91 protein-coding genes and 1 riboswitch (2 of these 92 cut by a window edge) are annotated in these 115,343 nt (G+C 51.9%); of the genes, 46 read left to right on the forward strand and 45 right to left on the reverse strand.

Features of this window, described 5'->3' with window-relative positions:
• Positions 1-21: the 3' end of a signal peptidase II gene (gene lspA, locus MRJ96_09855; protein ID MDR4501740.1), read on the forward strand. Its footprint begins 489 nt before the window's first position; the window shows 21 of its 510 coding nt (coding positions 490-510); its start codon lies off the left edge, out of view; it ends in the stop codon at positions 19-21.
• Between the two features lie 20 nt (positions 22-41).
• Here lspA and MRJ96_09860 read toward each other — a convergent pair whose 3' ends face one another.
• From MRJ96_09860 to MRJ96_09870, 3 genes are all read right to left on the reverse strand, one after another.
• On the reverse strand, positions 42-1,415 hold the full coding sequence (locus tag MRJ96_09860; protein MDR4501741.1) for a DUF3391 domain-containing protein: 1,374 nt from the start codon (positions 1,413-1,415) through the stop codon (positions 42-44).
• Positions 1,416-1,504: 89 nt separating this feature from the next.
• Entirely contained in the window at positions 1,505-2,446 is a 942-nt protein-coding gene (locus MRJ96_09865) for an adenine nucleotide alpha hydrolase family protein (protein MDR4501742.1), read from the reverse strand.
• 2 nt (positions 2,447-2,448) lie between these two features.
• On the reverse strand, positions 2,449-2,652 hold the full coding sequence (locus MRJ96_09870; protein MDR4501743.1) for a thiamine biosynthesis protein ThiS: 204 nt from the start codon (positions 2,650-2,652) through the stop codon (positions 2,449-2,451).
• A gap of 245 nt (positions 2,653-2,897) precedes the next feature.
• On the opposite strand from MRJ96_09870, the gene tkt reads away from it, so the two are divergent.
• Both tkt and MRJ96_09880 read left to right on the forward strand, forming a co-directional pair.
• Positions 2,898-4,988: a transketolase gene (gene tkt, locus MRJ96_09875; GenBank protein MDR4501744.1), complete on the forward strand. Its 2,091-nt coding sequence runs from the start codon at positions 2,898-2,900 to the stop codon at positions 4,986-4,988.
• A gap of 139 nt (positions 4,989-5,127) precedes the next feature.
• Complete coding sequence (locus tag MRJ96_09880; GenBank protein MDR4501745.1) at positions 5,128-7,989, forward strand: bifunctional transaldolase/phosoglucose isomerase; 2,862 nt, start codon at positions 5,128-5,130, stop codon at positions 7,987-7,989.
• Positions 7,990-8,243: 254 nt separating this feature from the next.
• On the opposite strand, the gene MRJ96_09885 is transcribed toward MRJ96_09880, so the two are convergent.
• The 8 genes from MRJ96_09885 to MRJ96_09920 form a co-directional block, all read right to left on the reverse strand.
• On the reverse strand, positions 8,244-10,070 hold the full coding sequence (locus tag MRJ96_09885) for a hypothetical protein (GenBank protein ID MDR4501746.1): 1,827 nt from the start codon (positions 10,068-10,070) through the stop codon (positions 8,244-8,246).
• Positions 10,071-10,824: 754 nt separating this feature from the next.
• A complete protein-coding gene (locus MRJ96_09890) occupies positions 10,825-13,170 on the reverse strand; it encodes a DUF2235 domain-containing protein (protein MDR4501747.1) in 2,346 nt (781 codons plus the stop codon).
• 264 nt (positions 13,171-13,434) lie between these two features.
• Positions 13,435-14,829, reverse strand: coding sequence for a Si-specific NAD(P)(+) transhydrogenase (sthA, locus tag MRJ96_09895; protein MDR4501748.1), 1,395 nt, complete (start codon positions 14,827-14,829; stop codon positions 13,435-13,437).
• Positions 14,826-15,701 (reverse strand): HDOD domain-containing protein, encoded by an 876-nt coding sequence (locus MRJ96_09900; protein MDR4501749.1) that lies wholly within the window; start codon positions 15,699-15,701, stop codon positions 14,826-14,828. Before MRJ96_09900 ends, sthA begins: the two co-directional genes overlap by 4 nt.
• 229 nt (positions 15,702-15,930) lie before the next feature.
• Positions 15,931-17,481 carry a glucose-6-phosphate dehydrogenase gene (gene zwf, locus MRJ96_09905; GenBank protein ID MDR4501750.1) on the reverse strand — a complete coding sequence of 517 codons (1,551 nt, stop codon included), beginning with the start codon at positions 17,479-17,481 and terminating at the stop codon, positions 15,931-15,933.
• 131 nt (positions 17,482-17,612) lie between these two features.
• Complete coding sequence (gnd, locus tag MRJ96_09910) at positions 17,613-18,506, reverse strand: decarboxylating 6-phosphogluconate dehydrogenase (GenBank protein MDR4501751.1); 894 nt, start codon at positions 18,504-18,506, stop codon at positions 17,613-17,615.
• 62 nt (positions 18,507-18,568) lie between these two features.
• Entirely contained in the window at positions 18,569-20,437 is a 1,869-nt protein-coding gene (locus MRJ96_09915) for a glycoside hydrolase family 15 protein (protein ID MDR4501752.1), read from the reverse strand.
• A 218-nt stretch (positions 20,438-20,655) separates the two neighbouring features.
• Positions 20,656-20,889, reverse strand: coding sequence for a hypothetical protein (locus MRJ96_09920; GenBank protein MDR4501753.1), 234 nt, complete (start codon positions 20,887-20,889; stop codon positions 20,656-20,658).
• Between the two features lie 239 nt (positions 20,890-21,128).
• Between MRJ96_09920 and MRJ96_09925 the strand changes: the two genes are divergently transcribed.
• From MRJ96_09925 to MRJ96_09965, 9 genes are all read left to right on the forward strand, one after another.
• Positions 21,129-22,241 (forward strand): phosphotransferase, encoded by a 1,113-nt coding sequence (locus MRJ96_09925; protein ID MDR4501754.1) that lies wholly within the window; start codon positions 21,129-21,131, stop codon positions 22,239-22,241.
• A gap of 17 nt (positions 22,242-22,258) precedes the next feature.
• Positions 22,259-23,005, forward strand: coding sequence for an NDP-sugar synthase (locus tag MRJ96_09930; protein ID MDR4501755.1), 747 nt, complete (start codon positions 22,259-22,261; stop codon positions 23,003-23,005).
• 132 nt (positions 23,006-23,137) lie between these two features.
• Positions 23,138-25,141 carry a diguanylate cyclase gene (locus MRJ96_09935; GenBank protein ID MDR4501756.1) on the forward strand — a complete coding sequence of 668 codons (2,004 nt, stop codon included), beginning with the start codon at positions 23,138-23,140 and terminating at the stop codon, positions 25,139-25,141.
• Positions 25,142-25,776: 635 nt separating this feature from the next.
• Positions 25,777-26,535 carry an OmpA family protein gene (locus tag MRJ96_09940; protein MDR4501757.1) on the forward strand — a complete coding sequence of 253 codons (759 nt, stop codon included), beginning with the start codon at positions 25,777-25,779 and terminating at the stop codon, positions 26,533-26,535.
• Positions 26,536-26,583: 48 nt separating this feature from the next.
• Positions 26,584-28,017, forward strand: coding sequence for a tol-pal system protein YbgF (gene ybgF / locus MRJ96_09945; protein MDR4501758.1), 1,434 nt, complete (start codon positions 26,584-26,586; stop codon positions 28,015-28,017).
• A 336-nt stretch (positions 28,018-28,353) separates the two neighbouring features.
• Positions 28,354-28,590, forward strand: a complete 237-nt coding sequence (locus tag MRJ96_09950; GenBank protein ID MDR4501759.1) for a hypothetical protein — start codon at positions 28,354-28,356, stop codon at positions 28,588-28,590.
• A complete protein-coding gene (locus MRJ96_09955; GenBank protein MDR4501760.1) occupies positions 28,577-29,956 on the forward strand; it encodes a hypothetical protein in 1,380 nt (459 codons plus the stop codon). The genes MRJ96_09950 and MRJ96_09955 overlap by 14 nt, the downstream gene beginning before the upstream one ends.
• Before the next feature lie 18 nt (positions 29,957-29,974).
• Entirely contained in the window at positions 29,975-31,534 is a 1,560-nt protein-coding gene (locus MRJ96_09960) for an LTA synthase family protein (GenBank protein ID MDR4501761.1), read from the forward strand.
• 14 nt (positions 31,535-31,548) lie between these two features.
• On the forward strand, positions 31,549-33,174 hold the full coding sequence (locus tag MRJ96_09965; GenBank protein MDR4501762.1) for a hypothetical protein: 1,626 nt from the start codon (positions 31,549-31,551) through the stop codon (positions 33,172-33,174).
• Here MRJ96_09965 and MRJ96_09970 read toward each other — a convergent pair.
• The 5 genes from MRJ96_09970 to MRJ96_09990 all read right to left on the reverse strand — a co-directional run bounded on the left by MRJ96_09970 (position 33,147) and on the right by MRJ96_09990 (position 40,116).
• On the reverse strand, positions 33,147-34,691 hold the full coding sequence (locus MRJ96_09970) for a glycosyltransferase family 39 protein (GenBank protein ID MDR4501763.1): 1,545 nt from the start codon (positions 34,689-34,691) through the stop codon (positions 33,147-33,149). The genes MRJ96_09965 and MRJ96_09970 overlap by 28 nt on opposite strands.
• Positions 34,692-34,764: 73 nt before the next feature.
• The gene (locus tag MRJ96_09975; GenBank protein MDR4501764.1) at positions 34,765-35,499 is read right to left on the reverse strand and encodes an SDR family oxidoreductase; all 735 of its coding nucleotides are present in this window, start codon (positions 35,497-35,499) and stop codon (positions 34,765-34,767) included.
• Positions 35,496-36,884, reverse strand: a complete 1,389-nt coding sequence (locus MRJ96_09980) for an FAD-binding oxidoreductase (GenBank protein MDR4501765.1) — start codon at positions 36,882-36,884, stop codon at positions 35,496-35,498. Before MRJ96_09980 ends, MRJ96_09975 begins: the two co-directional genes overlap by 4 nt.
• A gap of 13 nt (positions 36,885-36,897) precedes the next feature.
• Positions 36,898-38,373, reverse strand: a complete 1,476-nt coding sequence (locus tag MRJ96_09985) for a UbiA family prenyltransferase (protein ID MDR4501766.1) — start codon at positions 38,371-38,373, stop codon at positions 36,898-36,900.
• 15 nt (positions 38,374-38,388) lie between these two features.
• On the reverse strand, positions 38,389-40,116 hold the full coding sequence (locus tag MRJ96_09990; GenBank protein MDR4501767.1) for a hypothetical protein: 1,728 nt from the start codon (positions 40,114-40,116) through the stop codon (positions 38,389-38,391).
• Positions 40,117-40,497: 381 nt separating this feature from the next.
• Between MRJ96_09990 and MRJ96_09995 the strand changes: the two genes are divergently transcribed.
• Complete coding sequence (locus MRJ96_09995; protein MDR4501768.1) at positions 40,498-41,565, forward strand: hypothetical protein; 1,068 nt, start codon at positions 40,498-40,500, stop codon at positions 41,563-41,565.
• A gap of 51 nt (positions 41,566-41,616) precedes the next feature.
• Here the strand turns inward: MRJ96_09995 and MRJ96_10000 are convergent, their stop codons facing one another.
• The 3 genes from MRJ96_10000 to MRJ96_10010 are packed head-to-tail and all read right to left on the reverse strand — an operon-like array spanning position 41,617 to position 44,898.
• Entirely contained in the window at positions 41,617-42,900 is a 1,284-nt protein-coding gene (locus MRJ96_10000; GenBank protein MDR4501769.1) for a DUF2029 domain-containing protein, read from the reverse strand.
• Between the two features lie 56 nt (positions 42,901-42,956).
• Entirely contained in the window at positions 42,957-43,979 is a 1,023-nt protein-coding gene (locus MRJ96_10005) for a DUF362 domain-containing protein (GenBank protein ID MDR4501770.1), read from the reverse strand.
• A gap of 4 nt (positions 43,980-43,983) precedes the next feature.
• Positions 43,984-44,898, reverse strand: coding sequence for a hypothetical protein (locus MRJ96_10010; GenBank protein MDR4501771.1), 915 nt, complete (start codon positions 44,896-44,898; stop codon positions 43,984-43,986).
• 341 nt (positions 44,899-45,239) lie between these two features.
• Between MRJ96_10010 and MRJ96_10015 the strand changes: the two genes are divergently transcribed.
• Positions 45,240-47,054, forward strand: coding sequence for a hypothetical protein (locus MRJ96_10015; protein ID MDR4501772.1), 1,815 nt, complete (start codon positions 45,240-45,242; stop codon positions 47,052-47,054).
• A gap of 10 nt (positions 47,055-47,064) precedes the next feature.
• Here the strand turns inward: MRJ96_10015 and MRJ96_10020 are convergent, their stop codons facing one another.
• Together MRJ96_10020 and MRJ96_10025 are read right to left on the reverse strand one after the other, a co-directional pair.
• On the reverse strand, positions 47,065-47,787 hold the full coding sequence (locus MRJ96_10020) for a class I SAM-dependent methyltransferase (protein ID MDR4501773.1): 723 nt from the start codon (positions 47,785-47,787) through the stop codon (positions 47,065-47,067).
• Between the two features lie 36 nt (positions 47,788-47,823).
• Entirely contained in the window at positions 47,824-49,053 is a 1,230-nt protein-coding gene (locus tag MRJ96_10025) for a glycosyltransferase family 2 protein (protein ID MDR4501774.1), read from the reverse strand.
• Positions 49,054-49,326: 273 nt separating this feature from the next.
• Positions 49,327-49,408, forward strand: a riboswitch (cyclic di-GMP riboswitch).
• A gap of 607 nt (positions 49,409-50,015) precedes the next feature.
• Here MRJ96_10025 and MRJ96_10030 point away from each other — a divergent pair.
• From MRJ96_10030 to MRJ96_10145, 24 genes are all read left to right on the forward strand, one after another.
• Positions 50,016-50,189 carry a Flp family type IVb pilin gene (locus MRJ96_10030; protein ID MDR4501775.1) on the forward strand — a complete coding sequence of 58 codons (174 nt, stop codon included), beginning with the start codon at positions 50,016-50,018 and terminating at the stop codon, positions 50,187-50,189.
• 138 nt (positions 50,190-50,327) lie between these two features.
• Positions 50,328-50,513 (forward strand): Flp family type IVb pilin, encoded by a 186-nt coding sequence (locus tag MRJ96_10035; protein ID MDR4501776.1) that lies wholly within the window; start codon positions 50,328-50,330, stop codon positions 50,511-50,513.
• Between the two features lie 416 nt (positions 50,514-50,929).
• Positions 50,930-51,115 carry a Flp family type IVb pilin gene (locus tag MRJ96_10040; protein MDR4501777.1) on the forward strand — a complete coding sequence of 62 codons (186 nt, stop codon included), beginning with the start codon at positions 50,930-50,932 and terminating at the stop codon, positions 51,113-51,115.
• Between the two features lie 97 nt (positions 51,116-51,212).
• The gene (locus MRJ96_10045; GenBank protein ID MDR4501778.1) at positions 51,213-51,647 is read left to right on the forward strand and encodes a pilus assembly protein; all 435 of its coding nucleotides are present in this window, start codon (positions 51,213-51,215) and stop codon (positions 51,645-51,647) included.
• A 41-nt stretch (positions 51,648-51,688) separates the two neighbouring features.
• A complete protein-coding gene (locus MRJ96_10050; GenBank protein MDR4501779.1) occupies positions 51,689-52,759 on the forward strand; it encodes a pilus assembly protein TadG-related protein in 1,071 nt (356 codons plus the stop codon).
• Positions 52,760-52,859: 100 nt separating this feature from the next.
• Positions 52,860-53,921 carry a pilus assembly protein gene (locus MRJ96_10055; protein ID MDR4501780.1) on the forward strand — a complete coding sequence of 354 codons (1,062 nt, stop codon included), beginning with the start codon at positions 52,860-52,862 and terminating at the stop codon, positions 53,919-53,921.
• A 436-nt stretch (positions 53,922-54,357) separates the two neighbouring features.
• Positions 54,358-54,906 carry an A24 family peptidase gene (locus MRJ96_10060; protein MDR4501781.1) on the forward strand — a complete coding sequence of 183 codons (549 nt, stop codon included), beginning with the start codon at positions 54,358-54,360 and terminating at the stop codon, positions 54,904-54,906.
• 128 nt (positions 54,907-55,034) lie between these two features.
• Entirely contained in the window at positions 55,035-55,862 is an 828-nt protein-coding gene (gene cpaB / locus MRJ96_10065) for a Flp pilus assembly protein CpaB (GenBank protein ID MDR4501782.1), read from the forward strand.
• Positions 55,863-55,924: 62 nt separating this feature from the next.
• On the forward strand, positions 55,925-57,409 hold the full coding sequence (locus MRJ96_10070; GenBank protein MDR4501783.1) for a type II and III secretion system protein family protein: 1,485 nt from the start codon (positions 55,925-55,927) through the stop codon (positions 57,407-57,409).
• A 23-nt stretch (positions 57,410-57,432) separates the two neighbouring features.
• Positions 57,433-57,804, forward strand: a complete 372-nt coding sequence (locus MRJ96_10075) for a hypothetical protein (GenBank protein MDR4501784.1) — start codon at positions 57,433-57,435, stop codon at positions 57,802-57,804.
• Positions 57,801-59,048 (forward strand): AAA family ATPase, encoded by a 1,248-nt coding sequence (locus MRJ96_10080; protein ID MDR4501785.1) that lies wholly within the window; start codon positions 57,801-57,803, stop codon positions 59,046-59,048. The genes MRJ96_10075 and MRJ96_10080 overlap by 4 nt, the downstream gene beginning before the upstream one ends.
• Before the next feature lie 36 nt (positions 59,049-59,084).
• A complete protein-coding gene (locus MRJ96_10085) occupies positions 59,085-60,398 on the forward strand; it encodes a CpaF family protein (GenBank protein ID MDR4501786.1) in 1,314 nt (437 codons plus the stop codon).
• Between the two features lie 44 nt (positions 60,399-60,442).
• On the forward strand, positions 60,443-61,417 hold the full coding sequence (locus MRJ96_10090) for a type II secretion system F family protein (protein MDR4501787.1): 975 nt from the start codon (positions 60,443-60,445) through the stop codon (positions 61,415-61,417).
• 10 nt (positions 61,418-61,427) lie between these two features.
• Positions 61,428-62,384: a type II secretion system F family protein gene (locus tag MRJ96_10095; protein ID MDR4501788.1), complete on the forward strand. Its 957-nt coding sequence runs from the start codon at positions 61,428-61,430 to the stop codon at positions 62,382-62,384.
• 64 nt (positions 62,385-62,448) lie between these two features.
• Entirely contained in the window at positions 62,449-63,468 is a 1,020-nt protein-coding gene (locus tag MRJ96_10100) for a tetratricopeptide repeat protein (protein MDR4501789.1), read from the forward strand.
• Positions 63,469-64,182: 714 nt separating this feature from the next.
• On the forward strand, positions 64,183-64,476 hold the full coding sequence (locus MRJ96_10105; GenBank protein ID MDR4501790.1) for a Flp family type IVb pilin: 294 nt from the start codon (positions 64,183-64,185) through the stop codon (positions 64,474-64,476).
• A 993-nt stretch (positions 64,477-65,469) separates the two neighbouring features.
• The gene (locus tag MRJ96_10110) at positions 65,470-65,640 is read left to right on the forward strand and encodes a Flp family type IVb pilin (protein MDR4501791.1); all 171 of its coding nucleotides are present in this window, start codon (positions 65,470-65,472) and stop codon (positions 65,638-65,640) included.
• Positions 65,641-65,708: 68 nt separating this feature from the next.
• Positions 65,709-66,182 (forward strand): pilus assembly protein, encoded by a 474-nt coding sequence (locus MRJ96_10115; protein MDR4501792.1) that lies wholly within the window; start codon positions 65,709-65,711, stop codon positions 66,180-66,182.
• 6 nt (positions 66,183-66,188) lie between these two features.
• Positions 66,189-67,265: a pilus assembly protein gene (locus MRJ96_10120; GenBank protein ID MDR4501793.1), complete on the forward strand. Its 1,077-nt coding sequence runs from the start codon at positions 66,189-66,191 to the stop codon at positions 67,263-67,265.
• 446 nt (positions 67,266-67,711) lie between these two features.
• The gene (locus tag MRJ96_10125) at positions 67,712-69,103 is read left to right on the forward strand and encodes a YihY family inner membrane protein (protein MDR4501794.1); all 1,392 of its coding nucleotides are present in this window, start codon (positions 67,712-67,714) and stop codon (positions 69,101-69,103) included.
• 89 nt (positions 69,104-69,192) lie between these two features.
• Positions 69,193-70,077, forward strand: coding sequence for a carbon-nitrogen hydrolase (locus tag MRJ96_10130; GenBank protein ID MDR4501795.1), 885 nt, complete (start codon positions 69,193-69,195; stop codon positions 70,075-70,077).
• Between the two features lie 142 nt (positions 70,078-70,219).
• Positions 70,220-71,263 (forward strand): agmatine deiminase family protein, encoded by a 1,044-nt coding sequence (locus tag MRJ96_10135; GenBank protein MDR4501796.1) that lies wholly within the window; start codon positions 70,220-70,222, stop codon positions 71,261-71,263.
• Positions 71,264-71,300: 37 nt separating this feature from the next.
• A complete protein-coding gene (locus tag MRJ96_10140) occupies positions 71,301-72,248 on the forward strand; it encodes an NAD(P)-dependent oxidoreductase (protein MDR4501797.1) in 948 nt (315 codons plus the stop codon).
• A 113-nt stretch (positions 72,249-72,361) separates the two neighbouring features.
• Positions 72,362-74,152, forward strand: a complete 1,791-nt coding sequence (locus tag MRJ96_10145; GenBank protein ID MDR4501798.1) for an ABC-ATPase domain-containing protein — start codon at positions 72,362-72,364, stop codon at positions 74,150-74,152.
• Here MRJ96_10145 and MRJ96_10150 read toward each other — a convergent pair.
• On the reverse strand, positions 74,149-75,426 hold the full coding sequence (locus tag MRJ96_10150; GenBank protein MDR4501799.1) for a DUF3391 domain-containing protein: 1,278 nt from the start codon (positions 75,424-75,426) through the stop codon (positions 74,149-74,151). The genes MRJ96_10145 and MRJ96_10150 overlap by 4 nt on opposite strands.
• A 429-nt stretch (positions 75,427-75,855) precedes the next feature.
• Between MRJ96_10150 and MRJ96_10155 the strand changes: the two genes are divergently transcribed.
• The 4 genes from MRJ96_10155 (at position 75,856) to MRJ96_10170 (ending at position 79,459) form a co-directional block, all read left to right on the forward strand.
• Positions 75,856-76,632 (forward strand): hypothetical protein, encoded by a 777-nt coding sequence (locus tag MRJ96_10155; GenBank protein ID MDR4501800.1) that lies wholly within the window; start codon positions 75,856-75,858, stop codon positions 76,630-76,632.
• Positions 76,633-76,735: 103 nt separating this feature from the next.
• Entirely contained in the window at positions 76,736-77,386 is a 651-nt protein-coding gene (locus tag MRJ96_10160; protein ID MDR4501801.1) for a hypothetical protein, read from the forward strand.
• 305 nt (positions 77,387-77,691) lie between these two features.
• Positions 77,692-78,261: a response regulator gene (locus tag MRJ96_10165; protein MDR4501802.1), complete on the forward strand. Its 570-nt coding sequence runs from the start codon at positions 77,692-77,694 to the stop codon at positions 78,259-78,261.
• 259 nt (positions 78,262-78,520) lie between these two features.
• Positions 78,521-79,459, forward strand: coding sequence for a hypothetical protein (locus MRJ96_10170; GenBank protein MDR4501803.1), 939 nt, complete (start codon positions 78,521-78,523; stop codon positions 79,457-79,459).
• Positions 79,460-79,571: 112 nt separating this feature from the next.
• On the opposite strand, the gene MRJ96_10175 is transcribed toward MRJ96_10170, so the two are convergent.
• Entirely contained in the window at positions 79,572-80,183 is a 612-nt protein-coding gene (locus tag MRJ96_10175) for a Slp family lipoprotein (GenBank protein MDR4501804.1), read from the reverse strand.
• 135 nt (positions 80,184-80,318) lie between these two features.
• Positions 80,319-81,410 (reverse strand): tetratricopeptide repeat protein, encoded by a 1,092-nt coding sequence (locus MRJ96_10180; GenBank protein MDR4501805.1) that lies wholly within the window; start codon positions 81,408-81,410, stop codon positions 80,319-80,321.
• Between MRJ96_10180 and MRJ96_10185 the strand changes: the two genes are divergently transcribed.
• Positions 81,409-81,558 carry a hypothetical protein gene (locus MRJ96_10185; protein MDR4501806.1) on the forward strand — a complete coding sequence of 50 codons (150 nt, stop codon included), beginning with the start codon at positions 81,409-81,411 and terminating at the stop codon, positions 81,556-81,558. The two genes, MRJ96_10180 and MRJ96_10185, sit on opposite strands and share 2 nt — an antisense overlap.
• A 95-nt stretch (positions 81,559-81,653) precedes the next feature.
• Here MRJ96_10185 and MRJ96_10190 read toward each other — a convergent pair whose 3' ends face one another.
• The 3 genes from MRJ96_10190 to MRJ96_10200 all read right to left on the reverse strand — a co-directional run bounded on the left by MRJ96_10190 (position 81,654) and on the right by MRJ96_10200 (position 83,603).
• Positions 81,654-82,145 carry a hypothetical protein gene (locus MRJ96_10190; protein MDR4501807.1) on the reverse strand — a complete coding sequence of 164 codons (492 nt, stop codon included), beginning with the start codon at positions 82,143-82,145 and terminating at the stop codon, positions 81,654-81,656.
• A 474-nt stretch (positions 82,146-82,619) separates the two neighbouring features.
• A complete protein-coding gene (locus tag MRJ96_10195) occupies positions 82,620-82,943 on the reverse strand; it encodes a hypothetical protein (protein ID MDR4501808.1) in 324 nt (107 codons plus the stop codon).
• A gap of 63 nt (positions 82,944-83,006) precedes the next feature.
• The gene (locus MRJ96_10200) at positions 83,007-83,603 is read right to left on the reverse strand and encodes a cytochrome c (GenBank protein ID MDR4501809.1); all 597 of its coding nucleotides are present in this window, start codon (positions 83,601-83,603) and stop codon (positions 83,007-83,009) included.
• A gap of 565 nt (positions 83,604-84,168) precedes the next feature.
• On the opposite strand from MRJ96_10200, the gene MRJ96_10205 reads away from it, so the two are divergent.
• Both MRJ96_10205 and MRJ96_10210 read left to right on the forward strand, forming a co-directional pair.
• Complete coding sequence (locus MRJ96_10205; GenBank protein MDR4501810.1) at positions 84,169-84,336, forward strand: hypothetical protein; 168 nt, start codon at positions 84,169-84,171, stop codon at positions 84,334-84,336.
• A gap of 92 nt (positions 84,337-84,428) precedes the next feature.
• Positions 84,429-85,385: a hypothetical protein gene (locus tag MRJ96_10210; GenBank protein ID MDR4501811.1), complete on the forward strand. Its 957-nt coding sequence runs from the start codon at positions 84,429-84,431 to the stop codon at positions 85,383-85,385.
• A gap of 120 nt (positions 85,386-85,505) precedes the next feature.
• Here the strand turns inward: MRJ96_10210 and MRJ96_10215 are convergent, their stop codons facing one another.
• The 6 genes from MRJ96_10215 to MRJ96_10240 form a co-directional block, all read right to left on the reverse strand.
• On the reverse strand, positions 85,506-87,734 hold the full coding sequence (locus MRJ96_10215; protein ID MDR4501812.1) for a TonB-dependent receptor: 2,229 nt from the start codon (positions 87,732-87,734) through the stop codon (positions 85,506-85,508).
• A 78-nt stretch (positions 87,735-87,812) separates the two neighbouring features.
• A complete protein-coding gene (locus tag MRJ96_10220) occupies positions 87,813-88,124 on the reverse strand; it encodes a hypothetical protein (protein MDR4501813.1) in 312 nt (103 codons plus the stop codon).
• A complete protein-coding gene (locus MRJ96_10225) occupies positions 88,121-88,669 on the reverse strand; it encodes a TlpA family protein disulfide reductase (GenBank protein ID MDR4501814.1) in 549 nt (182 codons plus the stop codon). Before MRJ96_10225 ends, MRJ96_10220 begins: the two co-directional genes overlap by 4 nt.
• Before the next feature lie 24 nt (positions 88,670-88,693).
• Positions 88,694-89,953, reverse strand: a complete 1,260-nt coding sequence (locus MRJ96_10230) for a glycoside hydrolase (protein ID MDR4501815.1) — start codon at positions 89,951-89,953, stop codon at positions 88,694-88,696.
• Between the two features lie 181 nt (positions 89,954-90,134).
• The gene (locus MRJ96_10235; GenBank protein MDR4501816.1) at positions 90,135-90,695 is read right to left on the reverse strand and encodes a MotA/TolQ/ExbB proton channel family protein; all 561 of its coding nucleotides are present in this window, start codon (positions 90,693-90,695) and stop codon (positions 90,135-90,137) included.
• Positions 90,696-90,966: 271 nt separating this feature from the next.
• The gene (locus MRJ96_10240; GenBank protein ID MDR4501817.1) at positions 90,967-92,193 is read right to left on the reverse strand and encodes a hypothetical protein; all 1,227 of its coding nucleotides are present in this window, start codon (positions 92,191-92,193) and stop codon (positions 90,967-90,969) included.
• A gap of 635 nt (positions 92,194-92,828) precedes the next feature.
• On the opposite strand from MRJ96_10240, the gene MRJ96_10245 reads away from it, so the two are divergent.
• Positions 92,829-95,030, forward strand: coding sequence for a TonB-dependent receptor (locus MRJ96_10245; protein MDR4501818.1), 2,202 nt, complete (start codon positions 92,829-92,831; stop codon positions 95,028-95,030).
• Between the two features lie 132 nt (positions 95,031-95,162).
• Here MRJ96_10245 and MRJ96_10250 read toward each other — a convergent pair whose 3' ends face one another.
• The 12 genes from MRJ96_10250 to MRJ96_10305 form a co-directional block, all read right to left on the reverse strand.
• Positions 95,163-96,332, reverse strand: a complete 1,170-nt coding sequence (locus MRJ96_10250; protein ID MDR4501819.1) for an efflux RND transporter periplasmic adaptor subunit — start codon at positions 96,330-96,332, stop codon at positions 95,163-95,165.
• Complete coding sequence (locus tag MRJ96_10255; GenBank protein ID MDR4501820.1) at positions 96,329-97,714, reverse strand: TolC family protein; 1,386 nt, start codon at positions 97,712-97,714, stop codon at positions 96,329-96,331. The genes MRJ96_10250 and MRJ96_10255 overlap by 4 nt, the downstream gene beginning before the upstream one ends.
• Complete coding sequence (locus MRJ96_10260; protein ID MDR4501821.1) at positions 97,711-100,884, reverse strand: efflux RND transporter permease subunit; 3,174 nt, start codon at positions 100,882-100,884, stop codon at positions 97,711-97,713. Before MRJ96_10260 ends, MRJ96_10255 begins: the two co-directional genes overlap by 4 nt.
• Positions 100,885-101,218: 334 nt before the next feature.
• Positions 101,219-102,445, reverse strand: a complete 1,227-nt coding sequence (locus MRJ96_10265; protein ID MDR4501822.1) for a PepSY domain-containing protein — start codon at positions 102,443-102,445, stop codon at positions 101,219-101,221.
• Between the two features lie 26 nt (positions 102,446-102,471).
• The gene (locus tag MRJ96_10270; GenBank protein MDR4501823.1) at positions 102,472-104,973 is read right to left on the reverse strand and encodes a TonB-dependent receptor; all 2,502 of its coding nucleotides are present in this window, start codon (positions 104,971-104,973) and stop codon (positions 102,472-102,474) included.
• A 178-nt stretch (positions 104,974-105,151) separates the two neighbouring features.
• On the reverse strand, positions 105,152-106,156 hold the full coding sequence (locus MRJ96_10275; GenBank protein MDR4501824.1) for a FecR family protein: 1,005 nt from the start codon (positions 106,154-106,156) through the stop codon (positions 105,152-105,154).
• 118 nt (positions 106,157-106,274) lie between these two features.
• Positions 106,275-106,826, reverse strand: a complete 552-nt coding sequence (locus MRJ96_10280; GenBank protein ID MDR4501825.1) for a sigma-70 family RNA polymerase sigma factor — start codon at positions 106,824-106,826, stop codon at positions 106,275-106,277.
• Positions 106,827-107,009: 183 nt separating this feature from the next.
• Entirely contained in the window at positions 107,010-109,229 is a 2,220-nt protein-coding gene (locus MRJ96_10285; protein MDR4501826.1) for a TonB-dependent receptor, read from the reverse strand.
• Between the two features lie 72 nt (positions 109,230-109,301).
• On the reverse strand, positions 109,302-110,714 hold the full coding sequence (locus tag MRJ96_10290; protein MDR4501827.1) for an amidohydrolase family protein: 1,413 nt from the start codon (positions 110,712-110,714) through the stop codon (positions 109,302-109,304).
• Between the two features lie 121 nt (positions 110,715-110,835).
• Positions 110,836-111,726: a transglutaminase family protein gene (locus MRJ96_10295; protein MDR4501828.1), complete on the reverse strand. Its 891-nt coding sequence runs from the start codon at positions 111,724-111,726 to the stop codon at positions 110,836-110,838.
• A complete protein-coding gene (locus MRJ96_10300; GenBank protein ID MDR4501829.1) occupies positions 111,723-114,305 on the reverse strand; it encodes a circularly permuted type 2 ATP-grasp protein in 2,583 nt (860 codons plus the stop codon). Before MRJ96_10300 ends, MRJ96_10295 begins: the two co-directional genes overlap by 4 nt.
• A gap of 84 nt (positions 114,306-114,389) precedes the next feature.
• Positions 114,390-115,343 carry the final stretch of a transglutaminase family protein gene (locus MRJ96_10305; protein ID MDR4501830.1) on the reverse strand. The gene runs 2,370 nt beyond the window's last position, so the window shows 954 of its 3,324 coding nt (coding positions 2,371-3,324); its start codon lies beyond the right edge, outside the window; the stop codon is at positions 114,390-114,392.

Here is a 115,343-nt window from a genome sequence, read left to right on the forward strand (position 1 = left end):
CCCCAAGAAGATCCATCGTAACGTATCTTTGGTATTGCTCTTCACTCTGAATACGCGCTGTACAGGCGTTCTGGCAAGGTAGTGTTTTGTCCTTCGTCAGCTTGGGACGGAAAATAGCTGATGATACGACGAGGATTGAGATAGTCTCGTATGTTGTGAGGGACATCCTTGGGTTGAAGACTTCTGGCAATGGCCAGATTCTCTTCTTGGGAAAGATCGATGATGCAGGCTTCTTCTCGTGGAATGTCTTGCGAATAGAGCATGACCCAAGGGGCCATGCGGGTTTGTGGGTTGATGCTGCTGACGACGCCCAATGAGCTATCTGACAATTCTACCAATGACCCTGGAGGATAGACACTTAACATTTGGACGAGCGCGACGACCGCATCGTCCCAAAGTGGGCCTCTGCGTTTACCATAGAGGTAACAGAGGGCTTCATACGGAGTCAGACTTTTACAGATGTCTGGATGATTACAGAGTTCATCATATTCATCGACGACCATGACAATTTTGGTGAAAAAGTCGATATCCTCTCCTCGCAACCCAGCTGGATATCCCGATCCATCAAGGCGTTCATGGTGGTGAGCTATGATATGAGTACAACCAGAAGCCGTTCCAAAGAATTTTTCAGCTATTGTATTTCCTTCTTCTGGATGTTCTCTAAGGGTTTTTGAGTCAAGTGTCGTGCGATAAGATTTCACATCCCGAGTTTTCCGTTCATATTCCAGCAACCCGATGTCGTGAAAGAGGGCGCCAATTCCGATAGTCTGTGTGTCTTCGGCATCATCTGTAAACGATTGCGCGAGCATCATCGAGAGTGTGCACACGTTTAACGAATGCATGAAAAAGTCTTCAACTTCTTCAGGTGAACTCATCAAATTCATGAGTGCCATGGAGCTGTTCGGATCACTCACAATTTTATTCAATGACTCGATCATGCCAGAGGCTCTTACGATCGCCTTGGAGTGTCCAGTGCGCAATTCCTGAAACATGAGTTTGCTCTGTTGTAAAACGGCTTGGTAGGCCTGATCTGTTTTCCTGAGAATTTTTCGGCGTACGAGAAATGCCTCTCGTCTGCTTTCAGGCGTCTCATAGACGGTAACGTGTGCCGGAGGTGGTTGCTGGCCCAAGGCCATGCTTTCGCGGTCATTCGATATCCGTACCTCTGATGCCGAATTGACCCTGGGATACGGCGTAGCTTCCTCACTCACTGATTCATGTTCTGTTTGAGGATCTGAACGGTCAGGGTCATAAAGGAGCCGTACTTTCGTGAGTCCTTGCAAGGTTTCCAAATCTTTTTGAAGCTTGATCTTGAAGGCATTTTTAGAAAAGGGATGACTAAACCAGGAGCCTTGGATTTTGATGTATAGCCCTAAGCGAAGATCTTGGGGTGATTCGATAGGAATAAAGGCCATAATAGTGTGAGACGAGGTGAGGCTAGTCTCTTATCTAGGATTCGGCAGAATGAATGAGGATCTAAACCGGCATTTGAAAGAAAAATGAGTCAGGATTGCTGGGCGAATGTTCTGGCGCGGGCAATCATCTTGCAGTAAGAGCATGTTTCCGCGCTGGTCGGTTGCCCACAGATCGTGCAGGGATGAAGGGTGGATTGATCGGTTTCGGTCATTGACGCGTGCGAGGCTTGGGTTTTGGCCTGTTTTCGTAGAAATTGCCAGTAAAAGGTCTGTTTAGTCCCGGGTGATTCCATCTCGAGTCGATTGAGGACATCCTTATAGATGAGCATCTTAGCCCCTTTTGACATTGGGCATTCTTCTACGATGTAGTCAATGCCATTCACCACGGCATAGGCGGCAATTTCCCGTTCAGTCAGACGATACAGGGGCTTCACCTTTTTGGCGAATCCTTCCATGGAAGCTGGTAGGTTCGGGGTTTGCTTTTGGAGATAGTCTTCTTGCCAATGCAGAACATTTCCCAATAACCTTGCCGCCTCGTCGTCCAGATTATGTCCGGTGGCCATCACGTCATAGCCACCTTGAAGAGCTGCACGATTGAACTGGTATCGCTTGACGGTTCCGCAGGCTGAACATGTGGGCCGGCGAATCATGTTGGCAAGGTCGGGAATATTTGCCCCTTCCTCCTCTTCTACATCGTGAATGGTCAGTTTGGCGCCGCGGGGTGAGGCAATCTTTTCGGCAAACCGTTCGACTTTCTGACGCGATGTCTGCGAATACTCACCTATCCCTTGGTCCACATAGAGCGCGTCAGCCCGATAGCCTAGCTGTAACAGGATCTCCCAGAGTACAAGGCTGTCTTTTCCTCCGGAAACGGCTACCATGATGCGGTTTTCTGGAGTGAACATGTCTTGGGTTTTAATCGCGCGGGCGACTTGATGACGGACAAAATCCGTCAAATGTGTCCGGCAAAAGGCCGTATTATGCCGTGGTAGTTTCAAGGCGGCTTGGTCGGGACATTTTTTGCATTTCATGCCTAAACTGCCGCCCCTCCGGATATCACTGGACGAATTTCGACGATGTCGTGGTCTAGTAGGAGTTCATCTTCGGTGACGAGGTCTTGTCCGCGAATGACGAGATAGGCTTCGGGGATCAGCTGCAGCTCTTTTAGCAATTCCCGAACATGTTTGGGCCCTGAAATTTCAATGTCTCGTGCAGGATGGCTCAGATGAATCTTCATAATCAGCCCCCATCATACGAAGAGATAGTCAATATTGGCAATCTGAGAGAAACAATGGAGCGTTCGAATGATGGGAGGGCGATCTAAGAGGGAAAGGCCTAGTCCAGAGCACAGATTTACGATAGGGTATAACAAATATGAAAAAAGTGATAAGATTCTGAGGAATGTAAAGAAACCGTAAGGAATATGTTGCAACGACTGAACATTTTGGACAGATCTCGGTGGAGACCGAGGAGGAAACAATCATGAAGGATGATCGCGAGTCTCTTGATCTTCTAAGCATCAATACCATTCGAACTCTATCAATGGATGCCGTGCAAGCTGCGAATTCCGGACATCCCGGAACGCCAATGGCGATGGCGCCAGTCGTGTATAGCCTATGGAATCAAATATTACGATTTGATCCCGAGGACCCTATCTGGCCGAATCGCGATCGGTTTGTGCTGTCCATTGGTCATGCTTCGATGTTGCTGTATTCCATCCTGCATTTGACGGGAGTGAAAGCGGTCAATGCGGAATACGAAACCCTGGGCAAACCCTCGGTGTCCCTGGATGACATCAAGCATTTTCGTCAACTCGAAAGCAAGTGCCCGGGGCATCCCGAATACCGGTGGACCTCTGGTGTTGAGACCACGACCGGCCCATTGGGCCAAGGCGTGGCCACGAGTGTCGGCATGGCGATGGCTGAACGATGGATGGCCGGGTATTTCAACAGACCGGGCTATGAGATGATCAATTATCACACCTATGCTCTCTGTGGTGATGGTTGCATGATGGAAGGGGTCTCCAGCGAAGCGGCCTCTTTGGCCGGCCACCTCAAGCTTTCCAACCTCTGCTGGATTTACGACAACAATAAAATTACGATCGAAGGCCACACGGATTGGGCCTTCAGTGACGATGTGGCCACTCGGTTTATGGCCTATGGATGGAACGTGACGCGAGTCGGCGATGCGAACGACTTGGAGATGCTGAGGAAAGCCTTTGAAACCTTCCAAAAGGAAACGGAACGTCCCACACTAATCATCGTCGACAGTCACATTGCCTTTGGCGCTCCGCACAAACAGGATACGCAGGCGGCTCATGGCGAACCATTGGGAGAGGAAGAAATTCGTCTTACCAAACGAAATTATGGTTGGCCGGAAGATGCAAAATTTCTCGTTCCTTCGGAAGTCGTCCAGCATTTTCAAGAAGGCATCGGAGTGCGCGGGAAAAAATTACGAAACGATTGGATGGCCCTATTCGAAGACTACAAGCAGCACTTTCAAGAACTGGCCGATCATCTGTATCGGATGCAACATCGTCAACTGCCGTCAGGGTGGGATCGTGGGCTTCCAGTTTTCCCGGCTGATGGCAAAGGCCTGGCGGGTCGGGATGCATCTGGTAAGGTGCTGAATATTTTGGCCGAAAACGTACCCTGGTTACTCGGCGGGTCGGCTGACTTGGCTCCGAGTACGAAAACGCGATTGACCTTTGAGGGGGCTGGCGACTTTACGGCGACGAATCGAACCGGCCGCAACGTGCATTTCGGTGTGCGAGAGCATGCGATGGGTGCGATATTAAATGGCCTCTCACTCTCGAAAGTTCGACCCTATGGGTCTGGCTTTTTCATCTTTAGCGACTATGCGCGTCCGGCCATTCGCCTGAGTGCCTTAATGGAAATTCCGGTCATTCATATCTTTACGCATGACTCCATCGGGGTGGGAGAGGATGGTCCGACGCATCAACCCATCGAGCATTTGCCATCTCTGCGAGCCATTCCCGGATTGGTGACGTTACGTCCGGCCGATGCAAACGAAGTCGTTGAAGCCTGGAAAGTCATCATGGGGTTGCGGCATGAACCGGCGGCGTTAATCCTGACTCGACAGGCTCTTCCCACACTCGATCGTACGAAATACGCTTCTGCAGAGGGTGTCGCGAAAGGGGCGTATATTTTAGCGGACGCGGATGATGGAGAACCTGACGTCTTGTTGCTCGCGACCGGGAGTGAAGTGTCGATGTGTATCGAAGCCTATGAACAATTGAAGGTCGAGGGGGTGAAATGCCGCGTCGTCAGTATGCCCTCTTGGGAGATATTCGAACAACAACCTCTAGGGTATCGAGATGCGGTGCTTCCGCCTCACGTCACTGCTCGTGTCTCTGTTGAGCTGGCCTCGACTTTTGGATGGGGCCAATACATCGGAACGAAGGGACAGAGCATCGGTATGAAGACGTTCGGTGCGTCAGCCCCATTAAAAGAATTGGCCAAAAAATTCGGATTTTCATCGGAACATGTCGTGGTGGCGGCTAAAGCGCAACTTGAGCAGGCCAAAAATCTTTCATTCGTCCATCCTGCATGACCGGGATTCTTCGACGTTCCGGAATGGGGGCACAGAGAGTCTGGTCATGGGAATGTATGTGGACATTCGGTTTTTCTGAGAGAGAAGTTCGTCGGCATGAAATGACAACCGTGAACCAATTAGGCAAGGAGACATCAAGATGAATCCCTTGGTCCAACTGGAAGAGTGCGGACAAAGTCCCTGGTACGATTACATCCGTCGCGGCTTGATGACCTCTGGCGAATTGGGGAAGCTCATCGAACAAGATGGGCTCATGGGTATGACCTCCAATCCCGCGATCTTTGAAAAGGCCATCGCGGGGAGTTCGGATTATGATGAGTCTCTCACGCAGGCCGCTGTCGAGGTGATTGGCGTCAAAGAAATTTATGAACGTTTAGCTATCCAAGACATTCAGGATGCCGCCGACATAATGCACGTCGTCTATGAACGCACGAAGGGGCGTGACGGCTATGTGAGTTTAGAAGTCTCACCAACGTTGGCTTATGACACTCAGGGTAGCATTGACGAGGCTGTTCGCTTGCATCAAGCCGTGGCCCGAAAGAATGTCATGATCAAAGTGCCAGCCACGGCTGAAGGCTTGCCGGCCATCGAAGAATTGATCGCTCGAGGGATCAACATCAATGTCACACTGTTGTTTAGCGTCGATATGTATGTGCAAGTGGCCTGGCGGTATATTCACGGCCTCGAACGATTAGCGAAGAACGGAGGCGATGTGAGTCAAATGGCGTCGGTGGCAAGCTTTTTTGTGAGCCGAATCGACAGTCTGATCGATAAGCAACTGGAGGCGAAACTTCACGTCGCCAAGGATGCTGATGAGAAGGCAGTCTTAGAGGGTCTGATGGGAACCGTCGCCATCGCCAACGCCAAACTGGCTTATGAACAATTTGAGGAGATTTTTAACAGCCCAGAATTTCAGGCCTTGAAGGCCAAAGGGGCCAGGCCTCAGCGGGTGTTATGGGCAAGCACCGGGACGAAGAATCCCAAGTATCCCGATACGCTCTATGTGGATAACCTGATCGGGTCGGATACTGTGAATACGATGCCAGAAGCTACGTTTACGGCGTTCCGGGATCATGGTGTCGTCAAGTCGACGATCGGGGAAGGTTTGGCCGAAGCCAAGGCCACGATGAAACAGTTGGCCGAAGCCGGGATTTCGATGGAGGAAGTCACGAATACGCTCTTGCGCGATGGGGCCAGATTGTTCGTCGAGGCATTCGAGCAATTAATGGGGGTCATCAGCCGTAAACGTGCTGACGTGCTCGGCGAGAAAATTGACCGAGTGAGCTATGCTCTCGGCACATGGGAAGGGGCCGTGAATGAACAGCTGGCTGAGTTGCAAAAAAATGATGTCGTGCGTCGAGTATGGGCCAAGGATCCCACTGTCTGGCATCGTGATGCCGGTCATCAGAAGATTATCCGTCAGGCGCTGGGATGGCTGACGATTTCCCAAGAGCAGTTACCTCATGTGAGCCAACTGCAAGCAGTGGCCAAAGACGTCAAGGAGGCCGGGTTCAAACATGTCCTGCTTCTGGGCATGGGAGGAAGTAGCCTATGCCCAGAAGTCCTTCGCATGACATTTGGCACCATACCCGGATATCCAGAATTGCATGTTTTGGATAGCACTGTGCCATCGCAGGTTCGGGCATTCGAGAATCAGGTCGATTTAGCCGCGACGGTTTGTATCGTGGCGAGTAAGTCCGGATCGACGACCGAACCCTTGGTGTTTCAGAAGTATTTTTATGAACGGATGAAACAGGTCGTGGGTGACAAAGCAGGAGACCACTTCATCGCGATTACCGACCCTGGGTCTTTGCTTGAAGGTGTGGCCAAACAGTTGAAGTTTCGACACATTCTTCCCGGGGTTCCGGAAATCGGAGGGCGGTATTCGGCGCTATCCAATTTTGGAATCGTTCCGGCGGCTCTGATGGGGCTGGATATCGATCGCCTTCTTCAGCAGGCAGAACGCATGCGTTACGCGTGTGACGCCTCGGTTCCAGCCGCTGACAATCCCGGTGTGAAACTAGGCGCGGTGCTGGGAACGTTGGCCAAAGCAGGGCGAGATAAGCTGACCTTCGTGACCTCTCCGGCTATTTGGGATCTTGGCGCATGGCTGGAACAGCTCGTGGCCGAGAGTACGGGAAAAGAAGGAACAGGGATTATTCCCGTTGCTGGAGAGCCCTTGGGCGGGTCTGAGTCTTATGGACAGGACCGGATCTTTGCCTATGTCCGCTATTCCAAGGAGCCATGTCCTGAACAGGACGCGAAAATTTCTGAGCTTGAAAAGGCTGGACATCCTGTCATTCGTGTCGATCATGCAGATCTAATGAATGTCGGACAAGAATTTTTCTTGTGGGAAATGGCCACCGCGGTAGCAGGGTCCATCCTGAAAATCAACGCATTTGATCAACCCAATGTTCAAGAGAGCAAAGACTATACGAAGGCCTACCTTGATGAATTCAAGAAAACCGGAAAGCTTTCGGAGAATGATCCCATGTTGATCGATGAGGGCATTCAGGTATATGCCGACAAGGCAAACCATGCCGCGTTGAATGGCGCTTCTTCCTTAGAAGCGGTCCTTGCGAAGCATCTCGCTCGAGTCAAATCCGGCGATTATGTCGCGATCAACGCCTATGTGGAACACACAGAGGAAGCCCAAGGGGTCTTTCAGCGTCTGCGCACAAAGATTCGTGACACGAAACATGTGGCGACCACATTGGGATATGGGCCACGATTCCTTCATTCGACCGGCCAGTTGCACAAGGGCGGGCCCAATTCCGGAGTATTTATTCAAGTGACGTGTGAGGATGCGGAGGATTTGGCCATACCTGGCGAACCGTATACGTTCGGCGTGCTCAAAGCCGCCCAAGCGTTAGGAGATTTAAAAAGCCTCACGGCTAAAGGGCGTCGAGTGATCCGTGTCCATGTCAGATCGGATGTCCTGAAAGACTTGGCGAGATTGGAGCAGGCTGTCGAAGCGGGATTGTGCGTGGGGAAACAATAAGTCTATCGGGTCATCCAGTCAAACAGGATGGTACCTTAATCATGACAGGCTAATTCGCGTAGCGTTCTGTAAGGTAATTTTCAGTCAACAAGTTTTAGCGCATCGAGGTAGATAAAAACCCCACCTTGATTCTTGACTCGCTTGACCATTCTTCATGCCGAGACGCTAGCTATTCCCTAGATGTGAACGATCGAAGGTGAGTGCAACCCGATGTATACCCCCTCCCTCCCAAATCTGAGCCTTGTATAGTACCGTTATATGGTAGAAGGGACTGCTGTGTTTGTTGGTGAAGTTTTTGTGATCAGGTCTATGGCTAAAGTGTGTTGACCATTGATCGATAAACGATGATCCTCATGGTTTCTCGGCTCGATGATGGGTTCAAAAATAGCGTTGACATCGAATGCATTTGGAGCATTTGCACGATTCTCACCAGGAGAAAAAATCTTTTTACCGATGTGATAACCAAGTGTGCGATAATTTTCGAAGCGGGCTTCATCGAACAATTGGTTCAACGTTGAATCATGAGGGAATTTCGGGTTTTTCTTTTGATATTGAATAATGTCAATGGGTAAATCGGAAAACATCATGGGTTTGAAATAGATAAGCGTGCCATACTCTTTTTCCCCCTCTTCTTTTAATGGATAGACGATTTTTCCAATCGCGCAGTAGGCTTCGCTATATCCGTTGTTTCCGGGCTTTAAGCTTTCAGGGTTAAACTCTTCAATTTCGACTCCAAAATCAATACGAATTTTTCGTAGCGTGCCTTCGAGGTCTTCAAATAGTGAATCTTTATCATGTCCTGCGTCCGACACGATGATATAGCGGCATCGTCGTTGTATGAGAGCATACAAGCCGAGATTCTCAAAATGCCCGCCATCGGAAAGGTTGACATAAGGTGTGTGTCGACTGGTGAGTGCGAATAATTCAAGGAAGAATGTTTTTAATAAGTCGCCGACCCCAGGAAGTTCTTGGGGGTTTGGTTCCCAAGAACCGAGTCGTATATTCAGTAAGGCCATCAAGATCCCAAGGGGACGGCTCGTGTACATTCCCATTTGTGGGCCTGCGGCCGCACCGGAAATCGCCATGGCCGTCGCGACGTCCATCTCTCCTGATGCATATTCTTTTGTGTCCCGCCAGCCGGTAGCTTTAGATCCGCAATAGTATCCAGAAAACTCAAAGAGATGAGACTTGCGTCCACGTAATCTGTTTTCTTTGTCGCAATCGCCGGTTAAGTTGATTGCGGCGTTGATCAAGTGATAGGGAGCCGAAAATGTTTGGTTGTCAGTTAGTTTCTTGTCAGAAAGATGAGGATAGAGCTCTCTGAGCAGCAGATCATGGTCCGGAACAAACTCATTAGACGTGCCTTGAGCACTTGACAGGTAGGCTTGTGCGAGTCGGTCTCGGTAGAAGAAATGGAGTGAAGCTCGATTTGGATCGAGAAAAAGAAATGCAACGATCATCGTTACAAACGAAAGTACAGCGGCCGGTATTTTATGATGGAGATAAAAGTTTAACAGGGTTAATCCCAATAGTACTAAGAATATTACAACTCCAGCTTTTCCTAAGAATAGAGAAAGTTGGTTGATCCATTTTTTCTCCCAATTTCGGTTGGCACTGAGTGTTAGCAGTAGAGAAAGGAGTAGTGATAATGCTGCTATATGATAAATGAATTCCTCCATGTTCCTTCCCAGTAAATAGACCCAAATGTTTGGAGAGAGAGCGACAAGTGTCGGTAGGATATTGATGAGAAAAACAATGAATGTTGCCATGAGCGTATATGCTTGAAGACGGGCAAGTCTTTCACGACGTTTGGCTTGTCCAGCTTTGCATCTGAGCGGGTCGGTACTGCCTTTAGATGATCCATTTCCATTCGAGCCTCCATTGGTTTTTGTGAATCCTAAATAGACCAGGATCTCGATGAAAAAGAATGCAAGTAATCCAGCGTCAACCGCGACGAGAATTCGGTGTAATCCGCTGGGGGCCCATGCACCGAAAAACCAACAACGAAGTCCCTTGTCCTCAATGAGAAAAGACCACAAATTCATATCAGTTTGACAGTTCGAGGGCTTCCAATTTTTCATGAGCTCTTCTTGCCAGAAGGCGTTGTTTTGCCATCCACCCGTCGAAAAATCCCAGGAGATAACGATGGAAGCCAGGTCGAGAATTCCAGCCGCGAGGATCAGGACTGACGCTGGGACAGGAAGGAGAACAAGCAGTCCGCTGAGATATGTTCCGACAAGGTGCCAAGTGTGAAGTGAAAACAGACCGCTTTGTGGCGCGAGGAACTTACTATGATTGCGAAGATGCCGAACTTCCGGCCGTTCTTCTCCAGTTTGTCCTTCTTGAGCTGGATAAGCAAAAGGAAATCTCGTTCCCTCTAACTGGCTCTCTTCTTCGCATAAATGCTTTGTGAGGCAGCTACCGATATAGCTCCCTCCAGACACCGTCGACAGGTAATCGATGTATTTAAGCAGTTTAACTCGTGCGAGCGATTGGAGGAGTCCTAAGTTAAAGGTTGCTGAACGGATCCCTCCTCCGGAGAGAGCCAATCCAACGAGATTGGCATCGACTGTGGGTTCATTGAATTCCGATGTTCGTTCTGGGCGAGGCCAGCGGTGTTTGAGGTATCGTTCCCACTCTGTTTTCCATAGTTTGTCGCTGTTGGTTCCTTCAATATAAGTGTCGTGTTCTTTTGTTTCAGACTTTCCGAGCGATTGGAGTTTCTTGAGATACCTTTTGGGAAGCTCGAACATAGTTTTGGTTGTTCGTTTCATGGGCGGTTCACGGTGAAGGAGTAGGCTTACATGTGCAATCGTATATCGTGCCTGGCATATGTTAACTACGGCTTAGCGCTTCATCATAGGAACGACTTGCCAGCCCGGTCGGTGCCGGACTATCAATCGGTTCAATCGTGATCGACGCATGACCGTGATTGTTCTTGTAAAACATTTGCCATGGTTCAGGTCCGGGCAGAATAGAATCGTTAATAAACAAAAAGAGTTCTCCGTCCCGTCGGGCTTTGAGTTCAGTGATTAATGTGGATGTCTGAATAGTAGTATTTTGGGATGAGTGAGAGGGGGACGCTGTCGGATGAAGTGGGTATTCGTCGCTCCCTTGACTGCCGATCCGCGCGATGGGCTTAACCCACGGTTCACCAAGGTGACGGCGTAAGAGGAGTCCTCCATACATTGGAGGCGTCATCTTCTCCCATGTAAATCCATTCATATCTGTTGGAATGCCATTATCATTCCATGGCGCTTGCTCGTTCATGGAGAAGGTGAGCCGATAGTGTTGACCGGCTTTGAGCCGAATTCCGCTGGCCCAGCATAAGGCATTCGTCGAGAAGACGCCTGCGTTGATAGCTTCTGAAGCCATCCGCGATTCTTGTGTCTTTTGGCAAATCAACCCACCCGAGTTCATCATCGAAAATATGATGTGACTGGTCCCTTGGACGATGAGGATCACAGAGACCAGTCCGGCGGCAAACGGCAGCACCCGTTGTTTCATGAGCTTGAAGAAGGCCTGGTACAGCCAGTGCGTTCGAAATCGATAGATGGCGTTGTCGCGGAAAGTCGCTGTGGTTGTTGAAGATTCCGTGGGGTGCGTGAATGGCTTCCACAGGGTTCGCATGCGGTCCGTGATGGAAACCTGTATGTGGCATCCGATGGAAATAAGGCCGATGAGAAGAAGCACGAGGGTTCCTAATGTGCCGGGATGGCTCTTGAACGCTTCAAGCCAAGGCTGTAGTAGATTGGGGAGAAATGCGCCAATGATGGTGATGATTGGCGAGAGTGCGCACAGGGTTCCTGTGCAGGCTTCTGTTGCCGGCCTGTAGAGCGGAAAGGCAAGTAGTCCTCCGGAAACGAAGACCGAGGCAAAATAGGCGATGCGTTTGCACCACACGAGATTCCACACGGATTCCTGCCATTGCGCTCGGGATTGAGCTGTTGAGGCGTGTTCGATCAAGGTTGACGACGGTTCATCTTTCACGGGTTGATCGATGATTCGTCCATCGGCGGTCACGACGGCATAGTGTGCTGGAAGTCCGATAGGGGCATAGGCATCGATTCCTGCGCGAATGCGTTGGATGACACTTTCGTGAATTTTGGGATACGCAATCTTGATGGGATCGTCACGGTCGTCATCGTTGTGTATCAGGCATTCCAACTTCCTTGGAAGGTACCGATAGGCTCCACCCAACCCCTGTCTGGCATCGTAAATTTTTCCCAGGGGATTGGTTTGTTCTCGAATGCGTTTCGCATCATGTTCTTTAAACCGAAGTCCTTTTCGTTCAGCTTCTTGCATCATCCATGCTAGAGAGACATAGGATAACCCGTCATCGGGATATCCACCTCCGACATTGGTATGCGCCCCGGCGAACCAGACTTGTGCCACTCGTGTATCTTCGATGTAATGGGCAGGGTTTTGCGCGTTTTCTCGCGCGTGTAGTTCGCTTAACAGTTGAGGGTGAAAGGAGTTGCGCTCATCGTCGAGTGCGAGGGCATGACAAACTCGATCCACATTTTTATCAAGAATGTGTTTCGGCCGTATCGGAAACACGGCATCCCACGCACGTGTTAATTCGTCGATGGGCAATCCGTACGCAGCTACGGTGTCCCACAAGCCGAGGAAGGTGATTGGAGGCCCGATTTGTGCGTCCGTTGTCGGGTATGATTCACGAAATGTATCTGCGATTTTCTGCATTCCCATCTGTCTGGCTAGTGCCTTCAGATTATGTTTGTAGTGCCCACGCTGGCACAGGCGTCTGTGCTTGTTAAAGGCATTGGTGGCGAGTTTCCGGAGTTTTCGAGTGTTTTGAGCAGTTATGAGCCCTTGACATCTGACGAGCTCAGACAGCACACGGATAGTAAACGCCCCTCGGCTAAAGCCAAAACAATAAATCTGGTCACCGGGCTTGTAGTTCCAGGAGAGAAATGTGTAGAGATCGATCACATTGCGTTTCAGCCCCCATCCGAATGCTCCGCCAAGCAAGGCCAGCGGTTTAAACGCTGAGGTGCCGACGCCATCATCATAATAAGCAATCTGCGTCGGCCGATCTGGACAGGAATCATCAGGGCCTGAAAGATCCAAGGCTTGATAGAGCCTCCAGACATTCGTTTTAAAGAGCTTGGCTGAGCTGTTCCCAGTTCCATCTGAAAATACGACAATGTGTTTGCTCATCCGATCCTCGTTGTATGACAGTGCGATTAAAGTCCTGTGTATTGATGAATTTTGAAACTGCAAGAAAGATTCCCCAGGAATCTACGAGAGCGGAGAAAAAGTTTTTCTGAGAATGTTGGAAATTTTCAAGAATGACGTGTGGCTGAGAGGCCAGGTGCGATTCATTCGGGATGATCCGTTATTGAAAAAGATACAGGACGTATCCTTTTGGTAAGCGATTATGCGTAGCGATGGGGTATTGGCCCATCGAAAATGCTCGTAATTTTACAGGCGGCGTTGCTTGGTGATGTCGAGCGCGGCCACGCGGTAGGCTTCTGCCAGCGTGGGAAAGTTGAAGATATTTTCTACGAAACTATCAATGTTCACATGATGCAATAAGCCCATCTGACCGATATGAATCAACTCGGTCGCGCCTTCTCCCACGATGTGTACCCCGAGGAGTTTTTCTCCCTTGGGGTCGGCGACCATTTTTAACATTCCCATCGTCATTCCGGATATTTGCCCGCGGGCGATTTCTTTGAATCGGGATCGTCCGACGAGCGATCCACCGAATTTTTTGACCGCTTCGTCTTCGCTGAGCCCCACACTCGACATTTCTGGGATCGTGTAGATGCCCATGGGAATGTTTTCAGGATTGACGCCAGGAGAGATTCCCAGGGCATGGCACGTGGCGCGTCGTCCCTGTTCCATCGAACACGAGGCAAGGGAGGGAGGGCCAATCACGTCTCCGACTGCGTAGATATGCGACACATCGGTTTGACAGTCGGCATTCACGGGAATGAGACCTCGATTGGTGGGAGTCAATCCAGCGGCTTCAATATTGAGGTATGTGATATTGGCGATGCGTCCGAGGGCGACGAGCAGTTTTTCGCTTTCGACCGTATCTCCGTTCTCGAAAGTCGTGATGACTTTGGAATACCCGTCCCAATGAGCTTCCTTGATTTTCTGGTCTCCTCGATACGTTCCACCAGTAGCTTGAAATGCTTCACAAAATTCGTCGGTGAGTTCTTTGTCGAGAAATCGAAGTGGGCGGTCTGATGCGTCGATCATCGTGACCTGGACTCCCAAGAGCGCAAAGATTGAGGCATATTCACTCGCGATCACGCCTCCGCCCAAGACAGTCAGAGACTTTGGAAGATAGACCAGCGAAAGAATGGAATCGCTGTCGAGAATGTTCTCATGATCGACTGGAACATTGTCTGGAACCCGGGGGCTTGATCCAGTTCCGATCACGATAACATCAGCGGTAAGCGTATGGGATTTTCCGTTAATCCCTTTCACTTGCACTTCGTGGTCGGAGAGAAACTTTGCGCGGCCGTGAATACAGTCAATATGGTTCCTTCCGATTTGTTCCTTCATATATGTCCCATGGGCTTTCACGACTTGCTCTAATCGTTTCATGAGACTCGCGATTTTGATGTCATCCCGCATCTTGAATTCGAATACTTCTGTCGTGCGTTGAAAACGCACCATTTGTAGCGCGCTCTCCCGAAGAGTCTTGCTCGGGATTGTCCCTTGGTACACACACGATCCGCCGACTTCCCGGTTCTGCTCGATCAGTGCTGTGCGTTTACCGGCTTTGGCTCCCTGAATGGCGGCTTTTTGCCCAGCGGGTCCGCTGCCGATGACCAGGATATCGTAGTGGGTATCCGTGTTCATAAAATCATGCATTCCACGCTAGAATCGATCGAATCGTGTAGCTCGAGTAAGGCGTCCATGTCTTCTGGATAAAAATTTAAATCCTGGACGACGGGCAACGTGCGGAGCGCGTCTTCGTCAATGCTCATCGGGTCAAGATGGAAAGAGGCCATTGTGCTCGCGAGACATGTAATGATCGCGCCTTTGGTCGGAGATGTTGATTGCGTATAGGCCTGCTCTTGGTGCAAACGAATGGTTTCACGCACGGGTTCCGGCAGCTTCCAGCTTTCGGCCAACTGCGAGCCAATCGGCACGTATGATTCATCCATTAATTGTTCGATCATCGGCCATGTGGGGTGAAGGTTCCTGGGCTTTGAAATGCCAAGAACGATGTGCAGGACAACAGGCTTGCCGATTCCATGAAGGAGTCCGCATAGAAAGGCATTTTCGACATTGTGGCGAATTTTTCTGGCAATTTCTTTCCCGTATAGTCCCGTCATGAGGGCATGACGCCACAGTCCCTTGATTTCTTTTTCGAACCCCTTCACATTGAACACTCCGGATTGGACTGAGACAGAGAAAGCAATCCCAGAGAGCATATTCAACCCGAGCCAAGCGATAGCCTGCTGCAACGAGGCGATTGGAGAACGAGGAAGATAAGCCGGCGAATTGGCGATGCGGAGAATCTGCCCTGCCAGGGCTTGGTCCTGTTGAATGAGAGATGATAATTTGGAGGGGTCAGCATTTGGATCATCGGCGACCAGCAGGACTTGATTCGCGACCTGAGGCAATAGTGGAAGGTCCAGGGTACCTCCTTCCAGCTGATCACAGATTTCCTGGCGAAGTTCTGCGAGTATTTCCTGATCAGTCGTGACAGATGCAGGGGGCGTCATGATCGTCTTGTCGGACGTTCCTCACTGCCTCTTAAGCGTCACAATAAAAGGGGATATTCTATTTTATCGTGACGTGAAGATTGGCATTCGTCTTCCCGCAATAGGAAGATCATCTATGAGGCGGGAGGAAGCCGTGGGCTAGAAAACGGAATATGCCGTGATCTAGGAAGAGGCAATGTCCTCTATGCGAAGTCTGAACGCTGGCGTCGAACCGGTTTGGCTTTCTACTCTAGACCTTTCGCCATTTTCTGCCATCGGTTTCAATGAGCCGGTCGGCTTCGACCGGTCCCCAGGTTCCGGCCGGGTATTCAGGAAGCCATTTGGTGCCATGGGTTTCCCAGCCCTTTAAGATATCGGTCACCCAGGTCCAGGACGCTTCCACGGCATCACGGCGCATAAACAGGGACGCATCACCGGTCATCACATCGAGCAAAAGCCGTTCATAGGCCTCAGGCGAAGGTTCGTCAAAGGCATCGCCATACTTAAAGTTCATGTCTACGGGGTGGGTCTTGGCCTTGCTCCCGGGTTGTTTCGAGATAATTCTGAGTGCCATGCCTTCTTCCGGCTGAATGCGCAAGGTGAGTAAATTCGGGGCTTGCGCCGATTTGGGGTTCGCATTAAAGAGAATTTGCGGAATGTCTTTGAATTGCACCGCAATTTCCGATGCCCGTTTGGGCATCGCTTTTCCGGTACGGATGTAAAATGGAACGCCCGCCCATCGCCAATTTTCAACGAGCACTTTTAATGCCACATAGGTTTCAGTCGTGGAATCTGGCTGGACTCCTTCTTCGCGTCGGTATCCTGGAACCTCTTTGCCGTGTATCGTTCCATGAGAATATTGTGCGCGAACAGTCATCGTCTCCACATCTTCCCCTCGAATAGGACGTAACCCACGCAAGACATCCATCCTGACATTGCGAACGACATCGGGGTCGAGGGAATACGGAGGTTCCATCGCGATGAGACACAGAAGCTGCAGGATATGATTTTGAATCATGTCCCGTAACGCCCCGGCCTCTTCATAGTACGAGGCCCGTGTCCCCAAGGTTTCAGCTTCGCTTACCGTTATTTGTACGTGATCGATATAGCGATGGTTCCATATGGGTTCAAAGATCGCGTTCGCGAAACGCAGGACCATGATGTTTTGGACGGTTTCTTTCCCAAGGTAGTGATCGATGCGATAAATCTGTGATTCGTCAAAGACTCGGCCCGTGATGGTATTAATTTCCTTGGCCGACGCCAAATCACGCCCGATGGGTTTTTCGATGATGACCCGTGAGTAGGGCGAGGGCTTGTGACTGTCATAAATCAGTCCGGCCTTGTGGAGACCTTCACATGCTGGTTGAAACGTGGTTGGCGGAACCGCGAGATAAAAAATTCGATTGCCAGGCAAATTGAGTTGTTGCTCGATTCCTTCTAATCGAGTTTTCATGTTGGTAAAGGTCGCGAGGTCGTCAATCTCTCCGTTCATGTAGAAGAGGCGATTCTGAAAATCTTTCCATTTTTCCTGGTTCAAGGTTTGCCGTGAAAATTTCTCGATACCGTTGCGAGCGATTTCACCGAACTCCTCATCACTGAGGCGTTTCCGTCCGAGTCCCAGGACCGCGTAGTTTGCAGGGAGGAGCCCATCGAGTAAAAGATTATAAATAGCGGGTAAAAGCTTCCGGCGAGTTAAATCCCCTGACGCTCCAAAAATGACGAGCGTGCATGGCTCCGCCGGGGATGACGTCACGGTTTCAGACCGTGTAGGAGGTGGTTCAGTTACGGTGGTGGTTGCCATGTTGCACCTTATTATTAAGGTTAAAAAGTTGCCGGTGTGAACAACAACCGGGCTTGTATGAGACCAGAGAATATAATCATTGTAAGATTTCAGCCTCGACCGTTTGGTCGGGGATGCAAATTTCTAGGATACTAGCGTCTGACGCTGTGTCCGCCAAAGGCGTTTCGCAGTGCAGCCAGCATTTTTTCAGAAAACGATTCTTCTTGTCGCGAACGAAATCGTGTGAAAAGAGCCGTTGATAAGGTTGGGACGGGTACGTTTTTTTCAATGGCATCCATTAACATCCATCGGCCTTCTCCTGAATCCTGGACATAACCTTTGAGTTTTTCGAGCTTCGGGTCTTCCCTGAGCGCACTAGCGCCCAGCTCTAAGAGCCAGGATCGAATCACACTACCCTGCATCCAAAGATCGGCGATTTGTGCAAGGTCCAAGCTGTAGGAGCTTTTCGACATCAATTCAAACCCCTCGGCATAGCCTTGCATGATGCTGTACTCGATGCCGTTGTGGACCATCTTGACGTAATGCCCTGCACCATGTCCACCGACGTGTGCCCATCCGTTGGGGGGGGCGAGCGTGGTAAAAATAGATTCCAGCCGTTTGATCGCGACTTCCTCGCCGCCCACCATCAGGCAGTACCCAATCTTGAGCCCCCAGATGCCTCCGCTCGTGCCGGCATCGACGTAATGAAGCCCCAGGGATTTCAAGTCATTCGCGCGACGCAGGTCGTCATGAAATTTGGTATTTCCACCGTCAATAATGGTGTCATCGCGTTCCAGGAGCTTTGAAATGTGTGTAATGGTTTCTTCAGTAGGATCTCCGGAGGGAACCATGACCCAGACTGCACGGGGTTTCGAGAGGTGAGTAACCAGATCTTCTAACGAGGAGGCCCCGACACATCCGACTTTCTCAGCGTCTTTTACGAGGTTGGCGGCACGGTCATAGACCACGACCCGATGATCGTCACGACGGAGACGTGTCACCATGTTCATGCCCATCTTGCCCAATCCGATGAATCCGATTTCCATGTTGTCCCCTCCTTGGTAAAAAGGCCACCTTTGGCCTCGGTAAAGGTTGGTAATGGAACGTATTATCCGTTATTTTGTTTTTGAGCAGACGACCGGCTTCGTCGAACAACGGTGTGAGTGCCTTTTCGAGAATTCAAGGCTAGGTCAAGGTTCGAAGCGGCCGTAATCAGGCCAAAATGCGTGAAGGCTTGCGGGAAGTTCCCGAGCTGTTCTCCGGTATGTGAGACTTCTTCAGCGTAAAGACGGAGATGGTTCGTGTAACTTAACATCTTCTCAAAGATCAGCCGGGCTTCGGTCAATCGACCGGCTCTTGTCAAAGCTTCGACAAGCCAGAAGGTACAGAGGCTAAACGTGCCTTCTTCGCCTTCAAGTCCGTCTGGTGCGGCTTTGCCGACTTCATACCGGTAGACCAAGCTTCCGAGTGCGAGTTCTTCCAATGTTCGGTCAATCGTCGAAAGCATGCGTGGATCGGTAGGCGAGACAAAAAAGACGAGAGGCATGATGAGGTTCGAGGCATCCAGAGCTTCACTCCCGTAGGACTGGACGAATGCGCCGACTTTGGGATTCCAGCCTTTTTGCATGACATCGGTGTAGATACGATCCCGTTCGGCCATCCACCGTGCTCGGTTTCCAGGATAACCTCGATTGTCAGCGAGGCGGATACCGCGATCGAGCGCCACCCAGCACATGACCTTTGAGTATACGAAGTGCTTGCGTCCTCCACGGACTTCCCATATCCCCTCATCGGGTTGTTCCCAATTCGCGCACACATAGTCTAATAACCGGCAGAGATTGACCCAGAGATCATAGGAAATTGGTGAACCATGCTTGTTATAGAGGTACACAGCATCCATGATCGTGCCGTAAATGTCCAGTTGAAGCTGATGCGCGGCGGCATTTCCAACTCGCACGGGTCGCGAACCACGATGGCCGTCCAAGTGATTCAGTTCTTCCTCGGCTAAGTTACGTCGGCCATCAATGCCGTACACAAGTTGAAGGGAGCCATCTGGGTTAAGCTCATGGCAACGAGCATTGAGCCAATCCATAAACCGAGCGGCCTCCACCGTGAAGCCAAGGCGCAAAAGGCCGTAGAGTGAAAACGCTGCATCGCGTATCCAGGTGTACCGATAATCCCAGTTTCGTGGACCTCCAATGTGTTCCGGAAGGCTGGTAGTTGGAGCAGCAACAATAGCGCCAGTTGGAGCATAGGTCAACAGCTTCAAGGTCAGGGCAGAGCGGTGAACCATTTCTCGCCAACGGCCGTCATACTGGCATTGTGCCAGCCAGCGTTGCCAAAAGGCCGAGGTGTTTTGAAAGGCTTCATCACCATATTCTTGTGTGGCTTGAAGGTCGGTTTTGCCATTGGCAACCGTAAACTCTAAAAGAAACGTCAGGCTTTCCCCTTGATTGACGATGAACTCTTGAAATGCCACGCCTTCTCTAACTTTTAATGGAATAGGGCTTACAAGCCCTACGGTGCTTGCTTCAGTGCAAAAGATAGCCCCCCGTTCGACGAGTTTTGCCGTATGGGGGTCGCGTCCATAGTTGAAAGCTGGAGCGCATTCAAGACGGAATCGGACTTGCCCACGTACGACCGAGACCATTCGGATAATCTGGTGCCGTCGTGGTCGTATTCCTGGTTCATCAGATTCAACGGGCATGAAATCCGTGAGTTCCCCCACGCCATCATCTTGGAGAAAACGTGTCAGGAGAATATTGGTTTCGGGAAGGTACATTTGCCGGGTATTGCCGTCGTGGACTGGGGCAATCTTGAAGTGACCGCCGGCTTTGTGATCTAGAATCGCTCCGAATACACTCGGGGAGTCAAAATGAGGGAGGCAACACCAGTCAATCGACCCATCGAGACCGACTAATGCGATCGTATGAAGGTCACCGATGATGCCGTAATCGCCGATGCTTTTATATGCCATGATTTGTTAGCGGTTACTATACCAGTGAATAAAAGAAAATACTATATATTGTAGAATAATTTATTTTCCCTACCACATTCAGCTGTGCAGATAGAAATATTTACTTTATTCATGGTTTTGGGGATGCGTGTTCTTTGACCGTTCTGCTCGGATTTAATAAAAGGCCGTCGACTAGGCTGCCTAAAGCTAGTGGATATAACTCTAAAACAATGCAAGTCTTAGACCTGAGTCAGGCTAATCAGCAAGCCAAAGGAATTCTGGATATTGGCTTCGAGGCTAGACTCGAATGTCGATCGTATGTGGTGAATTTTTCTGAGGTGACTGCTCGTTTCCTGATGGTTCATGTGATGCGTGCTTTTTATCATGCCTTCGTCGACGATAATAGTTTCCTTTTTGTCCGACATCCCCATCGTCAACAGTCGACGTCGTTCTCGGTGCCGGTATGCTAACATTTCTCATTGCTCCAATGTCCATAAACCACCTCTTCCGTGAAGTAGTGAAAGATTGAAAGATTCTGATGAACGTTCTCCTCTATTCTTATCGGCAATAACATGCACAAACTTAAGGGAATATGCCATGATGGATAAGCCGATCCTGATGACCGAGATGTGTATTCCATGTAGAACCTTCATTCTGGACTCACGTCAGAAGTCGATGACACAAGCGGATGGCCCTCGTATAATCACTTTTTATGAAGCTGTCCCCACCGACCATGTCTTCTCCTTTGAATACTGACCATATCAGAGAGACCCTCAAAACTCGGCTACCGTTTTGTGCCGACCTGAAGAGCTATGAAAGCCTTCCTGGTGATGCATCAAATCGTCGTTATTACCGTCTCGTCTTAACCCAGGCCCCCATGCCCTCGTTGATTGTCATGCAGCTTGCCGACCCCGAAGGCTTTAAGGCTTCTGAAGAGGCCGTGAGCGGCGGGAAGCAGAAGATCACTGAGTTGCCATTTTTGAACGTTCTGAGATTTTTACAATCCTGTTCGATTACGGTTCCGACTGTGCATTATTTCGATGAAGCGGCTGGGTTGCTTTATCTGGAAGATTTTGGAGACGTCACCTTGTCAGAGGCTGTTATCGGAGCCGATCAGGCTGAACGGGAGCAGCGATATGCTCAGGCCATCGATACGTTGGTGAAGATGCATGTGGGAGCGATGTCCCGTGATTCCTCGACCTGTTTCGCATTCGGACGAGCATTCGATGAACCCCTATTGATGTGGGAGTTCGAGCATTTTCTGGAATATGGGGTCGAGGTTCGTCGAGGAAAGCCCATGAGTGTGGACGACCGGTTTACCGTCCAAAAGGCATTTCAACGCATAGCTAAATTGATGACAGACCAGCCTCCGGTCTTTACACATCGCGATTATCACTCGCGTAATTTAATGGTGAGTGGTGAACGATTGGGGGTCATAGATTTTCAGGATGCGTTGCTTGGGCCGGCGACCTATGATTTAGCTTCCTTATTACGGGACTCTTATGTGGCTCTGGATGAGGCGATGGTCGATCGGTTACTGAGCCGATATCGTGAGGGAATGTGTGCGGGGTTGGATCGTGATACGCAAAAGGCGATGTCTTTCGACGCTCCTGTCGAGTTTCGAAGACTTTTTGATTTTACGAGTATTCAACGGAACCTCAAGGCCGCCGGGCGTTTTGTCTACATTGACCGTGTCAAGCAGAATCCAAAGTTTCTAGCCGACATACCACGGACCTTACGCTACGTTCAGGATAATCTTCGAAAATATCCCGAATTACACGAGCTGTTCGCTCACCTTTCTCCCTACGTTCCGGAGTGGCAATAACAGTATCGAGCTGACCTATGAGAGCGATGATACTTGCGGCCGGATTAGGGACTCGCCTCAGGCCCCTTACTGAGAGAATTCCGAAACCGCTCCTTCCTGTCGGAGGTGTTCCCCTCATTGTGTGGAACCTGCTGCTTCTGAAGCAATATGGGATTACGGAAGCGATGATCAATTTGCATTATCTCGGCAACTTGATTCAACGTGAGCTCGGCGACGGGGAGCAGTGGGGGATGCGGATTTCTTATTCACCAGAGCCGATTCTTTTAGGAACCGGAGGAGGGTTGCGTGCGGCAGAAGCCTTCTTTCAAGACGAAGATTTTTTGGTGATGAATAGTGACACCATTATCGAACTGAATCTGGATGAAGTATGTAAGGAGCATGTCTCGAGTCAGGCGGTGGCCACCCTAGTGTTACGAGATGATCCTGATGTTGAACAATGGGGGGTAGTGGAGTCGACTCACGATCGAGAAATCCTCAGAATTAACGGGCAAGGAAAAATGGACCTGGGGAGCCAGGCTTTGGTACGCAAACAGATGTTCGCAGGAGTCCATCTGCTACATCCTTCGGTTCTTCGGCATTGCGAATTGGGGCGACGTTCTCACATCATTGACGCGTATGTTCAAGAGTTGAAGGCCGGATCCAAGATCATGGGTTATGTGCAATCAGGATACTGGTCGGATGTGGGAACCCCTGAGCGCTACGCTCAGGCACAAGAGGATATTGAAACGGGATGCCTGTCTTTCCGTTCTCGATTGGTGAGTTGACTCGGCATACAACATCAATACTAATGTCTGGGCAAATTCTATGCCTTTGCTTGTCACGGTGAATCTACAGTTTCTAGCGCCTATAGGCTATTGACATCGGAAAGGGTTATCGCCGTATAGATGAGTGAAGCGATGAGACCGAAGCTTATGCAACCCTCGAATCTCCAAACATTGAAAATGCGGCTCTCCCAGCTTTTAGAAGTGCTGGAATCGCAGCGTACTCCTGTACCACCTTCTCTCGAACAACCTTTGTCACTCGCGTTTGAGCGATTGGAAAATGTCCTGCAGGACATCCCAAGAGAAAAGGATGTTGCTCAAAACGGAGTCTCTGGTCTTCACCTTTCTGCCGTCAACTCAGAGCACGCTCTCGCCATCAACCGTTCGAGCCATGAACTCTTGAGCGGGACTTCTGATGGTCACATCGTAACCTCTCCCGATGGCGTGATTCAGATGGCCAATTCCTGTGCCGCTCAATTGTTTGAACATTCCCAACAGCGATTAATAGGCTGTTCCCTGTCATCCTTGATTGTTCAAAAAGATCGTGACGCTCTCCTGAAATGGTTACGGTCTTTACATGGAGACAGGCAAAACTGGCAGGGAGAATTCCATCTTCTTTCCCATTCACGGGATACTCCAGCAATCACGTGTACTCTGACGGCTCTTCGAGATACAGACGGGAATCTTGTGGGCGTTCATTGGTTATTCCGGAAAGCTGCGGCTTATCAACAAGCCGTACCTGTTCAAGATATCGCTAATGAACTGATTCATTTGCTCCTTTCAGGGATGACACTACGGCAGGCGTTGAGCATGTTCTGTCGCCGGCTTGTTGAGACGTTCGGCTATCCGTTGGTTTGGATTGGAACTCAAGAAATACAAGCTGCCGTGAATATCGTCGCACATGACGGAGATCCGGTGCTCACGACACCTCAAAGCTTCGAGCGTTTGAGTTTTCAGGCTTCCCAATCACAGGCGGTGAGTCGAGCGATTGACGAACAGAAAGCGCAAATCTTGACCCGCGAGCATTCTGACGATCGTCATGGCGTGCACTGGTTGTGTTCCGAGGGATTGCATTGCCAGTTGGTGATCCCTCTATTGGAGCATGACCACCTGCTGGGCGTTCTGACGATTTGTTCGCAACATGCAGACGCCTTTGACTTGGATCGACTCTCATGGATGGAGCAATTGGGGATACATTTGAGTCGAGTCATGTTTTTAGCTAAAAATTACGACCATTTGCGCCTGCAGGGTAAGGCGCTCAATCATGCCGAGCATGCCGTTTGTATCGCAAATCCAGAAGGAAAGATTGAATGGGTGAATGATGCGTATTGCCGCATGAGCGGGTACGACGCGGGAGAGTTGATCGGCACGGTTCTCCCCTCTTCACAGTCTAAACCGTTTCGTCACTTGCTCAATCAAGCGTCGCAGCCGGCCTTTCAGTCGCAGTCTTGGAAGGTTGAATCAACCGCCATACGAAAAGACGGTCAAGAATATGCGGTCGAAGAAGTTTTGACTCCGCTGGTGAGCGAGGATGGTCAGCTGACGAATATCGTGGCTATTCTTCAAGATATTACCAGAAGAAAAGAAGCTGAAACGCAGATCATTCACCGTGTCTATCATGATCCTCTAACGGATCTCCCTAATCGTGCGATGTTTCAGGATAGACTCGAACAAGGAATCGCCCAAGCCCGTCGTCATCAACGGCTTCTAGCCGTGTTGTTTATCGATCTGGATGGGTTCAAAGGTATCAATGATGAATTCGGGCATTTGATAGGCGATGAGTTACTCAAAACGGTGGCAGAGCGGTTGACCCATTGTGTTCGCGCCACTGATACGGTTGCGCGTTTGAGCGGAGATGAATTTACGTTGCTGCTTCAAGACCTCGAACATCCATCCGACGCTCAACATGTGGCACAAAAGATTTTGGATTGCATTGGGGCTCCAGTGTCTAACGGAGAGCAGACGCTTCATGTTCGAACGAGTATCGGCATCGCTCTATTTCCTGTTGATGCAGAGGAACCAGCCGACCTTCTACGGCAGGCTGATCGAGCCATGTACAAGGCCAAAGAGCTTGGTGGACAAACCTGGGCGTTTTCTTCTGGTGATGATAGAACGTGGGTTCCTGACCCCTCCTCCTAATCGTGTAATCCCCACGGAATTCAACCGTGGTGGAGTCCCACCTTTGCCACATTAATCTGGGCCACCTTTTTCAAACCGTTCTCTCGCGATGGTTGCTTTCAATAACCGCATCTTCGAAATAAGTCAGCGCTGCGTGTATTGATTTGCCTGCACTTGAGCGTAATTGGAAGTCGAGATCCTTCTTTGGTCATCGACATAGTTGGAGAAATACCACGGATGTAGAGTAAATGCTGCGGCGTACCCAGGACCTATGCTTGCGTGATTGATCGTTGGATGAGACGGACATTTTTTCTCCTTACCAAACGCACCGCTTTGTGAAAGGAAGACCCCTCCCGCTCAATTAAAGCGCATTCATCGGCGCTCATCTTATTGAGAGATAAAAGGATTTGGGCAGTACACTGTCTAACGGATTGAGCCTATTCGAGTCTGTCGTGCCCTTCAATTATTTCGAGCCACTCTTATCGTATTTGAGAGACGGCATAGCAAATTCTATCGCTAAAAGCTCAAGGGCTTATCTGGTCTTGTTTTTGCAGTGTACTCTGTCTGGAAATGTTTGTGTCCCATGAAACACCGTGGTCAATAGGTCTGAAAAGAAAAAAAAGATGTCGCGACGTAGAGAAAGGAGCATGATTTTTATGAATGGCCGGAACTTTCATATTCGATATTTGATTGCATTCGTCACTCTTCTTTCGTTCGTGTTCCTGTTGAGTGGATGTGGTCATCGTTCCGTGCGGGGCTCTTCTCACGCGCAAAAATCTCATGAGGCGAAAGGGCATGATGCCGCGGCCACCCAACGTTCATCACTAGATGAACTGGCACGAGAGCATGCCGCAGCTGATTTGCCTCTTCTTGATGAGCGGGGGAACACTGGAGATCATGATTTTTCCAGTAATGGCCTTTTTTCTGAAGAACCGGTATTTGAAGATTCAGAGGCCATAAAAACTCTGACGCCTCAAGAGCTAGCCAAGCAATACTGGCAGCAACGACAACAAGCTGAGCTCATGAGTAATCGATCAGGAATGAAAGATGTCTATTTTGAATTAGACAGCTGGGAACTAACCGAGCAAGCGAAGCTGACGCTCGCGAGCAATGCTGACTACTTAAGAAAGCATCAGACGAATGTTGTCACGATTGAAGGGCATTGTGATGAACGAGGAACTCGTGCCTATAACTATGTTCTCGGTGAGAAACGGGCATTGCGAGTTCGAAACTACTTGGCCAGCCTCGGGGTATCTTCAGAGCAACTGACGATAATGTCCTACGGAAAGGACAATCCTGTATGTCGAGAAACGTCTGATATCTGTTTAGGGAAAAATCGCCGGGCGCATTTTTTGTTGGCCATTAACGTCGCAGATACGCGATCATGGGATGATGATCTCGAGTTGCTAGATTAAGGCGTATGCACATCTTTTGACGATTGAGAGAATAGAGCACCAGGAATTATGACTCGTTGTCAACGTACTTATGCGGCCATGCTGATTCTTATCTGTTCATTATTGAGCAGTGGGTGCGTCGCACAGAAAGCTGATGTGGTTCGGATCAAGCGAGAGCTTGACGCACGAATCACGAAATTAGACAAGAGCAAAATGGACTTGCAACAAGCGGTCGAAGATGCGAATCAGGCTCTTCAAGAAGCGAACGGAATCATCGCCACTCAGCGCGCTGAAATCAAGGGGCTTCTCGTCGCTCGAGCCGAAGTCATGGATCAGGTGACAACCATTAAAGACGGAGATTTGCTGGAAGTCCGGGGCGCGATTGATCAAAGTGAACATCATTTGCAGACTGTTGCGAAAAAGATGGACTCCCTTGGCCAAGAGTTTATGGTCTCGCGTGAAGGTGCGCAGATTCGAGAACAGCAGCTCCACACACTCATTGAACAGTTGCAACAGCAAATACATCAACAAAATGAAGTCGTGATGGCCCAGGCGAAAAAGCTTTCAGAGTTTCAAGAGTCGTTCGTCGATTTCAGGGGCGTGCTTGACACGGTTCAACAAGCATTGGTCGCCCAAGAAAACAAGATGGCGACGATGAACGGACATGTTGAGAGCTTGTCCCACGATCAACGCGACAACAAAGAGATGGCGCAGGCGAATTGGGAGCAAGTCAAACAGAGTGTGGATAGTGTCGTGAAGGCCTTCGAGCAAGTCAGTCACACATTGGCGAATCGAGTTGATGAACATGAACGAACCTTAGCCCAGATCACTTCAGTCACTGCGAAGGCCAGCAGTGTCGATTCGCACGCGAAGAGCCATTCGTCGTCAGGTGCAGGCAGGCAGGCATCGGCTCTTCAAGGACTCCAGGAATCCGTCGCGTCTATTACGCCTTCACCGCTGGCTTCCAGCCAATCTAGTCAAGCTTCTTCTTCGGAACGCGATCGACTTTTTGAAAGACAGACGATGTCGCAAGATTCTTTTGATCAGTTCGATCGCTCCAAGCTTGGAACGATACAACCATCTCCACTCGCCCAGGATTCAAGGTTACAGGAACAAGCTAAAGCTTCCTATAAACGGAATTATGAAATGTTACTGGCAGGGAATCTGAACGGCGCATTCCAAGGATTTCGGCAATTTCTCAAGGTTTTTCCCCAATCCTCGTTGGCATCTAACGCACAGTATTGGCTCGGAGAATGTTATTATGGACAGCGTCAGTATGCTCAGGCGATTCAAGAATTTGAACGTGTGGTGACGCATTACCCTGACAGCACTAAAGTGCCTGCAGCATTGTTGAAAATCGGCTATTCTCATCTTGGGCTCCATGATCAGAAGGCTGCACGATCGATGTTCCGCCAGCTTGTACGTACCTATCCGAAGAGTCGAGCCGCAACCAAGGCCTATGCCCGTCTGACGGAAGTCAAGCCGTCCAGAGGCGATTCCTGATCCATCCTTCTCAATTCCGCATAAACCTGAGGCTTTGCTCGGGTAATGTCGACCATCTGCAGAGAACCTTACAGAATATGCATCAATCACAGTAAAGACTCCTGAACTCCGTCCTGAGATAAGATTTCGCCGTCCCCGCTCCCTCTCTGTGTCTTGTTCCGTTCAAGAACGCTCCATTTTGACCGAAAGTAACCTGAGAGCCCAGCCTATGGTCCACCAGAGGCCTGGAATTTGTGTGCATGCGTGCATGCGCCACAGGTCTGTGCGAGAAATGAAATAATTTTTGAGAGTGATGAATCTTGTGCGAAGCCACTCTCAACAGAAAGGATGAGTATCATGCGTAAATTTCGATCAGTGTTCATCATGCTTGTCGTGACCACGATGCTGATAGTCGGCATGTCTGGCTCTGCTTTCGCCTATATTGACCCCGGCACGGGCAGCTATCTGTTTCAAATGTTGATGGCGGGATTATTAAGTTCTTTGTTTGCGGTGAAAATGGCCTGGAGAAACATCAAAATCTATATTTCTCGTTTTTTCTCTCAAAACGGTCCTCAAGAGCATGAGAACGATTGATTGTGCCGTTCCAGGTTCTTTTCGCGACCCAAGTGGGCATGTGTTTGTTCATGATCAGGTGCTCTATCGCGCCGTAAATCTGGTCTATCGAGACGAGTATGACCTGTTGAACCAATCTGGACTCTATGATGCGCTCGTCAAAGATGGCTTGCTCATCCCTCATGAAGAAGTTTCTAGCACGGTTGATTCCAGCCCGAACATCTATAAAATTCTGAAGCCAGAAGCCGTACCCTTTATCTCGTATCCCTACGAATGGTGTTTTTCTCAATTGCAGCATGCGGCGCTTCTCACACTCGAAATTCAACGGCGTGCGTTACGTTATGGCATGATGCTCAAAGATGCGAGCGCCTATAACATCCAGTTTCATCAGGGTACCCCAGTGTTCATCGATAGCCTTTCGTTCGAAAGGTACACCGAAGGTCAGCCTTGGGTGGCGTATCGTCAGTTTTGTCAACATTTTTTGGCCCCTCTGGCGTTGATGAGTGCCGTCGATATTCGGCTCAACCAATTGTCCAGGGTGCATATTGATGGCATTCCCCTTGATCTTACAAGTGCCTTACTCCCGTGGAGCTCTCGCTTGCGGTTTGGGGTGTTGTCGCACATTCATCTTCATGCAAAAAGTCAGCGCCAGTTCGCGGCTGAGAGACTGTCCGATCGTTCTCGGCCAGTCAGCAAAAATGCCTTGTTTGGACTCATAGAGAGCTTGCAATCAACGACTGAACGGCTGTCATGCCCTCAACCTGAATCATGCTGGTCTTCTTATTATGAGGATAACTCCTATACCGAAGATGATATGGCAGAGAAAATCGTTCTGGTGGGACGCATCTTAGATGAACTCGCTCCGCGTACGATGTGGGATCTCGGCGCGAACACGGGACGCTTTAGTCAATTGGCTGGAGAAAAGGGGATCAACGTCATCGCGTTTGAGGGGGATCCCGGGAGTTCAGAACAACACTACCGCACATGCGTGAAAAGACAAGACGCACAGGTTCTGCCGTTGGTCTTGGATCTGGCGAATCCCAGTTCTGCCATCGGATGGGCTCACGAGGAGCGCCAATCGTTGATCGATCGCGGCCCGACAGACGTGGTTGTCGCTTTAGCGCTGATCCACCACCTCGCCATCGCCAATAACATACCGTTTGAAAAAATCGCCAAATTTCTTTCGGATATTGGCCATCACTTAATCATCGAATTCGTGCCCAAGCATGACTCACAGGTGCAGCGTTTACTCGCCAGTCGGATAGACATCTTTAGCGACTATACTCAAGAACACTTTGAACAGACGTTTGGGTCGTGTTTTGCCATTGAACGGTCGGTGAAAATTGGCGACTCTGGGCGTGTGTTATATGTGATGAAACGACGGTAACCAGCCGTGAGCTGTTAGATGATTCTGTATCCGGTGATCTTTGCAATCTGGGTGGTCCTGGGAGCCTATGCGCCCCATCTACAGGTTGGTGAAGTTCAGTTTGACGATATTTCACGAGCGTTGGTCTTGGTTCCTGCCTGTACCCTTCTGACCTGGGGAGTATTGGGATATCTTTCCAAAAACTGGAGCCTCAGCGCGTTATTCGTATGGGTCAACCTGATACTCCTCTTTACCTATAAAGCTCAACATGAATTCTTGTTAGAACATGTTCCGGAATGGATGGGATCTGCTGCCAATTTTGTGGTCGGCCTAGCATGGATTGCCGTGTGTGGGGTCGTGTATCGGGTGAAAGATGGCGTAGAACACGCCACAAAGTTTCTCAATATAGCCAGTGGATGTTTGTTGGCTATACCGCTTTTCACAATCTTTGCGCATTCTTCGGAAGTTTCACTTTCCTTGGTCGACCCCGCAGCAGCAGAGCCAGAATCATCGATGAGGACTGAGCAAAATTATGAAGATAATCAAAGTCGTTCTTTGCCGAATATCATCTATATCATTCTGGATGGCTATGGTCGCGATGATGTCCTGAGAGAGTCTTATGGGTTTGACAATTCAGGGTTTTTGTCAGACCTGATGGAAAAGGGATTCTATATCGCGAGAAACAGTCGAGCGAATTATGCGCAAACGACTCTTTCTCTGGCGTCGACTCTCAATTACCAGTATTTGGACCCTGTCGCACAGGAATGGGGAGTCGAGACCCGCAACCGAAAGCCGTTACGTCAGCTCATACAGCACAACCGTCTTGTCAATGTGTTAAAAAAACACGGGTACTCCACAATAGCATTTTCATCTGGAATTTCATTCACAGAATTACGAGAGTCTGATTCCTATCTGGTTCCAGCCAATGCCCTCAATGAATGGGAAAGTTTTTTCTTGTTACAAACTCCGGTTCCTGCCTTCATGAAGACGGCGCTGGATTATTCTCTGTATGACATACATAAGGCCCGATTACAGTACGTGTTCGAGAACCTTCCCAAGGCTCCCGTGACCTCTGGGCCACGGTTTGTCTTTGCGCATATCGTCGCGCCGCATCCGCCATTTGTGTTGGGCCGTCAAGATTCGTATTGGCAACAGGCCAATACATTCTCATTCAGGGATGGCAGCGAGTATCGATATCATTATGATGTGACCAGCGCAGAGTACCGGAAACGCTACATTGAACAGGTCAAGGCGATTAATCAAATGATGAGGATGGCCTTGAGCCAACTGCTTGCCGATGCCGAACGTCCTACGGTCATTGTGTTGCAGTCGGATCATGGGCCTGGAGCCGAACTTGATTGGGAAGATCCGAACAACACGTCTTTCAAGGAACGCTTGTCAATCCTGAATGCCTACCATATCCCTGATGGCGAGGATATCGGACTGTACCCCAGCATCAGTCCTGTGAATACATTTCGTCTCATTTTGAATCATTACTTCGACGAATCATTGCCGTTACTCCAGGATGAAAGTTATTTCTCGACAATGGATCGTCCGTACGAATTTCTCTGGGTAACGGATCAGGTCAGAACCGAATAGCAGGTGAGCCCTGTATGAACCAAGAGCACACCGACCGCCAAATGATAAAAAGACCATACGTCTTTCATCCAATCCTGTTCGCGATCTTTCCGACGGTCTTTCTGTATTGTTACAACTATGGACACGTGACATTTAAGCAACTTTTGATCCCACTTGGATTGAGCATGCTTCTTGTGATTGGGGTGTGGTTTGGGCTGGAAATTTTGTTTCGGGATCGAGTGCAGTCGGGCGTGGCGACATCCTTGTTTTTGTTGCTTTTTTTTGGCTTTGGACATGCAGGTGAGTTGTTGCCGGGAAGTCTTACTCTGCTTGCCAAGTATGTAGCGTTGCTCATTATCTGGTCTATTCTATTTCTATGTTTCCTGTGGTGGATGAAGCGAACAAGTTTTAATCTTCTCCCCTTCTCGAACTGGCTCAATTGGGTAGGGCTCATCCTGCTCGGAATACCGATTGCTCCGAGTGACCTCATTGCTGCTCCAAATTGGATGGCTCCTCAACAACTACTGGTGAGCACGAAACAACTCCCCCAAATAGAAAATATACCGAAGCCTGCATATCTTCCTGATATTTACTACATTATGGTCGATGGTTATACGGGACAAGATGTTTTGCTGGATGTGTTTGGATATGACAATCGCCCGTTCTTGGAGTTTCTAAAAGAAAAAAAGTTTTATGTGGCAGAGCGTGGACAGGCGAATTATTGTCAGACATGGCTATCGCTATCGGCTTCGCTGAATTTGAACTATGTCGATCAGCTAGTGGATGTGCCGAAGCTCTTGGCATCTGATGATCGAATTCCACTGCGTATGCTGATTCAACACAATTGGGTTGTCAGGTTTCTCAAGAACTTTGGATATACGTTTGTATCGTTCGAATCAGGCAAAGCATTTACTGACATGGAAATGGCAGACATCGTACTTCCTCGGCGACCGGTCGTAGATGAGTTTCTTGAGACATTAGTTCAATCCACACCGTTATTGGGGTTATTTTACGTCGCGAAGTCCCTTGAGGGCGGGCGACATCTTCCTTTGCCCTCAACGGCGTATCAGGCCCACCGAGATCGGGTGGCCTATGCTTTAGCGCATGTGTCGACTCTCTCAAATCATCAAGCGCCGTTGTTTGTATTCGCTCATATTTTGGCCCCTCATCCACCATTTGTATTCGGTCCAAATGGAGAGTCGATCGAACCTGACCGTGAATACGGGATTGGCGATGGATCACATTTTTTTGAGCAGGGCGGGACTGTCGAGGAGTATCGGCTAAACTATACGGGGCAAATTCAGTACCTCAATGCCGCACTCATCTCTACGATCCAACAAATCCTCGATCGATCCGATGAGCCTCCTGTGATTATCCTTCAGGCTGACCACGGTTCACGCATGAGGTTAGATTGGAATGATTCGACAAATACCGATGTACGGGAATCATTCTCCATCATGAGCGCTTTGTATCTTCCAGGCGTCGAGTATCAAGCTGCTTATAATACTATCTCTCCAGTCAACACATTTCGTCTCATCTTCAATGCCTATTTTGGGACAGAATTTCCTATCCTTGAAAACAAAAGTTACTATTCGACATGGGAACGGCCTTATCAATTTGTTGATGTCTCCGATCAAGCCTTCTCGATGTACAGTGAATAGGCCTCACGCTTTCGTTCCAGTTGATACCGATTCTTGAGGAAATCTGAGAACTGTGGAAACGTATCAAAACGGGATATGTCGTAGGGAGGAATCCAGGTATCGTGAAAAACGACGATTGCGGCGGGTTGTAGAGCTTTTAATGCTTCGATGAATTCCCGTCGGAGATTTTGAATATATGGCTGATCTGTTCCAGTAAAAAATTGAATGTCATAGATAAATCGCGTGGGTTGTCGCAGGCCGAGCCGATAGAGCGCATGAATGCCACCCGTCGTTGAATCCAGTACTTGCACGGTTTCGGCTTCATTCAACTCAATTGCAGAAAGATCAGCAACAAGTTGAGTGACTGAAGGCTTCTTGGTCAAGAGAATATCATCGTGCCCCCGGGAATTCACGATGGCATTGATGGTCATTGGGAGCGCTAGGAAACACAAAACCGTCGTTATTCCATGTCGGATGAATCGATACCTCTTGAGAGTAAATGAAGAAAAGAGGATCGTAATCATCGTGAAGAAAAAGAAATAGAAGGGCTCAAGATGATACGGCCATCCTTTGCCTTGAATGATATATTGGAGTGCTGCATAACTGGACCCCAAAAGCAGAATCAGGAGTCGAGGATGGTTGAAAATAGGTTTCGCGAACCAAAATAATGGCAAAGAGAGGAGACAGGCGGGCAGGGCTAATTTGAGACCACTCCAGACCGTCAGGAGCAAAGCCGTTGCTGTGGCTCTTTCAAGTCCTCCGTATAGCGGAAGCCAATGGGTCACCATCTCCCAAAAGGCATAAATGCCGCCTGTAATGAGTACCCAGGTCAAGGCCAGGATTGGACCGATGCATGCCCCGGCGAAAAGCCTTATCAGCTTTATAGGAGCCATACTGTTTTCATGCTGAGACAGATAAATGTAGAGGATACAAAACATGCCCAACAAGAAAGACGCTGATGGCTTAATCGTCATCGCCAGTCCAAGAAAAAATCCCGCCCAAAACAGAAAGTGGCGATGCTCTGTCGTTTCTAAAGACAGAGCCATGTAATGGGCGGAGAGCATCAGGAATGGACACATAAGGAAGTCTCGCTGCCCCATTTGGGATGGTCCCGCTGATAGGTGAACCGCCATGTAGAATAAGGCTGCAAAGTAGGCTTGGATGCGACCATACGAATGACAAAAATGGCCGATAGTCCAAGCTGAAAATGTTAACCATAGTAGATCGAACATTCGCCAAGCTATATCGCTTTTCCCGAAGGCTGATAGAACGGCCATGTGGATGACATACGTTCCAGGCATGTTCATGTCAAAGAGGTCTCGGTAAGGAACTGCCCCCGATAATATTCGTGAAGAAATGTAATGCATCAATAATGCGTCGTGGAGCAGTGGCCAATGAATCGACCGAAACATGGCGTAGAGGCAGCCAGCCGCCAAGAGCATGACGGGGATATAGGATAGTCTCTGTTCGTGAAATATCTGGACGAGATTCCACGGCGATTGAGTCGTGACGTTGGTCCGAGAAGTTGGGACTAGCATGATGAATCAGATGAGGCTGTGTGTGAGAGGTATACTCGAGAAAACGATCCTGTGTGTGACGAGCGAAGCTCGATTAAAGGTTAAGCGTTTTGAAAACACGTTCAGGAATACTTTGTATGACCTTCATGACTATTGACCAATAATACGGGACATAGACCACATCTTGAGGATGATGAAGCACGTGATATATTCGTTTTCCAACGACTTGAGGGTCGGCAAATAAGAGGTTCTTTTCTAATTGTTCCGTCATGGGAGTATCGACCATGCCCGGCTTGATCGTCACCACGTGAACATTATGTCGGGTCAACCGATTTCTGAGGCCTTGCAGGAAAAGGCTGACGGCTCCTTTCGCGCTACCATAGACGTAATTACTCTGACGCCCGCGATCGCCCGCGACAGACGTGATGACGGCAATACATCCACTTTTCTGACGTTCGAAGTAATTTCCCAAGATCGTTAAGAGTGAAATAACGCTGAGACAGTTCGTCGTAAATTCTTGTAAGGCCTCTTTCACACTTTCTTCGCTACGTGTTTGGTTCCCGAGGGTTCCATGGGCGATGAGAACCGAGTCGAGTCCTTGGAGGCGATCAATGGCGGTGTCGATCACATGTTGATGACGATCGAGCTGACACACGTCCACTGCCATCCCATAAACATGTTTGGCACCTCGTACGAGCAGGTCCTGTTCGAGAATTTGTAATTTCTCTTGGCTTCTGCCGACTAGAAAAAAGTCGGCCCCATCGTGGGCTAAAAGCTTAGCTGTTTCGTGGGCGATGGCGGATGTTGCGCCAATGATGAGTGTCTTCATGTTACGGTCTTCGTGAGATAAGAGGTTGAGTCGAATGCATGACTGGTTGATCGTTCAGGTTTATTCTTGACGGTATCCGTGGTTCGTCTCCAAAGGTTCGAAGAAAACTTGGGATCTTTATACTGGCAATAGGTACGCCATTGAGGAAAATAGGTTTGAAAGTCTTCAGCAGACATTCTGGCATCTTTTGCCGGATAGACAGCGCCTCCGTATTGTCGAACCACCTCGTCAAGTTTGTTGAACAGAGAAAGTGTTTCTTCCCCTACAAACGGAAAATCCAAAGCGAACGTCGTTCCGGGTCTGGGAAAAGACAAAAGGCCTGGCGAGGGGATATCGCCAAACTTCTTCAAGACGCCGAGAAATGATCCTTGTCGCGCGTGGTTGATCAGCGTGAGGAGTTCTCGAATGCCGTCGCGTTCATGTTGTGTCGGGATGACGCACTGGTATTGGAGGAATCCTCGTGTCCCGTATATGCGATTCCAATGTTCAACGCGATCCAAGGGGTAAAAAAATGTCTCGTAGAACTCACGGCCCTGTTCCGGGTCAGGTGCTTGGTGATGAAAATACAAGGTGTTGAACAGTTTCAATGTGTATCGGTTCAAGAGGCAGGCGGGGGCGTCGAAAGGGATGGTCAGCCGTGGCGTAGAGTCCACGGGACGCGAGGGGACCTGATCGCCTATCGCATGGTTGCCGCGCATAAAAATGCCCCGTCCTAATCGACGAGGTCCTGCCAGACAGTCAAGCCAGGCGACGGTATATTCGAAGCTCCGGTCGGAGTCGACGGTTAGTGCAAAGAATTCATCAAGTGAGGAAAATCTCATTCGCTCGATGTCCATGTAGGCGTTGTGGATGGGTTTGAGTTGGATGTCGGCCCACAGGATGATTCCTGTCAATCCTAACCCTCCGATCGTGGCTTGAAAGAGCCCAGAATGTTCGTGTGGCGAACAGCGTAATCGTTCACCATTCGATCGAAGCAGTTCAAACTGAAGAACATGGCATCCGAATGTTCCCGCCCGATGGTGGTTTTTCCCATGAACATCATTTGCGATCGCGCCACCAATGGAAACGTGTTTCGTGCCCGGTGTGACAGGTGGAAACCATCCACGGGGAACAAAGGTTTCAAGAATGTCAGCGATGGACACTCCACTTTCACATCGTAAGATGCCATGTTGCTCATCAAATGCCAGGAAATGTCGAAGTCGCTTGGTGAGCAACAGGATGCCTTCATCATTTTGACAGCTGTCTCCGTAGCTTCTTCCGTAGGCGTACGGAAGGACTGGGTCTTCCCAGTCGTCAAATGTGACAGCTTCATTCCACCGGTCGAGCGAATGCACTTTCCGGGGATTTGTCTTCGGATATCGGCCCCAGGAGGAAAAGTTCGACATGCTTCTTATAGGGTCAGAGTGCAAAGATGGCCACCAGTCCCATCACAACAGCGATAATATAGCTTTGTGGATCTTTCAAGGCTAAGACCAATGGATCATCATCGAGAGTTCCTCGATGCGCCAGGAGATAGTTGCGACTGATCCAATAGAGTAGAAGTGGACATGCCAGCCACAACGCCTTGGGATTTTGGTAAAGAGCTCGAACATCCTGACTGTTAATGTAGAGCGCGAGAACCAACACGGAGAGATAACCGCTGATGACACTCATGGTCCCAAGCGCATGTTTATCTAGTCCTTGATAGGCACGCCGTTCGAGTGCTTGTTTCTTCCCCACTTTCCGGTAGTGAAGCTCCAGGTGTCTTTTCGTGAATGCTAAGCTCAAAAACAAGAACATCGAGAACGCCAAGAGCCAAGCTGAAATCGGCACATTGATCGCGAATCCCCCAGCTAAGACTCTTAACGAGTACAAGGCTGCGAGGATGAGCACATCGAGGATTGCCACTTGTTTGAACAAGATGGAATAGCCGGTCGTGGTGACCACGTAGAGAACGAGAAGGGAGAGAAAGGCGCTCGGCAGTGTGGCCGTCGCGATTGAGACCGCACAGAGAAAGAGGATGGGGCAGAGCGCAAGACCATAGCGGATGGACAAGACCCCACTGGCAAAGGGGCGAAATTTCTTCTTGGGATGTCTTCGGTCCGCCGGGAGGTCCAAGAGATCGTTGAGGATGTAGATGCTGGAGGCACAAAGGCAAAACGACAGGAAGGCCCACGCGGTTAAACGAACGGATTCCCATCGAACGAAATGATGAGAGGCCAGCAATGGGAGGAAAACCAAGACATTTTTGACCCATTGTCCCACGCGCAACGCGCGTACGATATTCTTGATCGAATGCGACTCTCGACGGAAGACATTCGTGACGGTCGAGGAGTTCGCGGCATTCGTGAGGACGCGAGGAGTAGGGTCCACGAGCAACGCGCGTTTGGCGGAGGACCACACGGGAAGATCGGTTGCACTATCACCGATGTAGTCAAACCCTTGTTCTCCAAACCGAGACACGAGGGCTTGCTGCTTCCGTGGCCCGGAAAGATTGACGATTCCATCGCTGGCCAACACTTCTGAGAAGAGTCCAAGGTGCGCCGCGATTCCTTCCGCTGGCTGGTAATCAGATGCGGTGGCGAGTACAAGCGTACGTCCTCGTGCTTTTTCTTGCCGAAGAAAGGCCAGGACGTCTTGACGATAGGGCAAACTACTGGGGTCCAAAATGACTCGTTCGGCTATTCGACGTTTCAATGCTGCGCGTCCCTGAAGCAGCCAAAATGGAAGTGCCATGAGGAGCCAGGGTTGTAATTTGAGGAGTACAAGCAGCGACTCCCATAAGACATCTGTGGCGATAAGGCTCTGATCCAGATCGACACATAACGCCTGATCGTTCCTCGCATCAGGTACTGATTCGAGCGGAATCGATTGCTCTGTGCTTGGCGCGTGCATTGACATCTTCGGCTGTTAAGACTTCTCGTGAAAACCGGTCTTGAGAACATCCGTTGGACCCAAACGAGGTTGCTCGGTGGACGGCACCGTTTGAGCCTGAATGTTCACGGACGCTTGCTTATCTAACCCGAGTTTGGCGAACGACGCATGGGACTGGGCCTCAGCTTTGGCTGTCTGGAGGGATTGCTCGAATTTGAGTTCTACTCTGGGAGGCAATCCTTCTTGAAAGGCCTCGAGCGCGGCATACATTCGTGGCAGAGCTTCTTGGTTGAGGGCGTAAAAGCTCACGTACGGCTCTGCTGGAGTCAATCGTAATTTGCTCAAATGCAATGTGGCGACTCGCGTCCAGTTTGGAGGAACACTAGGAAACCACGAGTCATAAATGATCGCGGTGCGGACATTGTGAGCACTGGCGAGATCGTTCATCCAATGTTCCTGCTCTCGGTTGGCTCGGGCGTAGAAGGCTTCTAAATTTCCGAGTCCCCACAGGTCCAAAACATAATTCGAGTTTCCGTACGATGTGAGTCCTAAGTCGTTCACGGCGATTGGTTCATGATGGAAATCATGAAGAAATCGCCGCATTTGGTATTGCTGCTCATAAATGTTGTTGGAAGCGATAGGTGTGAGCAAATTGGCGATCAGGTATTGATGGGCGATAAAGACCAAAAGCACTGCGGCTTGCATGCCGATCCAATAGTGACGATGCTCAGCAAAGAAGTGAAAAAAGAAATCGCGGTAGACATAGAGCAAGACCACTAAGAGGAGGGCCATGACATACGCATCATACCGGGAAACTTGGATGAACAAACTGGTATCTCGCAAAGGAGCGGTCACAAGGTGACTGATCGTAATGACGGCTGCCCATACCGCCAGCAGCTTATCGAAGAATGGACGGCCTTGGTGGATGAAGACACCGGCAAGAAATAACAATCCGCACACGAGGATTGCGCCGGCGCGTGACTGGAGATTGAGCGCGGCCCGAAACACGCTAATGCCCCAGTCCCCTCCGTTTGTATGGGTAAAGGCTTTGACAATGACAGAATTGGGTAACCGTTCGAGTCCGAGAGACATGAGAAACCAAGAAAACCCTCCTAACAATGAAAAGGAGATCACGCTACACCAGAATGCCGCCTTATAGTGTCGACGAATGACCAACACGCCAATCGTGGTGAGGGTGACGATGACTCCCTCATAACGAATAAGAGGCTCGAGAACGATGGCCACGAGTAGCCACCAGGGAGGGAACCCTTCCAGGTTTTCCACTATGAGACCCGCTGCGATCAGAACCGTCACGAATATTTGTAGGCAGTGTTCCATCCCGGTAAACGATAATGCGACCAGATTGGTGCTGAGCATAAGAACAATGACTGTGCTGGTGGCGCCCCATTGATTCTTGATGATTCGTGCGGACAGATGTCCCAGAACGATGAGCGTTCCCACGCTGGCGATCATGTTCAAAATCAAAGGGATATACGGGGCGATGGGGAGCGGGGTGAACGGTGCCAGCAGGAACGGCCACAGAATACTCGAAGAGGGAGCCGAGTATTCAGAAAGATTAATCCCGTAATGACCTTTGGCGATATTTTCGGCCAGGCCGAGGTGGATGTACGGATCGTCGAGCGTGTAGAGAAAATGGCCGGAGTTGACGTAGAGAATCATCAGCGTCTCCGAGACGCAAAGTCCGATGAATACCATAATCGGTATGTGGTAAGCGTTGATGGAGTGAGGGGGCTGGGTCGTCAAGGCACGGGTATCCTTCTAGAGACAAATTGGCTCTCTTGTTTATCGGTCAAAGCGGGAAAAAACTTATGGTTTTGCAGGCAATGGACGCCGATGTGACACAACCGAAAAGAATGGAACATTCACGCTCGTCTGGATCGTTGTGGACACAGATCTCTTGGTCCTGCGCGAGCTTGTTGCAGGTGGCAAAAAGGATAAATCGTGCGCCATCCATAAAGAAAACCTTCAGGAAGGGCGATACACACATTGAAAGCCGCGATGAAAGCATGCGGCCACTGATGCTGTAGACAGTGAAATGGGTGTTCACTGTCGCGCTGATAACGGCTTGCCCTGATTGGCGTGCTTGTCGCCACTCATGATGTACGGACTAGAATTTGTCAAAAGATGAATAGTCGCAACAGTCGATTTTCCGAGTTCACGAATAAGGAAGCGTTGTGCCTGCTGCTTGGAGCGCTGCTCTTGATGATCTATGGAGTCATGTCGATTCACCAGGCCTTTCCTCCTCATCCTCATGAAGAAACAGATGGAGAAGATGCTCGAATGTATAGCCGGGTTATTGAGCGGATTCAGGCTGGCGAGCCCTACTATCTCATCGTGGGTGAGGAATTGCGGACTCGAGGCTATGCTTCTCGTCCTTTTTTCAATTGGCGGTTACCGACAATTGCTTGGACAATTGGACATCTGCCGCAAGCTGAATGGGGCAGGTGGCTCTTAATCCTGTTAAGCGGGATTTCACTGTTGCTCTGGTTCCAGGTAATGGAGCGGGAAGTCGGGTTTCGTTTGGCTTTAATGGGATCGGTATTTTTATGTGGGCCCCTGCTGCTCTGTTTTAGTGAGCAGGGATTTTACTATCATGAACTCTGGTCTGGTGTCATGATTTCTCTGTCGCTTGCCGCGCGTGCACGGGGAAACACCACGATGAGTGTCATCATCGGGATACTGGCCGTTTTTATCCGAGAATTGGCCCTACCATTCGTGTTAGTGATGCTCTTTTTAGCATGGAAAGAACGGCGACAAGCGGAGACGCTTGGATGGCTCGCGGGAGTCACAGCCTTTTCTTTTGCACTGACCTATCATGCTTCGATTGTTTCGGGACTCCTGACTCCGATTGATCAAGTGAATAAAAGCTGGGTCCAATTCGGAGGATGGCCGTTTGTTCTCAGCACCGGGAACTGGAATGTATTTTTACTGATCGCGCCGCAATGGGTCGTGGCCATCGTGTTACCCTTAGCATTGCTGGGAATGATGGGACGCCGGGGGGATGATGGACTGAGAAGTTCACTGACGATCCTACTCTATTTTTTGGCTTTTCTCGTGGCCGGGAGAGGGAACAATGCGTACTGGGGGATGATGTATGCGCCATTAGTGTCTCTCGGTCTTTTATATGCCATTCCGTCGCTCGTCGATCTCATGAGGAACGCATGGTCACGCACGGGGGTGGCAGGTGGCTGAAGTCGCTCTAGCCATGTTGGGAGAAGGCTTGGGAAAAACCGGAAAGACCTATTAGGCTGGCGAAACGGCTTGGGTAATCCGGTCTCGTCGATGGTCCATCTTCCAATCGAGTACCAGAAAAATCCAGAACAGGAATATGCTCCAAAAATAGGCCGATCCAATCGTCAGTGTGACGAGGAAAGACGAGTCGGCCAGGGGGATTCGGATGAGCGGCACCAGCAATCCTGGGATGATTCCGCATGCCAACAAAATTTGTAGGGTTCGAATCCTCCGAGCCCATCGCGGTTCATGACGATCCGTGTCTCGTTCCATTTCGACGAGAAGGCCGGTCAGGGGACCAAGAAGAAGGAAGAGATAGTAGGTCCATCCGAGAGGTGAGATAAGAATCGCGCTGATGATTAAGATGGCGAACGCACGATCGATATTTCCTGGCGAGGAGTCGTTGGCGGCAATGTATAGCGCTATCCCTCCACAGAAGGCGCTAAGAATGACCCAGGCAGGATAGACAAGGAATTCACCAGGGTGTGCGATTTGATACATGGGATTCTCGATCAACGTCCGTGAAAGTATTCCCCACAACGAACCGTTCATGCCTGCCCAATGCCAATTGATTTCCGAAATTTTTTCAATCCACGCAACGTGAGGCGCTATTCCAAATACGGCGACTCCGATCCCAAATGCGGCTCCTAGGACGCCCAAAAACCTTCCAATGGCGCCGTACTGGCGTTTAAAGAAAAAATACGGAAGAAAGATCAGAAGAAACAGTTTCAGGCTGCAGGCGATCCCAAGATAGATCCCGGCTTTGTTCCATTCGTGATGTCTAGTGTGAATCCAAGCTATGGTTACGGGGAGAGCCAGCAAGAAGGAGAATTGGCCTGTCACAAGATGTGCGCCGGTTCCCGCAAACGCCAAGAATCCGATGACCAATACGCGTGTTTGATTGACTGAGGGGGAATAATTCAGTTCCTGTTTAATCCAACGTACGATGAGTAGAAACGCAGAGAAGTTTAGGACATGCCAGGCGAGCAAGGCCGCCAGTGGGGGCAAGTAGGCGAGCGGGAGAAGTAGAAGATGAAAATGAGGTGGATTGAGGTTCCAAAACTGTTGTCCGTAGTCATCGGTTAATTGGATAAACGTCGCGAGGCTCGGCCCATACATGTCTTGACCGTCGAGGAATGCGACGGTCGCGTAGTAGAACTTTCCGAAATCATTCATATGAAAGAACTGCGCCATGGTCCAGACATACGCCGTGTCCCAAAAAACAAGGACAGCAAATGCGATCGTGAACCCGATAAACCAGAGGGCCTGAGTCTTCGATGCTTGAGTGCCACCCATCGAAGATGAGTTCATGTCGTGTGTGTGATGTGCGGGGATCATGTTGAGCCGCTGGCTTACGATTGGAGCCTGAGCCCGTCGTACGTGGGAATATGATCCAACAAGAGGAAGTCCTTGCGCAGCGCGGAAACGAGTTCACCCCGTTGCTGGATTGCAGAGTCGTGGATAGGACCGAGCCAATTCGAAGCCGTCTCCAAGTATCCAATTTTATGCGGATTGATCCCCATTAACCGTGAACAGGTGGCATCGACCGCTGGCAGATTTCTTCCCATCACGAGCACTCCGGTGTGAACGGGCGTTCCCATGATCGGTCCGTCACCTTCCATCCCGATAATGCCATCTACGATGGCAAAGTGGGGCTTTAATGTCGCGGTAATATCCAAGATGGATTCGTGAATGCCCATGTGATGCAGGACATTTTTGGGCCACCCGTAGAACATGCCCGGCATCACGCCAAAAAGGTTTTTCATCGATAATGTGACGCCGGCCCAATGATGAGTCTTGAGCTTCGCCAGAGAGACAATCCAGTCGATTTCTTGAAAAATCGCTGGAAATGTCAGATTGGCAAGTCCTGTCTGAGACCCTTGATTGGTGATGGAATACCCGCCTCCTTCGTTGAGATCGACGAACCGAATGTGATCATCGTAGAGCACTTGAGCCAGGCCTGATTCTTCCAGGATTTGCAGCGTGTCGCGCCGATGACCGGGGCCTTCTCCCACTATGACCAGTGCGGCGCCCAGTCCTAAAAAAGCTTCGATCGCCGCCCGGATGAGCAAGGGATGGGTATTGATATGGGCCGATTCCACGTGAGTTTCCACCAGGTTGGGTTTGAGTAAAATCCGTTTCCCGTGAATTTCTGATGGCGTGACCCCTAACTCTTGAAAGCCCGAGGCGAGGATCGACCGGAGATCAATATCATAGGAGTCTGCCTGTCCGATAAACGTCGAAGCTTTCATGCGGGGTTGTTGTCGCCATTGCATGACGCCAAGGCCAGTGGCGGCCATGACGCCGCTGGCCAGCGCGACTTTCAGGAATTGACGTCGAGTGAGTTCTGAGCTTTGTGCTGGTGTGGTGTCCATGGGGTTAGGTATTTCCGAGCGTGGCGTGTTGGGATGAATTGGACATATCAAAAAGGCTTTCAAGTCCCATGGTGGCGATCGCCGCCGCAAGAAGGAGGCAGTAGGCCGATGTCATGTAGGGGCCATAGCGCTCCTGTTGTTGGAGACACCGAGTAATCAAGGCACTCTTTTGGGCGGGATGAATGCTCCAGGCGGACAGCCCCAGAAGCGTCCATCCGAGCGCTAGAGGCGTTTGAAGATCGGGTAGTTGCAGGAGTAGGTAGTCGAGGCTGCGGCTGATACGGGAACGTGGGACCCGGCCCGCGAGGGCGTTCAGCGTCATGCCTGTGGTTTCTGGAAAAGGTCTGAGTTCTTGGCCCCAGACAAAGGTATTGCCGTAATTCCATCCACCATGCGGCAGTTGGCGATCGATCAACATTTCAGCGCCTTCCTGCACTCGTTCGTGTTCTCCATGCCCGGTAATGGTGAGAGCCAGCATGGCATGGGTTGTCGGACTGACCCAAGAATGGGTATGGGAAATCCAGGGCCATCCATGCAGTGAGGGATCGTGCGCGACTACGGAATCATCCTGTTCCGGGTCACGGGTCCAGTGATGGCCATACTGAGTGAGGAGAAATTGAATGGCTCGATCCTGTTGAGGTCGATACTCAGAAGATCCATGCCAGGCTAAGATCGCTAGCGGTGTCGGCCAGACAGCCTCAGGGTGATTGGGTGCGATTGGAACGCGTCCATCTTCTAACTGTCGGGACTTGAGAAACGTGTGATCGGAATGAAAGGGAGCTGTGCGTTGCCCACGGTGCTGATGTTGGAGAATGCACAATGCCCATGCGGTCGCCTCTGCTTGAGGGGCCCCTCCCATCTCATTCGCGAACCCTCCGGTACTCACGTGACGTTCCATGAGATCGTTCAGGTTCGTCATGAGGAAGCTCTCAGTGTCCAAGGCCATATCGTTGAGGAATATCCTGTGGGCAAAGGTTGAGAGAGCCCTCCCAGTCATCGAGATGCTGGACTCACACCTTTCTAGGGAATGTATCGGCCCTATGTTGTGGAGGCTTGAAAGGATTGAGGTTGCTGAGTGTTCCTGAAACTTACCGCTTAATGTGTAATCTCTTGTTCAAGTTTTGACGTCCAATCACCGAAACCACACCATCAGTTTATGAACTCCCGTGGTCTGAGTGACCTCCATCCTTTATGCTATTCCCGCAACAACCCCAGCCGCTCGATGATCGGACAGAGGACGTGTCCGAGGGGAGTCCGATCATGTTCCTGTTGTTCATGGCCTTCGTGATTCAGATTCTTTGGGCTACGCAAGGCCCGGTCGATCTTTATGACGGAGGGGTCGTTGATACCGATAGCTACATGCGGTTGAATCGCGTGCTTCATTTGGTGGAGTCTGGAGATTGGTTTGATTCCACCTACCCGAGGAGCAATGCGCCCTATGGGGAAGTCCAGCATTGGACCAGGGCGATGGACACCATGTTAATCCTCGGCGGCTCTCTTGGAAGCCTCGTTCTCCCATTTCCCACCGCACTGCATTGGTGGAGTGTGATGATCAGTCCGTTGTTCCAGCTCGCGGCTCTGCTCGGGCTGATGTGGCTGGTGCGTCCGGTGTTCAGCCGGGATCGCAGGCTTATTCTGGGAGGGACGTTTATCCTGCAGCCAGGCGTGATTTCCTATTATCTTGCCGGCCGCGTTGATCATCACGGTATTCTGTTGTGTTGTTTGATTCTGTTGCTGGGTTTTGCCTTCCATATGAGCATATCCCGACTGAACTGGAAAACGTGTGTGGCAGTGGGGATCGTGTCGGCTGTGGGGGTGTGGCTCAGCATCGAATTTTTGATCGGCGTGTTGGTGAGTTTCGCGTTTCTTGCATGTTGTTGGGTGGCTTACGGAAATGACTGGGCTCAACGGTTGATGATTGTGTCGGGCAGCTTGTGGGGCATGGCGACAGTTGCGCTCGTGATCGAACGAGGTCTCGGGCAGTGGAGCGCTCCTGAATTCGATCGATTTTCAGTCGTTCATTGGACGGTGTTTGGGCTCTTGGCGATCGTGTGGATGGTCATGTGGTTGTTGAAGGATTACAAAGACATCTGTGCGACGCCGAGACGTCGTTTGATCGCGGGTGTCCTGGGCGGCATTCTTCTCGTCGGGATCACTGGATGGCTGTATCCCAAAATTTTTCATGGCCCCCTCGTCGATGTCGATCCCAGAATCATGACGTTACTCTGGGATCGCGTGACGGAAACGCAGCCGTTGATCTCGACCGATCCGTGGCAGTTTGGCCGTTTGCTGTTCATGTTGGGCATCGCCCTTCCGGGCATCCCATATTTAGGATGGCTCATCTGGAAAGAAGAAGAGGCCCGTGCCCGACTGTTTTGGATCATGGTCGGAATCGCGAGCCTGGTTTATCTTCCTCTGGCTGTTCGAGAAATGCGGTGGATTGCCTACACAGAATTTTTGTTTGCGTTACCGTATGCGCACTTTCTTCACAAGCTTGTCCTTACGGTAGAACCGAAGTTGAGATGTCCATGGCAGGGTGTTATCAAGGCGACGATCGTGATGGTTGGAGCTTTTGGGTTTGTCATCGGTGGTTCGACGTTGATGGCGCAAGAAAGCAGTGCCGTTGGAGGGACGACGGCGGCACATTGTCCGGTGAAAAAGCTGTCAGAGTTCCTCAACGAACAAGACGATTGGGGTGACCAAGAACGAACCATCATGGCGTTCGTTGATTTCGGCCCGGAATTACTCTATCGGACTCGATATCGGGTCATTGCGACTCCCTATCATCGTAACGCCGCCGGCGTGATTGATACGTACGATGTGATGTCTGATGTCACAGAGCAACGCGCCAAAACGATCCTCACGACTCGTCAAGTGAATTTGGTCTTACTGTGCCCTTCTTCGCCGGCTGAGCCTGGATTCTACATGCGCAAAGAAAACGCCAAAGATTCGTTTTACGGCAGATTGCTCAAAGATAAGGAGCCGGACTGGATGGTGCCGGTCGTTTTGCCGCCTGCCTTAGCCGATCACTTCAAGCTCTTTGAAGTGAAGGATTCTTCTCCAGGCCACGTCTAAGTGAACAGTGTTAGGATGGCTTTCGCCAAGCGACCGTCAAGTAATGATTGGCGAAACCAAAGCACAGGGTGGCCTGCAACCGCTGCATAAAGGCTTTGGGATGGGTGAGATAGTAATGGCCGAGGTGAGGACGAAGGTCGGCCAGGCGTTTCTCTTTTCTACGTATGACGTGAAGGGGATTGAAGTGCTGCACTTGTGGCAGCCGGGCGATTTCCGTCAATCCGAACGGGGCCACGAGTCGTAAAAAGCTGTGTTCCGTGAAGTCGTGAAGATGGTGCGGATTGGCGTCGACTGTGGGAGTCGTGGGAACCGAACCAATGAAGACGCCGCCTGGACGGAGGAGCGTCATCAGGTGTTCGATGAGGGCCTGCGGGTCAGGGACATGTTCGATGGTTTCCAATGAAACGATGGAATCAAATTCCTCGACGTCTTTAAATGACATGGCGTTGGCTAGGTGAAAACGGATGCCTTGTTTGGCGTAATGTTCTCTGGCATAGGCGATTGTCGACTCACAACAATCAACGCCGATCACTTCCTGACTATGAGGGTTGTGTTCGCGAAGAATCTGTGATCCATAACCCACTCCACACGCGATATCCAGGATACGGCCGGGATGAAGCTGTGCCGCCGCGAACTGATATCGTTCCATGTGTAGTTGAAGGGTCAATTGACCAGTCACTTCTTCGGGTTCTAGTTGATCAGGTATCAGCCGTTCTAAACTATCCAGTGACATGAAGTATCCTTCGAAGTATAAGTCCGCACGCCGTGATTATTTATGCCGCATAAGCAGCAGACTGAGCAAAAAGCAGGAGAAGATCATCTCAATGCCCAGTGTGAGAGCTGTGGTGCCGGGAATGATCAGACGAAGACTTTCGGGATAGGACAGCGCGCCAAAATTTTGAATGTGCCAGTACCAGGTTCCGAGAGCCAATAACCCGAATCCCATCGATGTAATAAGCACTCCGCAGACGATCCCTACTTCCAATGAGAGCCGTTCTACCGTGTGTTCAAACAGCAGATCCCTGGGAAGTAAGCCTGCCGATATCGCGAAGGTTTTGGAAAACACGCCAAACGTCATGAGGTTGAAGCCCGTTAAGATCGCCATGGACGCGACGAGTAGGGTGTTGGTGTCGAACGTGATGTTTCCAAGCGTCAGAGGGCCTGTAATGAGAAACGTGCCTCCAAACATGCCGAGAAGAAAGAGAATCACCCCCGGCAAGACGAAAAGCCATCGTGGACAATACAACAACATGAAGCGAAGATGGCGCCAACCATCCCGCCATGTACGGAGGTGGGGAGGACGATTTCTGCCATCCTTATGGAGCGTAATCGGTATTTCAGATATCTTGGCGCCCAGGAGTGTGGCTTTGATCACCATCTCCGAGGCAAACTCCATCCCGGTGGCTCGGAGGTCAAGCCTTTGGCAAAATTCTCGTCGAAAGCCTCGCAACCCACAATGAAAATCGGTCACGGGACAATGAAAGAATATTTGCCCGATACGGCTTAATGCTGGATTGCCGATCCATCGATGGAGCCAGGGCATGGCCCCGGGGAGAATAGTTCCTCCAGCCTTTGGCATACGGCATCCCATCACCAAATCGTGGCCTTGACGAAGTTGCTCGATGAAAGGATAAATAGCCGTAAAATCGTAGCTATCATCGGCGTCGCCCATGATGATATATGTCCCGGTTGCCGCCGAAATTCCGGCCATGAGCGCAGCTCCATAGCCGCGTTCGTGAACGTGGACGACTCGCGCACCGCAGGCTTCCGCTTTAGCCTGGGATCCGTCATCACTTCCATTGTCGGCGACGATGACTTCCGCATGCAGATGATGCGTGGCCACTGCGAGATTAATTTTTCTCAGGCAGACCTCAAGCGTTTGAATTTCATTCAGACATGGCAACACGATGGAAATCTCTGGATTGATCGTCTGTTCCGTTTGAGTGAACGGTTCTACAGTTTCAGACAATGACTTCTCTATGAGAGATGGGGTGTTCATGCGAGGGCTGTGCTCAGGGGGCCAGATACCTATAGCGAGTACCGATGATACGCCTCATACAGCTAAAGATCGGTCAATTGAGGCGCACCTTGAGCAATGAACGCAGTGGCAGGTCTAAAGGGGGCGTTGCCAATGACCAGGGCAAATAAGAAGAATTGGTCACAATATGTATCATTTATAGTGAACGTACGTATCAGAAAAATCTTTCAAAATAATCGTCAAGTTTTCCATGCCCTATCCGATAAGCCAAATCACATTTGAAATTTGAACTCTCTCCCGAAAAGGCAAACCTGTCGCAAGGCAGGGACGCAAAGCCGTACGGATCAGTCGTCAGACTGATGGCCGGGCCGCCGAAGGGGAAGCCAGATATCTTGACGGGACTAGAGTTCTTAGACACGGGGAAGGAGTCTGTCTATGCCCTCAAGATTTTGGTCATGTTCTGACCCCACTCGGTTTGAAGAAGTTCTGCTCGGTGCCATGCCGGCGGAGCAGGTCTGGGGAAAGCCTTATGCTTTCGCCCATGATTCGACATCTCGGAAGACCGCTTGGAAAACCCTTTCCATCCCAGTCAAGTCGTCCAACAAAACATTCATACATCAGAGCCTTCATTCTTTTCTTCAAGCACGAACAAGACACCGATTGCGTGCGAAGAATATGAAATCCACAAGACGCCCAGGCCTCTGTCCTTCTCGATTTTGGCGAAGGGAAGATGACAGGCGCACGCTATTCTGGGTTGAACAACACGTGGAGATTACTGAAAAACATCAGCGTATGGTTGAGACGGGCCCCGATACGTATGGACAGGCACAGGGGCTCTGTGGAGAACGTAACGATCACAATCAGGTGACAGAAAATTGGTTCACTGGGAATCAGCTATGTCACACAGAAGGTCAGCGATGGCGAATCAATGGGCACACCATCGAACCTGACATCTATCCAATGTGCCCGAAAGGAGAGCAACTATGATGACTCATGCTATTCGGTTTATTCAAGATGATGAAGGGGCCACAGCGTTGGAATACGGACTGTTGGCAGCCTTGATCGCGGCGGTGATCATCGGTGCCGTGACCACCCTTGGTCAAGTCGTGAGCAATACGTTCAATAGCATTGCGTCTTCGATGAGCGCAGCTTCATAAACCACCATCGGGGGACCGATTCTACGATGTCTTATCGTCCGACTCTCGTTCTGAGAGTCGGACGATGGACGAATCTTCCTCCATGATCGTTTTGTCGTATTACGACAGAACGATGACTGAAGAATAGAGGTATACACCATGAGACATCTCACTGTACCTGCCATACAACAATTCTTCCAAGATGATGAAGGGGCCACAGCGTTGGAATACGGACTGTTGGCAGCCTTAATCGCGGCGGTGATCATCGGCGGTGTGACCGCTCTTGGTCAAGTCGTGAGCAACACCTTTAACAGTATCGCGTCTTCAATGAGTGCGGCCTCGTAACAATTTTTGAGTGATTGGGCTCTCATTTTTTTGACAGCGGACAGCTGCGAGCCCAGAGACAGTGAAGGCACGTCATATTCGTCGAGGTTCTTGAGCCGAAAGGCTTTCGGTGCTCTCGTTGTGCCCTGTGCTTCACACGAGAGAAGGTAACCATGCCAGGCAAGCTGCTGGCTTTATTCCTGAACATGGTTCACGGTGAAGCTTGGGGGCACGCACGGAATGCGGTCTTCTCGCTGCCTTGATCGAGACGGTGTATCGGATTTTTCGGGATACTAGGACTTGTGACAAATAAGTCGTTCGCTGGACCGGCTTTTTCGAGATGCGGGCATCCTGATCGCCCAGGGTATAGAGAGTGGATGAGTGCTCAATGTCAATGTGCCATGTTGGACCTAGTGTAGAGGCGAGGAGTCTAATTCATGGGAAATCGACTGGTTGAGATGGGTTCTCACATTTGGCTGAGTGAAGACGGTGCGACCGCGCTGGAGTATGGGTTACTTGTAGCATTAATCGCGGGGGTGATTATATCCGCCGTAACGACTCTTGGGCAGGTCGTTGGTAACACCTTTAACGACATTTCGTCTTCAATGACGGCCGCGAGTTAGGCTGTGACTACCGCTCGGTAGTGGGGGAGGCGAATCAGAGTTTCTTAATACCTCTCCACAGTTGCATCGTGGAGAGGGGGGCAGAGGGGGAGTGGTGATGAAAAACAAGTGGACAGACAGACCAGTGAGCAAACCATTGGACGCTCAGGCCGGTTTGGCGGCAATGGAATTTACCGTGTTATTGCCGCTTCTTCTATTGTTGTCGATGGGCGTCGTGGATTTCGGACGTTTGATGTATGCACAGGAAATGTTAGCGAACGCGAGCCGTGAGGGGGCCCGACAAGGCATCTTGCTCACGACGCCTCGAATCACACTGTCTGAGATTCAGACCGTCGTGCAGAACACACTGATGCAGCAAGGGTATAATCCGTCAGTCGCATCTGTAGAAGCCAACGGGGCAGGGGGATCAAGCGGGGCAGATCTTGAGGTGAAAGTCAATTATCCATTTGATTTCTGGGTTGTATCGAAGCTGGTGCCAGGCATGATGGACAGCATGACGCTTAGCTCCACCACGGTCATGAAAATGGAATAAATGGGAGAAAGATATTGTCCATAGGGGCATGAGGAAATGTGATGAAGAGAACATTTCATATAGCACAGATAGTCAATCAGCGCGGGACGATGGGGATGTATGCGGTCGTGGTCATCGGGGCATTCTTGAGTATTGCCGCGTTTGCGATCGATATTGGATATGCCATCGTGACCAAACAGGAGCTTCGTAACGTTGCGGACAGCGCGGCCTTGGCGGGAACCCGAGCACTCGGCCAATTGTATGAAGGATTGTCTCTCGGTGATCAACTGAGCTTTGTCCTGACGAGTGATCAGGAGGCCATCATACAGGCCGCTATCGCAGATATTGCATTGAAGAATTCCGCGGGAGGATTGAGCATTGTTGTTCCAAGTACGGATGTGCAGATCGGGAATTGGGACGGGACGACGTTCACCTCGACAGCGGCTCAACCGGCTGCCGTGCGAGTGACTGTCCGCCGTGATGGAGGAGCGAATGGCCCCATTTCGACGACATTCGCAAAGGTTTTTGGTGTGACGAGTCTGGAATTAAGAGCTAACGCCACCGCGGCGTTGCTGCCGATAGCCAGCGTTCCTCCTGGACAAGTCGATGTTCCCGTCGGAATCTCAAAGGAATTTTTCGAGACGCATGGCTGCGGGGATACGATCAAGTTTCACCCCACTGGTACGCTCGATGGTTGCGCGGGCTGGCATACCTTTGAGAATCAACCGGCCAATGCCGCGACTTTAAATGACATCTTAAAGAAATTAAAAACCGGACAGTTCACGAGTCCGGAAGTCATCGCAGGCCAAACGCAATTTGAATATATCGGCGGGGATGCGGCTTCGGCCTTTACCAACATGCAAAAGCTTTACGATTTCAAGAAAGATGCCAGCGGAAATTGGGAGACGTTTTTAGTGGTCTATGATCGAAGTGACTGTAACAATCCGACTGGTTCTCTCACGGTCGTCGGGTTTGCCAAGGCCACGGTCTATGCTGTTTCAGGGGCACCGAACAATGAAATCTTAGCGAGGATTGAATGCGGCGCCATACAGCAAGGTCGTCCAGGTTCGAATGCAGGCAACGGTGGTGCAGGGTTTGGCACGTTGAGTAGTGTGCCGGGATTAGTATCATAGCCTGACTTCCAAGGGCGTTTTCTTTTGCCAAGGGAAAAGAGAGAGTCCTGTGATGGCGTCAAGTTTATATGACTCGTGTTGAACATTGAAAGAGCTGAACGTGAGTATTCGAGCAATCTTCACAAATGAACGTGGTTCGATCGGTCTGTATGGCGCACTCGTGATCGGGATGTTTTTGGCCATTGCCGCGTTTGCGATCGATATTGGATATGCCATCGTCAGCAAGCAGGAACTTCGTAACGTGGCTGATAGCGTGGCTTTGGCCGGAGCGCGGGTCCTCGGTGAGTTATATGAAGGATTACCACTCGACGAACAAAGGAACTTCGTCCTCAATACATCACAGAAGAATCTCGTTCTTGCCGCGATGGATGACCTTGCGCAGAAAAATTCTGCCGGGGGGCTTTTCATTTCAGTCGATCATAGCGATATTCAATTCGGTCAATGGGATGGCGCGGCGTTTTTCATGACGAACCTTCAACCGACAGCCGTCGCGGTGACCGTTCGAAGGGATCGTATCGCCAATGGCCCACTTTCAACCTCCTTCGCAGGCGTTTTTGGCGTTGATAGCATGGCAGTGGCCGCTCAGGCCACTGCGGCGTTGCTGCCGATCGCTACCGCCGTCAGTGGAGAAGTTGATATCCCGGTCGGAATCTCTAAAGAATACTTCGAACTGGGGGGATGTGGGGATACGATCGAGTTTCATCCAACAGGTTCGTTAGTGGGCTGTGCCGGGTGGCATACTTTTGAGCAAAGTCCGGCGAATGCCTCAAAGCTCAAGGATATTCTTATTGAGCTCCGGAACGGAACTTTTGCGGCCCCAGAGGTTATTGCGGAGGAGTCACAATTTATATTTATTGGGGGGAATGTCGCCTCCGCTTTTAGCGAACTGGAAAATCTGTACGATACGAAGAAAGACGCCAGCGGAAATTGGGAGACATTTCTCGTTGTGTATGATCAGAGCGATTGCAATAATCCACACGGCCCCATGACAATCGTGGGGTTTGCCAAGGCAACCATTTACAGTGTCCAGGGTCCGCCAAACATGAGAATTCTCGCGAAGATCGAGTGTGATGGCATTCACAAGGGCCGTCCGGGATCCAATGCGGGGAATGGTGGTCAAGGATACGGAACAAAAAGTAGCGTCCCAGGGTTAGTGTTGTAGGGGTTCCCTAAATTTCTTTCGATGATCGTGCGAAATCCATCAGGTTCGGCGATTACCGTTATCATTGTAAAATAATTTTCTAAGCCAGAACATTTCATGGATGGGGCCACGTGAGGGATCGCTCACGTGGCCCATTTTTGTTGATGTGCCAGGGCGACGGTTTGGCGGCACACGTCGAGACCGTACCCGTCTTCGATCTTGCTGGAATGGTTCAACAGGGAAGGGAGAGGGAGGCAAGATGGTGTCAGGGGAGGGAGGCGGGCTTGTCCAAAACTCTTTTGAGCCTACAGATTTTATGGATTTAACCGAACATACCAAACTATCGAGGAAATAATGCTGATGCAACCCAGACCTGACGCGGCGAATGAGCATAGTGAAGCCTTTCACGTTTCCTCGTATCGTGTGGGTCGTCTCGATTTTCAGGGTGTAAACTCGTATGTCTGATTCTAGCCTAACCTATCTTTTGCTCATCGGCATTCTCTCACTGGCTCTTATTGGAGCCGCGATTACCGATGTTCGTCGGAGTCGAATTCCCAACTTCATCACGTTTCCGTTGGCCGGCTTTGGCTTGTTTATGCATACAGTCTTGGATGGGATGGACGGCTTTCTCTTCAGTATCGAGGGGCTAGGAGTCGGATTTGGATTACTGTTCGTGTTTTACCTATTAGGAGGCATGGGAGCTGGCGATGTGAAGTTACTCGGTGCCGTAGGCGCGGTTATTGGTCCGTATGACGCATTTATCGCATTTTTAATCACGGCTTGCTTGGGCGGTCTCTATGCCATCGGGTTGATGGCATTGACATGGGGGATTCCCAGTACGGCTGAGCGTGTGAGGGTCATCTTAACGACCTGGTTAGTGGCTCGAATGTTCACCGGTCCTCCTCCGTCAGAACAAGGACAGCCCAAACTCCGGTATGGACTCGTGATTGGACTCGGGGCCTTGTGTTCACAGGCATGGAGATGGATGGAGACGACACCGTTTTAAGGGAGCAGTTAGGGCCAAGGAATTTAAGAATATTCTGAGTTATCCGATGAAGCAAGTAAGCGAATCGAGACAAAAACCGTCAAGACGCTTCATTTTCTCTTATTGATATAGATAGCGAGGTAGACGACATGTTTCAAAACCGCCCTGTCCTGTTCATGGGGCTCGCAGTCGGCATCGCTTTGGTCACGACGATTCTGATCTACAATTGGCTTCAGCAGCAAAAACAGTCTCCACAAGTGGTTGAGGAAAGAACTGTAACGATCGAGGGGACTCCGATCGCGGTTGCCAGCGCAGATCTTGCGTGGGGAACGCCTATCAAGAAAGAAATGATCCGTGAAATCCCCTTTCCGCAAGAAAATCTTCCATCTGGCCATTTTAAAAAGCCCGAGGATTTAATCGGACGAATCGTGTTGACTTCCATGAAACGGCATGAGCCCATCCTGGAGTCTAAATTGGCCCCCATCGATATTAAATCTGGAGGCGTGCTCGGTGTCCTCGATCCTGAAAAACGTGCTATGGCGGTGAAAGTCGATCAGGTCGTGGCGCTTCCAGGATTCCTGAAGCCGGGTGATCGCGTCGATATTATGCTCACGATGGCCGGGGAGAAGGGGCAGAAAAAGATCACGAAAACGGTACTGGAAAACATGAAGGTTCTGGCGATCGGTACGCAGATGGAGCGTGGGCCAGCAGATGGCAAACCGCAGCCCGTGAAGATTGTGACGTTTGAGGTGACCCTCGAAGAAGCCGAAATGCTCGCGATGGCCTCCAATGGGGGGCAGCTACGATTTGCCTTACGAAGTCCGCTGAACCCGGATTTAAAGAAAACTCGCGGTGCCACGATCCGGGATCTGCAAGCGTCGTTTAAATTGTATCCACCCCCGAAAAAGAAAGCGAAACAACGCCACACTCGCGTCGAGGTCATTAAGGGCAATGCCAAGAGTGTCGTGAAATTTTAATCTCCGAAAGGCGCGAAAAACGAGTCGTTCCTATGACGAGTCAGGAACAAAACGAGTGCAATATGCGAATGACGTTTGAGGGAGGGCCAAGCATGGCAAAACAGGGGGCGCTCTGTGGGGAACAGTGGAAACGAATCATATTGGGAGTCGTTTGGATTGCGATGCTCGGGATCACCCAGGTTCAGGCCGAGGGGCTGACGCATAAAGCGATTGAAACGAATGTTCCGCAATCACTGCAGGTGGGGCTCGGCGCTTCGATCGTGATCGATAGCCCGATTCCTTTTGTCCGGGCATCCGTCGCGAATCCCGCGGTTGCCGACACCTTGGTGATTTCACCGAAGCAGGTGTATCTCACGGCCAAGTCTATCGGAGCGACAACGTTAACGCTCTGGAAAAAAAATGGAACGGTCAGCAGCGTCTTGGAAGTTTTGGTGACACCGGATCTTGCCAAGCTCAAAGCCCAGTTACATCAAGTCTTTCCCGGAGAAAAATATGTCGAAGTGACTGCCGGACATGACAATATCGCGTTGTCAGGCACCGTGTCCACGACCGAACAGTTGACAAAAATTATCGAAATGGCTGAACCCTACGCTCCCGGAAAAGTGATCAATCTCATGACGGTCGGGGGCGTGCAACAGGTCATGCTTGAAGTGCATATGGTTGAAATGAACCGTGGACTGACGCGTCGTATGGGCATCAACTATTCACGGCTTGGTGAAAGTTTCTTTTTTGGAGAACTCAATGATCTGAGTGAGATTAGCGTCGCGGACGGTGTGTTTAGCTTCTTGCGATCCGCTGCCGTGAATGCCACGTTCGGAATTCCATTTGGCAACGATCTGTACATGATTTTTTTGGATTTTTTGAAACAGCATAATTTGTCGAGAGTGCTCGCCGAACCCACGCTCGTGGCCATTAGTGGGCAAGAAGCCAACTTTTTAGCCGGGGGAGAGTTCCCGATTCCTGTCCCGCAAGCGTTGGGCGTGACGACGATCACCTACAAAGAATTTGGTGTGAGACTGAGTTTCAATCCTACGGTTTTGAATGACGATAAAATCGCTCTGAAAATCATGCCGGAAGTCTCAGAGTTGGATTTTGGCAATGGCATCTCGTCCGCAGGGTTTACCATTCCCGCGATAACGACGAGACGGGTGCAGACGGTCTTAGAGCTCGATGATGGTCAGAGCTTCGTCATCGCGGGATTACTGCAAAACAATATTCGCGAAACCGTCGCCAAATACCCCATTCTCGGAGATATCCCGGTGTTAGGGACGCTCTTTCGTAGTACGTCATTTCAAAAAAGCGAAACGGAATTGATCGTGATCGTCACGCCACGGCTGGTCAAACCGGTCAATCTTGCCAAGTTGTCTTTGCCAGGGGATGACTATCTCGAGCCCAATGATTTTGAGCTGATGTTGCTGGGCTATCTCGAAGGCGTTCCGCAAAAACCCAAGGTCAATGGACTCTCGCTCGAGAAACCTCGAGGATACGGAAAGCTGGCCTGGCAAGGCAGTGGATTAGAAGGGACCTTCGGACATTTAGCCCCATAGCGGCCATGGAGAGAGGAAACGATATGTGTAACTCCCTGACAAAAACGATCGGGTTTGGCTTCAGTATCCTCTTGAGTTTTCTCATTGTCTCAGGGTGTCAGCTCTGGCCTTTCATGTCAGAAGAGGATGGACGAAAACCCCGCGATTTGGGGAAAGCCGATCAGGTGTGGGATCCTTACGCTCCCCCTCCGACGACCCTGAGTGAAGGCTATGGAGAATCCTTTCGGACTGCCAGAGACCTTCAAATCCTGCATCCGGAAGCTTCGGAAAAACTCGATCCGGTCGAAGGCCTTGATGGCCCCGCGTCCAATCAAGCCATTCAGCGATATCGAAAACATTTCCAGAAACCTCCGTATGAAATGAAGACAAAGGGCAGTGGTGGAGGTAAAAAATGAGTGGATCAAGTTGGACTCCTACACGTGTTGGTGGGGCGAACTCGTCCACATCAGGGGACGGGAAACTGGTGGAACTCGCGGTGGCCACATCTGATATCAAAAAAACCCTGGAAGAACACATACAAGCTGATGAACGGTTTCGACTCAAGCAGTCAGGCGACACGCAAGTTCCGCGGTTATTAATCCTGGAAGTCGACGATGATCCTGAAAAAACATTCTCTCTCATGAAGACGGTGTTGGATTCTGCCAAGGGTACGGAAATCTTTCTTACCTCATCCAAGGTGGACTCGACTCTGCTCCTGGAAGCCATGAGGGCAGGGATGAAAGAGTTTCTGCCGCAGCCTATCCAGCCCGATGAGATCAAAGCCGCGTTAGAACGTTTTCAAACACGAAATAGTGAAACGGTCTTTGAAGGCAAAAAACAAACAGGGAAAGTGATCGCCTTGTTCGGCGGAAAAGGCGGAACTGGCACAACCAGTGTGGCGGTCAATCTCGCGGCTTCTCTCCATAGCGACAAGAGAAAGCCGCCGGTGGTGTTGGTCGATGTCAATCAGCATGGCGGCGATATCCCTCTGTACCTGGATCTGCCCACGACTCATAGCTTTCGAGACATTGCCGCTGACCTGACCCGGGTGGATCTCGCCTTTCTCGCGAGCGTGTTGACGAAGCATGAGTCGGGAGTACATGTCCTGCCTTCAGGGTACGATGATCTGAGCGCGGGACGGCTGAATCCTGACTGCATTGAACCGACGATCAAGCTGTTGCAATCCATGTTTGAATTTGTGGTGATTGATTGTGGACATGTTTTGGATTTGACCACGAAAAAAGCCCTGGAATTATCGTCGAGTATTATCGTGGTCTCCAGTCTGATGGTGCCGGTGGTCCACCGGACGAAGCGGATTCTTGAGCTCTTGCGGGGTTCCGGTGTCCCGCAGGACAAGATCGACCTGGTGATCACTCGATATCTTCCGCATGAAAAAGACGTCTTGAATGAAACGAATGACATTTTGAAACAAAAAGCGAGCTGGTTAATCCCCAATGATTATGCGTCGTCCAGTAGTGCGATCAATAGTGGCAAGCCTGTCGTGATGATCGCGCCACGTTCGGCATTGACGAAAATGTATCAAAAGTTTGCTGCTTCCTTCTTGGGCGATGCACCAATGCAGGAGTCAAGTTCCTTCTGGAGCAACTGGATGAAATCTTCGAAGAAAAAACGAGCTCAGCCGAGTGCGGCTCCAGCCTAATGCTTTCTCTATCATTTTTGAAAGACAGGATTCACGATGTTTGCGACCGATTGGGACCAAGTAGGGACAGGGAAGACGAACCTTGAGGAATTAAAAGGGCGACTGCACCGGCAGGTCATCGAAGCGCTGGATCTCTCGGTCGTGGCCAAGCTCGATGAGAACTTGCTCAAGACCGAGTTGAGCAACCTCGTCGAAAAATTTCTTGAGCAAGAGCCGGTTCCCCTCAACGCTCGTGAACGTGAGCAGCTCATCACCGAAATTCAATGGGAAGTCATGGGGCTAGGCCCCCTGGAACCATTACTTCAGGATCCCACGGTGAATGATATCCTGGTGAATCGAGCTGACCAAATTTATGTCGAACGTGCCGGGAAGTTACAACCGACGGATGTGAAGTTTCGTGATGAAACGCATCTTCGGAAGATCATCGAAAAAATTGTTTCAGCCATCGGGCGACGCGTAGATGAATCATCGCCGATGGTCGATGCCCGTTTGGCTGATGGATCACGTGTGAACGCCATCATTCCACCGTTGGCTTTAGATGGCTCCTCCATCTCGATCAGAAAGTTTTCTAAAGATAAATTGCAGATTGAGGACTTGGTCGCCAAACGGTCCTTAACGCCAGAGATCGCAGAGCTATTGCGTGGCATTGTCCAAGCCCGGCTCAATGTCTTAATCGCTGGAGGAACGGGCTGCGGAAAAACCACCATCCTCAATATCTTGTCGGGCTTTATCCCCTCGGATGAACGGATTATCACGATTGAAGACTCAGCGGAGCTTCAACTTCGACAAGACCATGTCGTCCGTTTGGAAACTCGTCCGCCGAACGTGGAAGGACGCGGAGAGGTGTCTCAACGTGAGTTAGTCAAAAATACTCTGCGAATGAGACCCGATCGTATCGTCCTCGGTGAGGTGCGTTCTGGAGAATGTTTGGACATGTTACAGGCCATGAACACGGGTCACGATGGATCATTGACGACGATCCACGCCAATACTCCTCGCGATGCGTTGACTCGTGTGGAAACCCTGGTTGCCATGGCAGGGCTTAATCTGGCGACGAAAGCCCTGCGGCACTATATTAGTTCCGCGCTTGACGTCGTGGTGCAGATGACGCGTATGTCGGATGGAACCAGGAAAATGACGAGTTTGCAAGAGATTACCGGGATGGAGGGAGAAATCGTTACGCTGCAAGAGATTTTCTCTTTCCAGCAAACGGCATTAGATGAAAATCGTATGGTAAAGGGACGATTCGCGGCGACGGGTGTGCGTCCAAAATTTGTCGAGCGGTTTAAGGCCTTGGGCATCGAAGTGGACCCGGAGGTCTTCGATCCGAGCAAAATCTATGAAGTGTAATCGCATGAGAGCGTTCCCGCGCCTATTCGAGGGCTGAGACTGACATGACGATTCTCATTAGCATAGGGATCTTCGTCAGCATCATTCTTCTGATTGAAGGGGGATTTCACACCTATTATACCTATTTAAGTCCCAAGAACAAAAAGATCAAACGGCGGTTACGGGCCTCTGGAAAGCCGAAAGCGGATTCGGATTCATCGCAGCAAGCGAACATTGTTCGAAAGCGGGCGACCGGAAATTTCGAGTGGCTCAATCAGTTGCTGGCCAAGGTCACAAGCCTTTCGGCGATTGAACTGCTACTCATTCAAGCCAATAGTCACATGCCCCTCAGCGTGTTCGTCCTGGCATCGTTGGTTTCGGCATCCTTCGCCGGGTTAGCTGCGATCATCTACAATTTAGGGATGTTAGGGATGTTGGGATGCGGGGCCGTGGGAATTTTTCTGCCCTATGGCTATATGCGTTGGAAGCGGAGCAGTCGGTTTTTGATGTTTCAGCAGCAATTACCTGATGCCTTGGATTTGATGGCTCGAGCGCTTCGGGCTGGTCATGCCTTTTCGGTAGGGATGAAGATGGTCGGGGATGAATTTCCTGATCCTATTGGACCTGAAATGGGGCGAGCTGTGGAAGAGATCTCGTATGGCATTGAAATTCCGGAAGCACTGAAAAGTCTTTCGAAGCGGATCGAGTGTGTGGACTTAAAGTTTTTCGTGACGGCATTGATCGTGCAGCGGGAGACCGGAGGAAACTTAGCTGAAATCATCGAAGCAATTAGCCGACTGATTCGATTGCGCTTTGAATTGTTGGGCCGCGTTCAAGCCTTGTCGGCGGAGGGGAAATGGTCGGCGATCGTGTTGATGGCGTTGCCCATTGTCTTGTTATTCGGGTTATCGTGGATCAACCCGGCTTATATGGATCCGTTGTACAGCGACCCCACTGGTCAAATGATGCTTGGCGTGGCACTGGTCTGGATGACGATTGGCGGAGTCGTGATCAAACGGATGATCAATATCAAAACCTAACAGGCGTGATATGGAATTAGCACTACTCATTAGCGGTCTGGTCTTCGTCGGGATGCTCATCCTCATGGTGGGGGGGTATGCCTTATTTCAGTCTCGGAAACGGGCGAAAGAGTGGGGTGAACGCGTTAAGGGCAAAGTCAAAACTCAAGAAGACATGAAGCAAGAGGCCGGGGTGGGTTACCTGAAATCCCAGTTGCTGCAACTCTTAGAAAAGCTTGGTCAGGCGAATAAGCCAAAAGACCAAGCGGAGACCTCCAGGCTGCGCAAATCACTCGTGACGGCCGGATATCGCAGTCCTCGCGCTCCCATTGTTTTCTTGGGCACCAAGATTTTTCTCATGATCTTCGGCGTCGGGATGTTTTTTCTTTTTGGAGCCGAAATGACCAAGGACAAACCCATGTCCTATTTCATCGGGGGCTTGGTCGGGTCGGCGATGGTTGGGTTCTATGCTCCCCAGTTTTGGCTCAGTCAGGCGATGGATAAACGGAAGGAGCGGATTATCGATGGATTCCCGGATGCTTTGGATCTTATGGTGGTCTGTGTAGAAGCCGGGCTCGGCCTTGATCAGGCGATAGCCAGAGTCGGTGAAGAAATTAGTATCGGTCACAAGGATCTTGGCGATGAATTTAAAATCCTAAGCTTAGAATTGCGTGCTGGCTTGACTCGCGAACAAGCCTTGAGAAATCTGAATGATCGTACAGATGTCGAAGAAATTCGGAGTTTGGTGGCGTTACTCATACAGACTGATCGGTTTGGCACGAGCATTGGACAGGCGCTTCGTGTTCACTCAGACTCCATGCGGATGAATCGACGACTCAAGGCCGAAGAAATGGCGGCCAAATTACCCGTGAAGCTGATGGGTCCCTTGATTCTCTGTATTTTTCCGGCTCTTCTGATCGTCATTATGGGACCTGGAGTGATTCTCCTCATGAAAAAAGTCTTTCCGGCCATGGGTGGTGGCGGATGATGACGTGTCCGTGTAGACAACATATGGTAGATGTCGATGAACGAGAAAGGTGGAAGGTGAATGTATGAGACGGCAGCATGCAACGAGGCAAGCTTATTATCGTGAGACATGTTCGTCGGTGTTGGTGGCGGTCGGATGTTTGATGCTGGTGTCGGGATGTGCCTCAGACTCTCTTTTCGAGCTACAGGATGAACATTATCGACCGATGCTTGAACGTCAAAAAGCCGGGCTGCCGTTCGATGAAAGCGTGAGTAAGGAAAACGTGAAGCAATTTACTCCTGACGAATACGAGAAGATTGGCGATACTCAATTCGATCAGGGAAAGGTGGTCCTAGCGGCGGTTCAATACGAGGCGGCCTTGAAGTTAGAGCCAGAGCGGATATCAGCTCGGTATAAGGCCGGCCAGGTCTATCTTCAACACGGAAAGGCGGAGAAAGCGTATGACCGTTTTCATGAAATTCTCGATTATGACTTTGAGCATGCTTTGGCCTATGAGGGCATGGGGCGAGCCTTGTTACGGATGAGTCGCGATGAAGAGGCTGAGCTCGAATTTCAACAAGCGTTGGTCTTTAATCCGCAATTGTGGAGTACGCATAATTTTCTTGGCATCGTGGCCGATCGCCGGTCGGAGCACGGCAAAGCGATGAAACATTATCGGAAAGCCCTGATGCTCAATCCCAATGATCCACATCTATTGAATAATTTAGGCATGGCCAATTTTCTTAACAAGGACTATGAAGAAGCCGTCAAAGTTTTTCAACATGCCATTAACGTCGGTTCGCCAAACCCGAAGATTTGGAATAATCTCGGGCTGACCTATGCCAAGCTTGGTCAATACACGGATGCCTATAATGCGTTTCAGCGAGGCCTTGACGCACCACGAGCCTACAACAATCTCGGGCTGCTGTTTTTGGAAGCGCATCAAACCGCTCGGGCGGTTCGATGTTTTGAACAAGCGGTTGACGCGCAAACCACCTACTATGAAAAGGCGCAGCAAAACTTGACTTTGGCGAAGCAAGAGCTTGCAAAACTGACCCCATTCCGTCGTCGGGCCATTGAGTTTCAACAAATGCGATGTCTGTAAAGTCAAGAGAGTTTATCAGTACTTTGGAACAAGGCTGGTCGTCGAAAGGTGCGAATTTTGAACTTTACGGGGAGGGTTGGTAAAGGCTTAATCATTCCCAAGTGATCTCATTAATGTGAGTTGCCGCAGTTGCATGATGGGCGGCCTCGCCCATCGCCTACTGCTCTCGGAGCATGATATCCCGCAGCCGTTTCATATAACCTCTGTTTTCTCTCTCTACTTTTTATTCCTATAGCCGTTTCAGAAAAAATCGGCTTCTTGAAGCACCGTATCGCACGGAGTTCGCGTTATTTCCCTGCCAGGAACGTATTGGGGTTCGCTATAGTTCTTCGTTGAACGCGCTCCTGCGTTTGTGATTCAGGCCTTTTGGGCCTGAAGAGTCATACCGTGCTTCTCAGTCGTTATGATTGGTCATGCAAGGCAGTTCGTCTCTGTCGAAGGATTTAACGCTATAGGTTGCTGTCTGCTCTTTCACATTCTTCCCTGTTCGTAGAGACTGCGGTCTGTGGTTGTCCATCTTGCGGGCTAGTCCTTTCGAGGGATTGACACGTTTTCCCTTGCACAATGCTGCACAATTCCTTCGTACAGAGATCTTTGCGCACTGTTCCTGCGCGTTCTTGACCGTTCGCGTGGTGGTCCTGTCATACGTGTCGACGGTAGACCCGATACCTGATTAATCCGTCAACGGGCACCAAGAAGTCTCAACGTGTTCGAATGTCTTCTCGTCGCGAGGAACGAGCAGAGGTGATTGGGGAAGAAATTGATGGCATTGGGCTTGCTCTATATCAGGACATGAACGCGGGGGATCACACAACACTTCACCAAGGGGGACACACTATGAACAGCATCTACACATTCATCAATGACGAGACTGGAGCCACGGCATTAGAGTATGGAATGTTAGCCGCTTTAATTGGCGCCGTGATTTTGGGAGGAGTGACGACATTGGGTCAGGTGATAGCCAATACGTTTAATACGATTTCGTCATCGATGACCGCTGGAAGTTAAGCGACATTCGCGATCGACCTATGGAGAAACATGAGAGAATTGTGTCGAGGTCGACAGTGAGAAGAAGTATTTCGGTGCCGCTATTTCAACTTTTGACGGAGCTAAGGCCAATATGATTCATTGTCGTCTCTCGTACAGGAATTTTGTGAAAATGCGTGTGATCAATTTGACAGATTAGCTGAACGGATTAGTTGAGAAGTATGGAGCCTTAAAGAATGGGTAGCATGAATAAGAAAATAACGATATTGTGGAAAACTGTTTTTCTCGAGTAGAGCTATGATCAGCATACAAATGTGGCGTTTTGAAAGAATCGAATACATTTAGCTATGAATCATCATTAACCAGGAAATTGACCATTCCGCTCCCCCGCGGAGTATGGGGTTCGGTGACGAGCCCCTGTGTTCCTCCCCCCCAGCCGTCTCAATCGAGTCGATTGAGACGGCTGTATTTTTCCCCCTATCTTTCAATCCCCTACCAAGATATTTTACAAAATCGAAAGCGTCCAGAGGCCTGTAAGCAATGGTCTTGAGTATATCAATGGTACGCTTACTCAAGCCGTTTGTCTGGTATCGATGGACTGTCGACGAATTTAACGATGAATCTTGTTATTGGCTCTAGACCCTTCAATCCTCTTTTGAGAAATTTTTGGCCGTTGCTCACCTGATTGCCTGCTAGTCCTTTCGAGGGATTGACAGACATTGGCTGCAAGAATGCTCGCTGATGTCTGTAACTGGTGACACTTTCCTGTCATTACTCTCCAGTAATCGATGTTGCTGTGATGTAGCTGTCATGGGTATCGACGGAAGCCCTCACAGAGGCTCTCTGGGCCATGTGCATGCAATGTGCGCGAGGTGTCGTAAAGTCGCAGGATTCTCCTCTAGGTGTCACTAATGAGCAACGTGGAGAGGAGCATAGGGGGATGGCATTGGGCTTGCTCTATATCAGGACATGAACGCGGGGGATCACACAATACTTCACCAAGGGGGACACACTATGAACAGCATCTACGCATTTATCAACGACGAAACAGGGGCCACGGCATTAGAGTATGGACTGTTAGCCGCCTTAATTGGCGCCGTGATTTTGGGAGCGGTGACCACATTGGGTCAGGTGATAGCCAATACGTTTAATAGCATCGCTTCTTCTATGACGGCCGCTAGTTAAGGGGGAGGGATTCACTGGATCATCGTTGTTGAAAGTTATTAAACCTATTCTTGAAAAAACGGGGGACTATGAAACGCAATCAGCTCAATAATAGACCATCGGATCAAGGGTTGGGAAATCGTCAGGGCTGTTCGTGGGGAGGGCGTCTAAACCAAGAGGAAGGCGCAGTGTTCATGGAATTTGCGCTGTTGCTTCCCATCTTGACTACGTTGATTTTTGGAGCGATCGATTTTGGGAATCTTATTCAGAAGCAAACGGCTCTCGATACGATCAGCCGGGACGCGGCGCGTTATGGCATCCTTAGGATAACCCCATTACCGACCGAAACGAGTATTAAACAAGCTGTTGAACAATCCTTAACCAAAGAGGGGCTTAATCCGACAGATGCTACCATTACTGTCAACGGCGCTGGTGGAAGTTCAGGAGACAAACTGGAAGTTCGGGTGCAATATCCGCATGAGTTTATGGTTATTTCCAAATTGCTCCCCATGCTCCCTAATACGATGGATCTGAATTCCATTACCGTCCTGAGATTGGAGTAAATTGTAATGGACTCTGTAATACGTTGTTTCTCGAACGAGCGTGGCGCCGTAGGACTCACCTCTGCGATAGTCATGGTTCTGTTGTTCATTGTCACGGCTTTCGCTATTGATCTGAGTTATGGCTGGATGGCCAAAAATCAGCTGCAAAAGGTCGCGGATGGAGCCGCTCTAGCCGGAGCGAGGGAGTTGGGCCTCATTTACGAGGGCCTGGACCTTGAGGAACAACAGCAGTTTGTATTGACGCCCGCATATCGCACGCAAATCCTCGATGCAATGGATGTCGTTGCGAACAATAATATGGTAGCTGGTGTCTCCATGATGATCGATGCCAATGATATTGCAATCGGGCAATGGCAGGATGCCTCGAATGCGCTCATCCCGGCTGCCGCTCGGCCAAATGCGGTCTCGGTGCTTACACGGAGAGATCGTACGGCCAATGGCTCAATCGGAACATTTTTTGCCCGTGCCATGGGAATCAATTCACTTGAGGTTTCTAGCAGGGCGACCGCGGCATTGTTACCGCTCACCGTGGTTCCAGAGGGAGTGCTTAGCCTTCCTGTGGGAATTTCCAAGGCATGGTTTGAGGGCGGTGGTAGTTGTCCGAATACGATTAAATTTCATCCTACAGGCACCCTGGACGGCTGTGCGGGGTGGCACTCTTTTCAAGAAACTCCTGCCAACGCAGCTCGATTGACGACGATGCTCGACGGATTGACCAATGGCACCTATACAAGCCCCGAAGTTGTGGCAGGAAGCACAAACTTGCAATTTATCGGTGGGGCTGTTGCATCAGCTTTCCCCAGCATGAAAGCGTTGTATGAGGCCAATAGAGATCCGCTCACCGGGGATTGGGTGACGACGATCGTTGTGTACGACAGAGCAGACTGTTCCAACCCGAGCGGTCCCATTAAGGTTGTTGGTATCGTGACGGCGGTGGTTACTGCCGTACATGAGGCTCCGGACAAAGAAATCATCGCGCGCGTAGAATGTGATGCCATTGATAAAGGCCGGAATGATCGAAGTAGTGGTGGTGGTAGCAGTGACTACGGCACGATTGGAAGTTATCCTTCTCTTGTGTCCTGAAGATAGAAGCGGTGATGAACAAATTGAATATCCTGATCTGACTGTAGAGATTTCTGTAATCTGATGTCGAACGGTAATGTGTGTAGGCAGCGTATCTGATCTATATTGCGAAGACCCCCGTCAAGCTTAGTCACGGCCCCTCTCCCATCGCTTTATCAGTCTTCTTTTATCCTTTGCATGAGTCATAACTTCATACTCCGCATTGTGGTACGTTTCGGTGGCTGCCTCTTAAAGTCTCCATAGCGTGAAAGACAGGGGGAGCACAGTGGAGATGATTATAGTGAGTCCAAATAAGTGCCAATCCATTAATACGACAAACCCCGCGTGCTACGACGTTGAACCATACGGAAGTTATGTGAAACGGCTATGACATTAATTGACTTTTGTGGACATTTCCTAGGGAGCAATGTAGGCTATTTCAACATGAATCCCGAGGAAGGATGAGAATGATTCAGCGAGCTATTGGTTATTGCCAACGAGACCTATGGGAAGTCAATCTCGATAGACTCGACCCGCTAAAGCGATACTGGGTCAGTTGTCTGCGTTTGATGTTTGTCGCAGCGTGGGAGTTTAAAGAGAGCGTCCTGAGCATGCGCGCGACGAGTTTGGTCTATACGACCTTGTTGTCGATCGTTCCATTTTTAGCCGTCATGTTCTCTGTCTTGAAAGCCTTCGGGGTTCATCAAGAGATCGAGCCCCTGTTGGCCCATGCGCTAGAACCATTGGGCGAGAAGGGAGCTGACATTACCCATAACATTATTGGTTTTGTGGATAATTTGAAGGTTGGAGTCTTGGGCGCTGTTGGTGTTGCCGGGTTATTTTATACGACTTATTCCCTCATCGCGAAGATCGAAGAAGCATTAAATTCGGTGTGGAGAGTGCAGCAGGGACGTCCATTGGCGCGACAATTTACTGATTACCTGAGTGTGGTGCTTGTGGGGCCGGTTTTTGTGTTTACGGCTTTTGGCTTGACCGCCTCAGCTCAAAGTCATTGGTTGGTACAACAGGTTGTCTCGATTCAGCCATTTGGATACTTGATGTTGTGGGCGACAAAATTGTTACCGTTCGTGTTTATCTGCTTTGTGTTTACCTTTCTGTATAAATTCGTTCCCTATACCTCGGTAAAACTTAGTTCTGCGTTCGTTGGGGGTGTGACCGCGGGTATCCTCTGGCAATTAGCCGGACTGATATTCGCCAAAACCGTAGCAAGCTCTGGAAATTATAGCGCCATTTATTCGAGTTTTGCGGTCTTAATCCTCTTTTTGATTTGGTTGTATGTCGGGTGGTTGATCGTGTTGGCTGGAGCCCAGGTCGCCTATTATCATCAGCATCCATCGGCGTATCTGATGCAGTTACGGTGGAGACAAAATACGCACACCTTCCGCGAGCATGTGACGCTGGCCATTCTCCTTCAAATGACCAGACGCTACTTTGGGGGTTCCCCACCCGCAGAAGAATGGAGAATAGCGCGAAAGTTAAATGTTCCGCTCTCCGTCGTAGAAGAAATCATCAACGTTCTCGTCGAAGGTGGAGTTGTGGTAAAGACCTCTGAACCTGTCGGTGTTTCGCTCGGGCGTCCTCCGGAACAGGTGACGGTCGTGGAAATTCTCGACATCGTGAGGGCCCAAGATCAGGCGGGTCCTCTCTTTACTCATGGAGAGATGAAAGAAGTGGACAAGGTCTTAAGAAAGCGGGACGAAGCCGTCGAAGAAGCACTCGAGGGTGTCACGCTCAGATCTCTTGCACTCAATGGACATTTTCCGCAAGACCTGACGGCTCCGAGGTTGATTCATCCAGAAAAAACGGAACCCCTGCCTTCGTCAGCCGTCCAGGACTAACATTCATGTAAGCGCGATGGAAGATTGACCAGGGTACATACTCTTCCAGGTGTGAAAATCCCATAGCCAGCTACGGAAAGGTGTCACGAATGATCACAGTCGGATCTATTCAGATGCGTTGTTCGCTCGATACGGCTGACAACGTAGAACGGGCGATTGTTCGAATCGAAGAAGCGGCCCGGGGCGGCGCGAAGATTATTTGTCTGCCGGAATTATTTCGTTCTCGATATTTCTGTCAAAAAGAGGATGCGGCCCTGTTTGATCTGGCCGAACCCATTCCAGGACCAACGACGGAATCCTTGGGGAAAGTCGCCAAGGATAAAAGTGTGACGATTGTCGTGTCCGTGTTTGAGCGAAGAGCGCCTGGGGTCTATCACAACTCCTTGGTCGTGATCGATGAAAGTGGGGAAATCGCTGGACATTATCGAAAAATGCATATACCCGATGATCCGGCTTATTACGAAAAGTTTTATTTCACGCCGGGCGATAAAGGATTCCAGGCTATTCATACGGCGCAGGCGAAAATCGGTCCGTTGGTTTGTTGGGATCAGTGGTATCCAGAGGCCGCGCGATTGACCGCATTACGGGGTGCGGAAATCCTCCTATATCCGACCGCCATCGGGTGGCACCCGGCTGAAAAAGCCAAGGAGGGAGTGGCGCAGCGTGACGCATGGATCACGATACAGCGGAGTCATGCGATCGCCAATGGCGTCTTCGTGATTTCCGTGAATCGCGTCGGGCATGAAATCCCACAAGACGGTGGCGACGGGATCGAGTTTTGGGGGAGCTCATTTGTCTGCGACCCGTTTGGTGTGATGTTGGCTCAGGCCTCCGTAGAAAAAGAAGAAGTCTTGTTGGTCGATATCGATCTCTCTCGTGTTGAAGAAACTCGTCGTCATTGGCCGTTCCTCCGCGATCGCCGGATTGATGCGTATGGAGGGATAACGAAGAGGCTATTAGACGCTGAAGGTTGAGACATACTTCTTCGCGATGAGATGAACGGTACTCCTGTAACACGGCAAATCCTTGCTGTCCGCCTGCAGCGGGCGTGACGGTTCATCGCACAATCAAACTTCATAACCATATATGGCGAAACTTTCACATCAAAGGTTTTTCATGCCAGCTGAATGGGAGCCGCATGAGGCCACCTGGATCGGCTGGCCGCACAATGGGTCTGATTGGCCGGGGAAAATGGCCGTCATCCACTGGGTGTACGGCGAAATCGTCCGAAAGCTGAGTCTTGGTGAAATCGTGCGGATTCTGGTGAATGATCAATCGCATGAGGCCAAGGCCAAGCGGGTGTTGGAACGTGTTGGGGTACATCAAGCCCGCGTGGAATTTTTTCGCATTCCGACGAACCGGGGGTGGACAAGGGATTTTGGCCCGCTGTTCGTGAAGCGTGCGCAGTCGCCATCCGAACTACGCATCGCGCGATTTCAATTCAACGCCTGGGCGCGCTATCCGGATTGGCAGAAAGATAACCGGGTGCCTGAACGGCTGGTCACCAAACTCAAGATACCGCTTTCGATCGTGGAGCATTCGGGCCGAAAGGTAGTTCTGGAGGGCGGAAGCATCGATGTGAATGGACATGGCACGATGCTGACGACGGAAGAATGTTTGCTGGATGAACATGTACAGGTGCGGAATCCAGGGTTTTCCCGTCGTGATTATGAGCAGGTCTTCAGGGATGAATTGGGCGCCACGAATGTGCTATGGCTTGGAAATGGGATTGCCGGTGACGATACGCATGGGCATGTGGATGACCTTTGTCGCTTCGTGAACCGGAACACGGTCGTTTTGTGTCAGGAAGAGAACGTGGGCGATGACAATTATCGCGCGTTATCAGAGAATCGTGAACGGCTTGAAGGCATGAGGCTTGAAGATGGTTCGGCGATTCACGTCATTCATCTCCCCATGCCGGCTCCCTTATTTTTTGAAGGTCGCCGGCTTCCGGCCAGTTATGCGAATTTTTACGTATCCAATAAGGCCGTGCTCGTTCCAACTTTTAATGATCCGAACGATCGCGAGGCGCTTGGAATTCTCGGAGAGTTATTCCCTGATCGGGCCGTGGTTGGCCTCCATGCCGTTGATTTGGTGTGGGGATTCGGGACGATTCATTGTCTGACCCAACAACAACCCGCCACAGCGCCACGATCGTGAATCGTTATCTGAAAGTCGAGAGAGTTAGAGACGAGTTTTGGCTGAGCCTCCCAAGAGCATGAATCCCGAACATCCGACATCTTTTGAACTGCCCTCTCCCTTGAGAATTGGATGGATTGGGACTGGTGTGATGGGAAACCCGATGTGCGGCCATCTATTACGTCATGGGTATGATATCACCGTGTTGACCCGGTCACGCGAAAAGGCAGATGGATTGCTTGCTGCCGGAGCGCACTGGGTGGATTCTCCTCGGATGATGTCAGCTCAATGCGACATCGTGTTTACCATGGTGGGATTTCCGGATGATGTGCGTGCAATCTACCTGGGCCCCCAAGGGTTGCTCTCAGAAGCCAGGCCTGACCATGTGTATGTTGACATGACGACGTCTGAGCCGACATTAGCCATGGAGATTGCCGAAACGGCGTCGACCAAAGGCGCTTACGCCATCGATGCGCCTGTTTCGGGTGGGGATGTCGGCGCCCGGAATGCGACGCTTTCGATCATGCTGGGCGGGGATCGGGTGGTCGTGGACGCCTTGTATCCACTCATGAGCATCCTGGGAAACACGATCGTCTACCAGGGTAGGGCGGGGGCCGGGCAGCATGCGAAATTGTGCAACCAAATAACCATCGCCGGTACGATGATCGGCGTATGTGAATCCTTGTTGTACGGCTATCAAGCCGGGCTTGACCTCCAGATCGTATTGAGCTCGATTCGTCGAGGCGCGGCTGCCTGCTGGACGTTGGAGCATCTGGCGCCGCGAATGTTGGCCCGTGATTTTGATCCAGGGTTTTATGTCGATCATTTCATTAAAGATATGGGAATTGCACTCGAAGAAGCCAAGCGAATGAACTTGAACCTGCCTGGGCTTTCACTCGTTCGACAGTTATATCTTGCCGTTCAAGCGCATGGACATGGACAAAAAGGAACGCATGCACTACTTCTCGGGCTTGAGCATCTTTCCAACGTACAAGTGAACAAGTGAAGATGTGACGTGTGCGTCATCTGTGAATCGTCCTTCGTCATCAAATGATGCTGGCGTGACGAGAGACGTCACACGGACTACGAAAATCGTACTGTTTGCGTAGGGAAAACTCGATGAATTCACTGGATGATCTCCGACACGTGCTGTCGCGTATCGACGGGCGAGGCTATAAAGCCTATAAAGATATTCAAGGCGAATATGATGGCGGGTGGGCCAGGATTTACATTGACCATGTCCAAGGCGACCCCTTTGCCGCGCCATCAAAAATTCGCGTTCGCGTCGATCACTCCGTCTCGAAAATACCTCCGGACCTGTATCACACTCGCGTTCGAGCCGTGGCGCTCCGGGATTTTTTAGCGCGCATGGTTCACCGGTCGATTACACAGATCGCACAAGGACATCGAGGCATCGGAAAAAGCGGATTGATGACTATTGACGCGGGTGGCCAGGAAATTCTCGAGCGGACGGCGGTCGCGCTGACTCAAGACTGGGTGGAGGCGCGTCTGGAAGTGGGGTTGCCGGCTTCTGGACGAACGGTCTTGGGAAAGCAAGCTGAGGCCATGCTTCTTAAAGAAATCCCTTCAATCATTCAGCGCAGCCTGTTCTGGGAGCGGTTACCTCATCAAGCCTGTCGAACACATGTCGATTATGCGGAAAACTATGAGGCGATTCGGAAAGAACTGGACGCGCATGGTCTTGTCGCGTTTGTCGCCGATGGTTCCAGGCTTCCCCGCAAAAGTGGTAATTCGACACAGCCCTTAGCCGAAGAGCAGGTGCGATCGTTTCAGAGTCCCCGCTCTCTCCGGGTGACGTTGCCTGTTCCACATCCAGTTCAACAATGTGGACAATTGACCCATGCACTCGTCGGGTTGGGGATTCCACGAGGCATTACCTTGATCGTCGGAGGAGGCTATCATGGGAAATCGACGTTGCTGCAGGCTCTTCAACATGGTGTCTATCCCCATGTCCCCGGTGATGGTCGGGAATATGTCGTGACGGCTCCCGATGCCGTTAAAATTCGGGCAGAGGATGGACGGACGGTCGCAAACGTCAATATCAGTGGCTTTATTAGCCATCTTCCCCAGCGGCAGTCTACGGTCGCATTTTCGACAGGAAATGCCAGCGGCAGCACCAGTCAAGCCGCATCGATTCTCGAAGCGCTTGAAATGGGTAGTACTGCGTTATTGATGGATGAAGATACCAGTGCGACGAATTTTCTCGTTCGCGATGCGCGCATGCAGGCTCTGGTTTCCAAAGACTATGAGCCGATTACGCCATTCCTGGACAGAGTGAGGGAATTGTACCAGGAGCTTGGGGTGTCAACGATTATGGTCATGGGGGGATGCGGCGATTATTTTGACGTGGCAGATGTGGTTATTCTGCTCAAGGAATTTATCCCGGAAAACGTGTCGAATGAAGCCAAGGCCATCATGCGTCGCCAGGTGTCGAATCGGATCGTTGAAGCTTCAGGATCGTTTCCATCTCTCATCTCGCGCATGCCAAGCGCAAACAGCGTAAATTCGTCCCGGGGACGGCGAGACGTCAACATAGCCGTTCGGGGTCCTGGGACTCTTGATTTTGGCGCCGAAACGATTGATCTGCGAGGGGTCGAACAACTTGTCGATGAGAGCCAAACACGTGCTGTGGCCTATGCCATTCATCGTATCGTGCAGCGATATCTGACGGGAACCACCACGCTCCGAGAAGCTATTCAGACACTTCATGAAGAATTGGACGAAAAAAGCCTTGACGTGCTGGATCCATTCTGGGGACAGGGCCGGCATCCGGGGAACTTCGCCCGTCCCCGTATGCATGACATCTCTGCCGTGTTCAATCGACTGCGAATGATGCATTGTCGCCAAGTGAATGAGCCAAAGACTGCCGTTGGTCAGGAGCAGGCTTAGATGGTGATCCAATCAGCTAGAACGTTTTCCACGTGAATGCCTTCCCGTTCGGGATCAAGAACCTTCACGATTTCCGGGACAGGATTGCTGTCATGCAAGGTTGAAAAGTTAATCGGGATGGGGTCATGGTAGGCTTGTCGACTGGCATCTTGAATGAGAAGGATCGTGGGATGGAGAAGATTGTCTTGGGAGTGTGACGTGACGATTCCGCGTTCGCCAGTGTTCAGCTCGACAAGGCTGTAGATCGGGTAGATTCCCACTTGTGCGATAAACTGCGTCACGAATTGCTGATCCAATTGGCCTTGTTGTCCACGTTGGTACAACGTCCGTAGCGCTTCTTTCCCAGACATGGGAGGCAGTCCCTGTTGGCCGGTTAAGAGTTCATCATATTCATCGACGACTCGGAGCAGTCGGCTACTCATCGGCACGGTCTCCGGCGTGAGGCTGTCCGGATACCCTGTCCCGTCCAAAAGCACGTGGTGGGCTTCGACGATCTGTTGAACTTGATCAGGAAGTCCTGAACTTTCCCGTACAATCTCAAGGCTCAGTTGTGGGTGCGATTGATAGTGTGCGAACGCTTGCGGTGTCTGTCGATTCTTGGGGGACAGCAATGCTGGAGGTAAGCGCACCAGGCCCACGTCATGCAGGAGTGCAGCGGCTCCCAAGATCTGTAGCTGTGCATCATCAAAGCCTATCAGCCGTCCGAGCAAGACGGCCAGCGTTCCGACGGATAACGAATGCTCATGTAAGTCAGTTGAGAATTCATTCGTTCGAATAAGTGCGATGAACGCGTCTTCATGGTCGAGCGTTTGAGAAATGATGTCTTGAGTCAACTCTTTAACGTGACTGGCTTGCACGACTCCTGATGTGGCCACGCTTGAAAGAAGGTCCCCGACGGTTTCAAGCATTTGTCCCCGGATGTCACGTGTGGACGATAGTTCATGAGACAACGATTTTCCCCGAAGCGTTGGTGGAAGGTGTGCGATACGTTCCTCGGCTTCTTGTAACTCCTGCCTTTCGGTATTGACCGCACCTTCTTCTTGACTTGTCTGAGTATGGGCTTGCTGATCTTCCGTTGAAGTCTGAACGTCGATCCCACGATCGAGATCGATCGCAATCTTCTTGACACCACACTGTTTGAGCTTGTCGATTTGTCCTTGAGCGTTGATCAGGAAGCGGTGCCGGAGAAAGGGCGTATCCATCCACGGGCGATCGATCCCGCACACATACATCCCAATGGCCAGTTGGTCGATAGGAATGGTTCTTGAGGACATGATGATAACGAGAGATCGCGGGTAACGTGGTTTTCTTATATATGATCGGACACTTCTGTTGGCTTCTTGAGATGAGCATCGAGTTTGGAACTCTCAGCCAATGGCCATAAAGCAATGGGGGCTGGGATAGGCTGTGATGTGGCGGCAGAGATGTGCGTTGATGCTCAATAGACTGACTCTGCAGGCAGATTTTTGACGGTACGGATTCCTTTCTTCTTCCCGTAAGGTTGTTCCTCTCCGGGTTTCTTTCCGTTCGAAAACGTTTCAAAAAACAGGTGGTTTCGTGAAGACGTGAGCGATCGTGCACGGTCTTCGTGCGAGCAAGATTGGCGGTTGAGCCATGGCATTCCCTTTGCTCAAGTTTGGTTAGGCGGCTACCGAGTAACTCTATGAAGCAGGGAAAAACAAGCTAGCCCAAGGAGAATGAACATGACAAACTACCATACATCCTCCACTCACCGATTCTCTGACTGTAGCCGTCGTCCCGGACATAACAAGCGCAAAGTGAAGGTATCCTTTGTCGGACTGATGTGCCTCGTCGTATCGTTCGGATGTTGTGCTGGGGCGTTCGCAGGGGAAGCCGATCGGCATTCGATCTCGCAGCGGTCCATCATTCCTATTCTCGGGACGACGTATAATGAAAATTGGGATCAGGTCGGGATTGTTGCAGAAGTAGAATTGGAGTTTGTCCAGCGGACGGATCATGATGGACTTCAACTTGAATTCTCCACCAAGCCAGGTCGATTTTCTTCTCTGGCTCAACAATCTGTTCAACATGCCCTCGAGTTCGTTTCGCAGGCCGCAAACCTGAATACGGATTCCTGGACCGTGCGGTTTACCTTGCCTTATACCGGTGTGACGTTGTATGGCGAAAGCCTTTCAGCCATGGCGGCCATGAGCGTCGTGGCCTTAGCCAAGGGTGAAATCATTCATGCTGATACGGTTATGACGGGGACCGTCACGCCTGAGGGTTCGATTGGGACAGTGGGAGGTATTCCCTTAAAAATCCTCGCGGCCCATGAGGAACACTTTCGTCGCGTTTTGATTCCTGAAGAACCGGATGTGGCTGATGGTGACTGGGAAACCCCATTTCTTATGCATGTGTCCCCGGTCAAGTCCGTGGATGTCGCTTATTTGGCCTTGACTGATCATCCACTGAAGTCTCAGGATGTTCCAAAGCGATTCGATGTGACGCTGGCGCATTAGGCAGTGGCTGGCACGCCTGACCTCATCGCCGTTTTCTGGTATGATCGAGGAAGCTCCTGTATTGTTCGGGTCCGGAAGATTAAGCCTCCACGTTAGATAGAATATGACACGTCCTTGTTTTGCGGTCGATATCGATAATGTGTTGGCGAAAGCCGAGCCAGAAGTTCAGCGAATTTATGGTGATCTGACGGGGTCGCCATGGCCTCTGGGAGTGTACGGAAGTGCTGGAGGGTTGGATAGCGCCCAGTTACCGAAAGACATCGTAGAGGAAATTTTTTCACAATTTCATGAACACTCTATCCCGCGTTTGTCTCTGTTGCCGGGAGCACGGTTGGCGTTAACGCGACTGCAACGTCGATACAAGATAGCGATCATTACTGCTCGACGGCCAACATCCCGTCCTCAAACAGTCGCATGGCTCCAGAGACATCGAATCCCATTTGAAGAACTCTACCTCACCGAAGAAAAAGCCGATGTTGCAGAGAATATTGTTTTAGCCGTTGATGACCATCCCGTTCATGCCCTGGCGTATTGTGAAGCCGGAGTTCGGGTGTTCTTAATGAATCAGCCCTGGAATCAAGGTGTCTCACATCCGTTGCTCACCCGGGTGAGTGGATGGGATGAGCTTCTCCAAATTCACGATTTCGGGGACCGTCCCCTCGGGAAGCCACATCCGTTGGAACTTGCTTCGATCAAATATCTTCTCAATCCCCGTAATCTTTGCGTTCCCCAGCCGACAGCCGAAGCCTCGTAACCATTCCTGCTTCAGAATTTTTTCTCGTTTTGGCCGAAGAAAACATGGTTTCCGGCGCAAGTTTTCAGTGTCCTTTCCGATAATGACCTGTGCGAGGAGAGCAGCGTGGCGAGATGATACCCCTGAATAGGCTGGAACACCTCCAGTCCTCAATGCCTACTCCAGTTTCTCAGTTTGACAAGCAATAGTCTCAACGTCTTTACCCGCGTTTCATGCTACGAATGCAGTCGTGAGCCATACGGCTGTTTCTTCGCGTGAGTTATTTGATTGATGAACCAACCCTAATGTAGGAGCATGTACCGATTATGAACCTGGATGGAAAGATGACGATGGATGATGTCCGGCTCGAAGAACCCATGATAATCCGTGACGCGAGGCAGAGCCTGTACGGGTTGCCGTGGACTGTGTTAGTGGCGGAAGATAATCCCGATGATCGGCGATTCACCGAAGAAGCGTGGAAAGAAGCCCGGTTAGGGAATGAGCTTCGGTTCGTCCATGATGGAAAAGAGCTCCTCGATTATCTGTACAATCGAGGAAAATTCGCCGATGCCGAAACTTCTCCGCGTCCGGGCGTGATTCTGTTAGACCTCAACATGCCGCAAAAAAGCGGGAGCGAAGCCCTCCTGGAAATTAAGACGGATCCAGCCTTGGCCCGCATCCCAGTCATTATCCTCACCACGTCCAAATCCGGGCAGGATATATTCAAGACTTCGTTGTTGGGAGTCAACGGTTACATCACCAAACCCGGGACCTTTCAGGGGTACATCGAGATGATGAAGAATCTCGTGAATAATTGGTCTGAAATGATCGATCTTCCTTTTGCTCGACGCGAACCCGGTCCGAGTGATTGGCTCGGAAAAACGGCATTATGCTAGTCATACGGTAAAGAGTTTGTAAGGCATTTCTGGCTCGATTCTTTACTCTATCTACCCCGAAGCTCCTGGTTCACAATGGCTTTCTGGATGAATCGGGCCTTTGGTCACCGTATGATTCAGCACGTTCCTTAAAGATTTTCATAAAAGAGCCGAGAAGAATTTCGTAGTTGAGCGAAAATTTCGGCCAGTGAGAACGCTGGGGGTATGTTCAGTGATGTGCATGGAGTTCTTCATCATCAAACGGAAGAGTGACGCGATCATGAAACATAGAATCTTTTCAGGAAGTCTTGTCTTCTCACTGGTTATGGCTGTGGGAACGGCCGGCTATGCCGGCAATTATGATGAGTTTATTCATCTCGTGAAGCATCGCGACGTCCATGGAAATCTTGTCGTGCCGGAGTCATCTGATGCGTTGAAAGACTTTTCCCCGCCGCAAACCGTCTCCAGCTTTGAGCAGGAAATGGGGCATGAGGCGGTAACGGAAACGGATAAACGTGAGCCGCACAATCCGGAGTCGGAATCTGTTTCCCATCACAATCCTGAAATGGCGGATTCGGCCATGGGAGCCTATGACAAAGCCTCGGGCGTCTATTCGGCTGACCAAGCCTTGAATTCAGGCTCCGAGGCGCTTCTCCAAAAAACCATGCTTCCCACGCCGACTCGCCGCTATGTTTTTCTCGGTGCGAGTTGGGGCATGAGCATTCCCGAGGTGAAGACCAAAGAAACAGCCAAGCTGTCTTGGGAATTAGATGCGCGAGTACTGATGCCGGGAGAACATCGGTTGGGGTATCAGACTCGGATTGTGGGTATTGATGCATTCTTGACCTATGGTTTTGAGCATGATCGTTTAAACACGAGCAAGTATTACTTTGAAACTGAAGAAGAAGAGAACGACGCGCAACCTCTTCTCAACTATAAAAAAGTCAAAAACTGGATCGCGCAAATCTATGGACCACCGCAAAACGAAGAAAAAATCTGGCTAAACGAGTTGTATCAGTATGCTCCGGAACTCTGGGGTCGCGCATTGAAGCGAGGCCACCTCACGATTGTCGATCAATGGCATCTGGAAGGTACGTCCGTCATCCTGCTGTTGAATGGCGGAGAGGAGGGGGTCAGTCTGATCGCAGAGTTCTCGCACTCACGCCATGACTCCAGCGCTGATTTTGTGCAACTCCTGTCTTCATTTTTGACGAGCTAACGTTCGAGGCTTCGGAAGTTCTCGACTGGAATATAGCGAATAGATCTGTCGATTCCTGCCAGTGGAACCCTCTCTTGCCGGTTTCTTCTCTCGCCAGAACACATTCTTCTTACTACCAATACCAGTAAGGATAGGGGCGATAGAAACCCCCATAGTATCCCCAGTACGGTCCCCCCCAGAACGGTGGGGGAGCGTAAGGGCGGTATCGATAGCCGAGGTCATCGGCATCTTCCCAAACCTTCAAGTATTCGATGGACAAGGTGGGGTAGGTGTATTCCATCTCGTCAAGAAGTTCGGTATGGGAGCCGGTTACTTTTCCGACGAGTGTCACGCGGGTGCCGGGAGGAACGGTCGCCGGATCAAGGAACGCTGTTTGACGGGCTATAAAGCGTCCCTGAGAAAGCGTCCGATCGGTCGTGGGCTCTTGGTCGCTGGACAGGGGAAGCTCCAGGACGGTTAAGCGGGTATGGTCTTTTAATCGTTTTGCCGATAACACTTCCCCGCCGACCAGGATTAGGGTGCCGGCGTGCGTATCAGGTGATTCCTTGATCTGCAGGAAGGAAATCTCATGATTAATCTGGCCTTCTAAAGTTTGCGGGACAATGGAACGAGGCGTGAACGAGCAAGCCGTGAGAAGCAGGCATACCAAAAGACTAAGCCACCAATTGTGGTGGCGCAATGTGTACGTCAGACGGGGCCTCCATGTATCGGCTTGTGTGATCATAGCTACACGATATCGCGTTTGTTATCGGAATTCAATCGATCCCTTGGCGATATTCCGGCGATACTCGGGCGATATCCTGGAATCCCTCTCGTTTGGATGAGAGTCAGATGCATCCAGGCTGATGGCAGTGCCCGTCTACGGAGCCGTTTCAGGACTCTTTGCAACCTGCTCGACCAATTTCTGTATCCGGCCGTCCTCTCCGCCTAAGTCTAGGTATTTCCGGTAGAAGGTCAGGGCGCGTGCCGTGTCTTTCCGGTAAAATTCATAGAACGTCCCTAGGTTGTAATACGCTTCGATCAGAGTTGGATCTAATTCGATGGCTTTCGTGTACGCCTGTTCGGACTGTTCGAATTGTTTATTTTCCGCGTAGAGCAATCCCAAGTTGAGTTGCGTTTCGGCGTGTGTCGGGTCGAGCTGTGTGGCGAGTTCGAATTGCTCGATGGCCAGTTGAGGTTGTCGTTGAACCTGATACAGCGACCCAAGGTCATAATGAATACGGGGGAGGTCTGGCTGGTATTGAATGGCTTTCTTGTAGGCGTCAATGGCGGTTGGAATCTCCGATTGCCGTTCAGCGAGCCGTCCGAGCAAATGCCAGCCCTTCGCATGTTGTGGATGAGCAGACGTAAGCTTCTTGGTTAGAGCCAGAGCTTCCTCGATCATGTTGTCCTGATTATCGAGGTAGGCAAGACCGTACAACGCCTCCGCGTCAGAGGGTGCAACCGCCAAGACTGTTTCATAGCCTTTCTTGGCTTTTGCGAACTCCTGCGTGTGCTCATGAAGTTGAGCCAGGGTCAGCTGCGCTTGCCAATAGTTCGGGTGTACCTTCAACGCCGTGTGTAAGACTTTTCGGGCTTCGTCAAACTGTTGCTGATGGATGAGAATGAGCCCCAGGTCATAATAAGCCTTGGCAAAGTTGGGGTTGAGGGCGATGGCTTGACGCAATGCTGACACTGCTTCCGCGGACTCTGGCGCTTGTCGAAACTGGAGAATGCCAAGCAGGTGATGAGCATCGGCAAAACGCGGGAATTGGGCAATAGCCTGTTTGAGCGTACGTTCGGCTTCGGCTATTTGCCCTTCTTGCGTCAGAGACAACGCCTGATTATACAGTTCTCGCGCTTCGTGAGCATAGGCCTCGATCGTGGGGGGCAGAAAAGTGGCAGTCAGGAATATGATGCCGACCATGATCGTATTGGAAAGAAACCTCGATGTTACTGGGGGACGTCCCATGAAGACCACCTCATTCATGTTTGATAGCAATGATCCGAATGTCAGGAATGACCGGACAGGAAACGTATCAAAGAACAAACCCGATACGATTGATCTATCGGCCTTGTTACCAGGCCTGGATGCACGTACCTCGAATGTTCAATTATAGAAAAGATCGACAAGGGAAAAAAGGAAAAGCCCCGGTCTCTGTCATGAAGAGCCCAGGGCTTCTCGTGGTTGCGTGTCTTTGCAGTCTAGATGTTGCTATCGGAGTATGATTAATTGACCTTTCGGGTCTCCTGATTCAGGATTGCTGTAGTTCAAGACATTATTGGCCGTGACATAGGTCAGGTCACTTGTCGGGATTCCGATATACTTGGTTTCACCTGGTTTCAGGTGGACTTTGGCTTCCATCGACCATGGTCCAGCATGAGAAGAATCCGCCGACAGATGGAACGTGTAGTCTTTTTGGAGTTTATTCGTCACTTTGATCAGGACCGGGCGACCGGCTCGTCCACCTGTCCCGGACCTCGTGAGATTCAACACGGATGTCGGGGGATACCATCCATCACTGCCGGCAACGTTGGCGGCCGTCAAAGACAAATCAACATCTAATTCTGCAAAGGGTTGGCCGACGACTGAGCCTGTTTCCAGATCACCGATTTCCACGCCTCCTGATTGGAGAGCCAGGGCTGAAGGTACGCCTCCCAGGACAAGACAGAGTCCTAATCCCAAGCCAACGAAATAAGTCCGCATTACGATCCTCCTTTGTTGGGAACAGAAAATAATTTGTAAAACGGTGTCGGTTGTACCCATGAAGGATCGGGATGAGGGAGGTAGGCGAACCATCCTTTCACCCCGATCGTTCCCCATGGAATTGGGAAAGAGTGTAGCAAAGAAGTTTTGGAAGGCCCTTCGCGACTCTTCACCCAAAATACGATATTCAATCTCTACGAATTGATCGGCTCCTTCGTTCAGTGGCCGATGATACCAGAATCTTTGAAAGAGATGAGGAAGTATAGGCTGCGTGGAAGTGATGGTCTACAGATGCTTGCTCACCAATGCTACACTTCTATCGTTTTTTGTGAGAAATGAGGTGGTGGGGTGGTTTGTTCAGAACCCCCTGGCTCTTAAAAGCCGAGGGGGGATGGTTGGCTTGGAGGCCCCTTCACGAGCTGTGAAGGGGCGGCGGTCTGAAGTCCTGAATGTTCGTTAGACCTGGGAGGAATGTCATTTCTCCGCTTTCTTGGATTTTGGCGTAGCAAAGCGAATGTCCTCGGCCAGAAATTTCCCTCCATCTTTTCTCACTTCAGCAACCAGGCGATCGCCGACTTGCGGGCGTGAGTCTTTCGTTTCTACGCCGTTCTGCTGAAAGCTGGTTTCCGATCCGATAAGGATGGAAACCGATTCGCCCTTGGGGGTCGTGACGACGATATGGTCAGCGGTCGACTCCGTGACCGTCCCGAGCACATGCTCGTGACCGCCATGAGCCCACAGTATACAGGGGGTCAATATGAGAAGGGTGAGAATTAGAATGGAAAACCAGCGTGTCATGAGCGCTCCTTTCGTTCGTAAGACCTCACGGATGAGGGGGCGGATGAATATTTCGGATGAATATTAATGATGATGGTCGTCGGTGGGTTCAAAGTCTTCTCCTGCCATAAATCGATCGAATGCTTCTTCTTTCTCTCGTTCCGCCTGGGTCTTCGGATTATAGGTCTTCATCGTCTTGATTTCATCCGGCGTGATGTTCGGGAGGCGACGGATAAAATGGACCAGCCCCCAACTGTCCAAGTCTTTGTCGGGATTCCCGTCTCCCCATGCGGGCATCCCGGTAAATCGAACGCCAAAATGAATCACGTAGAACAATTCTCCGTCCGACATCGATTGAATGACTTCATCTCGCAGGTCCGGCACAGGGGGGTAAAAATTAGGCCCCATCGCCGTCTTCCCGCTTCCGTCATTCGCGTGACAGGTCGAGCAATGATCGGCAAAATGATGCAGGGCATCAGCGAGAACGTCGGGGCCGGATTGGACAGGATTGCTCGCGTTTCGATACTGGGAGGGAGTTGCCCAATGTCGTGCGAGTCTTGCCAGTGTCACTTCGAGTTCGGACGGTTTCCCTTTCGCGCTAAAGGCCCCAGGCAGCAACCACGAGGTCAGCAGGAGCAAGATGAGAATGCCGATACTTACCGAGATGATCCAAGTTTTCAACACAATCCTCCCTAAAGCCACCTCAGCCTACCATAGCTCCTGCGCTTCGCCCAAATCACCAAATCAACCACTCCAACAAACCAAACGCTACACATTATACCGTGTGGCAGTGCTGAATTTTTTTTCAACCATGTTCCCTTCTGAACTCGACCTGCATTTAAAGCGTTCCCTTGTCAACACAGTTTCAAGGCTCTCGGCATCTATTCTTAAGGATCGGCTTTTACAAAAAAAGGAAAGAAAGTTGACACTTACCTCTCCCTTTGTATGGTTTCACCTGCACCTTTCCCCTATGCTAAAATCCGGATCAATCATGCTTCAGTTCTATCCATTGAATTTTCTTGATGAATTTTTTGAGATGTGAACTGGAATACACATTGCATTAATTTTTTGTTAAATCCTTGTTACAATCATATAAAGAATTGATAGTCTACTCTTCAATAGACTGACCTATCGGCATCATCTATTCCTTGTTTCACAGCTATTCATCGTCACGAATTTTGATGAGTCACTGTGTGCCGGAACATGAAGGTGGTGTTGAGGAACCTTAAAAAAGGGGGCTACTATTATGACGAACCCATTGGAAATCTCCGATGCATTCAGGACCATGTGCAAGGTGGCTGTAGAGGCAGGTCTGTCACGTAAGGAAATGGAGAATGCCGTTGACGCGGCCTGGCTGGTCAAAGCTGACTGGGAACGTCAGTTTGAGGGGCAGACCACCTATCAGTCTGTGTAAGATTCCAAGAAGCCCCAACCGTGCGATCGCAAAGGCGGATGAGTTATTCATCCGCCTTTTTTTATATTGTCTCTATCGATCCATGACCAAATATGACCTTTGATTATTTCAAGAGTCAACACGGCCTTTCCCGTCTCATGTGCATGATGCTTGTCGTGGCCATGAGTGCATGTGTCGGAAAATTCGAAACGAAGCCGGATTTTACAGAAGCCTGTTTGATCGATTGGAAAACACAGGCGACAATCGATGAGTCCGGCCTTCCTAGCGTATCCACCGGCCATAGAGTTCACGTATTGGTCTGGAATATTCATGACCGTCTTCTTGGAGAGTCCGCGATTGCCAAGGGAGGGCATACGGAAGGTGAAGTGGTGTGCATCGGCGAGATCGCCACACGGTATGATCTCGTCTTGTTTCAAGAAGCCTATGTCCGTCCCGCGCAGATTGCTCGCTATACCAATCACGCGTGGTCACATCATCCCGTGTTCGAGGAAGGTGGTGGCGGAGACTGGTGGCCGTTGCGGGCATTCTGTGAAATTTGTCTCACGCCTGGCCTGTTGATGTTAGCTAGGGAAGAGCCGGGCCCGGTCTACTCCGAACCCTATGAGGCCTTTGCGGGATGGAATACGAAACGCAATAAGGCCGATGATTTTTTTTCCAAAGGGTTTCAGTTGGTGAATTTTGAAAAGTTTTGGGCACTGAATAGTCACATGGATTCAGGACGAGGGCAGGCCAGCATCGACGCCCGAGTCCTGCAATTCCGACAAATCACAAATGCCTTGAAACGTCTTGTCCCTCAAGGCGCTCCCTTGTTAATCGGCATGGATTCCAACCTTCGCTCCGAGCAAGAACCTCAAGACGGTAAGATTCTAGAGGAATTCCTCGAAGCGAACGGACTCACGCTGGTTCGTCATGTGGGGCCGGATCTGATCGCTGTTCGAAACCTCCAGGTTGAAAACCCTCAAGTTCTCCCGTTGAAAGGTGTACTGAGTGATCACAATGCGTTAACTGTGGTCATCGATCCCGCCGTTTCGGGTGACCCCTCTCGATAACGCTTCACTTCGCGATCAACAGCTTGCCTCGTTCAAGGGTGAAGCATGTGCAGGTCTCAGAGTCGCTATCGGAATACAGGGATTGTTGTTCAGCTGAGTGCGATCTCCCCCTGATGCATGTCACGACAAGAACAGATACCGAATAGAAAATCCTCCAAAGACATTGCGTCCAACAAATGGTAAAAAAGACGGACTCGTGCCTGGATTGAGACTCGATGTGAAATAATTCGCATCGAATATATTGTCCAGGCGCGAGAAGATTTCGAGTGACCATTGACTGCCGATCATCGTATTGTAGCCTGCCTTCAGATTCGTCACGGTATAAGAAGGATTCTTTTGATCGTTCCCGGCTGCACCGGGTGCGGTGGATTCTTGATTGGAGTCGTTAATAAAGTAGGCCGTTTGGTACAACCATTCGAAGCCTCCGTAGAATCCGGAAGAATGTTCGTAGGTTGTGTCGAAGACGATGCGATGTTCCGGAATGCCGGGAAGGCGACGGCCCGAGACATCCACCCCATTGACGATGTAGCGCCGGAATCGATAATCGGCGTAGGAATACGCCGTCTGGAGCGTGAGCCCAGGAATGGGGCGATAGGTAATGCCCAGTTCAAAACCATCATGATCAGATTTTCCCGCATTACGAAAACATTGCACGAAAAAACAGGGGCCCGGAGCGTTATAGGGAATCAACTCGTCACGAAAGCGTTGACGGTAAATGGCGAAATCATAGTACAGTTGGTTGCCGACTGTTCCTTTGATCCCAAATTCATAGTTGGTGGAGCGTTGGGGTTTCAGTCCTGGGTTGAGTCCGGCGCCCGTCGGATCGTCGGGGTTGCGAAACTCTGTGCTCGTCGGGCTTTCGAATGCGGAGCTGATGGTCACGTAAAAATTTGCCCAATCCGCGGGCGTAAATCGAATGCTCCCCATGGGAGTCGTTTCAGCGAAGTTTCGACGTCCTGAACTGTCTCCCCCTACATTCGGAATATGATCCTTGACCTTAAAGCGTACCTGACTGTAACGCACGCCCGCCATCAATTCGATCATCTCAAAGGGATGAAATTCATCTTGCACGTAAAATCCGTCCTGGCTCGTCCTGGCTTGATTGTAGACGCGCAGCGTGCCTTGCCGTCCCAGCACGTTATCGAAGTTCTTATTCACGCTGTTTTGATCCTGATAGTCATAGCCGATGATCATACGGTTCGGGAGGCCAAAGATCGGCGTCGTGTTGGTATACTTGACGAACGAACCCCACTCGACACGGCGTAGAGTCAGAAAGCTCCCTGTAAAACAACAGAGCGGGTGATTCAAGTCCCGTGTGCCCAAGAACCCGGTAAGGCTGATTTCCTGATTTGGTGTCAATTGATTTCGGTACGTCAATGATGGTCGAAAGCGTTCATCTTTTCTCTTGGGATCGAAGGCTGAAAATGGTGTGGTTCGCGGGAACGTCGCGGGAGGCACGGCATTGAGCGTTTGCTGGGCTTGGCGAGGATTGGTTTCGGCTTCTGTCTTGGTGAGGCTTCCGGGGATATCGATATCCGGCCGACTATACGTGACGATGAGGGAAACATCAGATTGATCGTTGATGCGATATTTCAGCTTACCGAAAAAACGCTGGTTCCGGACCGTACTGTGATCGCGATATCCGTCAGAATCCAGGAAAGAGTAGCTCCCCATGTAACTCAAGCGGTCGTCGAGCAGAGCACCTGCGGCTTTGACCCGACTCTTAAAAAAATCATACGCGCCAAACGTGAAGCGCGTTTCGATGTATTGATTATCGTTCGATCCTTCCTCGATGACATAGTTAATGACGCCTGCCGAAGCATTGCCGTACAGCGCGGAGTTGGGGCCTCGCAACACCTCCACGCGCGAAATGGCATCCAACTCGATAGGCTCCAGGCGAGTCTGTCCGTCCGGTTCCGTGAGGGGAATGCCATCGATCAGAATACGGACTCCACGGGTGCCGAACGTCGCGCGTTGTCCGGTTCCCCTGATGGAAATCCGGACATCATCGGGACCAAAGCGCCGTTCGGCGTACACTCCAGGCACGATCCGAAGCGTTTCATCAACTCCCGTGGCCGGATTAGCTTGTAGGATCTGTTTTTGATTGATGACGCTCACGGCGCCCGGGACCTGTGTGACGGTTTTGGGCGTGCGTGTAGCCGTCACCACCACGGGGTCAAGTGTTTCGACTTGAGGTTGATCCGTCTCGTGAAGTTCCTCTTCTTGGAATTCAGAGGGGAGAGAGGCGGAGTCGGCTGCCAAGCTTATGGTTGTAAGACCGATGAAAACAATGGATGCGAACAGTGAAATGATCATGCAAAAGCGCGAGTTCGTCAGTCGTTTGCGCATGCGCAAATATCCTCCTTGTACAACGAGACCGTGTGAAGAAGTTGAGTCGATGAATGATGTGTTGCGAGCGGTCAGGTACTAAGCTGGAGGAGCTCGACCTTGGCGGAAGACGAGGGTATCGATGTCCGAAAAAGAGGCAGATAAAGGCGGGGCCAAGAAACGGGTCATGTGGATACTACGCGCAGAGACAAACACAATGAGGGCTGCCAGAGAACCAAAACCAGCTTGACAGGCGAAGAAACAGAGAGAGAGGTGAGACGATTGCTGGTGACTGTGAGCGTGACCGGGTTCAGCGTGAGCCGTGGCGCAAAATGCGGTGACGCTCATGAGCAGCAAGAGCCAGATCACGAACCCCCAAACTATGGTGGCGACGAACCGGTTCATTTTCATTGAGCAGGCTCACGAAGCAGACGTTGAATGAAGGCGATCATCGAGGGACTGTCCCAGTCACGGGGACCCATGGCTCGGCCGATCATGCGCCCATCTTTTCCGATCAAGACCGACAGTGGAAGTGCCCGAGCCATATACGCGTTCGAGACGGCTTGCGTTTCATCCAAGAGCACAGGAATGTCGACGTTGACCATGCTGAGGAACGCGCGAATGGCTTTTGCTTGGAGGTCGGACGTGATCGTCAGTAACTGGAAGTCTTCGTCGTGGAGTCGTTCTTGAAGCCGGCCGAGCGCCGGCATTTCGTCCTTACACGGACCACACCAGGTTGCCCAGAAATTTAATAGCACGAGGCGGCCCTTCAACGATGCGGAACGAATGACAGTTCCTTGCAGGGTCTTGAGTTCAAAAGACGGCATTGGCGTCCCGGCCTGTTCACGAGAGATATGGAAATTCTCAAAGTCGGAAGAGGCTCGTGATTTCTCAACGCTCAATAGCGTCATCACCAATACACAGCACAAGATGATCCAGGCAGAGGGTAGTCGCATGAAGAGTGTCACGGGAAAAAAGGATCAAGGAAGTGTCACGTTTTGAACGATCGTCACGTTATTGGGGAAGGCATGCTCGACCCACGAGATGATGCCTTGCCCCTGTTGATTGACGGCAACGGCCGGGTGTTGGGCCTTGGCGTTGTTGAGCCGTTGAGGCGGGCTGAACGTTTGGCCGCGGTCGAGTGAAGACGAGAAATAGATCTCATGGCGTACGGGGGAAAGTTCTTCCCAGGCCACCAGCACCCGTCCAGAGCGATCGACGGCCATCTGTGGCGTATCAGGGAAAGTGCTGGTTGAAACATTGAGCTTTTTCCGGGGTGAGAAGGTGCGTCCTTGGTCATCGGACATGGCGAGATAGATGCCCGGGACATCGTCCGGGCCTTCCGTGTACCACGTCACGTATACCCGGCCCTTGCCATCCACGGCTAGGGAGGCGGGGCGGTGCGGACATCCAGGGAAATTCCATCGGTCATTTCCAACGATGACTGGCGAAGAATAGGTCTTCCCGCCATCCGTGGATCGCGCGACGACGGTCTCGCGAAACGTGTCATCCAGTATTTGCCGCCAGGCGACATACACCGTGCCATCTGGGGCCGAGGCCAATGCGGTGCGACAACAGACGCAGGTGTTGCCTTCCAGCTGGAGATTTTTCGCAACACTCCCTCCTCGATCGAGAGAACGGGTGATGTAGGTCTTGGGCTGCCGTTTCCCCGTCCGTTCATCGATCCAAGCTAGATGCACCACCCCCTTCCGGTCCACGCACATGTTATCAAACGTATGACTTGAGGGGGTCGTATCGTCATTGACGATAATGGGCATGGAGAAGGTCTGTCCCCGATCTTTCGACGTGCTCAGCCGGAGTGTGCTGGCGAATGGATTGTTCGATGGCGGCGATTGCGGTGACGTCCAGGAGAGATACACGTCGCCTGTGGGCCCTACCGCTAAACTCGGAGATTGATGAATCGCGGCCACGGGCGGGCCATGTTGATTGACATGAACAGCCGAAGGCACAGTCGTGGCGCCGGCTGTTACCGCGACATAGAAGAGTTCGTGCCGTTCCTTACCCGCTTCATACCAGGCGAGATGGCGGTTGCCCTGCTCATCGATCTGAATCGCGGCGCCGGACACTTTCTTGGCTCCATGATTGATGGACAGTTGCGTCCCCAGTGTCGGTGTCTGCGGTGATTCCGCAGCGGCTTGCAAACAGAAGATGAGAGTCAGCCAGACAGGCATGAGGAACAACAACAGGCATGGCTTTCGGTGGAGCGGGAATAGCATCATGAAGCCCTCAAAGGTAAGGTGTGGTATTGAGCCTTGAGAAATGAATGGTCTGAATGAAGATGAACGTAAAAGAGAGTTGTGGCTCTAGTCAACCGATGCCTGCCAACAAGTGCTACGTTTTGCCCCAATCTTCGTCATAGGGAGTAGGTGAATGCACGCGACAGCTTGAATGGGCTGGTGATTATGTGAGCTGTGTAAAGGCGGTTTCTGCTTGTGTCGCAAAAAGCTCGATTCGTTCGGTTTCCCCTTCGATGTACGCCTGAAAATAGTTGTACGGAATGAGGATGATGACGGCCACGAATATGCCGGCCGCCGTACAGATGAGGGCTTCGGCGACGCCACCGGTCACGGCTTGGGTCTGTCCCAGTCCCCCTGTAGCCATGATACCGAAAGAATCAATCATGCCAATGATGGTCCCCAGCAGTCCGAGCAACGGTCCCAAGGTAATGATCGTATCCAGCACGGGGAGGCCGCGCTTCATCCTGCCGATTTCGCCCAGACCCCGGCTCATCATGGCCTTGGCCGGGTCATCCTGTCGATGCATGATGCCCGTTCCCAGCACGGCAAGAACCGGATTCTGATGTTGTTCGGCCAGTGCCAGCGCGTCAGTCATCTTTCCCCGCCGGATCAGGTCCAACATGTGTTCGGGCTCTTTCCCGCCGCGGTTTGCCAGGAAAAACCATCCCCGTTCCAGGCTAATCATGACCCCAATCGCAAAGGCCAGCATGATCGGGATCATCATCCACCCGCCCTTCATCAGAACCTGTAGCATTTCTTCGTGTAACAAGGTATCAACCTACAAACATGGGAAGCTGTAATGAACGCATCATCCGGCAGTCACCGTTAGTCATAAAGAATCGGCATGCGAAGTGTCTAGTGATCATTGCCCGCGAATGCTACATTTTGACGAGTGCTAGTGGGTCTGAGCGCGCATGCCTGTGCATGCCGCCTGGCTGTAGCGACCTTCCAGCTCAGGCGTTTCCTGAGCCAGATGGTGGCGGCGTCAGCCGTGATTAGCGCGCAAGAGTTTCTGTGGGAATCCATGCCGTGTGAATGCCGTACTCTGGAGCTGCTCCCGTCCATGCCAACAGGAATCCTGATGGCTCCGCGCTGAATTGCGGGAATCCGGAATCCCGGCCTCCACTCACTTTCGTCAGATAGTGAATGGGGCCTATTGTGCCGTCTGTAGACAGGACGCGTAGCGCCAGGCTGGGAGTGTTCGTGGCGTCATCGGGCGCGGTGATCCAGGTGATGACCGCTGACTGGTGCGTGTGCCAGACGACTCCAATACGGCCGAACGGGTCATGTTCATCCACGATGATAGGTGAGGTGAAACTCCGTCCTCCATCGTTTGAGACGGCCGCCTTCACTCGTGGATGGTCCCCTTCTTCGGTATACCAGGCTCCGATGACGTTCATGCCTTGCGCCGCCAGCATCGGTCCATTGACCGGGCATCCCGGGATTTCCCATCCATCGTCTCCCAACGGTTGAGGCGCTGACCATCGGCCTGCCTGTAACCGCGCCGTGAAATTGTCGCGGACTTCTTTGTGTGTTCGACTGCGCCATGCGGCAATGGGGCCGGTTGTCGTGTTCGCGACGGATGTCCCGCAGCAGGTACAGGTATTGTCATCGATGATCTGCTCGGGTCCAAAGTTCCCATGGCGATCCATCCGGCTGTAGCGCAAGGAAAAATTCCCGGATGTCGCAGGGGAATGATGACCGTTCTTTTTGGAAGAATAGTCACGTCCGTCGAGCCAGATCACTCCCGCTTCTTCATCCACGGGAAAAATGGTGGCAAACCCATGCTCCGCCGCGATCCCGTCACGATGGGGGCGTTTGGGATCAGACCAGGTGACGCCGGCATCGGTCGAGATAGCGATGGCGATGTCATATTCATAAGTGCCGCCCCCCGGGTAGTTCACGAGCCAGTGCGCAACCCAGAATTTAGGGTTAATGACTCTGACTGATGGAAAGTCGGCCCAATTGATAAACCAGTTATCCCCGAGTGCAATTTCCCCTTGTCTTATCCACCGTCCATCGTTTCGCACGGCAAATTTCAGAATGTGACCGTTTGACCAGGGTTCGACCCAGCTCATCAAGGTTCCACCGTCGGGCATGGGCGTGAGCCGGGGAAGTCGGGCCCCTGCCTGAGCCGGGTTGTCGATGGGTTGTACCGGGAGAGTCGGACGTACGGTGGGTTGACAGGCCGTGGCGAGCAAGAGCCAGGCAAGACTCAGCATGACCGTCAGACCATGGAGCCTGCTTGTATGTGATCGTGTCGGACAAAGATCGAACATGACTGCGCTTATGGAAGAGATGGACAAAGGCTTGATGGTTGTTCGCGCTCGTGACGTGGAAGGAATAGAGATTGAAGAGGAAAAAGTCCGAGTGAAGGCCAAGGAGGTTGCAAGTCCAAACACCTTCACTCGGGATTGGTCCAAGGGTTGGAGGCCGGTCCGTCCTTGGAGCACTGAAACAATGTCAAAGATATCAGGTACAGGGCGACAATGATGACACCTGCACACCATAGTTGATCGGAGCATTCCGGTCTACTGATCGCTGCTGACCGATGCTACAGACTGGCAGGATTTCTTAAATCGACCGGTTGGGAAGTGCGGCAGATTCTTTTTTGAAAATCTCTCAACAAAAGATGTGTTGTGTAGTATTCGATAGCAACAGTCTCTAGACTCGAACGAACTTTCTTCACCATACTGCCCTCCTTTTTGTCCTCAATATCGCCTGCGTTGACGAGACGTTCAGAAACTTCGACTGCCTGTGTGCGCTGGTTGCGTTTCGTCACCGTGCGGTGCATTGAGATTTCTGAATCACCATCTTGGAGAAACGTATGTTCAAGAAGAAATGTCGACGAGTCCCGATGTCGTGGCGGCTGTTGTGCGCAGGAGTCATGGTTTTCCTCCTTTCTCTTCCCGCTTTTCCGGCGGAAGACGAACCGCAGCCAGATGAAGTTCACACGCTGCCGGAAGTGCTGATAGAAGGACAGCGGCTGAGGCTGACCGGGACAGGTTCACTGGGATTGACGGAGCCGAGTCAAGGCAGTTCACGATTAGGATTGACCGTGCGGGAGATCCCTGCCAGTATCGAAATCATTTCCCAACAGACGGTTCAGGAGCGGGGATTGCGGACGGTCTCAGAGGCCATGCAAGCCGCCATCGGCGTGACGGTCGGCGATCATCCTGTTTCCCCTGGTGCGTTTTCCATGCGGGGGTTTAGCGGAAATCAAATTCGTTTACTCTTCGATGGGCTCTCGCTCGGCCCGACTGGCTTCGTCACTCGTCCCCGCGATTCGTGGAATCTCGACCGCATCGAAATTCTCAAGGGGCCGGCTTCCGTGTTGTACGGAGAAGGGGCTGTGGCGGGAATGATCAACCTCGTTACCAAGCGACCGGATCGGAAGGTGGAAGGTAGTGAAGTTTCGGTCTCGTACGGGTCCTACAATACGGTGCGAGCCGGTCTTGGAAGTGGAGGAACCCTGGGCTCCAAGTCCTTACATTACCGCATCGATGGCAGCTATCAGAGCGCCGATAGTCTCATGGGGGTTCAACGAACGCCGTATGCGCTCTACAACTTGACCAGTGCCTTGTTATACGACGTGTCCTCGGACTTCCATGTGGAGTTGTCGTTCGACGTTGCCTACGATCAATCCAACCCGTATTGGGGAACGCCGTTGGTTCCCAAGTCATTTTCCACTGATCAGGTCAACGGTGTGGTGGACACCGCAGACCATCGAACTATCGACCATCGCATGTTGCGAAAAAATTATAATGTGCAAGACGGCAACATGAGCGCGTTGACGACATGGACAAAATTGAAGATGGCGTGGCAGCCGCTGGAATGGGTCAACGTGCGGAATCAAAGCTTTTACTACACGGCTTCCAGGGAATGGAAAAATGCCGAGACCTACAGCTTCGATCCTGGTACCGAACTGATTGACCGGGACCGTTTCCTCGTGGAACACGATCAATGGGTCGTCGGTGACCGGTTTGAATTGCAGGTAAATCACCCGATTGGGGATTTTCAGAATCGCTTTGTCAGCGGCATCGAATTCAATCACATCAACTTTACCCGTCCCAGTTATTATGCCGGCAACGTGGACAGCGTTGATCCGTTCTCACCTGTCCAGGGGGTGTTTGATGGGGGTTCGACCGCCAAACAAATCGCCAGGGTGACCAATACGGCATTTTTCGCCGAGGATCAATTCAGTGTGCTCGAAACCCTGAAGATTGTGGCCGGGATACGGTACGATCTGATTCATTTGGAACGCAAACGATATAACACGCTCGGGGTGTTGAATCCGGCGACCAGTTTTACGGAGAATTTCGACCCGCTGACGTGGCGGGTCGGTGTCGTTTACGATGTCATACCGCAGATGACCCTGTATGGTCAGTATGCGACCGCAGCCGATCCCGTCGCGGGAAGTCTCTTCACGCTGAGTCCCGGCCAACGGTTCGACCTGGCGAGGGGAGAGCAGTGGGAGGTGGGTATCAAGGGACAGTTCTGGGATGACCGCATTCAATGGACGGTCGCTTATTTCGATATCCGCCGCAAGCACATCCTGACGCAGGTTTCGCAGAATGAGTCCGTGAACGTCGGGAAGCAATCGTCCAAAGGGGTTGAGATTGACCTGGCCGCGAAGGTGACGGATGCGTGGCGGGTTCAGGGAAATGTGACGTTTCTCTCGGCCAAGTTTGACAAGTTTTCGCAATTATCAGGCGGAAACCTGGTTTCACGCAATGGCCATCGTCCTCCTGAAGTGCCGCAGACCGTGGCCAATCTATGGTCCGTCTATCGATTGCCGGTTACTGTTCCGGTCGATGTGGGCGCGGCCTGGCGTTATGTCGGTGACCGGTATAACGATACTGCGAATACGATACGTCTGAGGTCGTATATGACCGTGGATGCGTGGCTCTCTGTGGCGTACAAGCAATTCTGGATGACATTTCGAACCCGGAATCTGTTCGACCAGACGTATGCCATCTGGGGGTCGCAATTTTATCCCGAGCAAGTGTTGATCGGGGCGCCGAGGACCTATGAGCTGAGTGTGACTGCCCGCTTTTGAGAACACTCGCGGGGCGGTTCAAAAAAGCCGCCGCCTACTCCGCCGAAGTGGCGACGAAGGCCGGGAGTGGCGTTCCCGGCAGACAGGGCGACCCGGCATGTGGCCGATTCGCGAGAGTTCAGGGTTTAGGGGCTAGGATTGTGGCGAGACGACCTGCACCTCGATCCCGTCCACCGGGACGTCGATGCCGGAAAGCACGATCCGGTCACCTGCCTGGAGTCCTCCCCGGACCAGGATGCGATCCGGCTCCTGTTTGAGCACATCGAGTTGGCGAACCGCGACCCGGTTGTCGTGATCGACGATCATCACTTCATTGCTCGTGGTATTGATCGCAGAAGGAGGCAGGATAAAGATGCCAGGCCGTTCCCGCCCTTCGATGTTCGCCTGCACGAACGTGCCGGGCAGTAGCGGCGGTTGATTGTCATGCGCGGCGAACGGGTTCGGGACGCGCGCGACCAGGAATAGCTGCCCGGTGGTCGGCTCCAGCGCGCTTTCGGCGCGAATGATGCGGCCCTCCCATCGGGCCGTGGTTCCACCCACCATGGCGCTCAAGGTGACCGTGGGCATGGCCCGGCTTTGGTCTGAGCGTTGGCCTGAGGGTCGGTAGGACGAGGATACGTCGATAAACGACAATTCGTCCATGGAGACCGGCAGGCGCACCTCCGCGCTGTCGGTCGCGTACAGTCGCGCCACGGTTTCTCCGGGCACGATGTATTGCCCGACATCCACAAGCTTGGTTCGAATGCGTCCGTCGAACGGCGCTGTGAGGACGCAGCGAGAGCGTTGTAATGTCGCCTTGGCCAGTTCGGCTTTGGCGGCGGCGACCTTGGCGCGCATTTCCGCGAGCTGTGGTTTCCGGAGAGCCAGAGGCGTTGGTGTTCCCTCGCCCAGCGCGTGCCATTCGTTAAGGGCCTGATCGCCTTGAGCTTCTTCTTGCGCCAATTGCCGCCGGGCTTCAGCCAACCGACTCTTGGCTTCGATCATCGCCAGTTGATAATCGCGGGGATCGACCATAATCAGCATGTCCCCTCGACTGAAAAACCCGCCAGCCGCGAAGGACGGGTGAACGCGGGTGACTTTTCCGGCAACCTCCGTGACGAGATCGATTTCGGTGCGCGGCATGGCGATGCCTTGCGATTTGACCGTCAGGCGCACCGTCTGCGGTTGTGCTTCGAGGACTTCGACGTGTGGGATCGTGGGCTGCTGTATGTCCGGCTCCGGCTGAGAACGATTGGCCAGGACCGCCAGGGACGTGACGACGCCGATGAGTAGCACACCGATGGGTAATACGGTTCGAATCATACGGCGCCTCCCAACGCGAGATGCAAGTCGATGCGATTGTTGAGCAGACGCCGTTTCACCGTCAAGTGTGCGCTTTGAGCCTCCAATGTTCCGCGGAAACTATCGAGCAGCGTGAGGATGGTGGTGAACCCGTGGCGGTAGGCATAGACGGACAGACGCTGGTTGGCTTCGGCGTGCCGCACGGCTTCGGCCAGCGCCCGTTCCCTCGCGCTCAAGCGTTCTTCCGTGGCCAACGATTGCTCGACTTCCTGGAACGCTTCGAGCGCCGTTTGATGAAAATCCTCCAGCGCTTCCGTGACGGCGGCCTCTTGCCGTGCAATGTTCCCCTCCAGGCGGTCTCCCGCGAAGATCGGCTGCAGCAGCCCGGCGCCCACGTTCCACACGAGCGCCTCCGGGCGAATCACGTCTTTGAGCGAGGTGCTGCGAACGCCGCCCCAAGCGGTCAGCGTAATATTGGGAAGCAGGGCCAGGTTTGCGTTGAGCAACCGTTGGTCTTGCGCTTGCAACCGCCGCATGGCCGCGATGATGTCGGGACGCCGTTCCAGGAGTTCCGCAGGGACACCGGCCGGCAGCGTCGGCGGCAGTGGGGGCAATGGCTCGCCGGGGCTCAATTCACCGGCTGGGTACCGGCCAAGCAAGACCTCCAAGTGGCGAGAGGTTACCTGCACCAGGTTTTTCGTCTCGGCGAGTTGGGCTTCCGCATTCGCCAGATCGGTCAGCGCCAGGCTCAAGTCCAGGCCCTGGGCCAGGCCCCGGGTGAATCGTCCACGCACCAGTTCCACCAGCATGCGCCGGTCCGAGACCGACTGCCGGGCGACGGCTTCCTGCTGTCCCGCTTCGAGTAATGCAAACCAGGATTGCGCAGTTCGCGCGGCGAGCGACAGCGCCGCTCCGTTCAGGTCTGTGCTGACGGCTTGCGCCTCGAATGACGCGGCGTCACGCGCGGCACGAATCCGCCCCCAGATGTCCAGTTCCCATGAAAGACTGAACAGGGCCCCCAAGAGACTCCGTTCTTTTCGATCCTCATCCACCACAAACGTTCCCTGTCGGCCCCGTTGCACATCGGTGAGGGCATTGATGTGCGGCAGGCGCGGCGCTCCGGCTATGCGCACCGCCGCCTGAGCGATCTCCACGCGGGCCGCTGCGGCTTTCAGGTCGTGATTCGTCGTCAACGCTTCCTGCACCAGGGTCTTGAGCTTCGGGAGTTGAAACGTGTCGACCCAGTGTTCGGCTATCTGGTGGGCGGCGGTCGCCGAATCTGCCGTCCAACGCACTGGCAGTTCACCGATGATGGATTCGCCATCCCGGTCCGGCGCCGTCATGCAGCCGGCAAGCAAGGTGATCACCAGCGTAAGCGTAAAAACACCCGTTCTTATCTTCATGTTCCCTGTGAGCGTGATGTGGCCATATCGGTCTTGAACAACGTGGCAGATTCATCCAGCGGCTGGATATGTTCCAGGAGCAAGGCGGTCACCGGCACGATGAACAGGGTTGCGAGCATACCACCCAACAGACCGCTGGCAAACGCGACGGCCATGGGCACGAGAAACTGTGCCTGCGCGCTGGTCTCGAACAGCATGGGAACGAGTCCCGCGAAGGTCGTGAGGAACGTGAGCAGAATCGGACGAAAACGGACTTGGCACGCCTCGCGTATACAGGTGTGCAGCGGCAGGTCCGGCTTGTCGCGCTGACGCCTCCGCACATCATGGAGCAGGACCAGGCTATCGTTGATGACGACACCGCTCGCGCCGATCATGCCCACCAGCGATTCCATCGAGAGGGACAGGCCCAGGACCAGGTGCGTCGCGATCCCGCCGACCCACGCGAGAGGAACGGCCAGAAGAAAGAGCAGGGGCAGGCGATAGGTGCGAAATGAGACGGCCAGGATCGCATAGATCAGCACCATGGCAAAGACGGTGTTCCGGCCGAGAGTCCGCAACGCCGCTTCCTGTTCCTCCCGTGCCGGTCCGACGCCGATACGCAGGCCGGGGTTGTTCCGGGTGAGTTCGTCGATCAAGCCGGATTCCATGGAGGTATAGATGGCATGGGCATCCCCCAGGTCGGGATTCAGCCGCGCCCGAACCCAGACCAGCTCTTGGCGGTTTTCACGGGTCACGCTCTCGGCTTGCGGGAGCCATTGCCATGTCGCCAGCGATTCCAATGGCGCCTGACCGCCGGTCGGCAACAGGATCGGCAATTGCCGAAAGTCATCGAGCTGCTGCCGTTCGCTGAGCGGCAGGCGCACCATCACCTTCACTTGTTCCCGCCGCCGGTAAAAGCGCTGGACCTCTTCGCCCAGGTAGGCTTGCCGGACTTGATCGGCCACCTCTTCAAGCCGCAGACTTAAGCGTTCCGCTTCAGGCCGGAGTTTCAGGCTGAGCTGCGGCCGGCCTTGAATGTGGGAATGCTTGGCATCGAACACGCCGGGCAGGGCGGTAAGATGACGGAGCATCTTGTCCACGGCGGATTGCACGGTCTCACTGTTTGTCGCGCTGACCCGCCACTCCAGATCATGGTACGTGTCGCCTTCCTTGTACTGGAAGTCCAGCGTGGCCTTTCCGATATCGCCGATGTTTTCCCGCCATTCCCTCGCCAGCGCCGCCACGGAAAACCGCTGGCGCGCGCCGGGCGCCAATTCAACCCAGAAGCCTGCCCAATCTTCGTAGATCATGCTTTCGATGCCAGAAACGGGGCTGCTCGCCCCGGTGGCCTGGCGGGATTCCAGCGAGTCCCGCAATTGGCTGTAGGCCTGTTCAACCTGTTTCGACAAGGTCTGGACGGCCGAATACGGCGTGCCGGGAGGGACGTTCAGGAACAGGGCAATGGTATCCTTCGGCACGTCGGCTTGAATGGTGAGCCGGAGATGGCCGCCCGCGACCAGCGCTGCCGAGATCATCATAACCGCGGCGCAGCTGGTCAACAACAGAAACGGTTGACGGAACGCTCGATCCAGGAACGGCAGATACGCACGATGGATCAGAGTATTGAGGCCGCGGGTCGCCCATTGGCGCAGTGCCTCGACCCCGCGGGATGATTCGCGTACGGCATGCGTGAGATGCGCGGGCAATATGCAGAGGGCTTCGATGAGTGACAATCCCAGGGCCAGCACCACGACACTGCAAATGGGCCCCAGAAGCGATTCCGCCCAGCCGGTGAGGAAGAGGCCCGGAAGAAAGGCAAGCATCGTGGTCACGACCGCCAGCGTCACCGGTTTCGCAACCTCTCTGAGTCCGCGGATCGTCGCGGTGTTCATGTCCGCACGGATTGGCCGTGGGGAGGCGGAATCCGTCCATGCGGCTGCGGCGGCCTCCTGATGGCGGTTAATGCTCTCGCTCACGATAATCGTGTCATCTACTAAAATCCCCAAGGCTAACACGAAGCCGAAGAGGCTCAGCATATTAAGGGAAATGCCGAGCAGCCACATACCGCCCAACGTGCCTACCAGAGCGGTGATGACGCCCGTGGCCACCCAGAACGCCAGATGCCGGCTCAAGAACACGGTCAGAACCAGAAAGATCAGGACAAAGCCCATCAGGCCGTTTTCCAGGAGCGTGCCTACCCGCTCGTCGAAGGCCTGGGAGTCATCGTACCAGGTAATCAAGCGCAGGCCGTCCGGTAGCTGGGAGTCCATGTTCCGGACATAGTCTTTGATCCGCCTGGCCACTTCGACCGCATCGTCTTTGGCGAACACCTCCCACCCCTGGCAGGGCATGCCGTTGTGGTGCCAGATAAAATCCCGTTCGGCCAGGCCGTCGCGGATGGCGGCGATATCCCGGAGAGGCACACGCGATCCGTCAGATGCCGTCAACAGTACCTGTTCCCCAAACGTGTCGGCGGTGAGGGCCTGGCCCTGCGTCCGCAAGACGATATCCCCGGCCTTGGATTTAATCCGGCCGCCCGGAAGATCCAGCGAGCTTTGGCGCAGGGTTTCGGCGATCTCTTTGAGGGTCAGTTTGGAGCGGCGAAGACGTTCCTGGGGAATCTCGATGGCGAGTTCATAGGGCACGTATCCGTAGTTGTTCGCGAGATTCACGCCGGGGATGCGTGACAGATCGGCCTGGATATCTTCTCCCAACCGGCTGAGGTGGATCTGATCAGTCCGGCCGTACAGCGCGACCCAGATCACGCCGTCATCGCCCTGCCGGCGTCCCTCCCGCACATCAATACGGTCTATGCCGCCGGGAAGCTTGGGGATGTTCTGAATCCGGGCGTGAATGGCGGCGATCAGCGGTTGCAGCGCTTGGGTTCTGGTCGCATAGACGATGATGGAGCAGGCATCCTCCTGCCGCCAGGTCTGTCCGGCTTTGGTGTTGATGCGGTGGATGCCCTCGAGGTCATAGATGGCCTCTTCGATGGGGATACAGACCCGTTCCGCGATTTCCTCCGGTGTGGCCCCGGGATAGTAGGCCTTGATGTCGATCTGTTGCGGGCTAAAATGGGGAAACACTTCCTTCTCGACCGAGGAAAGTCCAGCGAATCCCGCCAGGAGGATCAAGCCCATGAGGACGTTGGCCGCGACGGAATTTTTAGCGAACCAGGCGAGCATATGCATCGGGATGACATTCCCATACCAGGAAACACGGTTGCGTGCGAACCTGTACCATCTCACAGGCCCTCGCGCCGGTCAATCAATGAACGGTCATGTCTATGGATGCATACGTGTGCAACAATCAGAAGCCCAACTTCAAGCGTACGGATCCTCCTGCATTTTGTTGCTCTTATCGTTCTGTGCGATGGCTTTCGACTACTTCAGTTTGCCGTTGACGAATCTATTCACGAACAGAGAAGCTGGCATCTTTAGTTTTGTCAGATAGGTTTTGGTAGAAACGATAGATAGTAGAGAGCCATGGATTTGAGGAATATGTCGGCATATGAAATGCGATGTCCTACGTAAATTTCGAAACGGCAAACAAGGCTTTTTCTTCATGACGTCGGCCTCTTTCTCGTCCACGCCGGTTCTGTCGCCAGCGGATCAACCCGGTGATAAACAGGGCGCCGGGGACGAGGCCAAGACACAGGATCATGAATCGTCCCGGCCATCCGAAGGCTTCGCCGCTGTGGAGGGGAAAGAGCCAATGCATGAACGTTTGGCCAGTCGTATAGTGTGCGGGGTCATGGGTGTGGAGAACCTGCCCGCTATACTGGTCGATCCATAGGGCCCTTGCGGGGAGAATATCGGTCCGCTCCAATGGGGCCTTTTTGACGATTTTATAGACTCCGTTCGCTCCCTGCGGAAAAAATATCCACTGAAACCGTCCATCCGGAAACGTCTCGTCGGCGATGGCTGCCACTTCATCGAAGCCGATGGGGCGTTGTTCGTGAGACGGGGCCGATGTGAGGTGCGGTGTCGTTCCGGTCGTCGAAAATATCCCGATCAGCGCTTTCACGTAGTCGGGAAACACCAGGTAGAGGCCTGAAAACAGCGCGATCATCAAGAGGACTGACGCATAGAAGCCAACGGTTTTGTGAAGGTCATAGAGAAAGCGCTGGTGGCTCCCGCCGCGTTTGATCGTGAAGGCTGACGAGATATGTGTTGAAGCCGGCCACCACAAGACAATCCCCGAAGCGAGCAATACCATCAGTGCGAGGGCGATGATTCCGACCAAGGTTGCGCCTTGCGCGCCGAGCGCGAGGGTGTAATGCAGGCGCAGAATAAAATCGAACAAAGAACCGCGCCATGGCCGTTCCATATCGAACTGTAACCGTTTACCCGTAACCAGCGCGGTGTATGGGTCAATGAAGACCTGGTGCCACTCGAGTTGCTTCGGGTCGGGCGCGGGTCGGCTGTAGGTGACCACGAAGCCGGAATCCGGAAAACGCGGGTAGACGAGCGCGTAGGGCTGGCCGTCGGCAGGGATCACCGACCGGGCGGCCGCGACGATATCGTCAAGGGAACGCAACGCCTTTTCTTGATCGGCGTGGGCAGAGACCTGGATCAGGGCAGGATGCATCCAGACATCCAGCTCCGGCCAGAATGCCAGGAGACTCCCGGTCAAGCCGATGATCGTGAAGACCAGTCCGGCCGAAATTCCCAGAACGGCGTGCAGCGTTCTCCAACAATGGCGATGCCGCCTTCTGGCTAACCGGCTCTCGGTTGTTGCTTTGTCCCGCATTGGGTTCGTGCACTGTGCCCTTCGCCTCAGTACTCGACGCGGATCGAGCCCAGGAACGTGCGTGGCGCACCGGGCGTGGTCGAAAATCGATCGCCGATCGTGGATTCGTAGTAGGTCTTGTCGAACAGGTTGTAGACGTTCAACTGGAACGCCATCCGGGCTTTGTAGAACGGAAACTGATACCGGACCAACGTATCAACTCGTCCGTAGCCGGGGAGTTGAAACGTGTTGGCCGTGTCCCCCTCGCGTTCCGACGCCAGATAGACGCCCGCTCCCAGGCTTAAGCCTTCCAGCGGGGTCTTTGGCAGGCCGTCGTACTTGGCCCAGAAACTTCCGATGTGCTTGGCGGCATTGAACAACCGGTTGCCTTTATCCTGTCCCTTGGTAATTTCAACATCCGTGTAGGCATAGGTGGCGATGAGGCTCACTGAGTCGGTGAGCCGGCCCGCCAGGTCGATTTCCACGCCCTGGCTTCTGGCTTCGCCGATAGCACGGGCGAATCCGGTCACCCCAATTGGCACGGGCGTGTTTTGTCTGGTGAGATGATAGAAGACCACTGAGGAGGTCAACCGTTGCTCGAAGAACTCCGTTTTGAAACCGGCCTCATATTGTTTGGCGATCTGCGGGTCTAAGACTTTCCCGCTAGGCGAGACGCCGGTATTCGCGGCTCCCAGCGATTCTGAGTAGTTTCCGAAGAGCGAGAGCCAGGTCCAGGGCTGATAGAGTACGCCGACGCGGGGACTAAACCGGTCATTGTTGACATCGTTTCGGGCAGCTTTGGCTGTTGTGAGCGATGCTTGAGGGATGCCACGCACAAAACCAACGCCGAATGTGGCCCAATCATAGCGGCCGCCACCCAGGATATGCAGCTTGTCCCAGAGCGTGATCTGATCCTGAAAATAGACCCCCGTCCAATCATTGCGCTGATCAATAAAGGTGTTAAACGCCGTATTGACATTCGCTACGCCAACGCCGTGAGCAGGGTTAAAGATATTGATCGGGCCGACTGGGGTATTCAGTGCGCGTACTGTTACCGTCTGATCGTAAATATCCCACCCGATCAGGACGCGATGTTTGATGGCTCCGGTGGAAAACTTGCCGGTGAGATCTACCGTGCCGTAGTAATAAGTGCCTTTGGCATCCCCACCATTGAAATCGCGGCTCATTTCGCCGGTGGTGAGATCGAGGGCATTCCCTGCGGTAAGTCTGTCTCGGCTATTGCGGTCCATCTTGACGAAGCGGCCACGGATGCTCCAGTCCTCGGTGAATTGATGGCTGGCGCTGATGCCCAGATGATACAACTGTGTCCGACTTTCGTCTGTGGACGGTTCGCCTAGAAATCGCGAGATGGGAATCTTGGCCGGCCGGTCGCCGATGGCTGGAATGCCAGTCCAGTCATTGACCGTCTTTTCATCCGAATAAAAATAGTCCACATCGATGAGGGTACGCTCGGTGAGACGCCACCGCATGGATGGAGCTAAGAGCGTTCGATCGGTAAACACATAATCCCGGAACGACTGACTGTCTAAATTTTCAAAATTAAACCGGTATTGCAAAGTCCCATTCGACGTGAGCGGGCCGGTAGCGTCTCCGGTCGTACGATATTCCTCGTAAGAGCCTAACTGCTGCTGCAGACTGTAATAGGGGGTGGCCTGCGGACGCTTGAGCACCATGTTGATCATGCCGCCCGGCGGGATGCGGCCGTAGAGATTGGCCGACGCCCCCTTGAGCACCTCGACACGTTCAACGAGAGCAGTAGAAAGACGACTGGCGGGAAATCGAAACCCGTCCAGATAATTGGCGAATTGCGTGTTGAACCCGCGAATGATGAACTCTTCGGAAAAACCGCCCTGGGTGTTTCCTTGGAGTACGCCGCTGACATTCTTGATGGCATCGCCCAGTTGAATGGCCTGCTGATCTTTCAGCGTTTCCGGCGTCACGACCTGGATGGATAATGGCGTTTCCATGATCGGCGTATCCAGCTTTGTCGCAGTGGTGGCATTGGGTGCGGTGTAGGAGTCGCGTATCAGCCGGAACCCCGGCACCAGCACTTCAGGCAAGGTCTCGACAGGCGTATCGTCCACTGACCGACGCGGCGTTCGAGCCTCGGCTTCCGAATCGGCCGTGGTCAGCGGTGTTGGAGGAAGAAGTCCTTGTTTGATCGTGACGGTGCCCGAAGGCGTGATGTCATACGTCAACCCTGACCTTTTGAGCAGCCGTTCAAGGGCTTGATCGGCTGAATAGGTGCCGGTCAGTGCAGGAGCCTTCCGGTCACGGCTGACGTCGCTGCTGTACAGGATGGGAAGCCCGCTTTGCTTCCCGAATGCCTGCAATGCGCTCGATAAGGACTGGGCCGGAATGTCGAAGATCATCGGCCGGTTCGGCATATCTTGCTCTGCGGCCTGAACGAGCGCCTTGCTCTGATCCCAATGCAGGCCACTGCAGACGACCAAAAGAATCAGTATCGAACGTGTCGCGGCCTGAGCAAGAAAGGAATGGCTGACGGAGCGTGAGTGAAAAGTCTGCATGAACCCTGTCTCCATGAAGATGAATAAATATAATCTCGCGGGGCATGCGATGGCGCAGCCGCATGAATCAACTGCAGTTAGACGGATGAGGATCAAAAAACCACATGAAGAATATTCTTGGCGAGGGGGAAATGCCCGCTAACGAAAAGGTGATGAAGATCGTCCCGTGATGGCGTATTCAGTGAAGGAAGACGAAGTAGGGGGTGAGGCGGACGATTTCAGCCGGCGTGGTTTCGTCGATCGCGGTCACGGCATTCTCGAGCGCATTCAGTCGGAAGATGCCGTTCACCCGATGTCTGGCGAGCGTGCGGTTCAGCAAGACGATGGTTCCCTGCCGATGCCGGTTGATGGAGGTAATGGCTTCGCCGAGCGGTGTCTGGTCGAAGATAAGATAGCCTTCTCGCCAGGCGGTAAGCACGTCGAGCTTGGCATTGGGCACGGTGTGCAATCCATGAGTCGGGTCGTACGCGCCCACCATGTCCTTGGTGAACCTGGATCTTTGTTGCAGGAGAGGGTACGTGACCTCGACCTCACCTTCCAGTACCGCTATCTGCGTACCGACTCTGTCGCGGTTGACGAGAAATTCCGTCCCGATGGCTTCGGTCGTGCCCTGGCCGCTTCTGACGAGTAGCGGTCGCCGGGAGTCGGGCTTGACGGTGAAGTAGGCTTCTCCGCCCACGAGTTCGATGTTTCGGCGAGTTGAGGTGTACCGGACGTTGAGGGCCGTTTGGCTGTTCAACTCGACCAGGGTTCCATCGGGCAGCGAGACCGTCCGGCGTTCCCCCACACCTGTCGTATAATCGGCCATCCAATGCGGATACGTGGCGAGACCCAAGGCCACAAACACGCCGATCATGATCGTGGCTGCTACCGCCAGCCATCGTCCGGCGGCCGTCTGCGGGCGTCTTGGTGTTGCCGGAGGAGAAAGTGGGCGCATGGTTTTGCCTCGCTCTCTTTTCAAGGGAGTCGCGCCGCGAAAGGGGCCTTCCTCTAATGAGTCTATTCCTCGCCAAAGATTATTGACTTCCTTCCAGGCTTGCTCATGCGCCTGACTTTGCCCCTGCCATCGTTCAAATTCATGTTGATCTTCCGCTGTCGATTCGCCGGAGGTTAGACGGATTTGCCAGTCGATGGCTTCCTGACGCAACCTGTTGGGTTTGTCGTTGGGGGCAGATGGGTGCATGAGTCCTTCGCGTGAAACGCTTTGTCCTAAGAGAGCCCTCGCTATCTTAGACGGATAACGGATCGAAAACCACAATTTCTTGAACAGAGAGAAGAAGCGGGGAAGGGGTGAGTGTCCTTTACATGCTGTCAACACGGGCTAAACAATGCGAGAGCGCGCGCTTGAGGTTTTCTTCGACGGTCCGTTTTGAAACCGCAAGCCGCTCGGCGATCTCCCGATGCTTCAATCCCTGTATACGGTTCAGATAAAATATTCTTTGGCAGAGGGGCGATAATTCTCCCAGGGCCTCATTGATCTGCCGGAGTTGTTCCTTGGCGAGCGCGATGGTTTCCGGCGTCCTGATGTCCACGCGCGGCAGGTGTTGGAGTTCGACTTCCTGCAGCGCCTGGACATGACAGGCATGGGTTCGGTAATGATCTTTGGCGAGGTTGATTGCGATCTGAAATAGGTAAGTTTTGAGGTGACGGATAGTCCGGAGATCCTTGTGTCTCAGGAGCCGTACGAACGCTTCCTGCGCGATATCCGTGGCAAGATGCGGAGACTTCACGTGCTGCGTCACAAAATGGACTAATTCCTCATGACAGTCAGCATGCAGGGCTCTGAGGCAGCTCTGCTCTGTCTCGCGGGTACACTCACCCAACGCTGGGACCGGCAACTGAGTATGAAGCATGATCCGGATCTGGCAATTCCTGAGTACTAAACAGACACCGTTCAGGTTATAGCAGCAATCATTTCTTCCCTACCACCGATCGACACACCTATTGCTCATGTCTGCTACAACAATGATGAAAAGTTGGAGAACAGCCAAGAGAAAGGGGCCAGGCGGAAACGTCTGTTCTACGAACGGTGATGCTCAATTAAACTTCCATTCGATGCCGCCAAATCCGCTGATGCCCTGCCCCGGGTTAAAATACCGGCCCAACGAGTCGTTCACGACGACCGCGCCGGCGTACGTTTGGTCGCTCAGGTTCCGGCCTTCGGCGAAGAACGACAGGCTCTTGTTGTAGGTGTACCCCGCGCGAAGGTTGACGATGAAGTAAGCGGGGTTCTTGGTGGTATTCAACGAATCGACGTAAAAGCCGGCCAGCGACCATTCAAAGTTCGGGGCAATCCACAATCCTGCCGGATGGTCATATCGCACTTCGCCCGTCAGGTAATGTTCCGGCGCGCCGGGAACGCGATTCCCGTCCTTGGCGACGATGGCTCCCCCTCCAAAAACGTCGTCCGTGAATTTGAAGAGTGACCAGGTATAGGCCGATCGCACGGTGATCGTATCAGTTTGATGTTTCGGCCCGGGTGCCAGCAGCCCATGGGCGACGATGATACTGCCGCCGGCTTCCACACCGGTGTGCCTTGTACTCTTGGCATTCTGGTAGGTGCTTTGATTGTTGATATTGGAGGCGATGATTTCCTTTTGCATTTCCAAGTTGAACACGGTGATATCCCATGAGAGACGGCGATCGGCGGTGATCCCGCGTGTTCCCAGTTCAAATTGCCAGGCCCGTTGCGCATCGAGGGAGAGGAACGCGCTGGTTGGTGTGGAGCCGTCCGGGTTGACGGAAGAGGTAAGCTCGAGATTGATCGGCGGTTCGTACCCACGGCTGACATTTCCGTAGATTTGTGAGGTTTCGGTCGTTTGATAGGAAAATCCGATTTTCGGGGTGATGGCATTGAATTGACGGAGATCGGTCCGGCTGCTGGTCAGGTTGCCTGAAAACGGGCTGAAGAGCTGGTTTCGGCCTTGTCGAATGCTGTAGTCCCACCGGCCTCCGGCGATGAAAATGAACTCCTCCGTGACATTGAACTGGTTTTCCAGGTACGTGCCAAAATTGGTCGTTTCGAGGCTGAGATTTTGGGTTTTTGTCCCGCGATCCCCGAGATTGTTCACGAAACGGCGCTGGTTGGTATCTGCGTATCTTGGCTGATGGCCGATGATGAACAGATTGTCATGACCAAAAATCGGGTTGGCGTTGCTGTACCGGATTTCTCCCCCCACATTATAATTGTCCTGAACGATGGTCTGGAAAATGGGATGATCGATATATTGATAAGAATAATAGGGGATGATTTCAAAAAATTGATTGGCGCTGAACTCGTTCCGGTACGCGATTCCGGTCCGGATTAAGTTGTAATAGCGTCCGTATTTGCAAGCCTGATTGGGGCCGCAGGCAAAGGGACTGATCCCGCCCAGGGTGTTGGCCTGCTGGTTGTTGTCTTCTAGCTGCGCCTTCGTTAAGGACCCGGGTAGACGTTCCGCCACCACACCTCCCAGGATATAGGCTCGAACTTCCTGATGCGTGCCGATTTTCAAGCCGAAGTTGGCGTTGAGTCGTTGCCGGTCCTGTTGACTGTTATCCTGGAAACCGTCCTGATGGTTCCCCGACGCGCTGATGTAGTAATCGGCGACCGCATCCATGTGGCCAATTTTAAAAGGCTGCGTTACGTATCCGCTGGAGACCTGCCCCATAATCAGCCCAAAACTCCCGCCTTGAAGTCTGACCTGCATGCGTGACGCGTTGTACCCGGTTCGCGGGACGAAATTGATGGCCCCGCCTATCGTATTGGCGCCATAGCGTAGCGCATTGGCGCCTTTGTACACCTCGATGCGTTCATACGCGAGAAGGTCGATGGATTCAAAATCCGAAAACCCGTCGGCATCGCCAAAGTAGATTCCATTGATGAGAATGTTGATGCCGCGGTGATGAAAGTTGTTGCGAAGGGACGTGCCGCGGATTTGAAATTGTCCTTCGTCGGCGCCAAACCGGGTCTGAAAGCGAACGCCGGGAACGAACTGTAACACGTCGTTCAGATTGAGGCCGCGGGATTGGTTGATTTCCTGTGCTTCGATCAACGCGACGCTTCCGGGACGGCGAGCCAGTTCTTCTTTCACGATATCGATGTTTTCGATTCGTTTGCCTTCGATCAGGACGGGTGGCAGCATTTCGACCTCAGGGGCTTTCTGGTCCGTCGGCGGTTCGGCAAACGTCGTCGTGACCATAGCCGACATGAAGGCCAAGCACAGGCAGAGCAGGAAAAAAGGACTGTACGGACTTCGACACACTTTCGCGATCATACTCATTGACCCTTTCTTGTGAGACAGACGATTCGTTCATGAAAACGAATCTATTCTGAGAACATTCATGTATTAGTGCGCATGGACGTGTGGTTCGATCGACAATGGGACACCCTGCTTGACGCGAAGGGTGATCTGACGGACTTGCTGAAAGTCGCGGATCGGATCGCCGGCCAATACGAGAAAGCTGGCTTCATACCCTTCTTGCAGCTTGCCAATTTTTCGCCCGGGGAAGATGGCGTCGGCGGTGTTTTCACACCACAATTTCAGCAACGTGCGGTTATGAAAGACGCCTAGGTCCTGCAGGTGCAGGGCTTCGGCGAGGGAGGTCTCGGCGTGATCACTGCCGATGGCGATGTTGACGCCATGGCGGTGGAGCAATTGAAGATTATCGCGTTGAATCGTTTGGGCTGTTCGTTGAATCCTTGTCATATGGGCTTCCTGATGAGGCGTCCCGGCGTGGGGCTCATGTCCATGGGAGGACGTCTGGGCATGTGTATGGTGTCCAGCAGGGGGGAAAGCGCCGGCGACAGTCGTGCTCACGACCGTGACATTGTGCTGTCGCGCAAGGTCCGCATCCTGTTTTCGCAATACTGTTTCTTGAGCGAGGTCGACATGAGGAATGTACCAGCCCGGCACATGAGCGATTTCATCCACTCCGCCCAGCACGGCTTGACGAAAGTCCTCCGCTGTTTCCACGTGAGCGGAGACCCGTAGTCCGTGCTCGTGAGCGCGGGAGACGACTGACGAGATCAGCGACGGATGGAGTCCCCGGCGAAACTGTTGCTCTACTGCCTGGGTAGAGGACTCTCGATGAGATCCGTGACCGACATAAATTTTCAGAAAGTCGGGTTTGCCCGATAGGATTTTGGGCCATGTGTGATCTAGATCCTGACGTGAGTCGATGACGAAATAGGCACGATCCTTAAACCATCCCCGTTTCTTTTTCCCGATTAGGGGTTCATAGCGATAGAGACGGAGAACCTCTTCGTAGAGTCGTATGGGGTGACTCTTGCTTGAGGTTATTCCTGCATGGGCAAAGGCGACGTCGATGCTTCGGGGGCTATTGATCTTATGTTGAATCTGTTCAGAAAACTCCCGGATGTTATTCAGGTTTTTGACGTAGAATACGCCATGCTTAAGATAGGTTTGTATCGTCTGATCCAGATGCCAGGGTCCTTCAATATTATGTGTATGGGCTTCCCCGAATGGCGGCAGGACGAATCGGCCTTGAAGATCGACAACCTCATCAATGGAGGAAGGCTGTGCCCTGGTCAGATGACCGGCCTCGACATAAAACGTCGTGTCCTTGAAGGCTTCTCCGTCGAACCATTTACCGTTGATGTACGCATAGGTCTTCTGAAAGGAAGGGAGAGAAGATTTCTCGAAATCCAGAGCTGTGGCGTGTACGGCGATGGTGATTGACAGGAGCCCAACGAGTAGACCTGCCAAGGAGATTCGAGCCGCTAAATTCAACACTCCCATTTGATGTTTCGTAACATGGAAGTTTTGACCTGGACTACCGATCGATGCACCAAAAGCTACAGGATGCTACAAGTCAGCTGAGAAATTATTTTAAAAGGACGGAAACGGGAGGGAGAGAGGGTTAAATAATGGAAGGAAGGGCCGCGGGCGAAACATCCACAGAGACAGAAGGCGTGTGCTGTCCACCGCCCACCATAAAGCCATTAATGGGACTAACGTCTCCGTAGTCACGGCCCCAGGCCAGCGTGATGTGCTCATCGCTGGGTATGCAGTTATTCGTGGGGTCAAAATCTATCCATCCAACGTTGGGGCACCAGGTCGAAATCCAGGCATGCGACGCATCAGCGCCGACGAGTTTTTCTTGCCCTTCCGGTGGATGCGTCAACAGGTAGCCGCTGATGTATCGTGCGGATAGGCCCAAGCTGCGGAGTGCGGCGATTTCCAAATGGGCGAAGTCCTGGCAGACGCCTTTTCGTGAGGTCAGCACTTCCTGAACGGGTGTTGAGACTTCCGTGACGCCGCCTTCGTACGTGAATTCCTGAAAAATTCGACTGGTCAACTCCATGACGCCGGCCAGCATGGGACGCCCAGGAGGAAAACACTCCTGGACAAAATCATACGTGGCATCGTCAATCGTTACGTAGGGAGAGTCGTACAAAAATTGCTGTGCGTCCCATATCGTCGAATCCGTCGTCCCTTGTAGCTGTTGAGCCACCTGATCCCACGGAGGGCTTTGATCCAGGTGAATGGGGTCTGGCTTTTGGACATCCACTAACGTTTGGGCTTCGACGACGAAGGCCGTATGGGGAGTCTGAATGGTCAGATGCGTCATCGGATTGCCGAAATAGTCTTGACCGTCCGACCGTACGGTGGGTAGGGGGGTGAAGTCCATGGCTGATTGCAGGCCATGTTGTCGAGGATGAGACCGCAGGGCTAAACGCAGGACATGATGGGAAATCGCCACCGGCTGGGTGTACGCAAAGGTCGTGCGATGCGTGACTCGATACATCATGGGATACCCTCAAGCCATTGAGGTCCGGAAATCCGCTGCGCGAACGAATGACTAAAATAGGTATGTGCGACAATGTCCGACAGTTGATGAACGCCTGAATCGAACTGTTTCAGCAAGCGCACGAGTTTTCCTCTGGCTTTCGTGGTCGCGTTCAGGTCGGCTATCTGAATCATGTTGGTCAGGCGGATGTCCGTGCAAATCCTCACGATAATTTTTTTGGCCGGGCTGAACGATGCCGCCGTTTCCTCATGGGGCAATTCATTCATGTGCGTCTCCACGGTGAGCAACTGGAAGATGACGGACCGGGGGTTCGTTTCATCGGCCAAGAGCAGGTCCAGGACCGCGGCCAGGTTGGCTTCCGCCTTGTATCGGGTCCGGTAGGTGATCGAACTATCCGCCAATTCCAGGAGCAGATTCAGGGCTCCGGTATTTTCAGGGTTTCCCCGCGTCGCCAGAGGTCGAATGAGTTTGGATAAATGTCGCACGCGTTCCAGGCGTCGTCCCATTTCCAAAAACCGCCATGCATAACTGCGCGTCATGTTCTCCATGACCATCCCGTTGGCCGCCGCTAAATGTTGGATCATGCGGCTGAGAAGCCGGATGGCGTCATCGATGCTTTGACCTTTGGTTTGTGCCCAGACTTTCGGAACACTGGTTAGCTCAATCAAGATATTCCAGGTGTCCTGCGAGAGGCGATGCCGCAGCAGTTCAGCCGTGCGACGAACGTTATGGAGTATTCGTGCCAAGCCATCTGGTGAATCAGGGTCGAACAAAATGGCCCGAAGTTCGGCTTCGACCATGTCGGTTCCACCGGCGACAGCCCGTTTCGCCCGGCGTGGAGACAGATGTTTTTGCATGACCAGGAGTGAAACGAGGCGAGAAAGCGTTTCCGGCTCATCGCTAAATCCGGCCTCACCGCTCATGCGCAAAAAGAGACTTCGCAAGAGCCGAATCGCGCCTTCCGCACGTTCAATGTACCGTCCGAGCCAGAACAAATTGTCTGCGGTCCGGCTGGGAAGGTCCCGGCCACCCCGGCGGAGTAGAGGTACGGTCTTCTGGGGAGGAATGACAGCTTGATGATCCTGTATGCCATGTTCCCTGACCCATGTGTCTTTACTAAAATCTCCTGGTTCATGCCAATGGCCACGGGGGTCGGATTGAACCGATACCCGGGCTAACCCTCCCGGCATGACTGAATATCCGTTTGCCGTGGCGGTCAGGTACAGCCGGAGGGTCATCGGAACCGGTTGGAGTCGTTCGTGTGATCCCCAAAAGGGTGCGGTGGATGGCGAGACAATTTCCCGTCCGACATATTCATGCCCACGCCGTGATATCGCTTGAGCGAGAGCCGCTTGTTCCTGTGGACTGAGATCCGGGCCAAAAGAAGAAAGACGGCTGTGGCTGAGGTCCCGTTTGGGGGTCAAGACCCGGCGAATCATGAGCTGCTGCATGTTCTCAAGGACATAATTTCGCTCGGTGGCCTGTCCGCACCACCAGGTGGCAACACTGGGAATTTTGAGCCCTTCGCCGAAAAAGAATTGGCAGAGCGAGGGGAGAAAACTCAACAGCACTTCGCTGTCCACTAGTCCACTTCCAAGCGCATTCGCGATGGTCACATGCCCTGCTCGAACGGCTTGCAGCAGACCCGGAATGCCCAGGGTCGATTCAGTGGATAATTCAAGGGGATCACAGAGGTCGGAGTAGATTCGTCGTAAGACCAAGTCGACGGGCTTTAAGCCATCGACGGTCTTCAAGAATAGCCGGTCGTCACGAACAGTTAAATCCGAACCTTCGACGACAGGGTAGCCCAAATATCTCGATAGATAGGCATGTTCAAAGTAGGCGGCATTTTGTGGACCGGGTGACAGAACGACCGCGAGCGGATCTTCTCGATGGGAAAAGGCTAAAAAATGTTGACTGAAGGTATGAAAAAACGAGGAGAGCCGTTGGACTTGGGCTTCGTCAAAGAGAGTGGGCAAGGCTCTCGACACGATGATACGGTTTTCGAGGGCAAAGCCGACTCCGGTCGGAGCATCGGTCCGGTCTCGCAGAACCCACCATCGTCCATCGGGCGCGCGCGCGATATCAAAGGCCAGAAAATGGAGATAGGTCTGGCCGGGTACCGGGATGTTATGGCAAGGCTGAAGAAACTGCGGATTGCCAAAGACCACGGCTGGCGGCAGCGTCCCATTTCTTAGCAACTGTTGAGGGCCGTATAAATCGCTTAAAATATGGTTTAGCAGTTGTGCGCGTTGAATAAGTCCCGCTTCCAGGTGTTGCCATTCTTCCTGGCTGATCAGCAGCGGGAGGAGGTCCAATTGCCACGGTCGAGCCGTGAGTTGACCGTCTTGACTGGCTACATACGTGACTCCGTCATCCCGCAGCATTCGTTCGGCGGTCTCGTGAGCCAACTGCCGATTGTTGGCGGTTAACCCCGAAAAGCCTTTTATGAAACCCTGCCAATGTGTTCGCAATGATCCATCCTGACTGACCAGTTCATCGAACGTATCCTGACGGGGAGGATAATAGGCCGGAGAAGTCCAAGAAGAATCTGACGAATCAGGAGAGAATGCAGCCATTAGCGTTCCCACGTGCGATGGAAGAAGAAGGACGCGACGGTGGAGGGATGCGGTCTCATCGACGCTTGATCTCTGTGCGGACAATCATCGCGGCCATCGAAGATCGAGGGTACAAGGAAATTCTGGATGAGAGATGTCGTTCGGTTCCACATACGGACCGGCCGTGTGGCCAAAGGGCGTAAATCTGGCCAGCCGTCGGCTTTCCGCTTCATACGCATTGATTGGAAATTGTTCAAAGTTTCTTCCGCCTTGATGTGCGACATAGTAGGTGCATCCTGCGACGGCTCTGCGCGTCCACCGGTCGTAAATATCAAACGTGAGCGGCGCGTCCACGGTGATGTTCGGATGCAAGCTTTTGGAAGGTTGCCAAGCCCGGTACCGGACCCCGCCGACGGCTTCTCCCTGCCGGCCGGTCGGCGTCAACGGCACCCGTTGTCCATTGCAGGCTACCATATACCGTGTGTCGGTCAAACCCGAAAGTTTAATCTGGAGACGTTCTACCGATGAATCGACATAGCGGACAGTTCCGCCCACGGCCCCTTCTTCTCCCATGACATGCCAGGGCTCAAGCGCTTGCCGGACCTCCATCACGAGGCTTTGATAGGAAATGGCCCCATACAATGGAAATCGAAACTCCAGATGAGGAGCGAACCATTCCTCCCGGATGTCATAGCCGGCCTGCTGCATGTCCTGTATGACATCACGAAGATCTTGTTCCAGGAAATGGGGCAACATGAATCGATCATGTAGTTGAGTCCCCCAGCGGACTAACGTGCCGGAGTCTGGGACACGCCAGAATCGAGCGATCAAGGCGAGCAGCAGCACTTGCTGCACTAAACTCATGCGCTCATGCGGCGGCATTTCAAAAGCACGGAATTCCACTAATCCCAACCGGCCGGTCGGCCCGTCTGGGGAATAGAGCTTGTCGATGCAAATTTCCGTTCGATGGGTGTTGCCGGTGACATCAATGAGTAAGTTGCGAAAAATCCGGTCGACGAGCCAGGGCGGTGGCGGCGGATCGGTATGGGGAGTTGGGAC

The sequence above is a fragment of the Nitrospirales bacterium genome, from assembly GCA_031315865.1.
Lineage (GTDB): Bacteria > Nitrospirota > Nitrospiria > Nitrospirales > UBA8639 > JAGQKC01.

What these genes read in the sequence shown, in the direction of transcription:
- MRJ96_09860 (MDR4501741.1), bottom strand. Translation starts at nt 1,415, where the DNA reads ATGGCCTTTATTCCTATCGAATCACCCCAAGATCTTCGCTTAGGGCTA.
- MRJ96_09865 (MDR4501742.1), bottom strand. Translation starts at nt 2,446, where the DNA reads ATGAAATGCAAAAAATGTCCCGACCAAGCCGCCTTGAAACTACCACGG.
- MRJ96_09870 (MDR4501743.1), bottom strand. Translation starts at nt 2,652, where the DNA reads ATGAAGATTCATCTGAGCCATCCTGCACGAGACATTGAAATTTCAGGG.
- tkt (MDR4501744.1), top strand. Translation starts at nt 2,898, where the DNA reads ATGAAGGATGATCGCGAGTCTCTTGATCTTCTAAGCATCAATACCATT.
- MRJ96_09880 (MDR4501745.1), top strand. Translation starts at nt 5,128, where the DNA reads ATGAATCCCTTGGTCCAACTGGAAGAGTGCGGACAAAGTCCCTGGTAC.
- MRJ96_09885 (MDR4501746.1), bottom strand. Translation starts at nt 10,070, where the DNA reads ATGAAAAATTGGAAGCCCTCGAACTGTCAAACTGATATGAATTTGTGG.
- MRJ96_09890 (MDR4501747.1), bottom strand. Translation starts at nt 13,170, where the DNA reads ATGAGCAAACACATTGTCGTATTTTCAGATGGAACTGGGAACAGCTCA.
- sthA (MDR4501748.1), bottom strand. Translation starts at nt 14,829, where the DNA reads ATGAACACGGATACCCACTACGATATCCTGGTCATCGGCAGCGGACCC.
- MRJ96_09900 (MDR4501749.1), bottom strand. Translation starts at nt 15,701, where the DNA reads ATGACGCCCCCTGCATCTGTCACGACTGATCAGGAAATACTCGCAGAA.
- zwf (MDR4501750.1), bottom strand. Translation starts at nt 17,481, where the DNA reads ATGGCAACCACCACCGTAACTGAACCACCTCCTACACGGTCTGAAACC.
- gnd (MDR4501751.1), bottom strand. Translation starts at nt 18,506, where the DNA reads ATGGAAATCGGATTCATCGGATTGGGCAAGATGGGCATGAACATGGTG.
- MRJ96_09915 (MDR4501752.1), bottom strand. Translation starts at nt 20,437, where the DNA reads ATGGCATATAAAAGCATCGGCGATTACGGCATCATCGGTGACCTTCAT.
- MRJ96_09920 (MDR4501753.1), bottom strand. Translation starts at nt 20,889, where the DNA reads ATGTTAGCATACCGGCACCGAGAACGACGTCGACTGTTGACGATGGGG.
- MRJ96_09925 (MDR4501754.1), top strand. Translation starts at nt 21,129, where the DNA reads ATGAAGCTGTCCCCACCGACCATGTCTTCTCCTTTGAATACTGACCAT.
- MRJ96_09930 (MDR4501755.1), top strand. Translation starts at nt 22,259, where the DNA reads ATGAGAGCGATGATACTTGCGGCCGGATTAGGGACTCGCCTCAGGCCC.
- MRJ96_09935 (MDR4501756.1), top strand. Translation starts at nt 23,138, where the DNA reads ATGAGACCGAAGCTTATGCAACCCTCGAATCTCCAAACATTGAAAATG.
- MRJ96_09940 (MDR4501757.1), top strand. Translation starts at nt 25,777, where the DNA reads ATGAATGGCCGGAACTTTCATATTCGATATTTGATTGCATTCGTCACT.
- ybgF (MDR4501758.1), top strand. Translation starts at nt 26,584, where the DNA reads ATGACTCGTTGTCAACGTACTTATGCGGCCATGCTGATTCTTATCTGT.
- MRJ96_09950 (MDR4501759.1), top strand. Translation starts at nt 28,354, where the DNA reads ATGCGTAAATTTCGATCAGTGTTCATCATGCTTGTCGTGACCACGATG.
- MRJ96_09955 (MDR4501760.1), top strand. Translation starts at nt 28,577, where the DNA reads ATGAGAACGATTGATTGTGCCGTTCCAGGTTCTTTTCGCGACCCAAGT.
- MRJ96_09960 (MDR4501761.1), top strand. Translation starts at nt 29,975, where the DNA reads ATGATTCTGTATCCGGTGATCTTTGCAATCTGGGTGGTCCTGGGAGCC.
- MRJ96_09965 (MDR4501762.1), top strand. Translation starts at nt 31,549, where the DNA reads ATGAACCAAGAGCACACCGACCGCCAAATGATAAAAAGACCATACGTC.
- MRJ96_09970 (MDR4501763.1), bottom strand. Translation starts at nt 34,691, where the DNA reads ATGCTAGTCCCAACTTCTCGGACCAACGTCACGACTCAATCGCCGTGG.
- MRJ96_09975 (MDR4501764.1), bottom strand. Translation starts at nt 35,499, where the DNA reads ATGAAGACACTCATCATTGGCGCAACATCCGCCATCGCCCACGAAACA.
- MRJ96_09980 (MDR4501765.1), bottom strand. Translation starts at nt 36,884, where the DNA reads ATGTCGAACTTTTCCTCCTGGGGCCGATATCCGAAGACAAATCCCCGG.
- MRJ96_09985 (MDR4501766.1), bottom strand. Translation starts at nt 38,373, where the DNA reads ATGCACGCGCCAAGCACAGAGCAATCGATTCCGCTCGAATCAGTACCT.
- MRJ96_09995 (MDR4501768.1), top strand. Translation starts at nt 40,498, where the DNA reads ATGAATAGTCGCAACAGTCGATTTTCCGAGTTCACGAATAAGGAAGCG.
- MRJ96_10000 (MDR4501769.1), bottom strand. Translation starts at nt 42,900, where the DNA reads ATGGGTGGCACTCAAGCATCGAAGACTCAGGCCCTCTGGTTTATCGGG.
- MRJ96_10005 (MDR4501770.1), bottom strand. Translation starts at nt 43,979, where the DNA reads ATGGACACCACACCAGCACAAAGCTCAGAACTCACTCGACGTCAATTC.
- MRJ96_10010 (MDR4501771.1), bottom strand. Translation starts at nt 44,898, where the DNA reads ATGACGAACCTGAACGATCTCATGGAACGTCACGTGAGTACCGGAGGG.
- MRJ96_10015 (MDR4501772.1), top strand. Translation starts at nt 45,240, where the DNA reads ATGTTCCTGTTGTTCATGGCCTTCGTGATTCAGATTCTTTGGGCTACG.
- MRJ96_10020 (MDR4501773.1), bottom strand. Translation starts at nt 47,787, where the DNA reads ATGTCACTGGATAGTTTAGAACGGCTGATACCTGATCAACTAGAACCC.
- MRJ96_10025 (MDR4501774.1), bottom strand. Translation starts at nt 49,053, where the DNA reads ATGAACACCCCATCTCTCATAGAGAAGTCATTGTCTGAAACTGTAGAA.
- MRJ96_10030 (MDR4501775.1), top strand. Translation starts at nt 50,016, where the DNA reads ATGATGACTCATGCTATTCGGTTTATTCAAGATGATGAAGGGGCCACA.
- MRJ96_10035 (MDR4501776.1), top strand. Translation starts at nt 50,328, where the DNA reads ATGAGACATCTCACTGTACCTGCCATACAACAATTCTTCCAAGATGAT.
- MRJ96_10040 (MDR4501777.1), top strand. Translation starts at nt 50,930, where the DNA reads ATGGGAAATCGACTGGTTGAGATGGGTTCTCACATTTGGCTGAGTGAA.
- MRJ96_10045 (MDR4501778.1), top strand. Translation starts at nt 51,213, where the DNA reads ATGAAAAACAAGTGGACAGACAGACCAGTGAGCAAACCATTGGACGCT.
- MRJ96_10050 (MDR4501779.1), top strand. Translation starts at nt 51,689, where the DNA reads ATGAAGAGAACATTTCATATAGCACAGATAGTCAATCAGCGCGGGACG.
- MRJ96_10060 (MDR4501781.1), top strand. Translation starts at nt 54,358, where the DNA reads ATGTCTGATTCTAGCCTAACCTATCTTTTGCTCATCGGCATTCTCTCA.
- cpaB (MDR4501782.1), top strand. Translation starts at nt 55,035, where the DNA reads ATGTTTCAAAACCGCCCTGTCCTGTTCATGGGGCTCGCAGTCGGCATC.
- MRJ96_10070 (MDR4501783.1), top strand. Translation starts at nt 55,925, where the DNA reads ATGCGAATGACGTTTGAGGGAGGGCCAAGCATGGCAAAACAGGGGGCG.
- MRJ96_10075 (MDR4501784.1), top strand. Translation starts at nt 57,433, where the DNA reads ATGTGTAACTCCCTGACAAAAACGATCGGGTTTGGCTTCAGTATCCTC.
- MRJ96_10080 (MDR4501785.1), top strand. Translation starts at nt 57,801, where the DNA reads ATGAGTGGATCAAGTTGGACTCCTACACGTGTTGGTGGGGCGAACTCG.
- MRJ96_10085 (MDR4501786.1), top strand. Translation starts at nt 59,085, where the DNA reads ATGTTTGCGACCGATTGGGACCAAGTAGGGACAGGGAAGACGAACCTT.
- MRJ96_10090 (MDR4501787.1), top strand. Translation starts at nt 60,443, where the DNA reads ATGACGATTCTCATTAGCATAGGGATCTTCGTCAGCATCATTCTTCTG.
- MRJ96_10095 (MDR4501788.1), top strand. Translation starts at nt 61,428, where the DNA reads ATGGAATTAGCACTACTCATTAGCGGTCTGGTCTTCGTCGGGATGCTC.
- MRJ96_10100 (MDR4501789.1), top strand. Translation starts at nt 62,449, where the DNA reads ATGAGACGGCAGCATGCAACGAGGCAAGCTTATTATCGTGAGACATGT.
- MRJ96_10105 (MDR4501790.1), top strand. Translation starts at nt 64,183, where the DNA reads ATGTCTTCTCGTCGCGAGGAACGAGCAGAGGTGATTGGGGAAGAAATT.
- MRJ96_10110 (MDR4501791.1), top strand. Translation starts at nt 65,470, where the DNA reads ATGAACAGCATCTACGCATTTATCAACGACGAAACAGGGGCCACGGCA.
- MRJ96_10115 (MDR4501792.1), top strand. Translation starts at nt 65,709, where the DNA reads ATGAAACGCAATCAGCTCAATAATAGACCATCGGATCAAGGGTTGGGA.
- MRJ96_10120 (MDR4501793.1), top strand. Translation starts at nt 66,189, where the DNA reads ATGGACTCTGTAATACGTTGTTTCTCGAACGAGCGTGGCGCCGTAGGA.
- MRJ96_10125 (MDR4501794.1), top strand. Translation starts at nt 67,712, where the DNA reads ATGATTCAGCGAGCTATTGGTTATTGCCAACGAGACCTATGGGAAGTC.
- MRJ96_10130 (MDR4501795.1), top strand. Translation starts at nt 69,193, where the DNA reads ATGATCACAGTCGGATCTATTCAGATGCGTTGTTCGCTCGATACGGCT.
- MRJ96_10135 (MDR4501796.1), top strand. Translation starts at nt 70,220, where the DNA reads ATGCCAGCTGAATGGGAGCCGCATGAGGCCACCTGGATCGGCTGGCCG.
- MRJ96_10145 (MDR4501798.1), top strand. Translation starts at nt 72,362, where the DNA reads ATGAATTCACTGGATGATCTCCGACACGTGCTGTCGCGTATCGACGGG.
- MRJ96_10150 (MDR4501799.1), bottom strand. Translation starts at nt 75,426, where the DNA reads ATGTCCTCAAGAACCATTCCTATCGACCAACTGGCCATTGGGATGTAT.
- MRJ96_10155 (MDR4501800.1), top strand. Translation starts at nt 75,856, where the DNA reads ATGACAAACTACCATACATCCTCCACTCACCGATTCTCTGACTGTAGC.
- MRJ96_10160 (MDR4501801.1), top strand. Translation starts at nt 76,736, where the DNA reads ATGACACGTCCTTGTTTTGCGGTCGATATCGATAATGTGTTGGCGAAA.
- MRJ96_10165 (MDR4501802.1), top strand. Translation starts at nt 77,692, where the DNA reads ATGAACCTGGATGGAAAGATGACGATGGATGATGTCCGGCTCGAAGAA.
- MRJ96_10170 (MDR4501803.1), top strand. Translation starts at nt 78,521, where the DNA reads ATGAAACATAGAATCTTTTCAGGAAGTCTTGTCTTCTCACTGGTTATG.
- MRJ96_10175 (MDR4501804.1), bottom strand. Translation starts at nt 80,183, where the DNA reads ATGATCACACAAGCCGATACATGGAGGCCCCGTCTGACGTACACATTG.
- MRJ96_10185 (MDR4501806.1), top strand. Translation starts at nt 81,409, where the DNA reads ATGAAGACCACCTCATTCATGTTTGATAGCAATGATCCGAATGTCAGG.
- MRJ96_10180 (MDR4501805.1), bottom strand. Translation starts at nt 81,410, where the DNA reads ATGGGACGTCCCCCAGTAACATCGAGGTTTCTTTCCAATACGATCATG.
- MRJ96_10190 (MDR4501807.1), bottom strand. Translation starts at nt 82,145, where the DNA reads ATGCGGACTTATTTCGTTGGCTTGGGATTAGGACTCTGTCTTGTCCTG.
- MRJ96_10195 (MDR4501808.1), bottom strand. Translation starts at nt 82,943, where the DNA reads ATGACACGCTGGTTTTCCATTCTAATTCTCACCCTTCTCATATTGACC.
- MRJ96_10205 (MDR4501810.1), top strand. Translation starts at nt 84,169, where the DNA reads ATGACGAACCCATTGGAAATCTCCGATGCATTCAGGACCATGTGCAAG.
- MRJ96_10210 (MDR4501811.1), top strand. Translation starts at nt 84,429, where the DNA reads ATGACCTTTGATTATTTCAAGAGTCAACACGGCCTTTCCCGTCTCATG.
- MRJ96_10215 (MDR4501812.1), bottom strand. Translation starts at nt 87,734, where the DNA reads ATGCGCAAACGACTGACGAACTCGCGCTTTTGCATGATCATTTCACTG.
- MRJ96_10220 (MDR4501813.1), bottom strand. Translation starts at nt 88,124, where the DNA reads ATGAAAATGAACCGGTTCGTCGCCACCATAGTTTGGGGGTTCGTGATC.
- MRJ96_10225 (MDR4501814.1), bottom strand. Translation starts at nt 88,669, where the DNA reads ATGCGACTACCCTCTGCCTGGATCATCTTGTGCTGTGTATTGGTGATG.
- MRJ96_10230 (MDR4501815.1), bottom strand. Translation starts at nt 89,953, where the DNA reads ATGATGCTATTCCCGCTCCACCGAAAGCCATGCCTGTTGTTGTTCCTC.
- MRJ96_10235 (MDR4501816.1), bottom strand. Translation starts at nt 90,695, where the DNA reads ATGATGATCCCGATCATGCTGGCCTTTGCGATTGGGGTCATGATTAGC.
- MRJ96_10240 (MDR4501817.1), bottom strand. Translation starts at nt 92,193, where the DNA reads ATGCTGAGTCTTGCCTGGCTCTTGCTCGCCACGGCCTGTCAACCCACC.
- MRJ96_10245 (MDR4501818.1), top strand. Translation starts at nt 92,829, where the DNA reads ATGTCGTGGCGGCTGTTGTGCGCAGGAGTCATGGTTTTCCTCCTTTCT.
- MRJ96_10250 (MDR4501819.1), bottom strand. Translation starts at nt 96,332, where the DNA reads ATGATTCGAACCGTATTACCCATCGGTGTGCTACTCATCGGCGTCGTC.
- MRJ96_10255 (MDR4501820.1), bottom strand. Translation starts at nt 97,714, where the DNA reads ATGAAGATAAGAACGGGTGTTTTTACGCTTACGCTGGTGATCACCTTG.
- MRJ96_10260 (MDR4501821.1), bottom strand. Translation starts at nt 100,884, where the DNA reads ATGCATATGCTCGCCTGGTTCGCTAAAAATTCCGTCGCGGCCAACGTC.
- MRJ96_10265 (MDR4501822.1), bottom strand. Translation starts at nt 102,445, where the DNA reads ATGCGGGACAAAGCAACAACCGAGAGCCGGTTAGCCAGAAGGCGGCAT.
- MRJ96_10270 (MDR4501823.1), bottom strand. Translation starts at nt 104,973, where the DNA reads ATGCAGACTTTTCACTCACGCTCCGTCAGCCATTCCTTTCTTGCTCAG.
- MRJ96_10275 (MDR4501824.1), bottom strand. Translation starts at nt 106,156, where the DNA reads ATGCACCCATCTGCCCCCAACGACAAACCCAACAGGTTGCGTCAGGAA.
- MRJ96_10280 (MDR4501825.1), bottom strand. Translation starts at nt 106,826, where the DNA reads ATGCTTCATACTCAGTTGCCGGTCCCAGCGTTGGGTGAGTGTACCCGC.
- MRJ96_10285 (MDR4501826.1), bottom strand. Translation starts at nt 109,229, where the DNA reads ATGATCGCGAAAGTGTGTCGAAGTCCGTACAGTCCTTTTTTCCTGCTC.
- MRJ96_10290 (MDR4501827.1), bottom strand. Translation starts at nt 110,714, where the DNA reads ATGGGAGTGTTGAATTTAGCGGCTCGAATCTCCTTGGCAGGTCTACTC.
- MRJ96_10295 (MDR4501828.1), bottom strand. Translation starts at nt 111,726, where the DNA reads ATGATGTATCGAGTCACGCATCGCACGACCTTTGCGTACACCCAGCCG.
- MRJ96_10300 (MDR4501829.1), bottom strand. Translation starts at nt 114,305, where the DNA reads ATGGCTGCATTCTCTCCTGATTCGTCAGATTCTTCTTGGACTTCTCCG.